The following is a 115,343-nucleotide window of genomic DNA, read 5'->3' on the forward strand; positions in this document are numbered from 1 at the left end:
TTTCCATCTAGAATAACCGTTAACAGGCTGGTTGCATGGCTTCCGAAACCTCTTTCGAAGGTTTTGCCTGCTATACTCATTGTTCTGCCATCAACTGTTTTGTTTTTTCTGGGGGTTCCATATCCCTGGGTAGCACTGCTTAAGTCTAACTCATCTAACCACACGGTTTTAATAGAAGATTGAGCAATGGCCAAAAAACTTAACATGACAAAGCTGATGCTTAGCATTAGGTGTTTTATTAATTTCATGATGATTTCGAAATAGGTTTGTTTATCAGTGTGCAATAAATATTTGGTTAAGCATTAATGTAAATGCCTATGGTAAAAATCTAACTACCTTGACAACAAATTTAGTTGGGCGAGGTATAGCAATAGGGTACACTTGTATGGTTAACTTACAATAATGTTAAATAACCGGGGGTTATCCATCAACGCGTACACCGGTATTTCATTTTCAGGTATATCATATTCGGTTTGTGGTTTGAATCAGCAAATGTAACATTTACTTTGTGAAAGGAGTATTTGAATGGGCGGCATAAACTTACAGCTGCAGTCAAACATTTTTGTATTAAACAGGGTTAGTTTGATACATGGACATTAAATCAAATAACGGAATCTTTAGGACGGTTACTTCAATTATCCTCTACACAGCCGGACTTATCATTCTGCTCTGGTTTCTATTAAAAATTCTAAGCATTGTGCTTCTGGGTATTTTTGCTATCGTTTTAGGACTAATCATTAATGCTCCGGTAAGCCGGCTTGAAAAAAAAGGGATGAAGCGCTGGCTGGCGAGTTTGATTGTATTTTTTATCATTTTTGGTATTACGGCATTGCTCGGCTGGATGGTGGTTCCACACATGAGCGATCAGCTGGATGTTTTGATCGGTAACCTGCCAAAGTATTACGCCAGCGTATCGGGTTACCTGGATTCATTGTTACGCAAATTTCCTGAACTGAGGAAAGAAATGAGTGAGGGAGGCTCGTCCATTTCTTCAGCTATACCTTCTATTGGCAACACCGTAATGGGAATTGGAAACTTTTCGTTTTCGATTCTGGGAGGTATCTTTGTATTCATTGTATTTGTTTGCATGGTGGTTTTTTTTGTAGGAAATCCCAAACCGATCATCGAGCTTTATCTAACTGTATTTCCGGTAAAACAAAGAGAAAAAGCAGAAAATGCAATAAAACACACTTCCGTGATGCTGGTGGGCTGGATGAAATCCAATCTCATTGGCGGTGCTATTGAGGCGGTATTGGTATATGGTTTTCTAACCTTAATGAACGTTCCTGGTGCATTGGTTTGGGCTGCACTGGCTTTCTTTTCTGAACTTGTCCCAAAAATAGGATTTTATATCATGGCGATTCCCCCTACCCTGGTTGCACTCTCCGTGAGCCCGGCAACTGCACTTTGGTGCCTGGTATTCTTTTTATTATTGAATGAACTGATTTCAGATTTTTTGATGCCTAAACTTCGTTCCTCAACCATGAATATTCATCCGATGTCATCGCTGTTTCTGTTATTGGCCATGGGCACAGCGTTTGGACTCACTGGCGCGCTGCTATCCACACCGCTTGCAGCCATCATTAAAGCATATTACGAAGAATTTTATCTGCGACAGTTTCCGGAAGATCCGCAACTGGAGCAACGGACTAATGATATCGTTTACTGATAACCTGATTTTCAGCATATACGGTAGGAATTGCCTAGGTTGGAATACCGGTTACGCAGGAAAACTTAGCCAATGGGCACCGGTACTCATCTGCCCTTAATAAAAAAATGTGCCGCTAAATCTAATGGAAGATTGAAGCGGCACATTTTTTTGTGGATTGAATAACTGTCTGGTCAGATATTTTATAAAAAATTATTTAACCATATTCACATCAAAGCCTTTCCAGTTTTTTAAATGATCTACGAAATAATTACTGATTAAATTTCGATAATAATCGCCACTTACTTCATGAGCGATACCTGGCAGAATCATTAAGTCAAATCTTTTATTGTTTCTAATCAGGGCGTTGGCCAAACGTATGGTATTTGCAGGATGTACATTATTGTCCATATCGCCGGTTACCAATAAAATTCTACCTTTTAAATTTTTAGCCAGTTCTATGGTAGTTGGTGCACTGCTGCTAAAAGACGCATGCAAATTACCTAATGAGTCTACGGTAACAGGTTTGGTTTGCTCAACTCCCTGATAGGTTTCTGTCCAGAATTTTCCGTAGATGTTATTGTCGTGATTACCAGATGACGACACCCCGACTTTGAAAAAATCAGGATAGGTTAGCATTGCCGCTGCTGTCATAAATCCTCCTCCCGAATGCCCGTAAATACCCACCCGGTCTAGATCCATATAGGGATAACTTTCAGCCAATTGTTCTACTACATACTTGCAATCTGCTAATGCATAATCACGTAAATTGCCGTGTCCAAAAGTATAGAAATCCCGTCCGCGAAGCGGCGATGAGCCCCGATAACCAAATTGCAGTACAATAAAGCCCAGATCGGCAAGTTTTGCATTGTTGCTCGGCGTGATATTAAAACCTTGTGGTATGCCATCAACCTGAGGTCCGGGATATACATTACAAATCACGGGGTATTTTTGACGAGGATCAAAATCAGCTGGTGTATAGATGATCCCGTATAAATCTGTAATATGATCAGCCGCCTTAACTTTTCGCAGTATCGGCATGTTTAAGCCGTAGTCTGTTAAAGTACGATGATCCAACATTGGAATGACCGTCCGCACTTTTCCATTCATATCCCTTATTTCACATTTAGGTAAACTGTCTACAGCCGAATAGCTGTCGATGATAAATTTTTTATCCAGGGACGGCATAATGGAATGATCACCCTGTCCCGGTGTTAATTCAACAAAGCCAGAACCATCCAGGTTCACTTTGTAGAATTTTTTATGGTAGGGATTATTTGCAGATTTGTAGCCAAAGCCTTCCAAAATCATATAACGCGCCTTAGTATTCACATCGACAATATTGCCGGCAACAAAATCACCTTTGGTAATGGCATTCTTCAGCTTACCTGTATGGTCATACAAATAGTAAGCACCTTTACCTGTGCGTTCAGACCACCATATAACCTCCTTACCTTCATTAATCACCATATAAGTCTGCAGTTGATCGTTTAGAATTGGTTTTCCAACTTCAGTGATCAGTACAGTAGTCTTGAAGGTATATGGATCTACCCTACAAAGTTGTATGGTATCTACCGTACGGCTCTCCCGCGTAAAATAGATTCCCCCAGATTGCTGGTTTTGATTCATTTTCACTTCCTGGTCAGGAAAACGATCAATATTTATTTTTTGCATTTTAGCGTTATCTGCATTCAATAGCCATAACTCATACTGCGTTACATTCTCATCGCCAGGCAATTCGTATTTATAATCTACCCGAACGGGTGCATACATGGCTAAACTATTGATTAAAGTCAGGTCTCTCACTTTGCGCTGATCCGACCGTAAGGCAAAACCGATATGTGTATCTCCTAACCATTCCCCCAGCCATGGTCCGCGTTGACCTCTGTTATGGTTAGAGACGGTTTTTCTTGCGAATGAATAATTAGCATCTCCGTCGTAGGTCAATTGAACCACCGAATCCTTTCCCAAAGCACCTGATTTTTTTAAGAAGAGATTATGGTTGTTAGCGTAAACACCGTATGCCCCATCTTTTGTATAAAATGTCCAGATATCTTTACGAGGTACTGCTTTTACAGGAAAAGGCTTGCTGGCGGATTTACCTGGATCAACCTCGCCAAAAATGCCTTTTTTTAAATCATACTGCAGCGCTACACCTTGTACATTGCATAATAAGATAGCTGGATCTGTTGGCGAAACACTCTGAATACTGAAATCTACCTTCGTAGGGTGTACAGATTGTGACAGGTAAGCGGATGTAAGTTCAACAAGCTCGTTGCCGTCAAACAATCGTATACTTTTGCTATGCGTAGGATCAGCAATATAATAGGTTTTTAATCCGGCGGCATTACTGGCATTATAAAGTATTAAGTCGCTGTTAAATATCCACGAAGGCTGGATCATCGCCGCGGAAATCACGCTGCGTACTGAATCTCTTTGTGAGCCGGTTAACACTTTTTTGCCTTTATTGATTGTTGCAGATTGCTGTTGGGCTAGTGCAGTAGAAAACACCAAAGCTAAAATTGACGCCAGACCAATTTTGCCGGCGGATAATGATATCATACTTATAGGATTTATTTTAGCTACTGAAATTTGAAAGTTCGCGTAGCTACCGAACAAAGTGCAAGTATAGAAAAATAGTTGTATTCTGGCAATTAGCCATGATATGATTTAGAACAGTTAAAATCAAATTGTTTTTTTATTCATATAAGCTTTCAGCTTTTTTTGCGTAAAAAAAGTTTTAGCGCGAATCAGCTATGTCTATTTTACCCTCTTCAAATGAATATACTTCAAATCGCATTCACCAATTTTCACATACCTGTTCATCGCATTGCCAGTGTTTTGAATAACAATTTCACCATCACTTAACAAACCCTGAACAACGGTGGGTAGTTGTTCATTTCCAGAAAAACTTTCTTCATTGTTATCTTTGGTCACATCGCCACTGTCTTCATCCCATTCAATACCGTGAAAATCGATATAAACTAAGTTTTCATCCAGGCTTCTACTGAAGGTAATTTTGCCATTTAAATTTCTTGTAGAACTATAAAAATGGTAGCGATATTGCCCTTTACTTTTGGAAATGGTCACACTCAAAGCACATTGATCTTGTTCATCTACCTGGTAATTGCCAATAAGATTGTGGGGCAACGATGGGATAGTTTTATTGGTTGGGATTAACCGTATGGGATATGCTTTTTTCGAAGATAAACTTTCCCATTTGCCATTAAAACCATCCTTTGTTAACTTGCCGGTAATTTTTGCTCTTTTTACGTTTAGGTAATCAAGCTCGTAAACAGTAGCAATACCATTAATCACTTCCCCTGCAAGCCTGATTTCTGCGCCGATGTTCTCGTAATAGTAAAAACCGCTCAGCTTTCCTCTGGTATTTTTTAAGCTGAAAACAACACCAATTTTACGCCCGAATTTACCAGTAAAGTTCCCGTTAAAGCTTTGTAAATTAGTTGCTGATACAATATCTGCAAAAACAATAAAACCTATAAACAACAGGCAGGAAAAATGATTTTTCATGTTTAATTCCTTTTTTCAAATTCCACCCAATCTTTAAGCATGTAGACAGATGTGGGTTTAATATCAGACTCCTTAATCAAATGTACTTCTACAAAAGCGCCGGTTTTCTTAATATATTTAATTTTGGTATTATGCATGGCTCCAGACGAATAGTAAGCACCAAACTTACATCTGTAAGGATTATTTTTTACGTCAGAAGTAAAAACAGAGAACAAGATCATCTTTCTGGAGCTGGTATCTGGTTTTTCGTAACCAAAAATCCGATAATCTGCCCTAATATTTTCATAAACATTGAGCGAGCTGTCGCTGAGGTTGATCATTGCCTTTTGAAAAAACGCCTCATTCATTTGGGTCTCTTTGTCATTTCTAATGGTATCTTTTTTTTCTGTTTTTTTAGCGGGGATGCGATCTTGTTTAACCACAGCTATGCCATCCTTTTTAGTTTTTAAAGTATCTGTTGTTGTATTTACGATCTCCGTAGTCGGCGTATTTCGGCAACCCAAAAATGTAACTATTATTAATGCGGTTATGATACCTTTCATTCTGTTTAAGCTATTTTTTATGCAGTTATCCATTAGGCTGTATAGATTTACAATGCTCCGTATTTATCCTCTTTTTTTATAATCCCTCACTTTCACCGACCTGCCATTTTCAATTTTGTATTCCTCGTAGTGCGTAAAAGTATCGTTTTCATAAACACGTTCTGCTTTCTCTAATAAGAGTTTTCCGTTTTGCCAGCGATAATACATCTTTCCTTCATTCCCGTTACCGTCTGCATCATATTTATAAATTTGTTTTTTAAATGAGTCAAAAAATACGACACCCAAATCATCTAAAGTTTTGTTTTTAATAAAGCTTTTACGTGTTACATCATATACGAAATACACATAGCCATAATCTCCTTTTATTCTATCCGGATAAAAAACAGGCAATTTTATATCCAGATAACCATCGAAATTTACATCTTCCAGTTCCACCTTATCTTTAACTAAATCATATTTATCAAAATCATGAAGTATCCATCCGGAATTTTTATTGGCATTAATTTTTAGGGAGAGCAAGGTGAAATAGCCCACCGAATTTTCAGTCATCGAATCCTCGTCAGGCTTGGTCTTCAACATGATAAAATCGAAGCTAAGTGGATTAAAAGCCTGCAAATTTTCGCGACACTGCAACTTGATGTCCAGCGTGTTTTCTCTATTTGGTTTTTTACCCCAGCTACCCGCTAAGGCCTTTTGCAAGATATAAGCCATTTTGAAATAACCTGTAGTTTCAATTTTTTTTGATTTAGCGTTATATGCACTTTCTTTGAGGAACATTTTGTCATCTTTTAAAGTGCCCTCCAGATAGAGCTTGCTACCGTAGCCATTTTTGATATAGTAGTATTCACCAAAAATGCTGTCATTATAGTTGTTTAAACTAAGTTTCATTTCTATTGGGTATTTACCAATATTACCTGTAAAATTTAGATTAGCAGTCAACTTTGCTTTTTGAGCATTGGCCCGACCAAAAATCATTGCCAGTATCACTATAAGTATTGTTTTCGCCATACTATTTATAGTCTTTATTATTTTGTCCTGATCACCTCCTCTGCCAGATGATCGCTACGGCCACAAGAGGTACGATGAAAATTTAAATTATTTTATAGCGCTGTATCGCCTGCGCCCTGGAAATAAAAGTATAAAAATAATATGATATCGGATATTAGCCTGTAAAGACAGTTTACAAGGACAGAAGTACTTAGCCAGAACACCTGGTTGAGTATTTAAATGATGACTTAAGCCAATAATTAAAATTACCCTGATCGATTTACTCAATGCAACAAACTATTCTTTTTTGTGTCTTATAACCTAAACTATGTCTAAACGATTATCTTTTTTCTGATCATTTTGTTTTATTATGCGCAGGATAGCAATCTTAAATGCACTACTAACTTATCAAGGTTCAGCTTCAATTTTAAATTTAAAGACAAACATGATAAAAAAAATAATTTCCGTTTTAATACTTCTGTTAACATTCAGCACAAGCAGCAACGCACAGGAATTGAAATATTTTGTAAATATTGATTCCGCGATGAAGTTTTACCACGATAAAAGATACCATGAGGCCGGGCAAGCTTTTGACCAGGCATTAAAAGAATTTAATGGAAATACCACACAGACAAATTTATACAATGCGGCATGCGCATGGAGCTTGGCAGGAAATAACGATAAGGCTTTTCTTTATCTGCAAAATATCCTTAACAATAAAATGATCAAAAGCTGGGATGATCCCGTTGACTTTTATAATATGTTAATTAAGGACACCGATTTTGAGCCAATTAAAGTCGACCCTCGGTGGACAAGTTCATTAAATGAGGCAAAGAATAAAAAAAATACTTTTTTAAACGGCATTAAGCGGGATATTGCCGACAGGATAAGGGAAATTGGAGCGGCAGACCAGTCAATTAGATTTAAACTGGATTCGGTTAGAAAGGTTGACGGGTTGAACTCTACAGCCGAGAAAAAACTTATTTTGGTAATGAAAAAACAGGATTCAATTAATTTTCGCGCATTTGAAACCATTATTAAACAATATGGATGGCTCGGCCCCACTGAGGTAGGATATAAGAACAATCAGTATCTATTTCTTATTTTGCAACATGCTGATCTTGATGCCCAGAAAAAATATCTACCGCTGTTCAAAAGAGGTCTTAAGGATGGAAAGGTATTGCCAAAAGATTTTGCTTATTTAGAAGACAGGATAAATATGAGAGTAGGAAAAATGCAACAATATGGATCACAGACATTAATAGATAAACTGAGCAAAAAATACATCCTCTATCCTATAGCTGATATCGATAATGTGGACGAAAGACGGGCTAAGGTAGGATTGGAATCTTTAAAGTCTTACATGAAATCATCTTTCAATATAGATTTCGACATAAATCAATATAAAAAAGAACTTCCTGAGCTAAAAAAAATGTATTTAAAGTAACTTTTGTTCGTGACAATAACGATTGAAGCGTAAGGCCGCTTACCAGCTTACGGATGGTTTATTTAAAATATTAAATTAGGTCTGACCTTATAACGATCTATTGCCATTAAAATATTCCCAGGCTTCTTTGTTAATATCAGCAATTATTTTCTCATTTGTCGCTTCATTTTCTGTCGATTCCGTTACGAAGACACTTATGAAATAGTATGATCCATTTGGCAAAAATACGATCCCGATATCATTTACTGCTGCAGTTATACCTTGCTTATTTGTGCCTGACGAACCTGTTTTATGGGCTATAAGGGTATTCTTAGGGAGCAATCCTCTCAATCGATGCGCTCCTGTTTTGGTTTCACGCATCACTTTCCAAATGAAGTGATGGCTTTTCTTTGAAAGGAGATTGTTTTTATTCATGTAAAAAAGTTCCAGGATGTTATTAGCTGCTTTAGGCGTGGTCCAGTTTTTAAATTGCGAATTCCAGTTGCCCTGTTGTTCCTCTTCATTTATTTTTATGGATACATCATGGATGCCGACACTCTTACAGTACTTTTCAACAAATTCCGGACCTCCAATCATCCTCAGTAAAATATCGCAACCTACATTATCACTTTGTGAAACGGTGTATGCTAAAATTTCTGATAACGGTAATATTACACCATTTGGATATCGATCACGAATAGGACTATATAAATCAGGTAAAAGGTCTTTCTTACTGATTTTTATTTTTTGACTCAAACTGAACTTTCCTTTATCTACCTGAGATAGTACCGCCAGAGCAATATGGAATTTGAATACACTTTGTAAGGGGAAATGTTCGTTTCCATTAATAGATAGGGCATCCCTTTCATTTGGACCTTTAATGGCAATTCCTACTTTGGCATGCTTTGAAGCGATAATCTCTTGTATTTTAGCATTAAGGACAGGGCTTTGCGCAAAAACCTGATAGCTGGTAGTAAACAGCAAAATAAGGCTAAGTTTGAAGGAATTCTTCATTTTATATCTTATTAATTATTATTTGCTAACGCGAATTTATGGGGAAAAATTTTGCGTTTTCGTAAGAATAAATAATGCTTACAATTTTCCATTTTCCGTCTGCTTTGATAAGGTGCCAGTATTCGCTTCCCCAATTGGTGATAATATTTTCTTCCCGGAATGAGTAATCGAAATTCACACTGGCAATCACATCATCATTAACGATCCTGATCTTATCAAATTTTTCTTCCCTGCGGCCTTTTTCCATGATGTAGTGGAAAAAATTTTGATATGTGTCTTTGAAGTAATTTTTGCGGTTCGAAGGATTAATTTCCAGACGTTTTTGCTGAGATCTGTTTTTCACAACACCAATCCAGAGTACCGGATTTTCATGGAACAGACTGTTAAAAGTAGCTGAATCTTTTTTAATGATGCTTTCTTTGAATTGCCAGACCACACGCTGGATTTCTTTTTTCTCGTTAGTGAAGTGCTGAGCTACAGCAAAATGAGACATCAGGATGAAGATGCTTAAACTAATTGTTTTCATAAATTAATTGTTTAGTAGTCGCGATTAAACCTGTTAAGAACTTTATTTTTGATGGTTGCAGATGGTTTTTCTATACAGTAGCGATAAACTAGGCCGGCAAAAATACAACAGGCAAAACAGATCAGCAATCCAGTTGAATAGGATGCCGGAATTTTAATTCTTTCAAGAAACAACTGTACAAGATGGATGACAATTTTATGCGACAAATAAATCGCGTAAGACAAGGCTGCCAATTGAGTGGTGATCATGTTGGATTTCTTACTTAGGAAAGAAGTGGTCGAAATAGCTCCTGTTACCAGTATTCCGTAACTTACAGCTACCAGTGTAAATCCGAAGAGAGAGGCCTGCTGCGAATAGGCGTCTCTGCAGAACCACAGCGAAAATGTAACGGCTGTTATGCCGGTAAAGACCAGTAGATTCCCATTTCGATTAATCATCGCTTTGAATGTTGACGACTGAAACAGTACCCCAATCAGCACGCCAATCACCAGCCCGTCCAACCTGGTATGTGTAGGGTAATAGATATGCATATACCAGTCTTTCCAGAAACCGGGCGTTTCCAGTTTCGGGAGAACATATTCATTCCAGGAAAAAACGCGCAGAAAAAAAGTAGAAATCAGCAGCAAAACAATTATGATTTTCAGATATTTCATTTGCTTCAAGCTGATCAAAAACAGCAGCAAAACCGGTAGCGCCAGGTAAAATTGTTCTTCAATGCACAATGACCAGGCGTGAGAAAAGGTTCCCTGGTTAATCACATCCAAACCGAAATTCTGAGTAAAAGAAAGAAATTTCCACAGGGGTGGCAAAGCTTCCCTTTCCCTAAATACCGGAAAACAAAAATACAGTAACAGCGTGAACAAATATGGTGGAATGATCCTGAAAAACCGTTTGGTAAAGAAGGTTTTTAGCCTAATGGTCTGGTTTGCGCTAATTTCCCGGAAGAGCTGATTGGAAATTAAAAAACCACTTAAAACAAAAAACAGATCAACTCCTGTCCATCCGATCCAACCGATAGTATCTACCCAGGCGGGATGCTTAAACATTCCATAATGATACAGGAATACCAGCAGGATCGCAACCGCCCGTAAATGATCTAACCCAACGAATTTTTCTTTTTCCATCATTTTTTTCTGCAATAATCTTACTATTTACCATGGGTCTCAAGAGACGAATGCAGAAAGACTGCTTCTGCCTGCATACAACATTATTTGTTGTTCGAATGCCTGCTCCTGCAATTCATCACCAAAATGGATACATCTGAATCCTAACAGCACATACAAAGCTTTTTAGTAATATCTTTACGTTCTGTGAGCAAAATATCAAACGGCAAGTTAAGAAAGGAAATCAACTATCAAACCGGACTCTGGATTGCTTTATTTATTTTTGGGATATTCCGTAATTACGGTGAGCCTGAGCAGCCTGATTTCCGGGAAGTATTTTACTATGGCGTATGTCATTGGATCTTTCAGATCATCGGCGCCAACTGGATTTACTTCATTCTGATCCGAAGATTTTTCGAGGCTAAAAAATATTTTCATTTTATGCTCTACCTTATTGCCGGGATGTACATTTTAGGTGTGTTAAATCGGCTTTTTATTGTATATGCTGCAGAGCCTTTATTTTCAAACTACCCTCAAAACAGTATTTTCGATATTTTAACGGATGTTAAATACCTGCTGTTTCATTACATCCTGCCCATTATTTCCGGATCTTTCATTTTTGTTTCGATGATGTTTATGCTTCGGTACAGGGATGAAAAGCAAAATGCCCTGCAGCTTCAGAAAGAGAAATCGGAACTTGAATTAAAAGCACTGAAGGCACAGCTGAATCCTCATTTCCTGTTTAACACCCTGAATAATATTTATTCATTATCCATCACCGGTTCGGATGCTGTATCCAAATCCATCAGCCGGCTTTCAGACATCCTGGATTATATTCTTTATCACGGGCAAAAAGAAATGGTACCAATTACAGCAGAAATGAAAATCGTTAAAGATTATATTGCACTTGAAATGCTGCGCTATGATGAACGCCTGAAACTTGAGATAGAAGAAAAAGTAGCATTTCCCGGCCTCATCCCGCCTTTGCTGTATCTGTCTTTTGTAGAAAATGCCTTTAAACATGGTGCCGAAAAAACAAGTGGAAACGTAACCATCAGAATTTCGATTGAAACCCATGCAAACGCTTCGCTTTTCAGGATAGAAAATCAGTTCTTTGGGAAACATAAAAAACCAGGAACCGGAATAGGATTGGAAAATATAAGAAGACAACTCGATCTTTATTATCCGAATCAATATACATTAGCAATAGCGCAGGCAGATAATTGGTTTAAGGTAAATTTAATGACTCCAACAACATGATTAAATGTATTGTGATAGATGATGAGCCTTTGGCCGTCAGACTTTTGGAAAACCATATTTCAAAGATAGCGGAACTAAAGCTGGTAGCTACAGCAGCAAATGCACTCGAGGCTTATAGAATTTTACAAACGCAGGAAGTGGATCTTCTTTTTCTGGACATTCAGATGCCCGATCTGAACGGCATAGAATTTCTGAGGTCGCTGAATAAAAAGCCGTCTGTTATTTTTACCACGGCTTACCGGGAATTTGCCATCGAGGGCTTTGAGCTTGAAGCCGTAGATTATCTCCTGAAACCCATCACTTTCGAACGCTTTTTCAAATCTGTAGACAGGGTCCTTAGAAATGTAAAAAAGGAAAACGAAGATGATTTCTTGATTTTAAAGTCAGAGGGATTTAGCCGCAAGCTTTTGCTGAAAGATATTCTTTATTTTGAAAGCATCGGAAACGATATTAAGGCGGTGCTTCAGAACGAACTTTTCATGGTTTCTAAAATGTCAGTTTCGGAACTTGCAGTACATCTTCAGCCAAAAGGATTTTTAAGGATTCACCGGTCATTTATCATCAATCAGCATCAGGTAACTGCCATTAGCAATCAGGAGGTATTGATAGATAAAATAGCCATTCCAGTGGGTCGAAGTTTCCGTAAAACATTTGATGATTTTGCACGGCTTTTTTCGGCAAAGCGTTTGTTTTAAGCTTTTGAAACTGGATTTTCGTTTTTATAGGGAAAATGGCAAAACGCATGCTATCTGTACCATCCAAAGATTCGTTTTGCGCGATCACCTGATCATTGACTGGTTAGCACATTATTGAAAGCATAATTAGGCCAACTGTCATCACACTACTTTTAACCGCAAAATCATCTGGTTATTGTTAATATTCTGTTAATATGTGTATCGTTTTTGAATTTTAATTTTGTGGCCATAATTTATGCCCCAAAACACTATTGCCGGACTTAATGCTGATAATAACAAGAAGTTTGATGAAAAAACCTTCGAAGACCTTTATCGCCGCATGTACCCTACTTTAAAAAAATACGCCATTTATCTTGTTAAAGATGTAGAAGATGCTCAACTCATCTTAAATGATGTATTTATATCGATCTGGAAAAACGGCACTATCCTTAATAACGAAAAAGCATATCTCTTCCGGGCAGTTAAAAATGCTGCTACAAATTACCATAAGGCAGCCAAAGCCAATCTTTGGTACATGGATAGCGAAGAAGAGTTTTCTGAAATTATAGACGTGAAAGAAACCCCGTCGCAGGCTTTTCAGAACAAAGACCGCAACCGCGTACTTTACACGCTTATTGATCAGATGCCCGAACGCCGAAGGCTTATTTTTTACATGTACCGAATTGATGGATTTAGTTACAGGGAAATTGCAGTTTTACTGGACATATCAGTACGTACGGTTGAAGACCATCTGGTAAAAGGCTTTCAATTTCTTCAGCAAAAAGTATTAGAAAACAAGTCAGAATTCAGATAAAAACACCGCTTAATAATTTCTTAACGCAAAGTTAACTTTTTTGGGCCCGTAGTGGGCCTGTTATCCTTGTCCTGTAAGCATAAAAGCATGTGAATGGATCAGGAAACGTGGAAATTAGTACTCGAATATTTAGCTGTAAAGGAAGATTTGAGCAGCAGCAAAGCCGAAATTGCATTGTTGGAAAAAAGGCTTAGGAACTGGGTAGATGAAGATGATGATCGTGAGGAGCAATTAGAAGCGGTATTATTGCTATGGCAGGACACGGCTCAACCACCGGATGACGGGTTGTGGAAAGAAAGTTTTGCTGGCCTCAGAGAACAGATCAATCAGGCTCCGGTCAAAAAGTTTAAACTATTAAAATGGTGGCCAGCAGCAACTGCTGCGGCAATTATTGGCGCACTAATCTTCTTTATTGCCGGAGATAAAAAGTTACTGACTTCCAAGCAAAATCAGGTTGTATGGACAACTAAAACTGCAGCGCCAGGTAAAATCATTAATGTACTGCTTCCGGATAGTTCCGAGATCTGGTTAAACTCAGGGAGTAGCATCAGCTTTCCGCAAAACCTGAAACATGCAGGCATCAGAATGGTCAAACTCAATGGAGAGGCTTTTTTTAAAGTAAAAAGAGACCCTGCCCATCCTTTTGTAGTAAAAAGCAACAATATCCAAACCAGGGTACTGGGAACCAGTTTTAACATCCGGGCATGGAAAAATTACAGGTCTGAAGTAACTGTACTTACCGGAAAGGTAGCCGTTTCTAGAGATTCTGCAGGTACACAGTCAGCAGCTGTCCACCTTCTTCCAAATCAGAAAGTAACTTACGATACAAAACTGGCACTCCTGGTACGCGAAAATGTAGAAGATGCCAAAACATCAACTGAGTGGCGGACTGGAAAAATGTATTTCAATAAAACGCCGATGGAAGATGTATTCCAGACCATATCAAGGAAATATGCACTTAAAGTAGTTTCAGACAGATCATTTGACAACTGTGAACTAACGGCAAAATTTGATAATGTAAGTATAAAAGAGGTGTTGCGCACACTGGAGCTTACATTCGATATCCAGTATACCATAAACAAACAGACTATTTATATAAAAGGAGGTAGATGTAATTAAACAACCAGTAAAAAATAGCTGCAGCATGTTGGCGCATGCCACAGCTAAGAAATTTTAAATTTTATTTTAACCCATCAAGATTAAAACAAACAAAGTTATGAAAAAGTCCGCAGTGACTAGTCAATTAATTTTTAGCGTAATGCGTTTTTTTACCCTCATTTACATCATGCTCTCCACCATGCTCTTTGTAGGGCAGGCGTCGCCGGTAAATGCACAACAATTAGACGTTAAAGTAAGTATCAATATCAAAAAGGGATCTTTAACGGAACTTTTTAGAACCATAGAAAAGAAAACCGGCCTGTATTTTGTATATACAAATAAAGATGCCATAGAGAAACAAAACCTAAGTGGTTTTAAGGCAGAAAATGAAGCTGTAAGCGCTTTGCTCGACCGGATATTACCTCCTTTTCAGCTCAGCTACCTGATCGAGAAAAACCAGATCATCATCAAAAAATCAATACGAATTAAAGGTAAGGTAACAGACGGAAAAGGTATGCCACTGCCGGGAGTAAACGTAATTGAAAAAGGAAGTAACAATGCGACCAGCACCAACTTAAATGGAGAATTTAACCTGAACGTATTGAACAGTCAGGCCTTGCTGATCTTTAAAATGATCGGTTATCAGAGCAGGGAAATTGCACTAAAGGGCGAAACTGAACTAAACATCAACCTCGCGCCTGACGAAACAGCACTCTCTGATGTAGTGGTTACCGCACTTGGTATTAAACGTGCAGAAAAGGCCCTTGGTTATTCGATCGCCACCGTAAAAGGAAGTGACGTTAATACAGTGAAAGAAGTAAATGTGATCAATTCACTGGCCGGAAAGGTGGCTGGTGTAAATGTGGTCAGCATAGGTGCTGATCCCGGATCAAGTTCATTTATCACCATCAGGGGACAATCATCAATCGCAACCGACAACCAGCCCTTATTTGTGGTAGATGGTGTTCCGGTAGCACATTCCCTCCGTGCAACATCAGAGGTTGGCCGTTCATCGGTTGATTACGGTAGTCCGATTGCAGATATCAGTCCGGATGATGTAGAAAGTATCACCATATTAAAGGGTGCAAGTGCTGCCGCATTGTATGGAAGCAGAGCCGGAAGTGGTGTGGTTTTGATCACCACAAAAAGTGGCCTGATAAACAAAAAGGGTTTAGGAATAAATTTTAATTCAAATGCCATGTACGATCAGGCATGGATGTTCCCACATTTTCAGCACACTTTTGGGGGAGGCGAATATACCGACGATCAGGCATCTTCCACCACATCTGCCTGGGGGCCGCGGCTTGATGTGGGTACCAAACACCTGCAATGGAACAGCCCCCTGGATGCCAGCGGAAAACCAATTGCTACCGATTGGGTATCGCATCCGAACAATCCGCAGGACTTCTATGAAACCGGTTCTACCTACACCAACAACATTTCCATTAGTGGCAAAAATGCAGATGGTAATTACCGTTTATCATACACTAACCTGAGCAATAAGGGGATTGTACCCAATACCGACCTCAAAAGGAATACGCTTAACCTTTCGGCCACCTATGTGTTGCACCCCAAATTGAAAGTTAGCACCAATATTGGTTATGTAAACAATAAAAGCGACAACCGGCCATCGGCTTACCGGGAAAGTGTAACACAGATGCTGTATTCACTTCCACCAAATATGAACATTAATGACCTGAAAAACTACTGGAAACCGGGAAGGGAAAACATCGAGCAGTTTTCAGCAGATGATTCTGACAACCCCTATTTCGTAGCTTACGAGCACACCAATGGCTACGACAGGAACCGCTTAACCGGGAATATACAGGTGGTTTACGATATTACCAAAAACTTAAGTTTAATGGCACGTACCGGGCTGGACATGTACAATGAAGAACATGAGACCAAACGCCCCTTCAGTTCAAAACGTTTTAAATTTGGCGGATATGGAGTCGATAATTCTTTCTTTAAGGAACAGAACACAGATTTTTTACTGAGCTATAAAAAACTGTTAAATCAGGATTGGTCTTTGAGTCTTTCTGCCGGAGGAAACCAAATGAATCAAACCAACCGGTTTACTGCGCAGAAAACAGAGAGCCTGAGTATTCCGGGTGTTTACAATATTGCCAATGCGCAGGCAGGTACCATCGTAAATTCGCAATATATTTCCCGCAAACGCATCAATAGTATTTATGGTCTTGGCCAGGTATCGTTCAAGGATATGGTTTTTCTTGATGTAACGGGCAGAAACGATTGGTCGAGCACACTTCCCGCCGGCAACAATTCCTACTTTTATCCTTCTGCATCGTTAAGCACCACTGTAACGGATGTGTTCAAGATCAAATCAGATGTACTTTCTTTCCTTAAACTGAGGGCCAACTGGGCGCAGGTGGGCAGTGATACCGATCCTTACCAATTGTATAATACCATTCCCTTTAATCAGGATTGGGGCGATGTAAAAAGAGCCACCATTGAGTTTAACCTTAAAAACAACTTCCTGAAGCCTGAAATTGCCACATCATATGAGTTTGGCGGTGACCTCCGCTTTTTCAAAAGCCGGGTAGGTGTAGATGTAACCTGGTATAAAACAAACAAAAGGAACCAGATCATTAACATCCCAACCACCATTGCGTCAGGTTCATCAAACCGGTTGATTAATGCCGGAAATATCCAGAACAGCGGATGGGAAATTGGATTAAATGCTGTTCCGTTTGATGGTGCCTTCAAATGGGAAACCAATGTAAACTTTACCAAAAATGAAAACAAGGTGATAGCGTTATCAGAAGGTTTAAAAGAATATTCGATGGGCAGTGCCGATGGAGACAACATTCGTTACCTGATTAAGGAAGGTACAAAAATCGGCGACTTCTACACTCCGAGTTATACCAAAGTAGCCAGCGGACCAAACGCGGGAGCAGCATTATTAGACAAAACCGGGCATTACATTCGCAACAATAGCGAATACCTTAAAGTCGGAAACTATAACCCCGATTTTACCATGGGTTTCAACAATACTTTCAGTTACAAAAACTTCACCCTAAACGTACTTTTAGACTGGCGTAAGGGTGGCAATTTTTACTCTTACGTAGTAAAATCACTAATCAACGCAGGCTTAACCGATAACACACTGGTGGGCCGAGATGCAGAAACCGGCGGTTTAGCATGGACGGATTCGCAGGGCAGAAAACGGAACGACGGAATGATTATTCCGGGCTTTATTGCAGATGCGAACGGAAACCTGACCCAAAACACGGTAGTTATCGCCGCTTCTGATTTTTATAACAATACCTACAACAAATACTATGAAAGGTTAACCTATCCGGCCTCCTTCCTGAAAATCAGGGAAGCCTCATTAACCTATGTATTCGATAAAAAACTGATCCGCAAACTGCCCATCAGCAACCTGTCATTATCGCTTATTGGCAGGAACCTGTATACCTGGACCGCCAATGGACTGGGTTATGATCCTGAAACGACCATGAGTGTTACCGAAGGCTTTAAACTGGGCGTAGGTCATTGGACACTTCCGGGAACACGCTCATTCGGTTTTAAATTAAGTTGTAACTTTTAACCTGTACAGAAATGAAATTCAAATATACAACGCTACTTTTCGCTATACTGGCTTTGATTACAAGCTGTACCAAAGATTTTGAAAAGATAAATACCAACCCCAATGCTCCTGAAACCACCAATACCGAATTTTTAATGTCAGACGTATTGGTTTCTACCGCTTACGCCTACCAGGAAAATGCTGTGAACCGACGGCCCGCCTCTGCAGCGCGCTACCTTACCCTGGTTCGAAATACCGGCTATGACCTGTTGGATTGGGGTCCGGTTGATTGGGACGATATTTACGCCCGCTTAGCCGTAAACAAAACCTTTATCGAGACTGCACAAAAACGTTCTGAAAACCAGTACGTGGCCATCGGTAAAATCATGAAAGCTTTTAACTTTGGTTACCTCACCGATTTATATGGCGATATCCCCTATTCGCAAGCATTAAAATCGAAAGAGGCTAATATCATTTATCCTGAATACGATCAGCAGCAGGTCATTTATCCTGATCTGTTGAGGGAATTAAGGGAAGCCAACGATATGCTAAAAGGCAACGTTCAGGAAATCAATGCTAAAGGCGATGTAATGTTTAAAGGTAAAGCGCTTGCCTGGCGCAAATTTGCCAATTCGCTACGTCTCCGGATGTTATTGCGGATCTCAAAAAATTATGCACCAGCCTTTGCCGAAATGCAGGAAATATTGAACGATAAAATAGCTTATCCTATCTTCGAAAGCAGTGCAGACAATGCGGAAGTAGCCTATCTGGGCAATATTGCGGCCTATAGCTGGCCGGGCGGCCCTTTGGCGATGATCGATTTCGATTACCTGAAAACCAAAGCAAGCAAAGAACTGGTAGACAGACTGATACAAAGGAATGATCCAAGGTTGACTGTCTGGGTAGAACCGGTAAAGAGTACCAACGGATCAACTGTTGATCTGAACCGTTACGTAGGAGTGCCTAATGCCATTGACGCACCTTCTACCTATAACGGCGGTGAAGATCATGTTTCGGTTTTCTCTTCTGCTTTTTTCAGGAAAAATGGCGGTAGTTCAAATGCATTACTAAAAGCCAGCTTAATCACTTATACCGAGCAGTGCTTTATTTTGGCTGAGGCCGTACAAAAAGGAAAACTAAGCGTGAGTGGCGAAACTGCAGAATCGCTGTACTATAAAGGCATCAAAGAATCGATGAGCAGCTACGCTGTAAGTGCAACACAGGCCTATTATGATCAACCTTTGGTAAAATACGATGGCACACTTGAACAATTGATTACCCAAAAATGGCTCGCTATGCTGTTTAAAGGTGCTGAAGGATGGTTTGATCAGCGCCGCACCGGATACCCTGCCTTTGTAACAGGTCCGTTAGCAGCCGGGAGAGGCATTCCAAAACGTTATACCTACCCTGATTCGGAAAGTGCAAAAAACCGTGTTAACTATCAAAAAGCCGTTTCCATTTTCGGTGCCGACAATCAGTATACCCTAATGTGGTACCTGAAATAAATTAATTCCTTTATTACCAAATAAAATAACATGAAATTATATATCAATTTTTCTTTTTTACTTACGCTCTCTGTTTTGGCCATTGGCGTTAAAACACATGCCCAGGATTTTAAACCCGGGCATTTTCCCGACCGCGTAATTTTAACCTGGGCCGGAGATCCTGCTACAAGCCAAACCGTAAACTGGCGTACCGATACCACTATTAAAGCCTCAAAAGCCCAAATCAAAGCTGAAGATTCCAATCCGGCGCTTGAACAATCGATTACGGGTTACGATGCCATTTCTACTTTACTTGGAAGCGGAAATAATTACGAAATTGCAAGCTATCATCACGTTACCTTTACCAACCTTAAACCGGCAACGGTTTATGCTTACCGGGTTGGCTCTGGCGAACATTGGAGCGAGTGGTTCCAGTTTACCACTGCGTCAGTTAAAAATAAGCCATTTTCCTTTATTTATCTTGGCGACGCACAGAACGACATCCGCTCTAAGTGGTCGCGTGTTATCCGTAAAGCATTTTCCCACCAGCCTGATGCCAGATTTATCATCCATGCCGGAGACCTAATCAATCGTTCCAATAACGACCAGGAATGGGGCGAATGGCATTATGGAGGTGGTTTCATCAATGGTATGATTCCCAGCATCCCCTCCCCCGGAAACCATGAATATGTACGCGATGACAAAAGAAAACTGGTGCTTGACCCACATTGGGGCGTACAGTACACTTTTGCCGGCAATGGCCCAAAAGGTCTGGAAGAATCGGTTTATTATGTCGATTATCAGGATATGAGGATCATTTCCCTGGATTCGCAAATGATTATATTGGACGAAGCTTCGGCCAAAGCTGAATATGAGTGGCTTGAAAAAGTATTAAAGGAAAATACTAAGCTATGGACAGTAGTTACCTTTCACCATCCCATTTTTTCAACAGCAAAGAGCAGGGATAACAAGGAATTCAGAGATCGGTTTAAACCCTTATTTGATAAATACCATATTGATCTTGTACTGCAGGGCCATGACCACACATACAGCCGTGGCCAAAACCTGCCAAGGGGACTATCGGGAAGGGAAGTGAGCGGACCGGTTTATCTGGTTTCGGTTGCAGGCCCTAAAATGTATAAAGTAGATGGAGCAAAATGGATGGATGTATCTTTAGAAAACACCCAGCTGTTCCAGGTTATCCATGTTGATGGGCCAAACCTTAAATTTGAGGCCTATAAAACCTCTGGCGAGCTTTTCGATGCTTTCTCCTTAAAAAAATCTGACAGAAACAGCGCAGCAGCATTCACAGATATGAACCCTACACAAAATCCCTAGTCATGAGCATAAATATAACACCGGTTTTACTGGCCATCTTATTTAGCTGCCTCTGTACACGGGTATTCTCACAACATGCAATGAGGCCATTGCCGAAATCAAAAAATGCTTTTATTGTGATTGCCCACCGTGGTAGTCATTTAATTAAACCTGAAAATACAATAGCTTCCATTACGGAGGCTATTGATTTGGGTGCAGATTATGTGGAACTTGATCTGCGTACCAAAAAAGACGGGCACCTGGTACTTTTGCATAACGACCGTGTAGACGGTTTAAGTAATGGAAAAGGACAAATAAAAGACCTAGATTTTGAAGCAGCAAGGCAACTTATCCTTAAAGGAAAAGACGGGAGTATACACCGGATTGCCAGTTTTGAGGAGGCATTAACGGCTTGCAAAGGAAAAATAAATATCTATTTGGATTTTAAAGCAGCTGAAGCAGAGAAAGCATATGAGGCCATTAAAAAGGCAGATATGAAGTACAATCTATTGGTTTATGTAAGTAGCCATAGCGACTACCTTTCCTGGCGGAAAACAGCACCCAAAATGCCTTTAATGTCTCGTTTGGATAATACCATCACAACCGAAAAAGCCTTGATGCAAGCAATGTCAGAAGCCCCCTTGGAGGCGATTGACAATGCCCCTAATGAAACATTACTTCCAGTTCTAAAAACCATGGGCATCAGTATTTTTATGGATGTACAAAAAGCAAATGAAACACCGGATGATTGGATGAAGGCAATAAAATCAGGCATTCAGGGATTACAGACCGATCACCCGAAGTTGCTAATTGACTATCTTTGGGAGCATAAAATAAGAGATAGGACATAAATAAAAGTTTATATACTGAAGATAAATCCTGCTACCGGATTTATCTTCAATTCAGACCTTATTAAAAATCACAAAGGCTTAACCTTGTTGGTTTCCTTCAACCAGCGTTTGGCTTCCTCCATGTCGTAAAAAAAGCGAACATTGGCTTTACCGTCCGATACATCGAAACTTTTTTGAGCGGCAAGTTGCGCAAAGATACTTCGAGAAAAAATCCAGGCAAAATCCTGCAGGCCAGCTTCAATCATCATCGGAAACCAAACCTTTCCCACCCAATCTGATGCCTCCGACCAATTTCCAAGCACTTCTCGATTATCATTAAGCACTTTTTTAAGTCCTGATGACCTAAGCATCTCTATCATCTGAAGCCCCCCGTTTTGCACACTTTTAAAATTCTGATGCCCGGTCCAGTTTGCTTCCATCCAGTCTTGCTGATCATTGTAACTAATGGTCAGGTATTCATCGCTATAGTTAAGTCCTTTTGCAACCGAACCTTTTGTAATCCCAGTTTCGCTCATTGGAACGCGTATGTAAACTGTAGTTCCTATCCCGAGTTCACTTTCGATCCAGAATGTACCCTGATGAGCTTTAATAATTTCGGAAGAAATAAAAAGGCCTAAACCCAGTCCGCCAAAGCGCCCCGCAGCATTATCTGATCGGTAATAACGGTCGAAAAGTTTTTCTAGCTCCTCACTATCTATACCTATACCATGATCTTCGACTGCGATAATAATCGATTCCTGTTCAACCCTGAACGTAACATTTACCACATCTGCACTGGGAGAATATTTAACGGCATTGCTGAGTAAATTATCGATTACCTGTTCAATCCTGAAACGATCGGCATATATATTAATTTGTTCGTTCGCTGTAAAGATGATCCGATGGGTATTAACGCTTAGCTGAAGGTTTTCGCAGCATTCCTGAATCAGCTGGTTAAGATTGAAAATCGATTTATTGAACTGGAGCTTACCTGCATTGATCTTACTTACGTCCAGCAAATCGTTAATCAGGCTCTCCAGTTTAGTCGTAGCGAGATCTACTTTTTGTAAGTAAGATTTTGCCCGATCAAGATCATTGGTTCTTGCGAGCAGTTGATTAAATGCTTTAATACTGGTTAATGGTGTTTTCAACTCGTGCGAAGCAATAGAAATAAATTCATCCCGCTGCTCCTCTCCTTTCTTTTGCAGGTCTATATTGGTATTCGAACCAATCCATAATATAACCTCACCATTTTCGAAAATAGGCACGGCCCTCCCCAAATGCCATAGATATTGACCATCAGCCATTTTCAATCTAAACTGGACTTGATATTCGGTACCATTACCAAGTGAAAGCATCCACACCCTTATACATTCCTGCAAATCATCAGGATGAACGTAGTGTTGCCAGCCGATACCAAAAGGGGATTCAGGATCGAGTGCAAAATCACGGATGATCACGCCGTTAATATAATCAATTGTACCATCAGCCCTGGCCGTCCATACTTGTTGTGGTAGGGTATCAAGAAGTTTCGATAGATGAAGTTTCTCCTTCCTTACAATAGTAATATCCCTGAATATAACCAAAAGTCTAACCTCAGAAGCGTCATCTAAGATTTCCGGAATGATATGAAATGAAAAATAATAGCGGCTTTCCTGCATGCCTGCCTCTAATTCTCCGGCAATATTTTTTCTGATAACAAGTGCCTGTTTCAATTCATTCCAGATTCTTTTACTCAACGATTGAACATCTGAATCAGCAAACGGTGGAAGCTTACTGATTTCCTGATTGACATAGATACAATCCAGGTTTTCATCAAAACGCATGATCAGATCCGGAAGATTTTCAGCCAAAGTCTTATACTCCGTCTCGCTGGCCTTAAGCTCACGAAAAATACTTGCCATGGGCTTATCAAAAGCCATTTGCACATTGGCTTTGTAAATAAGAAAGAAAGAAATCAGTTTCCCATAATGTCCCCACTCATTTAACTGTCCGTAGTTTGATGTATAAGTGGCAAAGCAACATTCACTTAGAATGGCAACTATAATAGACCCTGAAAGAAGATGGTAAGTTTTCCGGTCAAAATTAGCCCTTCTCCGGTAAAGCAAGAATAAGCTTACAAATAAAAATAAGATGATAACGTACTCACATACCACCTTGAAAAGGGTTTGACCAGCTCCCGGCACAAAACAAACGGGAAATACTTTCCATACCAAAATGCTTGCAGCAATGAGTGAAGTCACCACAAAATATAGGAGGAAAAGCAGTTCGGTATTAATTTTTCGTTTGCGCCCAATCATTAAAAAACCGCCTAGAAAAATCATTGCCTCCATGCCACGTGTTGCCACCCAGAACTGGTTGGCGGGGTATCCCGGTAACGGAATGATATTCATCCCCTTATAGCTCAAAGTATGTAACAGATCCAGAGCGCCAATAAACAGATAGGATATTCCCACAACATGCAGGTATTTGTTGTCCTGCATTTTTCTGGAATTCCAGGCCACAATAAACACCGCGAAAGCGATTACGATGGAAAAGAGTTCAACCAAAGTATGGAAAAGCATGTAACCATACCGCTTGCTGTAAACAAAAACCAGTATCAGGCAGATAATACCAAATGCAGTACGATAGTAACGATTGAAAAGAGAGGTGATGTTTCGCAAGGATATAAAAATCTATCAACAAATATAGGCTATTGAGAAGTGTTATGGAAATAACAACTAAGAAATTGACCTGAGCGACATTAATCTTTGCTTGATAAAAACATCAGCCTGAGCGGAAAAGGGGCTAAAGGCAAACGCTTTTTCAGGTTACTCCTGAAGCAAACGGTCAGAGGCTCCGGCTGGTAAGAAGTTTCCCAGGTGACAATTTGAAGAGAAGCAAATTCCTGAGTAATCTAAACTCAGGCGGCTATAGAACAGGCTTTTATAGTTCTGAATTTTTCCCTTACCAAAATCGGCCAACTTACATTTTCGCATTAAGCAAACTATCGAACTGTTTTAAATGTTAACCTACAATAAAGAAATTATGGAAAACAACGCAAACAAAAAAGAACAGCAGGAAGAAGGTCTTACTAACCAGGAGCAACTTGCCCAGGCCGCATTGGGGAACAGTGAAGCAATTCAACCCTCAGCAGACAATAACAACGACATACTAACCATACCCGAGATCTCGGGGACCGGAAGCAATCCATCATCTGCCGCACCGCATTCGCTTATTGTACATGAGGATGAAAATGGAGAAAAAAAGTATGAAGAGGGCAGCACTGAAACTTCTAATGGTGAACAAGAATAAATACAGGCATTTCATGCCGCTCGAATATTTCAATCCACAGACCTGAAACCCGACCATCCTAATCTATTGCGCAAATAAATATCTACATCTTGACAAGTGATCCCCGCATGGCCAATATCATTAATATGCGGTATCAGAAAAGGTTTTCGGATTAAAGCACCTGCCCGGGTAAATGATTTTTATCAAATCAACCTGAATCCGGATTTATTCAACCTGACTTCATTTTGCCAGATTGGATCGGAATAGAAGTGTGCAGGCTTTTGAATCAGCGAGGTAAAAAAATATTTGTGGCACTGTGATGAGCGCACTGGCCCGGCTGCCGGGGCTGTCATAAGAGTACAAAAGAAGATCTGACCAAAACCATTGATGCCCATTTATTGGTGAGGAATTCCAGGCAGATCAACTTTTGAGAAATATTTACATTTAACTTAGGGTGTTACTTTAAACTGATTCACACAAAATAAATTTCAATATGCAGGATATCGACTGGACAAAAATCATGGTAGGTGAAGAACAGTGGGGATTTCTCATCGAAATTGCCATACGCACCATACTGATGTACTTTATCATACTCATCGGGCTAAGGCTTCTTGGCAAGCGCGGGGTAGGACAGTTATCGGTATTTGAAATGGTAGTCATCATCAGTCTGGGTTCCGCAGCCGGAGATCCAATGTTTTATAAGGAAATAGGGCTTATGGTACCTTTAGCCATATTCGCCATCATTGTAGGTGCCTACAGGCTTACCACCTACCTAATGGCTAAAAGCAAGCGGTTTGACGACCTGGTTGAAGGCAAAGCTACCTACATCATTGAGGGGGGCATATTCTCCGTAAATGAATTTCGGAAAGAAACCCTCGCCCAGGATGAGTTCTTTTCCGAACTGCGGCAACAGGGCGTTTCCCATCTCGGTCAGGTTAAAACGGCCATACTGGAAACTTCTGGCTGCGTAAGCATCTTCTTTTTTCCAGATGAAGAGGTGCAGCCAGGCCTGCCGATCATGCCCAAAGAATTTGCGAAAGCGTCCAAAATTGTAGATCTTGCCGGACTTTATGCCTGTAGCTTCTGCGGCAAAGTTCACAACATCAATGAAGAACAAAAAGCCGAATGCATCAATTGCAAACATGATGAATGGGTAAAAGCAGACGACAGGCCAAGGATAAAGTAATTTTGGGAAAGGGATTATTTCCTGCGTTATTTGCTTTTTGGTATTTATCTCTCAATTTCTGTCAAATCTCCCTTCTTTAAATTAACTAGCTTGTCCCTTACATGTTTAGCCGATAATTTGGCCACATGGTGTTCGTTATCACCTATCCATTCTCTATACTTTCTTAAATCAGCGGCGATTCGTTTCAGTATAAATTTATTCTTTATGATAAGGGAGTCGCTATTAGGGCTTTTTTCCCAAAGTTGTTTTATATTGACGAAATGAATCGTGTCGATATAGGCTGACTGTTTTTTGTGCCAAACTCTAATTTTCACATTCCAAGTTCCATTCGACTTTTGGCCGCCTTTGATTATAGTTGTGGAGACTGTTGCCATAGTTAAAAAATTTAGTTTGCAACCTCATTTTTCTCAAGTATTTCTCAAGTTTTTGTTGGGGTCTCAAGTTTTTCTCAAGGTGTTAATACTATAAATTAATCAAAAAAACTGCCAAACATAACGGCTCTGAATTAGTCAATTTGTTTAAAAACAATGTCAAATCAGCTCTAAAACGCACAAAAAAGCCCTTCAGAATATACTGAAGGGCGATTTTTTGTCAGTGGGCCCACCTGGGCTCGAACCAGGGACCAAAAGATTATGAGTCTAATACCTCACAAACACAAGTCATTAATTTACAGTAGTTTATGTGAAAAATATTATATTCTCTCAAGTATTTCTTAAGTTTTTTGCTTGAAACCAACTTAACTCTGATTGAGTACAATTAAAATATTATTTAGATGTTTCTGTAATGCTATTTAACCATAATTTTAAGTTTCTGGGAAATGTGATCAGAAGAATTGCCTAGCTGGAGGATAAATTCACCTGCTTCGACGTTCCAGTTGTGTGTAGTTTCATCATAAAAAGCAAAATTTTCTACTTTTAAACTCATTTCCACTTTCTTGGTTTCTCCGGGTTTCAGGAATACCTTCTCAAAGGCTTTAAGTTCTTTTAACGGTCGTTCCACGGTACAAACAGGGTCAGTCACATACAATTGCGCTACTTCAGCACCGTATTTTGTTCCAGTATTTTTAAGGGTGAATGAAATATGTAAAGTGTCGCTTTTACTATATAATTTTTTATCGGATGATAGTGTCCCTAAATCGAAATTAGTATAGGAAAGGCCATAACCAAATGCAAATTGAGGCAATATTTTTTTTGTATCAAACCAACGGTACCCCACCAGGATATCCTCTTTGTAAAACTGATTAATACTATCACCGGGATAGGAAATTTTACCGTAAAAATGCGCGGCATTATCTTCCAGTTTTTTTGGAAAAGAGAAAGGTAATTTACCGGAAGGATTCGCTTCGCCAGAAATTACATCTGCCAATGCACTTCCGGCTTCAGAGCCAAGATACCATCCCTGCATAATTGCAGGCACTTTATTTATCCATGGCATGGTAACGGCGTTCCCGCTAAGTAACACGATAGCAGTGTTTTTATTAACTTTTAGCAGGGCATCAATCAGTGTGTCCTGCCCGAAAGGAAGGTCTAGCGAACGGCGATCACCACCTTCACAATCCTGAAAATGATTTTTATTAAGCCCACCAATAAAAAGTACAATATCTGCTTGTTTAGCAACGGCTATTGCCGCAGCGGCCAGAGAATCGGCATTTAGTTTTGAAGGCTCCTCTCGCCCATAAAGCGATGGTCCGGAAGCATATCCAAGGCTATAAACAATGTGATCTTTACCGTATTTATCAATCAACCCAGCCAAAGGCGATTTTTCATAAGCTACCTTAAGTGATGATGATCCTCCACCAATAACCAGGCTCCGGCCGGCATTTTCTCCAATGACTGCGATTTTTTTGAATTTTCCGCTTGGAACAGGGAAAAACTTATTTTCATTCTTTAAAAGTACAATTCCTTCCTGTGCTATCTTACGTGCTGCCTCACTATGTTCTGGTGAAACGAAACGTCCAAAAGGCCTGTTTTCGCTCATCGTGGTTCGAAAAATCAACCTTAATATGCGGCGTGCTTTATCATCAAGCAAAGCCATATCATATTTTCCTTCTTTAATGCCTTTCAGAAAAGGGTTGGCCAGATAATATGCTGAGTATGGAAATTTGCCCTTAGTGGTTAAACCATCGGTGTATGTACCCATTTCCAGGTCTAGCCCATTATTAACCGCCTGATCTGTACTGTGAACGCCACCCCAATCACTAATTACCACGCCATCAAATGACCAATCCCTTTTTAAGATTTGGTTCAACAATAGATCATTATGACAGCAATGTTGGCCTCTAAACTGATTATACGATCCCATTATGGACCATGCCTTACCTTCCTGCACCGCGGCCTTGAAAGCAGGTAAATAAATTTCGTTTAACGCACGGTCACTTAAATCAACATTGATATGCCCCCTCCACTCTTCCTGATTGTTTAGTGCAAAATGTTTTACACAGGCAGCTACGCCCTGAGATTGAACGCCCTGAATATAAGGAACCACCATACACGAACTTAAATAAGGATCTTCACCCAAATATTCAAAATTCCGTCCGTTTAGCGGTGTACGGTAAATATTTACTCCTGGCCCCAACAATACCGTTTTATTGCGATAACGGGCTTCTTCACCTATTGATTGCCCATAAAGCAAAGATAACTTCGGATTAAAGGAAGCTGCCAGGCAGGTTAATGCCGGGAAAGCGGTACAAGAGTCATTCGTCCAGCCTGCTCCTCCCCATTCATCCCATAAAACTTCTTCCCGGACGCCATGAGGTCCATCATCGGTCCAAACTTCAGGGATGCCTAGGCGGGGCACCCCTTTTGAACTGAATTTTGATTGCGCATAACATAGTGACACTTTCTCTTCGGTGGTCATCAGCGAAAGCGCATTTTCAACCCGCTTCTCCAACGGTTGCCGCAAATCAAGATAAACTGGTCGCTCTTGCTGAGCACCCGCCAACAGGGAAGCACAGGCAATGGTTATCGTTAGTAATAAAGATTTCATTAATTATTGTATATGTAGAAACTATCTGTTAAAACTTTATCGCTATTTCGTTACCATTATAGCGAACAACCTGCTCCTGTTTATTATTTTTCCCAATAATCACTATGCGGAAAGTTCTGTTACTTAACATGCCGTTGAAACTGCCTTTGCGTTTATGGATGGTCAGCTTATCCTGATCGTTTAAATATTCAAAGTCGATGGTAGAAAAAGCACCTTTTTCGTAATCATAGTTGTTGCCTTCATCCTCGTATAAACTAAACTTTCCATCCTTGCCTTTGTAAACCCGGATCTCGATATCATCGGCTTTCTTTTCTGAACTATACTGCATGACTTCACCAACAGGTAAAATAGCTCCTCCAGGCACAAAAAGAGGAATGCGCTCTAGCGGGGCTTCTATACTTAGCTTCCGTCCGCCTTCTATCTGTTTCCCACTATAGAAATCGTACCAGGGGTTTCCGGCAGGAAAATAAACTTCGCGGCTACGGGCTTTGTAATTATAAACCGGACTAACCATTAGGCCAGAACCAAAAAGAAACTGATCGCTTATGGTATATGTTTTTTGATCTGCCGCATAATCCATTGCAAGCGAACGCATTAGAGTATAATCTTTATGGTAGGCCATTCCTGCAAGCGAGTAGATATAAGGCATCAGGCGGTAACGAAGTTCATCATAATAAACCAGGCTTTTGTAAACCGGATGGCCTTCCGGTGCCAGGTTATAGATTTCGCGGTATGGGAACTGACCATGACTCCGGAAAAGCGGACAGAATGCGCCAAACTGGAACCAGCGCAGGTTAAGTTCACGCCATTCTTTAAGGTCTTCGGTTTCCTTTCCTGTTTTATCGAAAAGAAGCTGGCTATCTCCATATCTTTTTTCTACGCAAAAGCCACCAATATCCATTGTCCAGAAGGGAATGCCAGACATGGCAAAATTTAATCCTGCAGGAATTTGTGCTTTAAGGTCTTCCCACCTTGATGCGATATCGCCACTCCAGGTAGCGGTAGAATACCGTTGTAAACCCGCAAAACCAGATCTGGTTAACAGAAATACCCGCTTGTTATGATCGGCTTCACGCTGTCCGTTATAAATCGCATTTGCATTCATCAGTGCATAGGCATTAAAGTATTTTGTAGAAGAACCTAACGCAGTAGGACCACACAATTTTTTACGGTAATCCATATCGGTACAATCACGGATGTTGGGTTCAGAAGCATCCATCCACCAGGCATCAATCCCCTTCACATACAGGTTATCCTTCATCTGTTTCCAGAAGAGTTTTTGTGCATCGGGATTGTAAGCATCATAAAAAGAACCGACATAGCCCTCCCCGATCCAATCGCGTATACTGTCTTGCACCGCCTGCATGTACATCCAGCCTTTATCGCTAAACTGTTTAAAATGTTTTGTTGTGGTATAAAATTTAGGCCATACCGAAATCATGATATGGGCATTTTCCTGGTGCACGGAATCTACCATCCCTTTGGCATCAGGAAATCTTTTCAGGTCGAATTGATGGCTACCCCAGGCATTTTCTGGCCAATAACTCCAATCAAGCACAATATTGTCAAGCGGAATTTTACGCTTCCGGTATTCGTTTACCACATTTAACAGTTCATCCTGAGTTTTATAGCGCTCACGGCTTTGCCAAAAACCCATAGCCCATATTGGCATAATACTCGCCTTACCCGTTAGTGTACGGTAACCACTGATTACCTCGTCCATATTTTTACCTGCCACGAAATAATAGTCCATCTTATCGCCCATTTCCGACCAAAAAGATATATTACCATTTTTCTCTATTGGCGAGGAAGAAAGTGCTTTAAGGCCAACATAAGAAACACCACCATCGGGTTTCCACTCTAATTTTATTTTGCTCCGCTTTCCTTTTGTTAATGGGAACGAAAACCTGAACGTGTTCGGATTCCATGACGTGCGCCAACGCTCTGGTACTACCAATTTGCCATCCAGCCAAACTTTCGTATAACCAGCATAATAAAGGCTAAATTTATAAATATCTGTATTGTTGGGAAGGATTGATCCTTCCCAAACTACAGCGCCGTTATTAAAATTAAAATTTACTGGAAATTTCTTTACTGTTGTGAGGTTTTCATAATCTATGGCCGACTCCTGACGGACAATAGCAGCACTGCCCTTGTTGGTATAGGTTGCGGTTAGCGCACCTTGCTTGCCATTTTTATTAAAAAGTGTAAACTGGTTGAGGTCTTTGTAATCTCTGGGATCACCGTATTTGCTCTGCGAATAATTGTCCCATAAAATACCATAATTTTTTGTAGACATGATGAAAGGAACGGAAACTTTGGTATTGTACTGAAAAAGATCTTCGCTTTTATGTTTATAATTAAAATCATCAGACTGATGCTGTCCAAGACCATAGATAGCCTCGCCAGGTATACCGGTAAAAACCTGCTGAAAAGTATATCCCTTATCGTTATCAACTGCTATAGGGCTGAAAGTTCTTTTAGTCTCCTGAAGCAGCACTTTCCCAGCCCGATCAGTGAATGAAATCTGACCTGAAACCAATGAAATTTTTACAGTAATATCCTGAGTAGAAAGCTGGGCAAATGATGCATTTTGCGTGACCTTGAAAGCAGCATTTGATTGAAGTCCAGGCAACACGCAAAGGCTCTTAACCTGTGGAATTTTATTCTGCGGCGAAGCCTGTACCCGTATAATCTGGCTGTTTATAACATTTATTTCAATTGTCTTTGCAGCGCCTGTTTTGGGGTGTACCTTTATACCATTCTGCAACGTTTCAACAGCATCTACCGCAAGCAGTTTCGTTGTAACGAGCAAAAACAGTATAAAAAAAGCGAATCGTTTCATAAAGGGATAAAATATTTAATGGTCAGAATAGTATTGTTTGATTTTGATGGTTCAAAGCTACAGTATCACCCCTTTTTATGCAGAGCAGTAATGTTAAATATGTAAGTAGAAATGTTAACATGAAATCATTTGAGGTGTAGAATACCGCCTGGCGAAGCTTTCGACGGCCTGCATGTCAAAATTGAAAAAAACTACAAGTTAATAAGGTCCTGGTTTTAACTCTAATTCCTTTTTTCCGCGATATATTCTGACGGGAGTACATTATATTTGGCCTTAAATGCCTTGGCAAAATAATTTGGCGTACTAAACCCAACCATGTAACATATTTCGGATATGGTTTTAGTACTTTTTTCCAGTAAAACTGCCGCCTTTTCCAGCTTAACAGACCTGATAAAATCAACAGGGGTTTTACCAGTTACCCTCAGGCATTTTTTATAGAGCGAAACCCTGCTCATGGCCATGTGGCTGCTGAGGTCTTCTACAGATAACTGGGAATTGTGGAGGTTTTCTTCAATATACAACAATGCAGTATTCAGGAATTTTACATCGTCTGACTCGATCTCCATTTCCGGTGAAGACATGCTGACCTGCCGTGAATAGGTTTTTTTAAAGGTTTGATGCAGCGTGAGCAGGTTTTTAATCTTTGAATGCAAAATTTCGAAATTAAAAGGTTTGGTCATATAATCATTTGCCCCGGTTTCCAATCCTTTTAATTGCTCTTCCTCGGCAGTTAAAGCCGTTAACAAGATGATTGGAATATGTCTCGTCCGTTCATCTGATTTTAACTTTGCACAAAGTTCCGTACCGCTCATTTCTGGCATACTGATATCGGAAACGATTAAATGCGGATGCAAAGCCAGCGCTTTTTGCCAACCCTCCTTACCGTTCGAGGCTTCTACTATTTTATAATAAGTGCTCAGGTTATCTTTAAGGTAAAATCTAAAATCCTCATTATCTTCTACCAGCAAAATTACAGGGGCATTTTTTGTTAAGGCACGTTTATCTGTCCGTTCTTTTTCCGTTTTTTCTTTATTATCCGCACCGTATTGAATAGAGAAATCTTCTGCAGTATTGTAATTAAGCTGCTGATCTTCCAAAACAGGTGCCAATAGAAGCTGCACTGTAAAACAGGTTCCCTGCCCGGGCTCACTTTCCACGCTTATTTCACCACCCTGCATTTTTACAAATTCTTTTGTAATGGAAAGCCCAATACCAGATCCCTGATTAAGAATAGATGCCGAAGTTTCATGTTGAAAAAAGCGATCGAAAATTTGGGCCTGCTTATCAGCCGGAATACCTATTCCAGAATCCTGTATCTTCAATTCCAAGAGGATTTTACCATCTTCGGCCTTATTTAAGCGTCTGTGTAACATCACCTCAACTTTTCCGCCTGGCGGCGTAAATTTAAATGCATTAGAAAGCAAATTAAATACAATACGCTCCACTTTATCCTGATCAAAATAGGCATAAAGGCTTTCAATGGGGCTGGCAAAAGTGAGTTTTATCTGCTTACGTTCGGCCAGATCATAAAAAGAATCTGTAGCATCTTTAATAAATGACACGACTTCGCCCTCAGTATTGTTTAAGCGCAGTTCCTGTTCTTCCAGTTTACGAAAATCCAGCAATTGATTTACCAGGTTTAATAAACGCTTTGCGTTTCTTTTAATCATGGCCAGCTGCCCATACCGCTCATTTTCTTTAGCAGCAATCAATAACTTGTCAACTGGTGCAAGAATTAATGAAATAGGTGTCCTGAATTCGTGGCTAAGGTTAGTTAAAAATTTAATTTTCAGTAAATCTAGTTCCCGCAAGCTTTCTGCCTCTTTACGGTCCTGTGCCCGCAGTTGAAGTGCCTCAGCCCTTTCCTGTTCCAAAGCAAACTCCCGTCTGAGTTTATTTATTCCCCTGTTACGTATATACAAAAGCAAAAAACCGATTATAGCCAGGTACAGCAAATAGGCCCAGGTAGTTCTCCAGAAAGGAGGTGTAACCGTAATATTCAGGTTTGATTCAGCAACGGGAATAGTATCGTTTTCGTAAAAAGCCCTTACATGAAGGGTATAATTTCCTGGATCGAGATTGGTAAAGGTTGCTTTTCGCAGTTCAGAAGATACGGTAAGCCAGCGTTTATCAAAGCCTTCGAGGTTATATTTATAGATGATTTTATGTGGATTAAAATAATTGAGCAGCGCAAACTGAATGGAAAAGATATTTTCCTTGTAGGTGAGGTTTAAATCCTTGAGCGAGGTAATGGCTTCCGGCAAAACAATATGCCCATTGATAGATTCTCCTACACGCACCTTATGGTAAAATACTTCAAGGTCGGTCATTACTAATGCGGCAGGGAACTTATTGTTTCTGATTTCGCTTGCTTTGAATATATTAAAGCCGGTTGGCCCTCCAAAAATCAGTTCACCCGCTTTGGTTTTTCCCGCGGCATTTATATTAAACTGGGTACTTTCCAGCCCATCAGACTGGCTGTATTTACTATACCTAAACTGATAGTTTTTCCCATTAGGGATTACCGAAATTTTATAAAGACCTTTGCTGGAACTATACCAGAGGTGGTGATATTCATCCTCCAGAAGCTCGAACACCATATCTTCAGGAAGGCCATTTGTTTCGTTAAGGTTTTTAAATATGCGGGTAGCAGGATCATACACACTGATTCCTTCACGTGTTCCGATCCACATCCACCCACGTGTATCCTGCAAAATAGAATTTACATCGTTCTGGATCAAACTGTTGCTGTCTGCAGGGTTATTTTTTAGATATTTGAATGTAGCGCTTTTATAATCAAATATATTAACGCCACCGGTAGTGCCAATCCAGATATTATTATTTCTATCTTTATATAAACAGGAAACAATGAAAGAGTTCAGTGTATTTTTGACGTTTGGATTGAAATGTTTAAATGTTCCGTTCTGACGGTCCAATACATCAACTCCACCATTTAAAGTACCTACCCAAATCCTATTATCAGCATCTTCAAGCAAAGCATAAACGCGGTTATCTGATAGTTTTGATGGGTCTGAGCCTGGCTTAAAATGCCTGAAATTTTTACCATCAAAAGCATCAAGACCGCCTAAGTAAGTACCAATCCATAATATGCCTTCATGATCTGTTTCCAGGCTTACTACAATATCACTACTTAGAGAATTAGTCTCGCTGGGATTGTTGTGGTAAGTTTTAATCTCGCCAGTTGCTTTGTTTAACTTTAACAAGCCCTCCCCGTTGGTGCCAATCCACAGATTGCCATCGTTATCTTCTGCAAAACAATTTACATCTTTCTTAATGGCGTTTTTACCTGCCAGATAATGGTTAACAGGAAACTTGTAAATGCTTTTATGATAGAAACAGATTCCTTTTTTAAAGGTGCCAATCCAGATAATATTGTTGTTATCCTTATACAAAGCTGAAATACTGTTATCGCTTAAGCTTCGCGGATCGTTGTCTCTACTTTGAATATAGTTTAAGCGGTTGGTCTTTTTATCCAGGATATTAATTCCGCCATGATCGGTACCAATCCAGATTTTTCCATCATCTCCTTCAATTACACGGCTTACATTTTTGGAGCTAAGCCCAGTATGATCTTCTTTTTTGCCGAAATAACGAAAAGTTCCGCTTGTTGCATGGAGATAAAATAGGCCAAAAGGATTGGGGCCACTGTAAATATAGATATCACCAGCCGAATCACGACCGAGGCTATATACGGTAATCTGACCAGAAAAATGTGCATCAACCTCATTAAACCGTTGCGTAACGCGTTGCTGTTTTAAATTAAATTTATCCAGTATGCCATTGGCATAAATCACCCATAAATTCCCTTTCAAATCATCAATAAAATCACTTACAGAAACATTTTCTATTTCATCAATCCGTTCACCCTTCAATATATATTTCTGCGTTGAAACGTTTTTGGAATTATAACCATAAATACCCTGATTTTGAACATTAAAATATAAATTCCCTCTGGCACCAGTTCTTACATCCCTCAGGTATCCGCTTGGAATCTTGTATTTATTAAAATGTTTTTGCTGAAAGCGTTCAAACTTTTCGCTGGTACGGTCATAAATAGCATAACCTTCATTGGATTTAACCCACAATTCCTGCTCAGGCCCTTCAAAAATATCGACCACGTAACCATTGGGTAAACTTGAACTATCTTTTGAATTGTGCCTGAAAATTTTGAAATCATGCCCGTCAAATCTACTCAGTCCGGCCCTGGTTCCAAACCACATAAAGCCCATATGGTCTTTATATATTGCATTAGTTTGGTTATCAGATAAACCATTGGTAATATCAATACGAGAAAACCGATAAGGATTATCCTGAGCATAAAGTAAATGATGCCAAACCAGCGCAAAGATCAGGGCTAAAAACCGGAACATATTTTTTATTAAAATCGGGTCTATCTGCTTAGCAAAAAAATCTGCTAAAGCATAAATTTATAATCATTTGGTTAGCGTAAATATGGCTAATTTAAAATAAATACGGAGATACAAGCTGTAATAGGGCCTGTTTATTCAGTCCAGACTATTACACCGGCAGGCTCCAGAGTTTTCTTTCCAATAATAAGCTGTGCTGTTTTAGGGAGATTAAATGTATAATCAGCAGAAGAATAATTTACCGCGAAATAATATCCATCTCTCCAATAAACATAAATCCCTTTAGGATAATTTTCAGTTGTGGCTCCTGCATCGGTATATGCATTGGCCAAAATATCTTTTTCCAATTCAAAATCGGTTGTAGCTACCCCAATATAAGTTACTGTTCCTTTTTCAATATTACGCTTCACCACGGCAGGTTTGCCTTTATAAAACTGGTTTTGATAAGTACCAACAACTGTTGAATTTGATCTGGCCTGAAGCAAATCTGCCCAGCTATTCCAGTTATAATGCTTTGAGGCGATCTGCACATCACCTTTATTATGCGATGAAAGCATATCTGTCGACAGGATTTCGGCTCCTATTAAATCAGTTATCGGTGCAGCAGTTTGCTCCTCCCAAAAATGCCCCATCCTGTTTTTGGTTGCCGTACGACAGGTGATGACCAAATGTCCACCTTTTGCCACGTAATTTTGCCATTTTTTAATCAGCACGGCATCAGCCATTTCGTAAGCTGGTACAATCAGAACCTTAAACTTAGAAAAATCAGCCGTTTCATTAATGACATCTACCGGTGCGCCAAGCGATTTTGCGATCTCCATAAATTTAACAGGATATCCCCATGTATCCCATTGGCTGGTTTGTTTTTGCCTGTCTATCGACCAGTAATTTTCCAGGTTCCAAAGTATAGCTGTAGAGCGTTTGGCGAGTTTTTCTGGCATTTTTGCCCCTGATTTATACAATTTACGCAGTTGTTTAATCTCTTTGTTAAACTGAATGTACTCCTCTCCTCCTGGTGATGGTGTTGTACCATCCGTTTGAACTACGCCCGAATGGTACTGTTCTGCCCCATACAATATCTGCCTGAAACGGTATGAGCAAGCCAGTTTTCCACCTGTTGCAAACGAATGGTACAGCCACATACGCACCGTACCAGGTAAAAGCAGCGGGTTATAACTTCCCCAGTTTACGGGACCAGGTTGAATTTCCATTACTCCCGATAATCCACCCAATTGCTGATAATAAGCAGATGCAAAAAGCAGTACCCTACTATCGCCCAACCTGAAGCCAGTTTCGCCAATATTATCACTGCCCCCGTTGGGATATGCCGTGTAAGCTGCAAAATCTACTTTTTTTGTTCTGCCAGGGTCGGCCCCGGTTGAAACGGCTGTATAATTGGTGGTAACGTATTGTGCTTTGGAAATGCTTTCTCTCAATAGCCCAGCCTGAAAATCAAGAAATTCAGCCTGTGTATCAGCACAGTAACGTTTAAAATCGAGCAAAGCATGCGGGTTATTTCCCCACCACCCCACCAAACTGGTATTGTGGATCATCACCTGATCGAAACTGTTATACCACTGGCTCCAAAAAGCGGTACCCCAGGCATCATTTAAGGCATTGATTGTTTTATATTTGTTTTTTAACCATTGCCTGAAAGCCTCCTGCGATGATAGGCTATAATCAGGTTTGGCATCTGGCTCATTATCAAGCTGCCAGCCGGTTATATTTTTGTTTTTACCATAACGTTTTGCCATTTCATTTACAATTTTTTGAACAAATAACCGATACTTCGAATTAACGATCGAGCCCAATCCCCTTGTTCCATGTTCAGCCCGGATGTAATGCCCATCCATGATAAAAGTTTCGGGATAATTTACACGCATCCAGGCCGGTGTTGTTGCAGATGGGGTACACATTACTACTTTAAGTTTATATTTTGCACAGAGATTTACAACTTTATCCAGCCAGGCAAAATCAAAATGCCCTTCTTCGGGCTCCATTTTAAACCAGGCAAATTCTGCCAGGTGAACAAACTCATAACCCATTTCGGAAATCTTTTTGATATCGCGCTCCCACTGATTTTCTTTCCAATGTTCTGGGTAATAGTAAATTCCGGTGGTAATCAAATCTTTTTCCGGAAAATAGGCACCTGCAGTCTGCGATTTTACTATAATTCCACAGCACATGGATAACAGGAACACTAATAAATATTTCTTCATCTTGTTAATTTAATACTACTCATTAATATATCCCCTCATCTTCATCCATTTTTGGCAGGCTTCAGGCCATGATGATTCGGTGTTTTTATTATGGGCTAGTCCATAACCATGCCCACCTGACTGATATATATGAAGTTCGCATGGTACATTGTTTTTCTCCATAGCGAGTGCGTACGCTATACTATTCTGTACCGGAACTGCCTTATCATCCATAGAATGAACCAAAAACGCAGGTGGTGCTTCGGCATTAACCTGTAATTCATTTGAAAAATAGTTTACCCTTTCTATCGCTGCATTTTCACCCAGCAAATTTACTTTTGACCCTTTATGGGTAATATTTTCCTGCATGGATATAACGGGATAAATCAGGATCGAAAAATTTGGCCGCACATTGGTTGTATCTTTAATGCCCGATACCTTTTCTAAAGAATGGGTTGATATCGTTGCAGCCAGATGCCCACCAGCTGAAAATCCCATGATCCCGATTTTATCAGGATTGATTTTCCAAGTTTTAGCGTTATGCCTTACCAAACGAATAGCTTGCTGCCCGTCCAGTAAAGGTCCTATCGCCTTATTCGTCATAATCGCATCGCTTGGCAGTCGATATTTTAATACGATAGCCGTAATTCCGAGGCTATTTAACCATTTGGCCACTTCTTTTCCCTCATGTGCAATGGCCAGGCCAGAATAGCCTCCCCCAGGACATATAATTACGGCAGTATCATTGGCTTTTTCTGCCGGGGCAGGATACACCTCAAGCATCGGTTTTGAGATCAGACTCATCCAGCTATTTGCAGAATCTACCTGCTGTTTGTAGTTGACATTAGCGATTGCACCCGGCACCTCTCCATCCCAAAGATTGATCTGTTTACTTTGACCAAAAACATTGATTGTGGCCATTAAACAGCCTAAAACCAATGCAGTTCGTTTTATACTGATATTTTTCATTTTCTTTTATAATATTGTTCCATCGTATACCAGGCCAGTTTTTTTTCTCCCTTTTCTGACAACAGGCCCTTTCTGTTATATCCTTTCTGATAAACCGGGTGCATTCTGCCTAATGAACGGTAATCAAACAAAAGCCATGGAGCAACTCCGCAAAGATTGGGGATATTATTAAACATTTTGAGCTGGTTGATATAAATTTGCTGCTGATATTCTTCTCTCCAGGAAGCAGCCTCGTCTGCGGCTCCACTAACATTGCCAAATAAGGCTTCTCCTCCAAATTCAGAAATAAAAACAGGCTTACCTGGAAAGGCCATTTTCCAGCTTACATTTTCTGGCTTACCTTGCCAGGGCATATACCAGCCTATATATTCATTAATTGAAATGATATCGGCATATTTGTAAAGGCTATCTACTACTTTAAAAGAATTATTGTTATAGGACTGACTATTGGTCACATGTGTGATCAGCCTGGTAGAATCGAGCTGACGGCATACCTGAGTCAATGTAGCAAGCGCCTTGGTACGGTTAGGTGTACCATCATAGGTTTCGTTTGACAGGCTCCAGATCACCACAGTACAGCGGTTCCTGTCCCGGCGAATCATTTCTTTGAGCATCAGATCCATTTTTGATACAACTGCGGTATCTGAAAATTCAATATGCTGGTAAACCGGTAGCTCGCTCCATACCATTAAGCCCATTTTTTCGGCCTCATTAATGATATGTTCATTATGCGGATAATGTACCAGGCGCACCATGTTGCAACAAAGTGCTTTTGCCTGATTGAGGAGCAGGATTGCATCTTCTTTTGAAAACGCCCTCGCACCCTTATACGGGTTTTCTTCATGAATGTTGATTCCTTTGAGAAAAACAACCTTACCATTCAATAGAACCCTGCTTCCTGCAACTTCTACATTTCTAAAACCAATTTCATCGTTGATGCTGTCGGTTTCGCTTTCAACAGATACCCGGTAACGTTTGGGATTTTCTAACGACCACAATTTAAAAGCACCAGTAAAGTGTAGTTTAGCCAAGCCCATGCGATCTGACTTAGCCGAATATGCCAAACCTAACTCAGGAATTTGGATCTTTACCGTTTGTTCCCTATTTACACCGTTTAATTTAATCCACCCTTTTACTTCTTTACGGCTTCCTTTAATAAGCTGTATGCTATAATCTTCAATATAGGTTGTAGCTGTCTGGATCAGATTTACATCGCGGGTGATGCCGCCGTAATTTAACCAGTCATAACCTAAACCTGGAAGCCCGTTTTGAAGGCGTTTATTATCTACCTTAACCACCAATGCATTAATTCCGGATCTGACTCCTTCAGTTATTTCAAATTGAAATGGCGTAAAACCTCCTTCGTGGCTTCCGATCTTTTTACCGTTAAGGTAAACAGTGGCCAGATAATTTACGGCACCAAAATGGATAAAGAGCCTTTTATTTTTGACTGGCGTACAACTAAATTCCTTTTTATACCAAACTACTCCTTCAAAATAGGTAAGTTCAGGCATCTGCGAGTTGAAATCGCCAGGTACTTTCAATGTCGGGCTACCTTCAAAAGAATATTCTACAAAATCGGTTTTTGATTTGGCTTTGTTTTCTAACCAGATTTGTCTCCATTCGCCTATACCAGTAGGATCAAGGATAACATTCCACTCTCCGTTCAAGCTGATTGCCTTCCTGGATGCAACATTAATCATGGCAGTCTGCGCATAAGTGATATCCGCTACCAGCAGCATGGATAAAATCATTCCAATCCATTTATACAATAATGTTATCTCTTTTTTTTCACTCATCTAAAGCGTTGGTTTGTATATAAATTCATCAAAATCTCCATAGGCTTTAGTATTTTTATTTTTGGACTGGGCATACAAACCAAGTAAAACGCCGGTAAAGCCTCCATTGGTTTCGGAACTCAGATACCATACGTTTATCTTATTTAAAAACTTAAATTCTTTACCATCAATTGAATAATAAAACGAGTAAAAGTCCTTATCACCTTTTACCTGTAAATAAACATGATCACCAGGAATCTCGACTTCGTTTGCGAGATGGTTGAGTACGCCCATTTTATAATTTAAAAATACTTTATGCTTACCATCTTTCGATTTTTTTAGAAAGAGATCATAATGCGCCTGAGGCGAATAATAAGCCGTTATTCCAGCCTGGTCATCTTCCGTTGCATTCTTTAAAGATAGTAAAGTAGTAGCTGAAAAATCGATATGCTCCTGTCTGCGGCCAACAAATGTGGGCGAATCATGCTCATCCAAAGTAATCGGGCTTGATTTGAGTCTTAATGAGCCTTTTTTCTCTGTAAGCGAATAATACTTTATGAATGGATTTCGGAGGTAGACCCAATCAACGCCTAATTTACTTTCATTAAAACTGGTTGAATAATCAGGTTGCTTTACAGGTTTTAAAGGTAAGGTAGGCACTTTCATATCAAGATCTACTGTACCATTGCCATTTATTACCGGCCAGGCGTTTGTATCCCATCTTACCGGTGCCAAAAACGTTTCGCGCCCTAGTACATGATGGAGCAAACTTTGAGGTCGAAACCCCAGAAAAACTACCCACCATGAGCCATCATGGGCCTGAACAAAATCGCCATGTCCGGTACCTTGGATAGGGTTGCTTTGTGCGTTTTCATTGATATGGGTTAAAATCGGGTTAGCAGGATTTGAGTCATAAGGCCCATAAATTGATCTGCTCCGTGCAATGGTCATTTTATGTCCGTATTCGGTACCACCTTCCGAAATAAGCATATAATACCAACCGTCTTTTTTATAAAGATGCGGTGATTCGGGATAACGCCCTCCTGTACCACCCCAAACGATTTTGCTTTCGGTAAGTCTTTTTCCCGTTTTAAGGTCTATTTCACTAATAGTAATGCCCTTGCCATTCGAGATGAAATAACTTTTGCCGTCTTCAAAATATAAAGTAGGGTCAATACCACCCTGTTCTACAAAAATGGGCTGAGACCATTCGCCGGCAGGATCGTCGGTATGCACATAAAAATTCCCTCCTGCCGAAACATTGGTGGTAACCATATAAAAACGCCCTTCGTGATAACGGATGGTTGGGGCATAAATACCTGCCGAAGAACCACATTTATCTAGTTTAAGCTGGGAAGGGCGCGTAAGGCAGTGTCCGATTTTTGTCCAGTTAATTAAATCTTTACTGTGAAATACCGGAACCCCGGGAAAGTATTCAAAACTACTGGTCACCAAATAATAATCATTGCCAACCCGGCATACACTCGGATCAGGATGAAAACCAGAAATTACCGGATTTTTATAGCCCTGCGCATCTGCAAAACGATAAAAGGCTAAAACAATGGTTAAAATGTGAATAATTCTTTTCATATTTTTCTATTTTTTTTTAAATGCCTATAAGGCAACAACAGTGCGTTTAAAATACCTACTGAAGATTATTGATGGCATTTTTATACATCAAATGCTAAAATTTTTCTGGATGAATGAGGATTGCAAAGCCTCCTCCATTCGCCATATTAAGGGTAAGCTTATCTGCGCTGGTCACTTTAATAACTTCACGTTTATAGTCAGTAGCATCCTTATCTGCATTAACACCATCCATAAATATTTCTGCTGAATACTTTCCCTTGCCCAGAAAACTCAGGTCGATGGTAATTGTCCTTGCAGACCAGCTGGTAAGGCCCCCTACATACCATTTATCTTCTTTTTTTCTGGCAAGAGCCAAGTACTCGCCCACTTTCCCATCAAGGGCAACTGTTTCATCAAAAGTGGTGGGTATTTTTGAAATAAAACTGGTGCTCTCCTGTTCTTTCATATAGGCAGTGGGGCTATCAGCCATCATTTGTAAAGGTGCTTCGTATACCACGTACATGCCTAACTGGTGCGCTCTCGTTCCCTGGCTCATTGGCATGGAATTACTTGGACGAAAATCTGCTCTGGTGGCATTGCGCATTGCTCCGGGAGTATAATCCATAGGCCCGGCAAGCATTCTGATGAACGGAATTGTGGTTTCGTAGCGGGGCATATCATCTTTTGGCGTCCATTTGGCATTCTCTAAACCTTTTACGCCTTCAAAGTTGACCACATTAGGATAGGTACGCTGAATCCCCGTAGGTTTATACATACCATGATAATCGACAAGGAGTTGATAACCAGCTGCTTTTTTAGTCATGTTGTAAATCGAACTGACCATTTTTTGATCGTCGCGATCGATAAAATCTATTTTAAAACCTTTAATTCCCATTTTTGAATACTGGCTAAAAGCATCATCCAACATCTGGTTGATTGCATACCATGATGCCCAAAGCATAATGCCTACATTCTTTTGTTTTCCGTAACTGATGAGTTCTTTGATGTTGATATTCGGAGAAATTTTAAGCAGGTTGGTTTCTTCACTCCAGCCTTCATCCAATACCACATATTCGATATGATTTTTAGCGGCAAAATCTATGTAGTATTTGTAAGTTTCGGTATTAATTCCTGCCTTAAAATCAACACCAGAGATGTTCCAGTCATTCCACCAGTCCCAGGCTACCTTACCTGGTTTTATCCAGCTTAAATCGGCAATTTGAGCAGGTGCGGAAAGTTTTTGAACCATATCGTTGTTTAAAAGATCCCGATCATTCTCGCTGATGATTACCGCCCTCCATGGAAAATTACGGCTACCATTGGTTTTGGCAATAAAGCTTTCCCGCTCGGTTACCATATAATTCATTTTATTGAATCCGCCTAAACGTTCCGCTTTTGGATAAAGGGCAAATCTCCCGCTTAAGCTATGCTGCCCCTGTTTACCTTTGGTGAGGAACATACCGGGATAATCTACCAATTCGGCTTCTACTATAGCAGCCTTTTTTCCGTTCTCCAAATCGACAAGAAGCGGAGAAATGGCCAGCGAATCTTTCACAAATCTTGAGAGTGGGATTTCATCATATGTAGATTCGAAAGCAGATATATACTGATTATTTTCCCTCAAATCGCGTACATAAGGAATAAAGGCTTTATGATCTTTGCTGAAGGTAAAATTGGCCTCTTCCGATTCAATTATCAACGCTCCTTTTTTCTTAGTAAAAAAACGATAGGCCACACCATCATTATATGCTCTTAAAATAATTCCAAAATCTCCTTTAAAATTTATGATTAGTTGGTTATAGGCATCAATTACTGCTTTCTTTTTATAAATGGGCGTATTGAAAACGGTATTGACACTTGATTTCTGAGTATTAATAATTTTCGCATTATTTCCTAAAACCATCCCTTTACCAAGTGTTAAGGAAATGGCTGAAGGAACAATAACAGCTGTATTTTCATGCTTTACAGACCACGATATTTTAGTACCGTTTTCCAAAGCCAGGTCTATTTTTCCATTGGGGGATTTAACATGTAATATTTGGGCATTTCCAACAGCTGGCAATAAAGCCGAGAAGATGATTATCCGTAATAAAAATTTATTCATTTGTGTGTTATTGTTTTTACTTAATGGATTTGATGATGATGCTATTCTGTTCCAGCCCGTTTGAGGTTACCGTAAGCTTAATTTCGCCGCTTTGGCGGGTACTTTTGATAACCACCAATGCGCGTCCATGCCACGCTTTACGCGAATTACCCGTATATGAATCTACATCTTTAATATCTGCATTATCTATTCCGGCTATCGTACCCTCACCTTCAATTTTAAAGTCAAGGCGATTTGCTGCATTGGGATGCACCACACCATATTTATCGGTTACCTCGATGGTAATGTAAACTAAATCCTGACCGTTGGACCGCATTTCTTTACGATCTGCAGTAAGCTTAAGCCTTGCAGCATCTCCGGCAGTCTGCAGGACGGACGATTCTACTTCTTTATCACTTTCTACACCAACTGCTTTAAGTACTCCTGCCGTGTAAGGCACAGAAAAAGTAGACTTAAACTCTTGTCCAACGCCTGTAGGCTTTTCGCCAAGCAGTTTATTGTTCAGGTACAACCTTACTTTTTCATATTGAGAATAAATCTCTACATCAATATTCTTGCCTTCATAGCCTGGCCAGTTCCAGCTCTCCCAGGTTGGCCACACGGCCCACCATGTGGTTTTAATTTCGAGTGGTTCGGGGTTGGGTTCGCGAACGGCCATGTAGAGTTTTTCGGCGTTATTGTACAACAGGTTACGGTAGTGCGAAATCGGCTTTCTCCAACCCAAAAGATCAATATCACCGCAATAGGCGCCGTGCCAGGGGAAAAAATCATGTTCCCAGTGTTCCCCCGGAACCTCTCCTGAATAGTACCAACGGCCTATGCCCGATTCTCCAAGATAGTCTATGGCTGTCCAAACAAAATCGCCGATCACAAAGGGATTGTTTTTTATCAGTTGCCAATTTGCAAAAGCATCTTTAGGGTAAGACTCAGATTGAAAGATAATGCGCGATGGTACCCGTTTATGATCGGCAGCTGCGCTTGATAAATGATAATTATAGCCGGCTACATCGTGGGCTGCCATTAACGAATCCATAACTGCCCAATCTTTTCCATTTTCTACAATGGCTGAAGTAACCGGGCGGGTGGTATCTATTTTTTTTATGGCACCTGAAAGCATTCTGGCAGTTTCAACTGCTCCAGGGGTACCTCTCTCTACTATTTCATTACCGATACTCCACATGATAATTGAAGGGTGATTGCGATCGCGTAAAATCATGGCATCCAAGTCGTGTTTCCACCATTCATTAAAATATTTAGCATAATCCTGCTTGTTTTTTCCCACTTTCCAGCAATCAAATGATTCATCAACCACCAACAGGCCTAATCTGTCGCAAGCGGCTAAAAAAGCTTCTGAAGGAGGATTATGCGAAGTTCTTACCGCATTAAAACCAGCTTTCTTAAGCAACTCCACCTTACGCTCTTCAGCCCTGTCAAAAGCAGCTGCACCCAGACAACCATTATCATGGTGCACACAGCCGCCGTTTAGCTTGACGGTTTTACCATTAAGCTGAAATCCGTTTTCGGGGGTAAATTTTATTGAGCGGACACCAAAATCAGTAACCGTTTTATCCACCACTGTTTTATTCCGTATAATCTGTACTTCTGCCTTGTATAAATGTGGTGTTTCAGGGGTCCATAACAAAGGATTGGCCACAGTTATGGTTTGCGTAATTTCTTTCTCACTATTAGCAGCCAGATTAATCTTGATTTGACCATTTCCTGCGTTTTTAGTATCCTTCCCAAATAACCTGGTATTCACAACAATGCTTTGCGCCTGCCCTGTTTCGTTTTTTACTGTCGTTTTCACCTGAACGCTTGCTTTTTTTGATGATACACTAGGGCTTGTGATGGCCACGCCCCATTCTGCGATGTGTAATGCATCAGTAGCGGTCATCCAAACGTGACGGTAAATTCCCGAGCCGCTGTACCACCTGCTGTTCATTTGCTGCGAATTATCTACGCGTACCGCGATCACATTTTCCTGATGAGCGTCTAAATAAGCCGAAAGGTCATAGCCAAATGAAGAGTAGCCATAGGGATATATGCCAAGTGATTTTCCATTGATAAAAACTTCTGCATTCATGTAGATGCCTTCAAAATAGATAGAAATCTTTTTGCCTTTCCAATCGCCGGGTACCTTAAAAGTTTTCCTGTACCAGCCAATGCCGGCCGGAAAATATCCACCGCCACCCCCAGTTGGATTTTTGGGCTTTATTTTTCCTTCAATACTCCAATCGTGCGGCAGATCCAGATTACGCCAGGCTTGATCATTAAAACCGCTGGATTTGGCTGTAGCTTCATCGCCCAGTAAGAATTTCCAATCAAAATCAAATAGCTGTTTCCGTTCGTTTTGCTGCATATTTTGAGCAAATACCAGAATGCCATTCGACAACAGCAGAAATACCAATAGTAAAATCCGACAGTTATGCCGACTAAAGTGATTTGAATTATTATTAAAACTCATAAGAATTAAATGTCAATTTGATACTAGCTTAAAAGCTAATTTGAATCTTCAGACTCCCTGTCACAGTTCATTTACTATTTCTGTGTTATTCCCTTCCAATCATCTGTTCTAAAAGGTATGGCTGGCAAACCTGCTGAATTGATCAGGTTACATTCAGGATTGTCTGCCCAGGCATATCGAACAGCTACAGGTTGAGGCACTTTATCGCTGCAAACAACTATTTCATTACCTTCAATTTTAGCATTAGCCCAGTAGAACTGTTTATCTTTACCTGCTATTGCAAATCCTGTTATTTCTTTAGCATTCTTCGATACCAATCCATCCCCAACGTTGGTAAAACCCAAATGAATGCGATTGTCCATTTTTGAAAAACGTTTAAACGTTGGACCTGATGTCACAACATTTTGTCCATACACCAACTTATTGGCAATCAACGCCAAACGCCGACCAACTTCCTGCTTGTTACCGGGATGAATATTATCTGCCTCTCCAATATCAATGATACAGGCCATTCCGGTGTTGGGCTGTGATAAAGTTAGCGACTGTGCTTCTCTAAGCTCAGCCCATTCACTTTCGGATGGGAGCGGTTGTGTTTTTTTAAAGTTTGCCAGCTGCACGTACAAGAATGGCAAATCCCCCTGTTTCCAGCGTGCACGCCAATCCTGGATCAGCATGGGGAATAACTTACGGTAATTGTAGGCTGCGGTATCATTGGCTTCACCCTGGTACCATAAAAATCCTTTAATTCCGTACGGGATGACTGGATTGATCATGGCATTGAAAAGTAATGATGGATAATATTGGTAATTACGGTTCCTGGGGATGGCAGGCTCCAAACTTTTGTTATATTTCCAGATACCGGCCAACGGCAATCTGGTGGTGCCATTGGTAATATACATATCATCTGCAGGTGGATTTAATCCACCAATTCCCCATAACATGGCCAACCTCAGTGTAATCGTATTCTCACCTTTATTTATTGATTTGGCAGGGATAGTATAATGCTGCCGTGGATCGGTATTCCATACCGTTTTACAAATTTCAGTACCATTAAAATATAGGGAATAATTCACATCGGGCCGCCCGATATAGAGCGTGAGATCGGATTGTGAAAAAGCTTCTGGCAAGGTGATTTTTTTACGCATCCAAACCACTCCCTCATAAGGGCCGATCCCAAAATCTTTGATCAGCTTAGGCATTTCAATGTCCGGCCATGCGGCATCAGTGTAACCTGGCCGTGGTATGATTTTATCTGAATTTTGTTGTGGATGATTAACAATATCCCAGCCCCGGATCTGGTCAAGGCTGTCTCTTAAAAAATCCTGCTCACTCAGGCTGTCATTTGCCAATGTTTTTGCTTTGGTAATTGGTAAGGAAAGTAATTTTTCCCTGCTTGTCCACGATTCGACCGGTGTACCACCCCAGGCACTCTGTATAATACCAATGGGAACATCTTGATCTTTGTGTATCTTTTTAGCAAAATAGTAAGCTACAGCCGAGAATTTGGCTACATTTTGAGCATTACAAATTTCCCATTTCCCTTCTGTAAGATCTTGCTGTGGTGTCAGCTTTTTCACATTTGCGACATGAAATAAACGTATTTCAGGAAAATCTGCCTTTGCTATTTCTTCAACTGCATTTTGAGCCTGCTTTACCGACCACTCCATATTGGATTGACCAGAGGCCAGCCAAACATCTCCTATAAGGATTCCGGAAAGAATAATTTGCGAATGTGGTGCTGTGCGTTCAGCAATTTTCAGTTGATACGGACCTCCAGCCTTAAATACAGGAAAACGCACCATCCATTTACCATCTTTGTTTGCAATGGTTTTAACACTGAATTTTCCCAGTTCAGCGATGATTTCTCTACCGGGTGCTGCATATCCCCAAACAGGAATTTTAATATCCCGCTGGAGAACCATGTTATCACTAAATACTTTGGCAACAGCAATTTGGGCAAAGCCATGTATCTGAATAAAACTAAAGATAATAAAAAAGGCAAAACCTATCTGCAACTTCAATTTTTTTATTTTTTCCGATCTATATATCATTACCTGATAGAGTTTTACAGCACACTACTTCCTATTTACCTGCTGAAATAAGGGCATTGATGGTACCTTGATCAAGCACGGTATTGTTTCTGCGGTCTAAAGCACCGCCTGTATCCCAAAAGAAAGGTTTGAGGCCAAACTGGATAGCCTGTCTGGTTACATAGTTATTCCAATAATCTACTGAAGCATTATGTGTTGGCAAATCTAAAGGAACATTCCTGGTATTACCCCTTTTATAAGCACCATACTCTCCTAATATTACCGGAATTCCTTTATCTATAAATTTGGCTTTCATCAAAGTAAACATTCTGATGTGTTCGCTCTCCTCGCCCCAGGTCGGGTTACGATCGGGCTGAATGGTGGAGTGATAGCCTGTACCCCAGTAATAGAACATTTTGCCCCAGGTTGCATCATTATCCAGTATGGTAAATTGTGAAGGCGAATAATTATGTACTTCAACCATTAAACGGTTAGGAACCTGGTCGGTAGGTAGACTATTCATTAAATTGTTGGTTTTATCCGGATCGGTGCCTGGCCCCTGAACAACCAATACACGATAACTGTTTTTGCCACCTGTAGAGCGAACAGAATTGATAAAGGTTTGGTGATACTCATTTAGTATGGCCATCTGTTCTGCATTTTCAGCAGGTGGCTCATTTGCACTGGCAAACATTAAATGCTCATCAAAATCTCTCATGGTTGTAGCAATCTGCTCCCAATATGCTTTCTGCTTGGCATTAACAGAATCTTTTTTAGCTGCATTAATATTTTGATCGAGCCAGCCACCATCCCAGTGGATATTAAGCAATACATACATATCATTGTCGACACAGTATTTTACCACTTCTTTTACGCGGTTAAGCCAGGCAGGATCAATAGTTGCTTTTTGTCGGTCGCTTAAATGGTGCCAGTCCCATGAACATGGAAGCCTTACCGCATTAAAGCCTGTTTGCTTTAAAAATTTAACATAAGATTCAGTAATCTGAGGATTACCCCAACCACTTTCACTTCCCGGCGATTCCATTGTATTTCCGATATTCCACCCTAATTTCATCTTAGCTGCCAACTGCACAGCAGTACTGTTCATACCCGTTTGATCGGGCGCTTTTGGCGATGTATTGTACGAAGGAAACAAATAGCTGGTTTGAGAAATGGTAAGCCGTCTGGCCTGGCCATTATCTGCAGTAACAATCATTACTGCTGAACGGGAAATACCTGTGGTGTTAGGTGTTGCGGTTAATTTCAATTCTGTATTGCCTTCACTTCCTGTCATCTGGTTTAACTTTAACCAGGAATCGGCGGGGTTTTTAGTACTCCATTTGGCATTACTGTTAATTGTTACATTTGAAACCCCGCCATTAGGTTGAAAAGCCACAGCTGAAATTGAAACATTGAGCTGGGGCTGCACATCTTCTTTCTTTTTGCAAGATGTTGTAATAAAAGTGATAGCCAGCAGTAAGATGATGGATAACCAACCATTAATTTTTAGACTTCTAAAATGAATCATTGTTTTATGTTTATTTTTAAATGATAGATGCTTTCTTATTGTTGATAAGAGATAAAAGCAATGAGGATGTGTCATAAGTTATGTTTGATCTTGCCGGGCTTAACGATGTACTAAAACACATTTAAGAAACATTTAAAGCCGTTTTGACCCATATCACAACCTCAGTAAGCTTAGTATGAAAAGTTCAACTTATGATACATCGCTGCATCTTTATTTTATTTTGACTACTCTAATATTATCAAAAGCCGCTTCAAACCCCTCCACCATTGTTGAGCCATCGTTCAGGAATGTAAAGTTGATGCCTCCATTTCCTGTACTGCCGAGTAATTCAGTTAAACTGGATGTAGGAAGTCCGTTTTTCAAAAAATTTGAAAGCGGAATGGTTATGGTTTGCCAGCCATTTGTTTTAAAAGGTGTTTCAGAGCCATTGCTGTTTTTCCATGGTCTGTATAATGCGGCATAATTATCGAACCCGAAATCTTTAATAATTTTAACGGACCCGTTTACCCAAGGTTTGGTAACCGATACTTCAAACTTTAGGGCATAATGACTTACAGAATCTGTTAGGTTGGCGACTGGTACCCATTGTACTGGATTGGTATTGATTGATCGTCCACCTTCCCACCAGTTACCATTTCCGGCAGGTACGTTCGATGCTTTCATCACACCGTAATTCCCGGCATGTCCGGGATAATTTGCAGAACTGTTGGAAATGTCTGATCCCCAGGCAAGCGTATTGATGTCATCATAATTGTTTAACATGCCAGTGGTATAATCATGCACATTATAAACTGTTTTGGCTCCTCCTGATTTTGTTATCACCTCAACAATTCCACTGTTTGTAAGGCCGGCAGGCACCACTAGACTGATGGAGGTACCATCGTTTGACCCCGTAAAATCAGTTATATTCTGTCCGGCGTAAGTTACACGCTGGATAAAGAAGAAATTTAATCCATTTATCCTGACAGAATCGCCAGGATTAGCGCTCTCATTTGAAATACCGGTTATGGTTGGGGCCGGTGCTACTATCGGAAATGAAAAAGTAGTTTCTCCATGAATGGTTACATACCTTATGGTATTAAGTTGCGATGCTTCTACTGAAGGGAAGGGAATTACAGCGGGCATCAATACAATTGCGCTTGTATCTGAAAACCAGGATTCGTTGAAAGATCCCTTTACACCATTAAAATAGATCTGAAGTGCACCTCTTAAATTTTTACCGGTAATGACAATCCATTTTCCAGTACCTACTCTGGTAATAAGTGAGTCGCCAGGGCTGGCAACGTAGTTTCGGATCCCGGTAATTTCAGGCATACCCGAAGAAGAAGATGATGTATCTTTTTTACAACCCTGCTGTATAAAAAAGAACAGTGCCATTAGAACAAATAACAAATGGCTATTAGTCCTGCTAAATAATTTTTTCATATTAATCTCAATTAATAATTTGTACAGTTAATTAATAGTATGGTACCGGTGGATCTAATAATTTAGGATCGGCGGTGATTTCGGTAGCAGGTATAGGCAGCGTAAAAGTGGCTATAGTTGGTGGTGTGATTACGATACCATTGGCATTTCTCGTTTTTTTGCCTGTAGCCGGGTCGTATGAAAACTGTACCCTGGTATTTTTAAGGATCTGATTGTTCAATACCGCAATAGCCGCCTGTGGATTGTAATGTGATAAGCGAACGAGATCAAACCAATATTGTCCTTCAAAAGCAAGTTCAATTCTTCTTTCATTACGTAATTGTTCTGCGGTGATGCTGGTTACCGGTTCAACCCCTGCACGTTTTCTAACCATATTAAAAACCCGCAAGGCTTCAGCATCCGCCGTTGTATTATTTGTACCCATCAGTGCTTCTACATATACCAGGTATACATCAGCTAAACGCAAAACAGTATTATGTTGAGGTGAAGACCAGATATCCATACTTGGTGAATTATTATCTGCAGCTGTACCTACAATATGTTTTTTAATACTACAACTTGTGGCGGTATACCCCCCGCCCGCAGCATTTAGCTCCGGATAATGATCGCCTGTTCGCATGAATGTAGCTTTCCTACGTATTGAATCCTGAGGGGTATACAAACTGTCGAGATCAAAAGTTGGTCCTATTGCACCGCCCCATCCACCTCCGGGAGGTACTACACTCGAACTAGGCGCAAATTGGGTCTGAATGGCGTTACCATTTCCATACCCTACCCCTGGTGCCCATTGGAAGGCAAAAAGCGATTCGGAATTATCATTAAACTGCGTTCTGAAAAGGTTGTAATAGTTTGGCAATAAGGTTAAACCGCTGGTATTAATTACATTTTTGGCATAAAAAGCAGCACTATCAAGATCTGACTGATTTCTGCTGCCACTGATACCTGCTTTAGTCAGGTATACTTTTGCCAACATTCCCTGTGCAGACCATGTGGTTAAACGGCCCGCCTGATCGCGTGCCGGCAAGGCACTAGCTGCAAAACGCAGGTCGTTAACAATAAAGCGATAAACATCGGCAAGACGGTGGCGTGGCAATAATGGCTCTTTAAGCAGCTTTGTATTATCTTCAATAATCGGTACCGCGCCCCATAACTGCGCCAAATGAAAATAGGCTGTTGCACGTAAAAACCTCAGTTCGCCAAGGGCGCCATTTTTATTTCTTAGCGGTACGCTATCGGGAACTTTAGCATTAATGGCAATAATATTGGTATTACAGTGCGCGACAATCTTATAAAAACAGCGCCAAGAAGTAGCCATCTGTCCATTTTGGCTGGTTACAGCAAATGATGTGAGCTGCGCTAAGTCTGCATTGTAAGGCTGCAACATATTACCGCTCAGAATATCGCCAATGGCGAGTAATGGAAAACTGTTCCAATCGTTCCATGGCTGTGCATATAAACCGGCGGTAACCAGCCTCAGATCTGATGAACTTTTGTAAAAATTATCTGTTGTGATCTGCGACAAAGGAGGTCGTTCCAGAAAATCTTTTTTACAACCGCTTAGGATGATAACGGCAGCAAATAAAGTAAGTATGTATAATTTAATATGTTTCATAAATCTAGGTCTTAGTTATTTAAAATAGAGATATTGGCACCTATGGTAAATACCCGTGGTTGTGCGTAATACCCATTATCTACACCTGCTGCCAAAGGATTCCAGGAACCGATTTCCGGATCATAACCGTTGTACCTGGTGATGGTAAATACATTGGTTACCTGGGCATACAGACGCAATGTTTTTAAATGGATTTTGGATAAAAGATTCTCCTTGAAGTTGTAGCCCAGCGTAATACTTTTACATCTGATAAATGAACCATCTTCTATGTATTTGCTTGAAAAACGTTGGTTATCATTACCGCTGCTCTGGCTAATTCTGGTGATGGTGGTTTCGGGATTGGTAATATAAACGTTGTTGATATCATTGGCCGAACCGGCAGGATTAATTAAGCCGATCCTCGAATATTCCGCGACATTTCTAAAATATCCAAAATTTTGATTTGGATTTTCAGCATCTACCCTTACTTGGTTATAAAGGTTATTACCGTAATTACCAGACATAAAAATATTCAGGTCGAAGTTTTTATAAATGAAACTGTTGTTTATACCAAATTGAAATTTTGGCATTGGCGAACCCAGGTATACCTGGTCTCTTTCATCAATTACCCCATCATTGTTCTGATCTTTAAATATGACATCGCCTACCCATACGCCCCCGGTTCCATTTGTAATCGGAATGGCTGTACCTCCTTTTTGTGTCAAGGCAGGGTATCTGGCAAAATCTTCAGCATTTTTATAAAGGCCCAAAGCTTCAAAACCAAAATATTCCCCTATCGATCTGCCTACGGCTGATTTAGTAATTGCTGTTGCACCTGCATAACCATACAGTGCAGAGGCATCACTATTTAAAGCCAGTATCTTATTGATGTTTCGGGATAGGGTAATGTTACTTTTCCAGTTGAAGTTTTTACCAGCGATATTGTGCGTGGTCAGCGTAAACTCGATTCCTTTATTGCTTACGGAACCAATGTTTACATATGGTGATTGAATAGACCCTGGAGCATAACCGGTTGGATCAACCATACCAGAATACAATGGAAGGGTAATACCTAACAATAGGTTCTCCGTCTTTTTGTAATAAGCATCGACAGAAAATTCGATCCTACTGTTTAAAATACTGGCATCTAAACCCGTGTTATAGCCTTTGGTAGTTTCCCATTTTACATCTGGAAAGCCTATTGTAGATAATAGCTGTGCATTACCGGTTAATGAGTTGGTTACCGTGGTTAGTGTACCACCGTATGCATAATCAGCTATGTTCTGATTATTTTGCAAACCATAGCCAACTCTCAGTTTTAAGTCATTAACCGCTTTTACATTTTTCAGAAAATTCTCCTGTTTCAGTTTCCATGATAATGCTCCGGAATAAGTGGTTACCCATCTGTTGTCAGGTCCAAATTTTGAAGAACCATCATTACGCACATTGATGGTCAGATTATATTTATCATTATATTTAACATCAAAACGGCCAAAATAAGATTCACCAGCGGTTTGCCCCTTTAAGCCAGAATTGAGCGCTGTTCTTGCATCACCATTACTGATGGCCTGCACGTTATTACTGGGAAAGTTTTGTCTGCTTGCGGATACATTTTCGAATTTCGTTACCTTAGATTCATGACCGACCATTGCATTTAGGTTATATTTTCCAAATGAATGCCAATAGGTTAAATAATTGGTGAGTGATACGAAAGTATTTTGTCCACTGCTATAAGAAGCCGAATTATTGGTTTTAGAATAGGCTCCCATGGTATAAATCGGATCGAACTGATCTTCTGTTGCACTAGAAAAATTCCCGGATAATTCGTTTCTTAGGGTAAGCCCTTTGGCAAACTGGATTTCTGCATAGGTATTTCCGAATAATTCGTATCTGCTTTTCAGGTCCTTTACAATTTTGGCCAAAGCAAATGGATTGGTACCCGTAGCACCATAAATATTAGGATCATTTCCACCCCAGGTACCATCAGGATTAACAACGTTGACATCCGGCGTTTGATTTAGTGCCTGGCGGATTACGCCGGTTTGAGACGTAGTTACATTTTCTTTGACATTCGCCAGTTGTAAACTCACGCCAAGCTTCAACCAGTCAGTAGTTTTATTGTCCAGATTTAAACGGCCAGAAATCCTTCTAAAATCTGATCCTAAAGCAATTCCGTCCTGCGCGAAATAGGTACCGGAAAGATAATATTTTGTTCTGGCATCACCGCCTGTTATGGCGACGTTATGGTTTTGCATCAAAGCTGTTCTGAACAAGGCTTTTTGCCAATCTGTTCCTAAGCCCAAATATTGTGGGTTTGCAAACTGTGGCCTCAAATCATAACCGATAATGGCCGACTTTTCATTCATAAAAGTTGCATATTCCCTTAAATTCATGACGTCATAATACTTAGGCAATGCTTGCCCTCCGGCATAGCCATCATAGCTGATTTGTGGCGGACCCGATACGCCGCGTTTTGTAGTGATAATAACTACCCCGTTGTTGGCTTGTGCGCCATAAATTGCCGTGGCAGATGCGTCTTTCAAGATATCAATTGAAGCAATTTCAGAAGGATTTATACTGGCTAGCGGATTGGTTCCCTTATCGCCTGCCGAAGGCAGAATCTGCAATCCGTCAATAACATATAATGGAGGGTTATTACCAAAAGCGGTTAGTCCACGGATTTGTACTGAAACCCCGCCACCCGGTTGACCTGATATTTGTTGGATCACTACGCCAGGAACTTTTCCCTGTAGCGCCTGGTCTACCGTAGTGGGTTGCGTTCTGACCAGATCAGCTCCAGATACTGAAGATATAGACCCGGTAAGATCAGCTCTTTTCTTTTCTCCGTAGCCAATAACCACCACTTCATCCAGCTTATTGGATTCTACTCTCAAAGTTACATTAATCATGCTACCATCACCGACCATGATTTCCTGAGGTAAAAAACCGATCATTTTGAAAATTAGAACATCTCCGGTATTTGCCCTTATTGAATACTGTCCTTGTTCGTTCGTTGAAGTGGCTGTTTTTTTTGTTTTAACCTGTACAGTGGCTCCCCGCAAAGGCTGGGGATTATCATTGCCTACGATTTTTCCGGTTATCTGTCGCTCCTGTGCATACCCGTTTAAATGAAGGAGGTTTAAGAAAATTACAAAGAGCATCAAAGCCGGCAATTTTCTGATAAAAATTGTTTGGTTCATATTTGTCTAAATTTGGTTTGTTGGGCCGATGGTAAAATGATATTTGAAGATTAGCGACTAAACTTATAGAGACGATTATTTAATTGCTAAGTCCGTGTACACCATTCATCCTGGCTTTATTAGCGTCAAATATAGTTTCAGGGCAAATCTGGGAATGCTTCAAATGATAAAGACTATAGAAGTTATGTTAACCCTAATACTACATACAGCAATGAATGGAATTTTAAGCCAAAAGAAAATACAAAATACTAATAGTCAATATATTACAATAAAAATATTCTATACCGACACATAAATATTAATGCGGGATATGCTGCTGTATCTATTAACAGACCCTAAACGCGGCTTAACATTGCTCCTTTTTCCAAGCACACCACCGATACTTTCCGCTTACCTCAGCCCGGTAGTACCGAGCTGTCACCACTCCTACACCTTCAAAAGGAAAGAAAGCCAAAACCCCATAAAACAATAAGGAAGAAATAACTGTTAGCGCTACCTTTTGGAAAAGGATGTTAGTAAAGCTTTCCAATCTGCTCCGATAGTGATGAACGGGGCGAAAACTTGCCGGTGTGGAGAAACCTATGCAATTAATTTAAGCTTTAAACCTAAAGATTTCGATGTAAAAGTTTAGCTGAAGCAATAGATAAGCACAAGGCAATTGCTTACGGATCGGTACGTTTAGGGCTATATCTTTTAGCAGTTCGTTATTTTCGGTTAATCTATCAGCAATCATAGGAACACTTATAAAAAATTCCCATTCCATATTTAAGATCGCATCATCAAATCTTTTACGCTACAGATGTTAATTATAGTAAAAACGGTAACTCATACATGTATCCCGATCTAATGCATATACATTTCTTTTGCCCTTGTTTTTGGCTTCGGGTGCAGGCGGAAAAACTGAGTTCAGTGTTTGTGAGGCGCGTATCATGAATTGTGCTTAGTTGCACAAAAATGCCATCTGGTTATTCGTTTTTCAAAATGGATTTCGAACATAAAAAATACCAATTTGGGGCTTAAATTAAAAATCATTTTCGGGCTTTTTGTTGATCCGGTAGGCTATATCTTTTATCAATGATATAGCTAATCGCCTTGCTGCTTTATTCTGTTCAGGATCAAAATTCTTATTAGCGACTCTCAACTGACTTTTTGAAAGACTTAAACCCGGAATAGGCTTATCATACTCTAAAGCTGAAAGAACTATCTTAAACTTGTTATCCTTATTATAGACTTTACATTTGAAATACAAATTAGTAATGTCAGATCCCATTACGCCATTAAAAGAGACTTCGCCTAAATCAGCATCTTTCATTTCGATCACCGAACGGGAATCTTTAAAAGACGTAGTTAGGTAATTGAGCGTATTACTATATAACTGCTGTTTTGTCAAACTCGAAACAACAACTGTATCTAAAGTATGTGCTGGCTGATCTGTGTAAGCACTTTCAATACTATCATCTGACTTAAAAGTTTGCGAGAAACTTATAAAAGGAATTAAGATCAAAAATAGAGCAAGCTTTTTCATGCCGTAAAGATATTAAACTGCGATCAAGTGCTTTGCATACATTTTTTCGAATTGGGTTAATTAAAATTAAAAACCCTAATGTTCGGGACTTTTGGTTTTTATCTAATTCCAGTTAAAGTGTAGGTAGCGTTGCTTTAATTGCTTACGCCTTGTTGCGTTTAGGGCAATAGGTCACTATAGGGGCGGACTCGCCCTTTTCGAGTTTAAAACACCTCCCCTTGCCTAGAAAATGACAGCACGGTCGGACGGCTAATGTCTAACGGTAGGAATTGGCAAAGCTAAACTGCAAGAGAAACCAGGCGAACGTAGCCCGCTACCAAAAAGTTTTGACATTGATCATATAGAGATTGCGGTATCCGAAAATTGACATCCAGAAACCTGCAATATACAGCGGTCGGATAGCTCAAAAGCTGGATCTATTGTTACTGTCTGATTAAGTATGCTCTCCAGCATTTCGAAAAAAAGGCATCAAAATCGGTGCCCCCGATGGCGCTTCAATGATATTCCCGTCATGGCGTATTCGCATGGCACCCACTGTGGAAATCAATAGACATTCGGGGTTTCAAAAAACTTCGAAGTTTTGGCGATTTCGTAAGTTTTTTTCTCTTTGGTGTCGGCTGATATGCTCATGATATAGGGTTTTAAGGGAGCGGAAATCCGCTCCCTATATCTTAGTTTAATTGAAAAGCAATGTTTTCGTTTCTGCCCAGATCAAGGCAAAGGTTAAAGGCAGACTGTCCCCTCTGCTTGGCTGTCCCCTCCAGGATGGATTTAAATTTGGATTCACCATCTTTGAATCTGCGTATATTCTGATAGTATCCCGATACGGCATTATATGCACCGAACAAAGTACCTTTTGTGGTATCAAGCAGCTGGGAGGGATTAGCCATGGCATAGGTGAAGACATCATCCACAATATTTTTGTAGACGCTTGATGCCTCGTCAACCGTTCCGTTTTTCAGTTTGGACAATACTTCACGGTTCGGCGCCATTGCGATCTGTATCAACTTTTTGACCTCCTCATCAGAAATTCGCACAGTTGCCCAATGGTTAAAAACCTGCTCCATTTCATCCCCTATCCTACCCGAAATACCCATTAAGGTGTGCGCAGTTTTAAGTCTCTCCCCTGCACCAGAAGAATGGCGGATTCGGATAGAATTACTGGAATTTTTGAGGGCTGCGTTCAACGTATTGTTGCATACGATACGCACAGGGGTAAAAGCAGCTGTGATACTGCCGAAGCCATCATGCGAAGTCGTCAAAAAAAGATACTGCTCGATCAGATCATCCTTTCCCACTTTAATATAAGAAGGCAATTTGGCAGTGATAAAAATACGTTCCCCTTTTCCCAACGCCCCTGCTGTTTCGTAGAGAATACCATCTCCACCGCCAACAATGCTATCGAAAAATTCAAAGGCTTCGATATTCTGCACCACGCTGTAATCCTTGCCAACTACCCCCAAAACCGTGTCGGAATCCGTACGCACCGTTGCGAAATAATTCGGGACCTCAACCTCAGTGGATGCGCCCAGGATGATCGCATCAGGATCGGGTTCATTTCGGCGACGCATATCTAACGCATCTATTGTAAAAAGTGGTCTTTTCTCGACCGAGTAATCAAGCCCTGCAAATTTCAGTGCTTCCACTGAGGTTGGATAAGCTTCTACTAATGTTCCCAGCCCGTGCCATGCTTTTTCACTTACTGAAAAAAAGCTGTGTTTCTGTGCTCTTTCGTTATAATTTAAGTTATGTGCCATGATGAATATGTCTAAAATGAATGTATCGGCTAATAATTAAAATGGTAGGTCATCATCAATGCCCACGAATTTGTTCGCTGCTGTTTCTTCGGCCTTTGGCAATTCCTGCGGCGTATGTCCAGAAGCATTGTAACTGCTCTCATTTCTTTGGGGACTCCCTAAAAGGTTGATTTCAATCGCATGAAAAGTTAGAGATGCTGTTGCCTCGCCGGAACCACTCAAATAAGCAGTTGCACCTATGCGGCCGTAAAGCTGTACCCAACCTCCCTTTTTTAGATATTCAGCTATCCCCGTATTGAGCCAATACGAACAGTCGATAAATGTGGTCACCTTTCTCTGTTCTCCATCAGAACGATAGGTATCATTGATTGCAATTGAAAAGACGGTTACTTTCCGCTCTCCGCTTACTTTTCTGACCACTGCATCAGCGGTAAGTCTTCCTGTAATTTCCATTTCGTAAAATTTTCAGTTTAAATTTTTGTTTACTTCCCTCATTCCAAAAAATCTTTTTAAAAGAAAAACGGAAAAAAGAAAGTACAGAAACGCGGGTGTACAGGAACGGAGAGCTATAAGTCCCAGAGGGTGTTTTGGCGTAGCCAAAACATTATGCGCTCGCAGAGATCGGAGCGCCCGAATTTCACGGCCTTTTTATCCGTTTAGTTGAAAAGTTTAGCCTGCACATATACTTACACAACTCAACAGTGTTACATGACATCTAAAAGCTTGACGAAATATTCTGATGCTGACTGAATAATAGCCTGCACCTAAACCGCGCACATCCTTCTGCCCAGTTCAAGTGCCGCCAGGATTGCACTGGATTTGGCTAAGCCAACACCTGAAAAACTGGAGAGCGATCTATGGCTCTGGGTAGCCAATACGTCTAATCTGCCTCCGACTGCTCTTAAGATGTTCTCTGCCAGATCTACAGCACTCATATCTTTCCTGCCTGAACCAATAAGCATGGCAATCAGTTCGGCATCTGTCATATGGCTGGATCCCACCGCAATAAACTTTTCCCTTGGCCTCAGACCCGGATCCCATGATTTGATCCCTTTTTTCACACGCAAGCCTTTAAGGCGGATTACATCAGCCACTGGGAGATTATCCTGGCTTAAATATACTGCTGAATGGAACAGCGAAGACATTGCAGCAATCAAGAAATGGAAGTCCTGTTCAAAGACCACCACGGTTGATCGTTTGTAGCTACCATCGTGTTGTTCATCACTCCTTGTGATGCACAGATAACGGTTATCATTGACAGCCCTTTTAAAATCCAGAAAATAATTCCTTTTACCGGAAGAAAAATTTTCAGTAGCGAGATTAACATTTTTCATATCGATCATATTTAGGTATGAACAAAATTATTTATTGAATTCCGGTGATTCGGTTGTATATTGTATTAGCCGATCCGATCGGATAAAAAATGGATAGCAAACCATGGAGATTTACAAAGATGCACCATCCCAATAAAACAGAGCGGGTCTGTAGTTACCGCCATTGTGAGAATACGTATGAAGGAAGAAGTGACAAAGTCTTTTGTAGTGACCAGTGCCGTAACCACGCGCGGCGGGACCAGTTAAAAACCGAGAAATGGAACGCTCCGGCTTTTTACCTTAAGATAACGGAAATCGTTAAAACCAACCATAAAATCCTTAAACTTCAATATGACGAAAAGGGTGAGAATAAGGTCATCAGCAATTTCCTGTTAAGGGATTGCGGATTCAATTTCGAATTCCACACCCGGATTCTCCACACTTCAAAGGGCATTTACAGATTTTGTTTTGATTATGGCTGGCTTGAGCTGGAAAACGGAAAAATTCTGATTGTAAAAAACGAAAAAATGGTCGAAATATAAACCGCAATAATTTCTGAGCAGGATCGATAACCACAGCGGATTAAACACTATAAACCAGCGAGGCCGCTGCCCTATCGGACAGCGGCCTCGCTATTGTTTCCCAAAACAGATTTAATTTTATTTCGTATTCTTCTTTTCTGTTACCTCAGCTCTAATTTCCTGAGCCAGGGTTTTAAGATCTTGCATACCTTTACGTACACGGGTTCCTGCCGCTCCGTTATTGGCATTATAGAACTTTTCTACATCAGCTTCAACAGAAGCTATCAATTCTTTGATTTTACCGAATTTTTCCATCCTGATTATAATTTTAAACCGCAAATATATCCATTCACATGCATTCGGCAATTGTTCAATCATAAAATACTTGAAAACACCTCATTACCTAAATAAACCCTCCGAAATTTAAGGCATGGGAATACACGGAGGCCAAGGCCTCCGTGTATAGGACAGATTCTGCCCGTTGTCCAGGGCAGAATTACCTACCCCTTCCGGTTTTTTTTTCAACCGTAGCCTGCTCAACTACGGCTTCCTTCTTATCATCCGGCGCTAAGACCTTCGCAGAAACTTCTTTCAGATCGACAGCTTTGCTGTAAACAGAACGAAGATTATGATCATAAAAATCAAGGGTTTTAAACTGTGGGTTAGCTGCAACAAAGCCTTTCATTCCCTTACCATCTTTAGAAAAACTCACTTCATGAAGATTGCCCCGCTCCAGGCTCTTCATCAGCTGATCGCGAAAGCCGGGTTTATCGATATCCGGAAGGACAAACTTATCAACCGAGGAAGCAAGGCTGAACCCATAGTTTTCACCATAATTTTTGACTGTATAGCCTTTTTCCGGATCACGTTCCGAAAGATCAAGTTTCAACCACATGTTGGCTTTCTCACCATTTTTAAGTACCACATCTTTATTTACCGCACGCCCTGAGAGCAGATTGTAACTTTCCTTAGCGGTCACCCCTTTGCCTTTATTGATAAAAAATATCTGATCTACTGTATCATACGGCTTTCCAGCAGGCTCCAAGAACGCTTGATACTTATTGAAAAAGTACAGATCTGTTTCTTTGCTTTTTGAAAAATCAAGCTGGTACTGTATTTTGTCGGCAAGTTCGGGTTTGTCTTTTGCATTCACTGCTGGCATAGTAATATCCAGGCGGAGTGTAAACTGCGGCAACGCCTTATCAATGGACTCTTTTAACTGCTGGTTCAGCGACTCGCCAAACCCGAGGTATTTCAGATTGTTCTGAAGATACTCCAAATTGTTTTCGTTCATAATAAATGGATTAATTTGATTGATATTAAATGAGACCGTAGCGACTAAAACCGCCAGGTATCATTGATTTAGAAACTCGTATAAAAAAGAGATTTTAGATCTCGGCAAATATTGCCTGACAGATGGTCTGATGTTAGCCATTAAGAAAACCTTTCTTATGGAAAGGCAATGTTGCGGAATGGACAGAACATGCTCAGAAAATCTCAGAAATATATGCTCATCCTGAAAGGTAAAATGAGACGCGATACCTTGATAATCCATACAAAATCTGATTGCACGCAGGGTATTGACCAGACCACATTCCAAAACCAGGTTTATTTTAACTTTTCTCAGTTCTGTGAATATTTCCCCGGGATAAATGTAATGCGGACTGATGGCCACAAAGAGAAGTTCACAAGGCCTATTAAAACGGGATGAATTAAAGTGTAGAAATGCGATAGCTTCCATTGCGCTCGAGCAGATGTAAACCTGGGATATAATGTTAAGGTCCATCGTTCTACTGCTCCAGAAACCGCCATGCAGGGGCACCAAATGCCCATTCTCCCCGAACTCTTCAGACTGGCCATTGTGATAATCAAATATCAGGCTACCGGAAATATTGAACCTAAAAGAAATCCCATAGCTTTCGCATATTCCCTTGGCAACAGAAACAGCAGGAAACATCTACCTTGACGTTCCAGAACGCGTATAGCTTCTGCTATGACCTGTCCCTGCACTTAGCTTCTCATCAGTGATCATATCCCCGAGCCTTGACATCTGCTGTTTCTCATATTCCCTGAAAGCCTGTTTATAGCCATTGTTTTTCTCATTGGTCTGGGCGAGCAAACCTTTGTCTCCGACCAATGCTTTCAGTCCGGTCAATAGCAGATAGGAAATCCCACCGTCCATCAATACAGAAACGACAAGCGCAAGCCTGTTTGATCGTATGCCCTCAGCACTCGTACTGCTTGCCTGGATCAGCGTGCCATCTTCCAGTTCAATCTGCCTTCCGGCACTGTATCGCTCTTTTTGATAAGGGCTCAAAGCCATACCATTTACCTTTTCAGGTGCTTTGACCTTTAACATATCGGTCACCACAAATTCTTTTGTGTCCCAGTCGTATTCGACCAGCAGGGATTTCGTCTCGCCATCCCGGTCGACTTCCTTTAGAATATTCGCTTTCTCGCCCAGAATAAGCTGATCAGCCTCTGTTTGATTGATATAGGGTGGGTTTAGCGACTGTTTGTACACGGGATGCACCAACAAATCGGGTTTGCCGGTTTCGCCTCTAACCAGAGATAGTTTCACTTCCATTTCTTTGATCTCGATCCCGCTCCTCGAGATATCATGGAGCTTGATCAGATTGGTCCTGCCCCCGGATAGAAGTGCATAAATATCTTTCCGATCGATCAAAAGTTCTTCACCCCTGACAAGTCCGAGATCCCGGAGCTGTTCTAAAGGCAAATCTTTTTCATTTAATATTATTGTATTCATAATAAATTTCTGTTTTGAATTATAATTTCATTATGGTCTTCACTGCTAATCGCCCGGACAGGAATCCTTTTCAAATTCAACAAGATCATTTAAAAACAGATAGAGTTCATACCCGTTCAGCTTACCAAACAAATAGAGCATCCTGAGCGGATCTATAAATCTGCGCTTGTGCTTTATGCCAAAGTGGAGATGCTCTCCAGTAACCCTGCCGGTATGCCCCGAGATAGCAATAGAAGTTCCTGATGCCACAAGATCACCAACGCTGACAAAGGAATTTGAAAGATGGCCGTAAACACTGGAATATGCCCCGTGGGCGATGATAATATAGTTTCCGGTAATCAGATCACATGATACCTTGATCACTTTGCCGGGCAGAATGGCAAACACGGTATCCGATCTTGCATACAGGTCTATCCCAGCATGAAAAACATTCATACTCCTTGTTACAGGATGAGTCCTGTTACCAAACCCAGAGTTAATCTTAAATTCAGGTAACGGAAGAGACAGCTTCAGCTTATCAAAAGACTGCGCCTGTGCAACAGCAGATAAAAGCAGTAAGACTTTAAGCAAACACAGCAACCATTGCTTCGATTTCCCTGGTAATGCGCAAGAAATTGCTACGGAGAATTTCTTCCTTATTGCCTTCAAAATCATAGTAAACAGGCAATTCAACATATCCATCTTCTTCTTTTTTAATTTCTTCCGAATCCAGGTTTATCCTGCAGTTGATTGCCGAAGTCTCGTATTTACCAGAGAAAGAATTTTGCGCATCAGCTGCAATTACCCCAACCATTTCGCCAGCACCCAATGAGGCTATTTTACCGGCAGGAATCAGAACTTCCAGTTTTTCACTCAGCGATACTGAAACCTTGCTCCGGTCAATGGACAGGCTTTCGCTCAACTGTTTGGATTTACCAAGGATCCTTTCCAACCAGTCTAGTGTCTCTTTGTTTCTTGCAGAACCGGAAAGTACGTTCCCAACAACCGAAGTGATCGTCGAAGCCGTATCTTTCCCATACTGTTGTTTGAATTGAGGCAGTTCCTGAAGCCCGATCAGCACAGCAACCCTGTTTGAACGTGCAGTAGCAATCAGGTTCTCAATCCGGTGTACGAAAAGTGTGGGTACTTCGTCAATAAGCAATGCTGAAGGAAGGTTTCCCTTTGAGTTGAGGAGCCTGGTTAACCTGTTAAGGACAACTGAATAACATGCGGAATTGATGTTTTGCGTATTGGGGTCGTTAGCAAGTACCAATATCCCGGGGGATTCCTTATCAGAAATCTTCAAGTTAAAATCATCGCCCGAGAACACCCAGAAACTTTCTTTCGTCGCCATGCGGCTCATAAAAATCTTCAGTGTACCGATCTGCCCTTCCAGCTGATCAAATGCCTTAGCCGCAAACGCAGATTTGAATGGTGAAAGGAGCGAAACCAGTTCTGGATCAGTAAACAACACTGCAAATATTTCTGCATAGGACCGGTTTAAAAAAGCCATCACATGCGGCAGGCTGGAAAGCTTACCACCTTCATACCTGCTCAAAAAATAAATGCAGGAGGCCAGAAAGTTAATCGCGGACTGCGTAAAGAAAGCATCACTTCCGCTGGCCTTATCCCCTTTTTTCAAGGCCTCGACTGTTGCTTCAGCGGTTTCGGATGCATCTGCGAGCGTTGTAATGTAATCGGACCGGAGCGGATTTATCCGTCGGCTCTTTTCCACTTGGTTCAGGTTGATCACATGAAAAGCAAACCTCTCCAATAGTCCTTTCCTTTTAGCGGCCAAATAGTGGTAATAAGCAATCTTTCCCAGATCCGGATATTTGAAATCGTAAAGACATACCGCAAAGGATTTAGCGATCATCTGCCTAATAAACGGATTTATAATGGAAAAGGACTTCCCGGATCCCGGGGTACCGATCACCATTGTCGCACGGAACGGATTGACCAAGTTGATCCAGCCTTTCCGTACTTTTTTACCATAGTAAAAAAGCATCGGTATATTTACCGAGTATGGCGTCTCTTCCTTTACCGTGGGCTGCATAAAACTTTCAGCCTCTACATTCCATTTATCCCTGCCCAGGCCTGAACGGATGATCTTGGAAACATTGTCCATTGAGGCGCTAATCATTACCGCGCCAATCAGCGAACAGATGATATACCAGAGATCATACCATGACGTATATGCAAATACCGGGGCAGAAGACTTTCCAAAGAAATAGATACTTCCAAAATATAAGACCAGCCCGGCACATAGCGGATAGATTATCTTACTTTTCACATCAAAATCCGGCTGTTTTTTGGATAACGTTCCTATACTGACCAGACAGATCAAGAGCAATACAGACAGTTTGCTGTAAAGCAATTCATCATAAATAGGAAGCAGTTTTATTCGATAAAGTCCCTTGGCAAAAAGCCCCCAAAACGGTGCATCAAGGTAAATAAAGAGAGTGATTTCTAAAAAAACGCAGAAATAGATCAGGCATTGGAGAAAGCCGTGGAGCTTTTGGATCTCTTTTGACTCTTCCATAAAAGCAAGAATTAATGTTCAAGGGTATCAGCGTTCAGCAGATCACTGTATCGTATCCCAAAAGAAAGTACCCTGCCTGAGATCTGCTTTTCGGAAAGCGTGACATTAAGGATTTTGTTCCCGGGAAACGTGAATTTTCTAAAAACAAATACATTCCGGTAATACTTATGAAAAGATGACACCTGGGAGAATACATACTCAGGAACGAGATCAATGGACTGGCTATTCGAGGCCCTGATCTGTTTCTTATCATCAATTTTGAAGCTGATTTCATCAATATCGAACTTAAGGTTACTCCTGTTTAAATAACTGATATCGAGAAAGACATAATCCCCAACACTTGCAATTTTATTCAGCATTGCCTTCAGCCCATATGCATTCGCTTTGACCGATCCGCCTGAAGAAGATTTCCTGAAGAGTGACAGCGCATAGCTCCTGGCCCCTGATTCAGAAAGCGCGACATCGGGCAATGCTATGGGGCGCATGTCAGCGATGCAGATGTCTAGATTGCTCTTGAAAAGGCTGTCTGATCTGCCCTTGTCATAAACCAGACTGAACTGAGAGATGTTTTTTTCTCCAACAACGGTTAGCACAGCCGAAAATGCCGATACACAGGAATCCACTAATTTCAATCTCAACAGGTTCCCCAAAGGAATATCACCACGAACATTCGGAGTCGAAATATCAACGTACCGTATATTTTCCGGTGACAGCACATGCACTGTCATATCTTTTTTAAGATAGATCACAGAAAGTGGCCTATCTAATGGAAAAGTCTGGCCAATGGAATGCCAGCTGGCCAAAAAACTTAAAGCCAGGAGAAGTATTTTTTTCATATTTTTTATTTTGATTGTTTCTGGAAAGACTGCGGATCGATAAGATAAATCCGGCTATTGTATTTAATTTTGGCCTTATTTTTTCTGATCAGTCCTGAGATTGCTGAAGAGGTTGAAGTGAATATCCTGTCTAACGTGCTCATCAGGAATTCCTGCTGCTCTTTAGCGCCTCCTTCAGTAGAAAAACCCTGAATCGTTTCGTTCCCAAGGTTACGTGAAAACTCCCGGAAGTTGGATGAAGGAATATACAAGCCTTCCAGGCCGTCAAGGTCATATATTTCGAGGCGGACAGGGATAATTTTATCTTCCCTGGCAATGGAGGTGATGCTGAGCTTGACCCTTTGCTGAGAAAACCCCGATATCTCCGCATAAAGAAAAGTCCCTTTCTTAAGGGGCATGGAACCGACAAAAAGATCCTCCAAAATCCTGATCCTGATCCTGGAACCGGAATAACCTATAACATTTTCATCAATCAGGGCAAGAATGGGACTTTTGTCTTTTTCAGCCATAACGGTATTAAAATCACTTTCAGGAGCTCGGGCTTTGGTGACGGGCTGAACATGCTCAAGGGTGAGAGGCGATGCCAGCTTTAATTTTTCCTTTCTTCTAAGTTCGGCCTGATATTCCGGATCATTTGCTTTTCCCATACTGTCCATATAGGACATCTGTTTTTTAAACACTTCCATAGGATCCCGGTCAGGCGCTTTAATTACCTTTTCCATGACAGGCTGCCGGACAGGTTTGTCCCGTTCAGCCAATGAAGATAGTGCCTCCGCCATCGCCCTATCTTCCGCAGTAAGTTTGGGTTTGCCCCTGTTGCCACCCATGATACCAGCAGAACGAACGATTGAAGAACCTAGGGTTACCGTCCCTCTTCTTTTAAGTACACGGTCAATAGAATCAAAAGTATTTTTCTCTTTTCCAGCGTTAAATGCAACGTCCGCCTTTTCATCGCCCTCGATATTGTTTATCACACTGTTACCGTGCGACTCCTTGTAGCGGTCCCGGTAAGCATCAAGCTTATCGGTAATTCCGCGTTGCCTGACCTGTTCTGATATATCTGCAACATTGCTGTTCATCCCCTCCCGTGCCACTACCGTTTGAGTGCGGCCTGCCGAACTTTTGTATACATAAAAGAAAAGGCATAAAAATGGTAATGCAAGTAACGGCACTACATACCTGGCCTGTTTTAAGTTTATTTTCATGGTTCTTGGATTAGTCTGAGCTCCCGAAGCGCATCTTCCAGAAAAGAAGAATCAGCCCGTGTAAGCTCCTTTTTGTTTAAAACCGAATCTACTTTGTTCCGGATGGTTATGGTCCGGCGAAGCTCATCTGCCCTTTTTGAAATGGAATTAAGTCCTTGTATACGGCTATTTAAATTTTGAACACTATCCTTCTTCCTACCCAAAACAGCGGAATTCTGAATTCCAGGTTTCCGGTCAGGCTTGAACGACCATAATACCGAGTAGATCAGCGCAATGACCATACAGACCAATATTGTCCGTGGAAACCTGGATAAAACCAGAATCGATGAATGGTTTATTTTTCTAATATAAGGGCCCAGCTCATCCCAGAGGTCTGCCCATACCGTTTTTTCCGGTGCCCTTTTAGAGCGAATTTTTCTGAACATTTTCAACGTCTTTATTTTCAATGGTTTTCCAACCGGTGACCAGTACACCATGGGGATTGTTTTCACTTCTTGGGATGTCTTTCAGATAACCTTCAGTAATCAGTGAGCGTAAAACCGTTACACTTCTGCGGTCTATTTTCTGCTTTCCATAATACCTGAAGTACATGTGGGGCAGATCAATAACGATAGAATCGGTCTGCAGGGTCAGCACGGAGCTACTTGACAGAACCGAGCTGAAATAACCCTTTTCCTTAAGATCGTTATACTGGCGTGCCCCTGATTCATCGATCAGGTACATTGCCCGCTTCATCTGGTATTCAATAAAACGGTCATCAGGCGTAAGTGAGAAGAAAATCGAATGGAACAGATCAATATGCGCTTTGTATTCCGCCGGACGGTTCATCTGCACATCGGTCTGTTTGGCCAGGATCGGCACATTATTATCCAGGATATAAATGCTTTTTCGGGCAGAAACAACCTGTTTATAGGCGTAAAAGGATACTGTTATACTTACGGAAAAAGCAAGCAGCAGGCTCCCAATAGAAACAAAAGATGCCAAGCGAATCTTGGATTCGATATTTTTAATGATCATAACAGACAGTTTATGGGTAAATAATTAAAAGAATTTTCCGGATACTTTTTTCGCCATTCCGATAACGGTCTGGGATCCACGTCCGAAATTGGATGCCGCGGAGCTGATCCCCGATGTGGAAATGATCCATGTAGAGATGCTGGGCACAGTAAACATGCAGATCGCACCGATCAGGAAACTCAAAATCACCGTTCCGAAAGACAGGATGCCGTTTCCGGCAAACCAGGCCATCTTTTCCATATTCACCGCTTCACCATTGTCTCCGATCAGTTCCTTATACCTGCTGATCTCCATAGTCATCGCCGTTTTCTGCAAAAGCGCGATGATGTACATCACCAGATATCCGATTCCCAAATACAGGTTCACGGAAACAAACCTGGCGATCCATGTAGTTAAAGAGTCTCTGAAAGAAGGCAGGATACTTGCCGCAACCGCAAAAGGCCCAAGGATGATCAGTATTGCAGAATAAATGATCTGGATGATAAATAGCACGTAAACCGCCAGGCGGAGTATCCAGATACCAAGTAGTTCCAATAACTGCGTCAATAAAAGCTGCATACCGATCTTCAGCCGGTTTTTAAGCTCAATGACCGGACTGATCACCGTCGACATCCCCTCTTTTACTGAACTGGTGACCGAGTCCCATGCCTGTCCGATCCAGGTATCTGATTCCTTTTCAGCAAGCTCTGTCTCCGCCTGAAAGCTGTAAAGCGCATTGGCAACCTTGATCATATAATCAGCGCGGATCAGCCGAAGGTTATTGACATTGGCCTGTTCGCTCATATACATCTCCTCGGTTTTCATCGCCACCATATCAGTGGGAAAAGCAATCACCTTGGTAAAAGCACCCCACCATAAAATAATCATCACCAGTCCGAACGGCCGGAGCAGCGGCATAATCTCCAGCTTTTTGTCCCCTGAGATCATCTCATAAGATCTAATGGCAAAGAAAATGATCATGAAAATGGCGGCCAATGCCTTGGCATCGGTAATAAAAAGATCGAAATGCTCCCACAGCGAATTTTTCAGCCCCTTTAAAAAAAACATCACACCCTCCTCGTAAACCCCGTTACCCTGTAGAAATTCGAATGACCTCCTGTAATCGTTAGTCTGGGCAGACGCTCCCATGGCCGATACCATCAGCATAAAAATAAGCCCTGTATATTTTTTCATCATTAGCAGTTTAGAATAGATCAATATTTACGCCTGCGCAACACTTCCTTCGCGATTTCAACATCACTGTTTTCCGTCCACTTTTCGATGAGTGTTTCCCGGGCTTTGAGCTTCTTTTGAAGCAGCCCCTGAGAGATGAACCTTCCCGCAGTCGAAACCCTTGTTGACCAGATACCCATCAGCTTACGGTAATCCATCAGCATCCCGTGATAGGAAAGAATCCTTGCGCCGCGGTCCTGATTGCTTTTCCTGGTCATATCAAGCCTTTCAGCCAGCATCTTCATTTCACCATTATACCATTCATAACTGCCCTCGCCGATGAGCTTGGCCTTGATACCGGCGCTTAGGCCCTTCAGCGCATGTAGCGGATCAAAATCTGTTACAGGTTTCAACTGGTGAGCATAGTAGAGCAACCATAAGGGATCAGCAACGGATAACAATCCGGAATGCCCCAGGATTTCTTCTTTTGCCACCTTTGCCAGGGAGTCCGAATGAATTTCGTACGAACGGTCAGCATCTTTTTGAAGCCCTGCCAGCGATAACCTTTGAAACTGTGGCCCGGCGCCAGCCAGGGGACGCAGGTCCGTTTTGGGGTAATTGGGGTGCAGTCCCCAGGTGAGCCAATAATAGGGATTGATGCCCAGCCATCCCGAAGTCGGGGTAAACTTTGAACGGTCCCATTGCTTAAAGACCATGCGTTCCTGCTGATTGACCATGCTCTCATCCCTGATTGATTTCTGCGCGGCACACATTAACCCCGTAAGCATCAACAACATGACAACAGGTAAAAACACCGCAATTTTATTTGTCCTAATTTTTTTCATCTTTTTGAATATTTAGCATTTCTGATAATGTCTCCGACCATTGAGCGGTCCTGATTGATAAATGAAGCAAAAGGATTGAGCGAATAAAATACGCCTTTAATTTTGGCATAATACATTGCTTTCCAGGCACCATAAGTCAGCCCTGAAAGAATGTGCAGTTCGGTATTGATCTTTCGTAAAAGGGCATCTCTTGCTGCATGATCCATTAAAATATCATTGCTGCTCTTGAGCACAAATCCCGATACCTCGCCAAATAACCTCATTGCCCGAGCATTCATCTCACGGTACATCTCCTCTGCAAAAAGCAGCAAATAAGGCTGCGATTTAGCCAGTTCTGTCATCCGGGAAGAATAATTCAATATATCCCCGCAAACCGCTGCCATGCTTTTGACCATCAGCCCACCTGTTAAAGCGGAATTAACATTCGAAAGTCCCTCATAGATCATGGCCTGCGCGGCCACAACAGTAGCGCAATTGAGATTGATCTGTTTCAGGCTGGTATTTATCCTGTCCAGAAATTCGTTATGCATCATTTCCGCAGCGCTCCTCACTGCAAAATTCTCATTGACAATACCAAAATGCCTGGAATCGAAGACCGCCCGCTGGGCATTTCCCTTAAAAGGCAAGGCTCCCATTACCAAAACTGTAACCAACACCAAAGCCGGCAGAGATAATTCCTTTTTCATTTTTTAAAGTATTTGGCGTTCCGGATAATGTCCTCAATGAGTGAACGGTCAGTATTGATGTAATCTGACAATGGGTTCAGGCCCATAAAAAGTGCCCGCATATTTCCATAAGAAATGATATTTACCAGGCCACCTGACAATGCACGCAGCTTCGAGAGTTCAGCAAGAACAAAGTCAAACAGGATTTTTCTATCCGAAACCTTCATCTGGTTGACTGCCCCGATGCTTATCGTTAACCCTAGCAGAAAAGAAAGCAGATCTTTCGACCGTGAAAGAAATTCGGCCTCGGTCTGGTAAACCAGTAAAAGTAAAGCAGGATTGCTTTTTGCAATCTCATAAAACTTCACCTGGTCATCGCTGATGCCCTGTACCAATGGAACCGCTTTTAATCCGATGTCCATGGCAACCGTTGCCGTACCGATCAGATTGAACCGTCCCTGTATTTCCCGGTAACTGTTTTTAAGCCTGGCCAGCATTGTCCTGTTCGCCTGCTCATTGATCAGGTTTACACGCTGCCTGTCCCTTGCCGCCTGTTGCTTTTCATATTCAGCTTTTGAATCGCTCACCAGCTGATGGATACCGGGAATATTAAGCGCTTTCTGCTGCCCCTTGCTATTGAAAAAGCAGCCAACAACCAAATAAATGATCATGATAAATCCTTTCATTTTTTTAAGTATTTAGCCTCCGAAATAACCTGGTTTGCAATTCTGACATCCATATTGACCCAATCTGCCCATGGATTGAGTGACGCAAACAGTCCTTTCATTTTTGCCCAATACATCGCCCTATGCATTCCATAAACGGTACCGCGCAGGATCCGCATCTGGTTAGCGATATTATTGAGCAGTTTCGAACGTTCCCCTGCATCCATCAGGTTTCTCTTACCGCCTTTCAGTATAAAAGCGCCGACCTCAGTCCCGAGCGAAACCGCCCTGACTTTAAACTCCCTGGCGCCCTGTTCTGCAAAAAGCAAAAGCACAGGATCAGACTTGGCCAGTTCGACCGTTTTTTCTACATCCCCTACAATATCAAGCCCGATCTCACCGATCTCTTTCACCGACACCAGGTTGTTCATCACCGCTGCAACCTGGGTGAGCCCGTGATAGATCCGCTCCTGGAGATCGTTTACGATCAGTAGCTGTCCCGTCACCGCAAGCTGGCCTTTTGAGATCAGGCTCAGATTGTCGTTTGTCCTGTTCAACTGTCCATTGATCACAGAAGCATGGCCCGCAATTGCACCAGAAGTTAACGGGTCAACATAAATTGTCTGGGCCGAGACAAAAAAGCACGGCCAGGCAAGCAAAAACATAAGTATTGTTTTCATATCCTAATTGATTAATAATAAAGTTTAACTGATTGATTTTTGCGCACTGACATTTACCGAAGTCACGAACTCCCCGAGGGATAGCCCACTGGACTTTAGATCTGAAACAAATGCATCTAGTGCCTTTGGGTAAGATCCAATCCGGGAAACATAACTTTCTACAGCAAGTTTTTCCGGTTTTTCAGTGGTGTAGCATAAATACTGTTCAAGCGAGACCTCTGCCCCGTATACCTCTCCGACCGCACCGCGCCTGATATAGACTTCTTTAAATCTTCCCCTGCCAGACCGATTATCCAGTTGATTGATACTAAAAATCTTTTTCTGTTCAGTTTCACTGATCGAGAGCAAAGCCGCAATCTCTTTATAACTGTCTTTGAATTTGGTCTGGTCCAGTAATATGACCGTATCAGAAGAACTGACAATCGTATTTTTTACAATCTCGTTTCCGATGATATCTTCCAGGTCCTGGGTGACAGTGATAATCTCCCCCCAGAATTTGCGGGCAGTTTTATAAACAAAAACCAGAAAGCCTGCCATGAGCGGTGAAGAAATCGACTTCCATGCCTCCTCGATTGCCAATAATTTTCTGAATCCATTCCTGTGTCTCAGTTTCTGAATATAGACATCCATAATGATCAGCGTCACCAGTGGAAAGAGTATTTTATGCTCCTTCACATTATCAATCTCGAAAACGATAAACTGCTCATTTAACAGCGAAGTATCTCCAGGTTTGTTGAGTATTGTACCAAATTCCCCTCCTGAATAAAACTTCTTCAAAATAAACCTCGCCTCGTCAAAATCAAAAGGAATTGATTCCTCTTTCATGATGAGGGGGATCTTATAAAGTGCAAACTCATAGAAGGAATCAAAACAAAGCGCGCTGATTCCCGGTACGCCCTCTACGGGACCAAACCAGTTGGCATAATAGGCACCGATCACATTTGACCAGACATCTCTTTCCAGCTGCGTTGCCGACCCTTCCTGCCCTTTTAAGCAAAGAATGATAAGGGCAGCGAGGAAATCCTTTTTCTCGATATTATATTCCTCCTCGCTCATTGCAAAGGGATTCATTGTGATCGGTTCCTGATCATAATAAGTAACGTATTTTCCGCCAAAGTAACTGCAGAGCCCGGAATAGGAATGCCCGGTATCGATAATTACCACATCCGTATTGTAAAGCCGGTACTGTTCAAGTAGCGAATTCATAAAAAAAGATTTTCCTGTGCCGGAAGGTCCCAGCACGAACTTATTACGGTTATTGATCCTTCCGGTTGCCATTGGCGAATCTTCCGGATCGATTGCGACAGGCACACCTTTTCTATCGGTAAAACGGATCAAAAAATTGGAATTTTCATCTTTTTGGGTAGCCTCTTTAAAAAACAGACATAGGGCAGCTTGAGCGGTGGTTAAAAACAGGTCATACTTTTTAAGCTCAACAGCATTTCCGGGCAAACAGGTCCGAAAGAGCTCCATTTGGTTATAGGCGTTCTTTGAAGGCACAATACCCATCTGAAAAAGCGCACTTTCTATAAAATTGCAGCTTTTGGAGATATGTCCATTCTTAGCACAGACCGTAATGTTAAAATGAGCTTTGACGAGTAACTGGTTGTCCCTGGCCACGTCATCAAGCAGCATTGAAATATCTTCCACACAAATACTGTTTACCGGATCGGAGATCCCCGAATGACGTTTCTTTTTAAGTTCCAGTGTGGAGAGCACTTTGGTTTGGGAAGGGATTTCAATCACCTGGTTATAAAGCAGACAGTCAAAATCCGGAACCCGGAAAAGAAAAGAAAGCATATCGATCGGAAAATCCCTCACCTTACCTCCCTCCGCAAGATTGCCAAAAACAGGGATTTCGCGGGGAAGCTCGATCTGATCGATATCTATCAGCGGAATACAACGGATGGTCTTCTCCCCAAGGCCTATTTCAGTCTCCGCGGACTTATAATTCTCCAAAGCTACCGGGCCATTAGAAAAATTCATTGCCATCGTCCGAAGAACAAGCTTATTGATTTCCCTTTCCCGCAAGAATATAGGCATCATGCCCCCGGCAGCAAGGACACCCGTCACCTTGGATATCATCTGCTGAAAATCCCGCAGGGCCGTTTTATCAAACTTATAAAAACGCGATAATGAAGGCTGCCGGGTAATCACCAGATAAGTCTGCACTTTATTGAAGATACGGCAAGCAAAATGGTCATTGTAACACTGCTGCAGATATTCTTTTGCCGGGGCAGCATGGTAAACAGCCTTTGAAACCACATCGATCTTCTGGAGGATATGCCCCTCTCCGATGATTCCCATCAGGTTCATAAAAACTGAATGGAAATTTTCAAAGGCTTCCGCGTCAGCCCCATATTGACTAACAGGGTTTTCCATCTTGATCACCACTGAAAATTCCCCATTCATTCCATAGAGCAAATCTTCGCCGAACCCGGCATCAACGCCCAGGTAGGGAAGTTTAAATTCATTCTTGCCTGACATATCGATAGCATTTTTGAAGGTTACATTGGTGCAGGAAAATCCCCAATAATTTATTTTTATCATAAAGCCCTTTTTTTTGGCGGTGGGCCAGCCAGAAAAATCCGGAAACGATCATACCGATCATGAGTACCGCCCCGAGGTACATACTCACCAACGCCATTGACAATGCGCCAACTAACAGGGAAAGAAGTAAAATGCCTAAGCCCCAATAAATAAATCTTCCCTTAAAACCTTTATAGGTAAGTGGTCGTTGAAGGCCCTTGTAAACTTTATATCTTTTGGCCTCCATATTTTATAATCCAAAGAAAGCTTTTACGATCAGAGAAGAAAGCACCAGAAAAAGGCAGGAACCGCCCCAGCCCATCAGTTCTTTATTGATATCCTGATCACCACTATTCCATTTGGAATACACTCTGATCCCGCCAACGATGCCTACAATACCGCCGATCACCAGGGCAATATTCGTCGCGGGATCAACGTAGGTTTTTAAAGTCGAAGTCGCTGTATTGAGCCCGGCTACCCCACTTTGGGCCGCGGCATAGCCGAAGATAGTGGTGAGGCAAAGAAAGATCACAAACCGGATGTTCTTGATTTTTTTCATAACAATATTGATTAAAAGATAAATGGATATAAATAAAAAAAGCCCTTAAAGGCCATAACATTAAAGAAAACAGCATCAGATACCGAGTAGCTGGGAAAGAAAAGCTCCTGTCAAAAGCACAAAGATCGAGGAGAAAAACCAGGCTGAAATATCCATTCCCACGTCCTTACCCATCTGCCATTTATGATAGACCATCACCGCGCCACTCAGCGCAACCAGTGCCGCAATTACATAGGAGAGGTCGCGCATTGAAAAGAAGGAATCCCGGATAAACGAACGCGCCTGCTGCATTTCGGTAAGCCCGGGCTGGGCAGAAATGATCAAAGGAAAAAAAGCCAGTGTAATCAATCCCACTACCAACAGCAATAACTTAAACCATCCCATAATTAAAAGCTGACCGATCTGGTGTATTCAATAGATTCATTCCGGGCAAGCTCAAAGAGCTTCCCAATGGAAATCCCCCCAGAGGATACAATAGGTGAATCCGCCGCGTCCCCATCCCCTTCCCCGATAAAGTAAGCGATTTCTGAAAACCCGGGATCCAGATCTTCTATTGCTATTTTCCTGGGTAGATCAGAAGAAGAAAGGCCGACGGAAATCACGTCCGTATCGCCGGCCTTACCAGCCATACTGATCCTGGAATAATCAAAGAACAGGTTGGCTCCATAATAAAAGCAGTATGCTCCACTGATATAAATTATAAATTGTGTCCATGTCATAGTTCAAAATTTTCTAAAGATTGTTTGATATAAGTTTTTAGTTCAGGGTGCTGCAGAAACAGGTAGTGGATAGAAAAAGCGATAAAACGGTTCATATCAATACCTGAGGCCAGCTTAAAACTGTTTAACAGTTTTACCGTTCTGAAATCCAGCCTGGGATGGAGCATGTGCGTATTGGCTGAACAGTCAAACCCGCTCATCGCCTCCAGTATTTCGGCAGCACAGGAAAACTTGATTCTATTATTGACGGCCTTTTCCGTCCCTCGTTTTGACCGATGGGGAACGGACCTTTCGGTCACCTCATGGCTGGCCGGGTTTTCTTCAGCAGGCAGCGAGATTGACCTGCGCAGTTCATCCGCGATTGAAATTATTTTCTTTTCCATAGAATATTGTCTAGCTAAAAAATCAGGTGCCTGAAAGACCGATATGGCTTTCGTAAATCCTTTCAAAGACTGGCAGGATAATGGGATAAAGCACCAGAGGTGTCTGAAAGGTGCTGGTGCGCTGAAAGTCCACCCGATCAGAAATCGGCGCAGTCAGGTTTCCGAAACGGATCAACTGATGCTCCACCTCCGTCTGGGTTTCATACTTTACGTTTCCCTTTATCCGATTGGGCACAAAAAATACCGGAACATCCTTATTTATTTTTTTAAGCACGACAGAAAAAAGTATCGTCGAATCAAAACTCAGTTCATCATAAGAAAACGGACACAATACCAGATCTGCAGCAGCGAAAACCGGCATCAGGCCATCATCATCCAGTTTACCCGGCAGGTCGATGATGACGATGTGTTCTGAGCTTTGCCTTAGCACCGTGAACATCGATGGAAAGTGTTCCAGGCCAGCTGCAATCACCTCGTAGGGTTCAGCATTTTCCAGTATTTTTGCTTTTTCATATTTCTGCGCCAGCGACTGCTGGTAGTCCATATCAATAACAGTAACCCGCCTTTTTTTAACAAGCGTAAGAAAATTAGCAAGTAATAACGTGAGCGTACTTTTCCCAGCACCCCCCTTTTGGTTTCCAATAATGATCAGCATGATTATTTGATTTAAGTTTAACGTCTATTATTCCGGGCCATGCCCTTTCGCTGACGGTTTCGGCCCAAAATGGCCTCGTCGTCTATATCGTCTGCCAGGTCAGGCAGGTTTACCGTGGAATGATCAAAGCTGGAATATCCATTACGGTATTCCGAAACGGATGTAAGGCCGGAAATATTCATAGGCTTGTCTCCAGTAGGATCAGTGATTAACTGGACGGGAAGGGAGCTACCAACAAGCCCAACGGAAGGTTCACCAATGAGCATATCCATTTTCATCACCTGGGAACCTTTATAAACGTTTGTTTCCGCGTGGTCTACGATAGTATAACCATAAGGAGCATGTCCGGATGAATAATGAAAGATGAATTGGAGGCCAAATTTCGAATACAGAAAATCACACAGTGGAGAATCATAACGAAAAACAGGTTCAGGGTTTCCAGCTCCTGCACACTTCCGATCCACCAATGAAGCAGAATATCGAAGTTTATACTTTTCAATAATTTTTTTGACCTGTGTTATCCGTTTATATGTGCTTTTATCCGTTTTGGAAACGAAATGTTTTTCAATTTCTTTCAGGTCCATCAACCGTTGACTGTCACCCCCGCTGATCTGCAGCTTTCCATTGTCCAAAGTGGTCACAAATCCCTTTAGCTCGAACAGCAGCCTGAACTGCGCCAGTGTAGAAAACCGATACTGATAAAGACTGGTGACAACTGCCTCAATATTCTTAATGGGATCCGTTTTTAAAACCTGTGAAAGCATCAGGACCGCTCTCCGCTTCTCGAAGGCCGAGGAAATCTTTTTGCCAAACTTATCGATTCTGGTGGACACCGCATGGATATGGTTGTTTTTAGTATCACTATGAAAAATAAGGAGATAGGGGTTCATCCCGTAACCCATTTTCGAAAGCCATTCTTTCGCAATCCTGGTGAGCTCATCCTTAGGTATTGATCTTCCCTTAGCCGAAATCACCGCATGAAACTGCGGTTTGGCCACCCGTTTGTTTACGGAAGAAACCATCCTGAAATAATTGATGTAATCCGATGGCCTTAGCTGGGAAAGAAACTGCAACGCTCCAAAGTTGGAAATATTGACCAGTTCACCTTTTCCCTGCCCGATCTTGTTCGTATTGTAATCCACTCCGGAAAAACTGGCCGAGGAAGAAAGTATCTTTACAATCATATAGCGGGTTATCCAGTTATAATGCTCAGCAGTGATCGGATTATCCAGATCGGAAGTTTTTCAGATACCCGTATCAGTGGATAACCCGAAACACGGTTATGTAAATCCACAACCACTTATAATGCTTGATGGCCAGATAGTCAGTACATCAGCAACCTGGCTGACTACATAACCATGTAACACTGAAATTGTGAAACGAGATAACAGCATAACACAGGATATATATATCCAGCTACATCGTCACCTTACTTCCGGGTTAACCTGATCAATTTCCGCATCAGCAACTCCAAATGCTTCTGGACCTTCCGATAATTTTCCAGCAACAAATTATACCGCTCCACAACCACCACAGAAAGGATACCTTGTCTGGTCAGCGTATTCGCGTATCTGGCAAGCTGATTAATATTGTTACCGCTCCTCCCCATCTCCGTACCCAGAAGATCTAGCGCAGCGATCATTTGTTCTGCGTTGACGATGACTTCCACTGAATCCTTCAAAACCCTGTCACGGATCAGATCTGCCCTGCTCAGCCCCAACGTTTTTTCCAGATGCAAAACAAGCTCGAACTCCGCCTCCGTAAAGCGTACATCTATCTTTTTGGTTCTTTTCCCGCAGATCATTCGCGGTCTTCCCTGTAAATTTTTCTTCATACTTTTCAGGCCACTTAAAAAAGAAAACGAGCTGCGAGTTTTCTTAACCCTGAAGGTGGACGCCGGGCACGGCCCAAGACCATTCTTCAGGGCAAGATCCTTTTTGACCAGTGGAAACCCCAAAGGGATTTACGTCGGACAAAAAGACATCTTGCATGGATAAAAAGCAAACGCCCTCCATACCTCTACAACCAGTACACCTATAAATAACGGATTAGGTTTTTAGCCTTAAACACCGACTCGATCTCCAGCCATTCTATCCGCCACGAAGCGGAATGGCCCCCATCCTTTCGGGCGGTTATGAGCCCCTGTGCAATCCAATTTTCCACATTCCTTCGCCCGTATAACCTATAAGCCTCGGCCTTTTTCATATAAGGCCTTAACTTTCCGATCCTCGAAAGCGCGATTCTTCCGCCCATCTCCGCCGCTTCTTCAAGCAGCTTTTCCAGAATATAGACTGTGATCTGTATTTCCATAAATAAGTCCATAAAAAAAGGGGCCACATGGCCCCCTAATTACCTAAACTAAACATAACATCAAAGTTTTCGGTGGTCGGAACTACTCGCGTCAGTCCATACGGACCGGGCCCTCGCCTGCCCCTGCGCTTTCGTCATATTGATACGATCTCAACTTCGCAGGATTTTCCGCTCCTCACGGAATAATGCTTCATTCCAGTATGTCAAAGAACAGATGCCCCGGGCATCCTAACGCTCCGCCACAGGCAGATAACTGGTTCTGTTGCTTTTAAAGGCGACTGCTTCCAGTTCACTTCTTAAAATGGACTTCCTGGAAATCCCAATACCACCAGTATGGGTGACAATAAGCTTTTCAGTAATCCATCTATCTACATCGGCCCGTCCATAGATTGCATATGCTTCAGATAGGGAAAGCTGATTTTTCAATATCCTTCCGTCACGGAAACATTTATCTGCACCGGCCTTGACGGCCGATTGGAATAAGACGGACAATTCTTTTATAGCAATCATTTTAACCTCGAAACCAGTTATATAGGTTTCATGATCCAAACGTATCTATCAATCGAAAAAAAAAGAATTTTTGACCTGAAATGGACTGAATTGACCTCAAAATGAGCTGAAAATGAACTAGAGTTAGCCTATTACGCAACGATAGCGATCATTAAGTTTGCTTCGCAAAAGTTGTCAGAAACCAGAATCTCCAATTTAATAGATCAATATTGGAAGATTAATTAAGAATAAATAGATTACCTATCGGCCATTAAAAATGGCGTAAAATCCAGTAGGACTAACTTTCACGAGTTTTCGGCTTTCCCTTTTCTTTATCGGAATTGATAAGTGCAATACAACACTGGGAAATTTTTTATTTAAGTTTATTGGGTTAAATCCATACCCAGTGTTTTTGTCTGTAGACTGAAACTTCCGTGGGAATGTACTTTCGATTTCAATTATGGGTACAACCGCAGTTATACGTTTTCCGGAAGGTGCACAGGTATAAAAACCTTATCTAAGCTAAAGAATTAGCAAAATGCAGGATTAACAAAGTGAAAGAATACTATCACAATTTAGCTTTGCCCAGGGAAATACGAAATCAGAGGGAACAAATCGTCAACATCCTTTATCAGGAATTGGAATTTCGGATATTGATTTCGGCCAAGACATTAAATGGACATTTGAAACAGAAATGGATAGCTATTTACAATTGAAAGGGATTCTTGAACTAAACCTGACTATAAGTACCTTTAAGAACCTATAAGATTAAAAGAAGCTTTTATTGCTTGATTAGGATGCAGGCTCCTCCACCAGGCGCGAGCTCCACCTGTAAAATATCTGTTGAATCCACATCCTTATGCAGTACATTGATGTGCTCATTAGCTTTCTTATAGCTCGCAGTAGGACCGTCCTGGATCACCAAGGCCTTATACCTGCCTTTCTTCAGAAAAGTAAGGGGAATATCCAGTTTCCGTGAATTTTCATTTGTCACTGCTCCGATAAGCCATGTTTCATCACTGGCCTGTCGGGCCATCACGATGAACTCGCCTATTTCGCCTTTAATGGTTTTACTTTCCAGCCAAGGCATTTTTTGTGATGCGATAAATTGAAGGATTTCAGGATGTTTCCGATAATTCTCCGGGATATCCGGAATAACGGTTACCCCTGAAAAGGTAATTAGGGTACACGCTGCCTCACCACATAATGTTGTATTGGTAGCATAGGCCGGACCGTGAAGCCTGCCGGCTTGAGTCAGGTCTGCAAGTCCATTATTCATATCAAGTGGACCGGCGAGCATGTTTACAAATACCGAAGTAACAAATGTTTTGGGTTCAAGCACTGTGCTGCCATCTAATTGTGCCTGACAATACTCCCTTGTGACGGCATTCGGATAGGTTCGCATCTGTCCATAGGGGTGTACCGGACCATCATGGAAATCACATAGAAGGTGGTATTTTGCGCACAGTTCAGTAATCATGCGTGTACGTTCGTTCTTTTCTGAAGGGCTTCCCGACATGAATCCATATTTGATTCCGGCCGCCCCCCAATCGCTATATTGCTTTAAAGTTGATTCTATAGGGAACCTCCGGCCCCCAACATCATTGAGGTATAGCCAGATCCCAACATGCTTAGTTTCGGCATATTTTATAATTTGGTGCACCTGTACTACCTTTCCTCCTTTAATTGGATCGGAGTTTGGGCCGAATTCCGGACCATACCAGTCAGCATCAAGCGCCAGATACCGAATGTTATTCTCGGCTGCAAAATCCACCATTCTTTTCCATGAAGGAAGTGACATTTCATATTTAAAATCATCGACCTGCGCACCCGCAATCCGCCAGTCCCAAACGGCAACCCCAGGCTTGACCCATGAGAAATCCATATTTTTTGATGGAGGTGGGTTTAATAATTCCAAAAGGTGTGAATCAACCATTTGTCCAGGTGTAGTTCCATACATAATGACTTTCCAGGCGTCATTGGGCCTGGATGCTATCGTAAATATGGTTTGCTTTTTTTCAGAATTTAATATCAGTGGTTCACCATACGACAAGCTGGCCTCATGAATAGCCAGATAATTATTATCGTCAACCTTGATTGTCATAACAGGCAAGCGTTTATCATTGCAGTCAGATAGTTTTTCCGGGCCAATGTTGGCACTTTCGCCATTGTAGTACCAAGCAGTGTAATCCCCGTTAAAGTTGAACTCGGTCAATTCTTCGGGTGCTTGCTCCCTGTTAAAGTTGTACCTGAAAGCTATTCCGTCGTCATATGCTCGTACAACGATTTTATAGGAGTTGAAATCCAGTGTTAACTCATTATATATCTCCGGTACTATCTTTCTTTTTCCCCAGACCGGTTTCCAAACAGCATTGACAGACCGCCGCAACACTTTGACCGGAAGCCCTGTTCCTAGACTGGTCAGTCCGAGTTTCGATTGCTTTATCAGTATCCTTGAATTAGCCGAAAACGAATAAACAAGACCATCAACCGAACTGTAGGCCAAGTTAAAATTCAATTTGCCATTTGGCGATGCTATCTCCAGCGGGAATAGCACAAATCCCGGATTATTCTTACCTGACGCAGGGGCGGCTTCACTACGAAGCGATATCGAAGTAAATAAAAAGAAAAGAATTACCAGTTTGTTTTTCATAAAAGTTCAAATCATGCCGTATGTATTGATCCAGGCAAATTAGCGACAGGAGATTCTTTGGTCAGCGATGGCAGGCCTTGGAGTATAACGGCAAGCACTATCTCAAACGTACTCAAACGTATCTATAACTCAGTGATGATTGCCGCATACCCGCCGTTCCTGCTCAGTTTAACGGGAATGGCAGCGCCTGATTGTACGGTTTGTGCGCTCTTTTTAAAATCCATTGCCTGGCGACTGGCATTTATTCCGTCTGAAAAAGAAATAAGCTGATAAGATTTGCCTTTGGGTAAAAAGCTCAGATCCAGGCTAAGCTGTCTTCCTGTTCCATTTGTGATCCCACCGATAAACCATTTATTTCCTTTTCTTTTTGCTACCACGGCCACCTCACCTACTACAGCATACAAGGCTCTGGTCTCATCCCATGTAACTGGTACCTGGGTAATGAAATCCGTACAGTCCTGGTTTTTATAGTATAACGTTGGATTGTCACACAGCATTTGCACGCCACTCTCAAAAAGGACAAAAAGTGCAAGTTGGTATGCCCGTGTACCTACACTTGCAGCATTCGGACGCTTTCCTCCATAGACATCGGGTTGCATATTGATCATTGCCCCTGGTGTAAAATCCATAGGACCAACGACATTTCTCATAAAGGGCAGGAAGATCGTGTTATCAGGCTGACAACCTTCCATCTGCTCCAGTCCCCTTACCCCTTCATACGAAATAACGTTAGGGTACTTGTGTTCCAAACCTTTAGGAGTGAAAGATCCATGAAAATCTACCATTATCTTATATTTTGCAGCTTCCTTTGCAACACGTTCGTAGTAGTTTACCATCCACTGATCATTTCTATCCATAAAATCGATTTTCACCCCTTTTATTCCCCATTCCGCAAATTTCCTGAACAGGTCCATGTTTTTTTCCACGGTAAGCCACGTTAGCCACAAAATGATATCCACTTTTTTCTCCTTGCCATACCGAATGAGTTCATGAAGGTCCACTTTTTTATTCGGGGTATACGGATCATGTACGCTTTCTGCCCAACCCTCATCCATTATGATATATGGAACCTTATTTTTCGATGCAAAGTCGATAAAATACTTGTAAGTTTCCAGATTGAATCCAGCGACGAAGTTAACGTCAGGGCCATATGGGGATGCAGCATTCCACCACTCCCAGCTTACTTGTCCAGGCTTTATCCAGTCTGTATCTTTCAATGCGGACTTTGGCGCGAGTTTGACAGGGAGGGTACTTTCCAATAGTTCCCTATCGTCTTTAGAAATAATCAGGTATCTCCATGGATATGACCTTTTACCTTTTGTCTGGGCGATGTAATCGGCTTCTTTAGTGATGCGGACAAACCTGTCTCCTTCTTGCCTTTCCTCTTCCGCTACCTTCGAAAAGGTTGAACTTACCCCGTCATCACATGCTTTTAAAAACATGCACGGATAATCTGATAGATCAGTTTCGGCAAAGAGCAATTTGTAGCCCTTTCTGGTATCTATGAGTGCAGGTAACGTAGCCATCTGATCAGTAACCCTCCATCCCTTAGCATCAAGATGTATGTAACCGGTTTCATAATTGGAAGTGAAATCTTTCGCGGGCTGCAAATGCAGGAGATAGTCTTCCTGTAATTTCAGTGTTGCATCCTCACCTATTATTTTCACATTGCCGTTTTTGTCGCCAGGCACGCTTGTAATGATCCGATAGGCTATCCCCTCATTATAGGCACGAAACTCAACAGAAAAACCATTTTTAAAGTTTAATACTATTTGATTGCAGAGTGCTGCAATTTTTGAAAATTTCATAGGCGTCACTGGTACCAGCTCCCCGGATATCCGGGACCGTTTAATACTTCCGACCTTTAAATTTTTATCAGTTGATAAACCATTGATATCGATGCCCAGATGGCACTGTTCGAGAAGTGGCACGCCCTGAGCGTAGACGCTATAATAGATCCGGTCAGACAAGTCAATTTTAACCTTGATCAATCCGTCAGGAGAACTTAACTCAGTTCCTTTCGCAATGATCACCGACAGGAGTAAAAATGATAGGAAAAAGATTTTTTTCATAAAGATCTTGAATTACGATAGCTTTTCAATAAAGCACTAAATTGAACATTATTGAATGATTTTAATGTATTATATTTATTGCAATGACAGCAATGGTATTGACCATTCAGGTTCAATAAACGGTCCGTCAATATGATGTCGGTCTATATCAACATGCACTCCGTAAATGATTGAGGTGTTGACTATTTCTCCTCTGCAAATCCTGGCATATAGTCAACACATTGGATACAGCGAACATGCCGGAATAACGATAAAGGGACAACTTTATTCCTTCCACACCGGCACTGGAAAATCCCCTGGATCAGCCTGTTTACGTGACGGGAGATCTTTGCAAGGTTCCGGAAAAACATCCAGGCAATGGGTGCATCCATTTTTTTTCGTAAACATATCACTGGCCCGAAATTGGTCTCCGTTTTGTAGCCGTATTTTCAGCACAAGCCTTATTGTCAAGCAGAAACAGACTATTGCCGGTTTCTTCATCAATACCAAAGTATCTTGAATTACTGAACTGATGGTGGTGGCACTTTCACACCCCATTTCTTATTGGGTAGACGGCCCATTTTCAGGATAAGTGTCCCGCCCTGCATGAGTTGATCCCGATACAACCACGCTTGATGAAGTGCCTTTCCATTCCAGGAAGCTGATTGAATGTAAACATTGTCCTTTGAATTGTTATCGGCTTTTATAGTCAGCGATTTTCCATTACCGAGTATGATGACTGATTCGCTGAACACGGGACTTCCGATCTGGATGGTAGGCCTGAAATCTGTCAGCCCCTTTACGTCGAAAAGTCCGAGGGATGACATCACATACCAGGAACCCAACTGGCCCTGGTCTTCGTCCTGACCATATCCGTACCCATGAACACTTTCAGTACCGTAGAATTCATCACATATGGCCCTGGTCCACTTTTGGGTCAGCCACGGGGCTGAGGAATAGTTAAATAACCAGCTGATGTGCAGGTTGGGCTGATTGCCATGATTGTAAAGAGACTGTATGCCTGCAAATGCGTCTATGGTTTTGCCTCCACCAAAAGCATTCTTTCTGGAGGTTTCGAAAATTTCATTCAACCTGTTGTTAAAGGTTTGTTCTCCGATCTCATTGATCAGGGATTTAGGGTTTTGCGGCACATAAAAAGTATATTGAGTGGCATTGCCTTCCTGAAAGCCCCGCCACGCTTCTAAAGGGTCAAACTTGTTGATAAACGTGCCATCTTCCATTTTAGGACGCACAAGCTTTAATGTTTTATCGAATATATTTTTCCAACCATCTGACAGTTGGATCATTTTCTGATAATCTGCTGTTTTACCCAGCCTCTTGGCAAATTGTGCTGCAGCAAAGGCGCTGTAACTGTATTCAAGCGTATGCGAACCGGAAAAATGAGACCCGGTCGAATCTGTTTTGTCGGCATCTAAATAGGGTACGTAACCTTTCGTTATAAAACTTTTGGTATCCATTTTGCCCGAACCTACCAGCCTATTTTGATAACCCAGTTCATTTCCCTTTACGGCTTCATAAGCTAACTTCGAATCATAATCACGAATGCCAGCCTGATAAGCCCCCGCGATGGCCAGGCCCACGAAATTGGTGCCCACGCCGGAAACAAAATTGCTGTTGGCTATTCCATCACCAAACCAGCCACGTTCTTTATAAATTTCCAGCTGGGTGTGCACAAAATCACTGTAATGGGTAGGATAAGAAAGTGCCCATAGTTGTGTAAGGTTCCAGAAACCTCCCCATATGGCATCAGTATTCATAAAATTGTAGCTAAATTTTCCCATTGCATCTTTGGGCAGCTGACCGATGGTACCATCGTGTCTTGGAAAATTTCCATTCACATCGCTGGCGATTCCCCGCCCCAGAAGCGTATGATAAAGGCCGGTATAAAATTTTGTTTTAGCCGCAACATTTTTGGTTGATACCTTAAGTTTATTCAGTGCAATACTCCATTCGCGCTGAGCAGCGGCTTTTGCCGTAGCAAAGGTTAGGTGTTCGGCTTCAGTTTTCAGGTTAAGCTTTGCATTTGCAACGGAGGTATAAGAGAGGCCAACCTTGATTTCGATACGCTCATTTTCTGAAGTTTTATAGCCTAAATATAAACCTGCACCGATTCCTTTCGATGATCTTTGATTCGCTCTTGCGGCCTCTTTAGCCAAAGCACCCACTGTAAGTGGCTTTTTATTGAGTTCCCCAAAAAAGTACATGGCAACGCGCCCGCCCTCATCATAGGTTTTAATATATTTAGGATAGGTTATCACATAGCCTTGAAAATGGGTATCATCAATCATTTCTACCGAGGCGTCGGTTACCGGTCCGCTTTCGCCCTGAACATTTCCTATCGACAGGATGATTCTTGAACTGTCTGATTTCGGAAAGGTATATCGATGAAACCCAACCCGCTTTGTAGCCGTGAGTTCTGCTTGAATTTTAAAATCGTCCAAAATTACTGAATAGTACCCTGGTGCTGCAATTTCATTTTCCCTCGAAAAACCTGAACGGTAACCACTTCCGGGCTTTTCAAGTGCACCGGGAACGGTTTTGAGTGTACCCGCTGTTGGCATAAAGCTGATCCCGCCAACCTGCCATTCATGGAAATGCACAAAGCCCTCTATTGACGTGTGCCGGGTATCATATCCAACCGCCTCCCAACCCTGCAGGTTTCCATAACTGCCATTGGTAGACGGTGCAAGTTTTGCCATTCCATAAGGAACTGCTGCGGGGGTGTAAAAAAACCACCTGCTGTGCGCAGTGCCGATATTTGGATTCACAAATTTCAGCACATCCTGTGCATGGGAAATAGCATGAAAAAAAATTAAAACCAGGAGAACGGATAGTGATTTAAGGCCTGTTTTCATAAAAATTGAGGATCTGTTATTAAAATTTTGATAGCATTGCCTGTAGTCTTTGCATCCAGGCCTGATCTACAGTTTCCATTTCTGTAGAACGGTTCTGGCCATCAAAGCCTGCAAAGAAATAATAGCCCAAGGTAGTTGAATTTCGATTGGCAATATTTAGCCGGTTGATATTTTCTTTGGCATATACCAGCCAGGCTTCATTTTTGTCGGCTTCATAAAGTCTGATCATGGCCTGAGAGCCCCAGGCACACCACGCCGGGTTGATCCTGGTCTCTGCGGTATTGAAAACATAACCTTTGTACAGTGCGTTCCAGAGCGTATTATTCATGGCTTTTCCCAAATTTTGTGCTTTGGTTAGATAAGAAGGGTCGTTGAAAACCTTACTATAAATCAGAAAAGCTTCTATCATTATGGCATTATCGTAGGTAAATTTTTCGTTGTGTTTTGAGCCTTCACCGGCGCCATCTATCTTCCAGATGTAAAGGCCGGTATTTGGATCGAACATTTTTGCACTCAACCAGGCATCAACCTGTCTTGCCCAGTCTCTGTAGATGGATGCTCCGGTCAAACCATACAGTTTAGCGAACAATTGGAGGGTTAATCCATTGGTTTGCGTTGGTTTTTCAGGTTTCTGCGTATTCCAGTAAAAGCCTCCACCGTAAGCGTTATCCCAAAGGCCACTGTTAATCAGCCAGTCAGCACAGGCTTTAGCCTTCGCCAGGTAAGCCTGTTTATCGGCACCTGTTGTTACCTCATAAGCCTCCAGATATACCATACCGCTCAATGCATTATCATCCACATATTTATCTCCCCCCGCGCCGCTACCATCAAGGTTAACCGATGCGAAATACCCACCCCGGAGGTCTTTCTTATCCCACATATTGTCCATGAATTTGAATGTATTGTTCATATACACCAAATAACCCGTTTCTCCTGCAGCAACCATGGCGGCATCAGCATAAATCTGGCTTACGTTATACCACTCAAAACAATTCGAAGATTTAGATGTGGTGTTGGCCCGGTATCCGTAGCTAGCGGTAAGCAGGTTATTCACGGTGAAAGTATGGGTATCTTTTGCCTGCTGGAGGTAATTGACCGGTGCACCCGGAACTACGGGCGGGAGTACAGGGGGTGGAACAACAGGTGCCGCTGCCGGCTGCTTTTTGCATGAGACGGCGAAGAAAAGGGCAAGCGTGAATGCGGTATATCTAAATAATGCTTTCATAAAACAGGTTTAAAAACCACCGGCAACACACCGGTGGCAGCGCTTAATTTATTGAGTAATGATGCTATGCGTATACGGACCGGTTGCACTAAGGCTAACGGTCACCTTCACGCTTTTGTTATCGGCAGCAGGATCGAACTTATAGGTATTGTTCCACTGATCACTGGACACCGGATTGAGATAAAAATAAGATGCGGCCTGACCCACCGGGCTTACATTGTTTACATTGCTGCTGCCCATGTATTTTATACCTGCAGCAGTATGAAGCGCAAATTTATAACGCTCGTCCCTACCCCATGAAAACTGATAGAAAACAACCGGTATTGCACCAGATTGCCAGGTGCCGTTAGCAGCATAGTTTAATTGTCCGATTTCGCTTGAGTAGGCAGACATATAAAGTCCCAGGCTTTGAATTTCGGTTACTTCTAACACACTTGCTACATTGAAATCGTACTTCATATAATACACTTTTGAATTGCCGGAAACGGCGATTGTTGAAGCGCCTTCTTTAATCAAAGTGCCTTCAGCATAAAATTTTCTTCCGCCGGCAGTTGGCTTGTCTGTAAGGTGGTAAGTTCCGGCTTTTAGTGACGTATACAGTTCATAAACGCCGTCTTCAAGCTTTTTAAACCTGAGCGCTTTGCTCACATCATCACCACCTTCTGTTGCCGAACCCGTTAGGTATAGGTCAGTTGGCACATCGGCAAATCCTGCCGGACGTTCGAGCAGCAATGTCCTGCTTTCCTGACCGGTTTTTTTGTTACTGGCTTTTGACGCGATTACCGTCCAGCTGACCTTGCCTGTAGAAGAGGAGTTGATACCACATAACGCCGCAATTTTGGTCAGGTCTTTATGCGATATGCTAACCTGGGCTTGTATCCCTCCGCCATCAGAAATGACTTTGAAAACCGGGTTGGAGAAGTTGCCGCCTTCTTTATCAAAGGCCACTTCATAAAGTACAAGTCCTCCATCTTCGGGAGTTGCTGCCGTCCACTTGAACTGCTGGGATGCAGCTGCATTAGACGGAGTGAGTTTTATGCTCGCCATATTGGCCGGCAGGCTTAATGTGCCGGTTGTGCTAATGTTTTCGTTGAGTGATTGCTCATTCTTTTTGCAAGAGCTTGCAGCGGTGCATATCACCAGCACCATAGTGAATAATGTTTTGAGATTTTTCATATTCTTATGAGGCTTAGTAACCAGGATTTTGTGTTAAGTTTTTGTTCAGGCTTAACTCGCTTGACGGAATTGCCCATAAATAATCCCTTTGCGGATTAAACTTGCGTTGTTGTGTTCTGATGTAGCCGCCATCTACGTTCTGGTCAGTTGCAAATTTTGCTCCATGGGCAAAGCCATTCATGGTCAATTCTGCTACCCGCCATCGTCTGATGTCATCTGTTCTCAAACCTTCCATTGCGAGCTCAGCCCTGCGTTCACGGCGGATAACCGCAGTTAAATCTCCTGACGGAAAACTTAAAGCTGCCGGATCGGTGAAACCAGCCCTGGCACGGAGCGCACCAATGGTTTTCGCCCATATAGTGGCATCCATCTGCCCTAGGGCGTTTTTGGCTTCTGCGTAAGTGAGCAACACCTCCGCATAACGGAAAAGGTGTAAATTATTTCCTGATACAAAACTTGATAAAGCAATCGGATCGAAGTATTTTCTCCAGTAATAACCTGTTGCGGATGCGCTTTGCGAACCCGGCGAATATTCATCCAGGCCTGGCTGAACAGGATCTGAACCGGGTTTGATGTAAATTGTTTTGGTCGTATTATTAGGATTTACCCAGGTATACCGATCATAAACCACCGTTGCGGTAAGCCTGGGATCGCGGTTAATATAAGGGTTGCTTTCCACATAACCCGAACCTGCTTCATTAATTCCTTTTCCGTTGAGCATGATATAGTCATTGACCAACTCCTGTGTCGGAGCCATGGCACTCACCCTTCCGCCAACTGTTCTTGGGGCAAAATCCCAGAAATTCTGCCAGGTTCTCACCGTTGGAACATATTGAAGAGATAATATGCTTTCGCTATTGGTTTTATTGGTTGCAGGGTCACTAAATAAGGCACTGTAATTTGACGTTAATGAATAGGTGCCGTAGACTGCCTGATTGTTGATCAACTTTTCGCAAACCGCCACTACTTCATTCATTTTGTTTCCCTGGTAAAGCAATGTTCTCATCTGCAGGGCAAGTGCTGCACCTTTTGTAATCCTGCCGTTTTCACTGGCCGGTAGCTGATCTTTACTTGGAAGATTGGGAATGGCCGCTTCAAGCTGAGCGATAATGTAGTCGCTTACCGCTGCTTTTGAGGTACGTGGAATTACCTGGGCCTCTTCTGGTGTAAGGTCATGATCCGGAAGGGGCACATCTCCATACCATTTACTTAGATTGAACAATGCGAAAGCCCTCATAAACTGATTTTCAGCTTTCATCCTGGCAATAGTTGCCGCCGGAAGTGTTTTGTTTTGGTCTACATTTTCTAGAAATATATTGACTGACTTTATGGTTTTGTAATAACTTGCCCAGTCTCCGGCAAACTTGGCGGTGAGCGAAGTAGCATTTCCGCTTGCAATCAGGTTAAGGTCTCCTGAAGGTGAATATGCGTTATCAGAGAGTGCTTCCGGCTCAAAATATAATGAACTGTTGTAAAGCAAGCTGTAATTATTATTGAGTGCACTGTTTACATTCACATCCACGGTCCAGAATGTTAAATCTGAAAACCGGTCGGTTGGCGCAATATCGAGCTTTTTACATCCTGCAACAGCAAGTAGGCTGAAAGCGATGATGAGGTTTTTTTTAAAAAATTTCATATGAATAATTCTAACCGTGAATATTAAAAGGTGATGTCCAGACCTGCTCCGTAAAAAATCGGTAATGGATACTGGCGGGCGCTATTCGAACTCGAGCCCGTGCTCAGGTTATTCCCGAATTCTGAAGTTTCCGGGTCGATAAATTTAAGTTTTGAAAGCGTGAACAAATTCTGCCCGATCAGGGAAACCCTCAGGCGCTGAATACCTGCTTTTTGTGTCAGTGCCTGTGGCAAGGTATAACCGATATTTACATTCTTTAAACGTGCGTAAGCCGCATCATATTTGTAAAGATCGGAACCAGTTCTCCAGTTGTTGGTATTTGATGGCGATCCGATGTTGGCAAAAATCGGGTAACGCGCGTCAGGATTTCCGGGACTCCAGTAATCGGTCATGTGTTCATATACTGTAGCACCATAACCGTAATGAAAAGGCTCGACAAGCTCTCCGCGAAGGAATGTTTCGCGTTTACCCACCCCTTGGATGAACAGCTGAAGATCGAAGCCTTTTACAGCCAGGCGGTAGGTGAACCCGAAAGTATATCTTGGAAAAGGGTTGCCCAATACCGTTTTATCTTTTGCATCAATCACACCATCATTATTCAGATCTTTAAATTTAACGTCTCCCGGCACAACTGCGTTTCCGGCAATTTTAGGAGAGTTGCTGACGTCTGCCTGATTTTGAAAAAATCCGTTGGTTTGATAGCCGTAATACTGCGTAATGGGTTCGCCCACACGCCTGAGCAATTGGAATACATCCTGATTGATGATCTGTTCGGTAGCCCCGCCTGATAACTGAAGCAACTTGTTCTGGTTATCTGCTACGTTAAGGCTAAAACTTTGGGTTACGTTTTCTCCACGTAAATTGTAGGTAACTGAAGCTTCCCAGCCTTTACTTCTCACTTTCGCTACGTTAAAATCGGGTGTAGCCGCGCCAAATATTGCCGGAACATCCTGCCTCGGCTGAAGGATATCTCTGGTTACTTTATTGAAGTAATCAAAAGTAGCCGTTAATGCATTGTCAAAAAAACCTGCTTCTAAACCGATATTTAAGGTAGAAGCCTTTTCCCAGGTTAAATCCCGGTTAGATAATAATGTACCTGCACCCCCTACCGGGATATTATTGAATCCATAAGCACTTGCATAGTTAAAATAGGTGGTTTGATACTGGAAGTTGCCCACATTCTGATTTCCTAAAACCCCATAAGAGGCACGAAGTTTCAGATTGCTTACCGTACGCTTTAGGGATTCCATAAAAGATTCCTGAGAGATGATCCAGCCTGCACTCACCGATGGAAAGAAACTGCCGCGGTTGCCCCTGGCAAATTTTGAAGAAGCATCGTACCGTGCTGTGGCCTCCAGCAGATAACGGTCTTCGAAAGCATAATTGAGTCTGCCAAATAAAGACTGTAAGCTGTTGGAATTGATAGCTAAGCTATTATTGGAATTAATGGGATCCACTATGGTTCCTGTTGTTGGTGTTCCCAGTAACTGGTCTGTTAGGGTTTTTTGAAGCTGAAAGCCGCGTTGTGAATAATTTTCGCTTGAAGCACCCAACTGAACTTTAAAATCGTGCGCTGCAATTTTCTGTCCATATTCCAGATAAACCTTGGTGTTGAAAAGTTGCGATTTGCTGTTGGCATCCAAAACCGAGCGATCATCTCCGTAAACGCCTGAAGGAAGAAAGTTTACCTGTTTACGGCGGAAGAATGTGCCATTGTTTTGCAAGGTTCCACCGAATTCACCGGTAAGTTTCAGGTTTTTGGTAATGTTAAACTGGCCATTGAATGATCCGAAAATCTCATCATTATCTGCCTGGTTAAATCCGCCGTTTTCCAGAACGCCGTATTCATTATACTGCGAAGCAAAAGGATTGGTGAGGTAGTTGCCATTTTCGTCCTGCCAGTTGAAATTGTGTGGAACCCTGTTTGCATCGGCGAAGATATTGTTGTCACCCACGCTGTTGGTCTTGTTTCTGGTTTTGGTATAAAGCAAGATGAAATTCGTGCGTAATTTTCCGATAACATTGGTCTGATTTAACCTCAAATTGTATTTCTGATAGCCGAATTTTGATCCCTCACCCCCATTGCCAATAAAATTACTTTGCTGATCCTGGAGACCTGCTGAAACATAGAAGGCGCTTTTTTCTCCACCCCCGGAAATGTTTATGTTATGTGACTGTTGTGGTGCGGTGCGTAAAAGATGTTCGATATCCCAGGTGCCATCTCCCTGATCTTTGAGTTGCTGAATCTGGTCCGGTGTATATGCCGGGCTTAAACCTGAATTAACCAGAGATTCGTTTTTATAATAGGCATTTTGCCAGGCCGGAACTTTATGTACCAGCACATTGGCATCCTGGATGCCGTAACTTCCATTATAGGAAACTGTCGTTTTCTGATTGAGCCTACCAGCTTTTGTAGTGATTAAAATTACTCCGTTGGCAGCCCTCGAACCATAAATGGCAGCAGAACCGGCATCTTTTAGTACAGATACGCTCGCAATATCGTTTGGATTGATGGTGTTCAGATTCCCTCCAACAATACCATCCACAACCACCAGGGGCGTATTGTCTCCTAAAGTTCCTACCCCCCTGATATTCACGGTAACATCACTTCCCGGGTTTAAGTTGGTTTGCTGAATGATGAGATTGGGTGCTTCGCCCTGAAGTGCCTGGTAAGTATTCAGTACAGGCTTATTCTCGATGTTCTTCGCATCAATGGTGCTCACCGAACCAGTTATAGATACCCGTTTTTGTGTACCATAACCCACAACCACCACCTCATTCAAATCATTGCCGGCAGCAGGTGCCAGCTTTACGTTAATTACCTTCCGCGAGGCAATGGCAATCTCCTGGCCCGTATAACCGATATAGGAAAAAGAGAGACTTCCTGACGCCAGGTTATCAGGAACTGAAATGCTGTAGTTCCCGTTAGCATCAGTAACAGTGCCTACCGATGTGCCTTTAATCTGCACGTTTACTCCCGGAAGGCCGCTGCCTTTCTCGTCCACTACTTTTCCACCTATGGTGATATTTTTAGATCCTTGCCCCAACGGTGTTAAAGCTGAGGGGCTTGCAGCGAGGTAACCTGGCATAAAAAGCACCAGCACTACCAGCAGCAAGGCCAGCTGCCTGCAGAAGCACCGCTTAAGTTTTTTTGATTGGTAAATTTTGAGTCTCATAACATTTTGATTGGTTAGCATGCCCACAGGCATTTTTGATATATGGTTAGGTTCTTTTGGTGTTTATTTATTTGGGGATACTTTGGCTTCGTTGCCAGTGTTCCTCAATTTCTTCAAGAGAGCGTCCTTTGGTTTCCGGGATCAACTTCCAGGTGAGGAGCAGTGCCGGAGAACAACAGATGGCAAAAATCCAGAAGGTCCAGGAAGTTCCGATGCCCTGAAGCATCACCGGGGTAAGCTGACCAACAAAGAAATTACCGATCCAGAGGGTTAGTGTAGCTAAAGACATGGCCTTACCCCTAATGCCATTAGGAAAAATCTCTCCGATAACTACCCAGCATACCGGCCCGAAAGAAAAAGCAAAACAGGCGATGAAAGCGAGGATAAAAATGAGGATCCACGGACCTGAGGTGACGCCGAACTGAAATAGCAGGCCAATAATGATAAGCGAAATCACCGCCCCTCCTACACCGACATACAGGAGGGGTTTACGCCCCCATTTATCGACCGTAAAAATGGCCACAAATGTAAAAATCACATTTATGATGCCAATGGTTACCTGCCCGCCCAGGGCGTTATTCAGTGTAAAGCCTGCTTGTTCCAGTATTCTCGGACCGTAGTAAATAACTGCATTGATGCCGCATACCTGAGAGAGAAAGGGAAGCAAAAGACCGATCCAAAGCGCTTTACGGTAGACCGGGCTAAAAAGTGTTTTCAGTGAGCCTTCATCTCCCGAAATTCTTTGACCGGAGAAAGCTTCCAGTTCTTTCCTTGCCGTTTCTTCTCCGTCAATTTTGGTCAATATCCGCGCTGCCAAATCTTTACGTCCCATGGTCAGTAACCATCTCGGCGATTCGGGGACGGCAAACAGCGCCAAAAGAAAAATAAGTGCCGGAAAAGCGCCCAGGCCAAGCATGGCCCGCCATACTTCTGCAGAGAATATTCTTTGTAACGCTGCATTTGAATGCACCTCGCCGGTGTGATTTGCCAGGTAAGCATTGGTAAAATAGGCCACAACAATACCAATGGTCAAGGCAAGCTGGTAGAGCGAAACCATGGTTCCCCGCAGCCTCGAAGGCGCAAACTCCGAGATATAAAGCGGTGATACCATCGAGGCAACACCGATTCCGATGCCCCCAATAAGCCTGAAGATAATCAGGGCAGAGAAGGATCCCGCGTACATGCAGCCCAGGGCTGAGGCTAGGAAAAGAAAGGCAGAGAGAATAAGGACGATTTTCCGTCCGAATTTATCGCTGAGCTTACCTGAAATGATTACCCCGAGAATGCAGCCCAGAAGGGCACAACTCACAAACCATCCTTCGCTAACCGCATCCAGGCCAAAATCTTTGGTAACCAGGCTGATGGTACCGGATATCACGGCTGTATCAAAGCCAAACAAAAAGCCTCCCAGGGCAGCAACCAGGCTCACGAGGTACAAGTAAGAACGACTTTTTTTGATAGCGATTGGTTTTTCCTGTATAGTCATGCTGATTTATTTTAAAAAAGCTTTAATTACTTTTGCCTGCCCTTTTGAGTTATTCACCATCCTGTAGCTTCCGGCTGCTGCCGGGATCACAAAAGTTTCAGCATACTGAAAATGCATGGTCGAGCCGTCGGCAGTGCTTACCGTAACCGAATCACCTTCAACAAGCATCAGAACATGGCAGACATTGTCGGTTTCCACATCAACGTGTAAATCAAAGTCCAGCCGATGTACGTCATAAAAATGCTCGGCGTGGGTAGGCAGGTGATAACAGGTGCACCCTTCCTTTTCAAAAAGGACAGCCGGTCTGGAAATGAGTTCTTGTTTTACCTTGCTTCCTTTTCGAGAAAAATCGAGATTTTTAAAAGCATGTTCGATATTAATTGGCCGTGGCTTGCCATTGAGGTCCAGCCTCAACCAATCATACATCTTAAAAGTAAAAATATAGGGCGTTGCACTAATTTCGAGCACCAGGTTTTGTGCACCTGCACTGTGTACGGTGCCATTCGGAATCAGAAACAGATCGTGCTTTTCTGCTTTGTGACGCTGTACGTATTGCTCAATTTCTATTGATACGCCATTTCGGTTGCTATCCTCCAGTACTGTTCTAAAAGCAGCCGGATCGATGTCTTCCTGAAAGCCCAGGTACACGCTTGCCTCATCATTGCAATCCAGAATATAGTAGGTTTCATCCTGAGTGATATTTTCTCCAAACTTTTCTTTGATGTATTCAAGACTTGGGTGGCACTGGATAGAAAGGTTACCACCTTCAAAGGTGTCCAGAAAATCAAACCTTATCGGAAATTCATTTCCAAACCGTTCAGCATGCCTGCCCAGTATGTTTTCCGATCGCGTGAACATCAGCAGATCGAAAGAGACCTCTAAAAGCAGTCCGTCACTTTCAAACACCAGGCCGTTTTCCGGAACAATAAGCTCAAAAGACCATGCATAATTAACCTCATTTTGATCAAGTTGGGGCATACGCTTTTTCATCCACTGTCCCCCCCAGGCGCCCGGTGCAAACCACGGCCTTGCACGAAATACGGAAGCAGACATTTTCCTGAGCCCTTCCCTGACCGCCTCACCATAGCCCCAGTTAATGTCTTCCTCCCACTGCGCATCAACAAAAACAGCTACATCTTTTGCTAACCGCTCTTTGTGGGCATTAAGTACAACCCAGTCTACAAAATAAAAACGTTTGTACATTTCAGTCGGTGCCTGCGGAGCGGACTTGCCCAAATTGCAGATGGCGCCCGCACTCATGCGGTGCTGCAGCTCATTTTTTGGCAGATCCACATAAATCAGGGATGCATCCCATTGGCTTAGCGAAGCTCCGCAGCCGATCACTATGTTTACATCACAATCTTCATTCACTTCTGAAGCCTTTAAAGCTTCAAGATCAAAAAAATCACCCAGGGTCAGTGTGGTCCTTTTTCCCCACACCCCGTCCTTCTCGCCTAAAAAGTCCAGTATCATTTCATCAATCAGGTCCTCATCTTTTAAAAAAGAAGCTGTATCTATAATGTGCACCCGTAACTTTCTGGATTCAAGCGCTTTCTCAAGCGAGCGGATGAATAAATTCCAATATACCCCCACATAGCCATCCATAACGACGGTTTTTTGCCGCATGATGTAATCGGCAAGGGCAGCATAACCATTAAAAACCTGTTTTTCTCCCAGCGCAAAGTACGGGTAGATATTATAGCCCTGCGGTTTGCTGATTTCTTTGATAAATGCCGGCATAATTTCCTGCTCGGTCTTTCGCATCGGTTCTTCTATTGACATATTGGGATAAGGGTGCTGGTATATTATATTTTGAATTTGGTCCATGTTCATACAATATTCTCATCATCCATAAATTTCAGGTATACGAAATGAGATCTTTTTATTCCGGCAACGATGCTTTAATCGTGATCATAGTTGCACAACCATCACTAAAACGCATACAACTTGTGTTCAGAAAAGTTATTTGGCTCAACATGATGAAAATTTTAAAAATTAAGTAAATTATCTGGTTAGATGGTACATTCTTTAGTATGTACATACAAATGTATTATTAAATAAATTACTTCCAAACTTTTGTTCGATTATTTTTTGCCCCTGACTCCTGATCGCGACCAAAATGGGACTCATATCGTAGAAAACAATAGCATGTATGTACATGATGTAATTAAATGAATTTTTTATATCATTGCATCAAGTATGAAACTAACAATAGACCATAAAAGTCAGGTACCATTACATGTACAGGCAGAAGCATTGTTACGGAAATTGATTGAAAGTCCTGAATATTCCGGCGGCAAACTGCTTCCCAATGAAGTAGACTTATCAAAGGAATTGGGCATATCACGTACTACTTTACGCCAATCGATCAATAAACTGGTTTACGACGGTTTACTCATCCGGAAAAAAGGCGTGGGTACCAGGGTTGCCGAGTCGAAATCACTGAGCTCCAAATCCAAGAACTGGATGAGTTTCTCTCAGGAAATGAGCGCCAGGGGAATTCCAATCCGAAATTTTGAATTACATGTAAGCTGGGTTTATCCGGAAAAGCGGCTGGCCAGTTTTTTTCAGATCAAGGAAGATAAGAAGGTGCTGAAACTGGTTCGCTTAAGGGGCCGTCCGGAGGGGCCTTTTGTATATTTTGAATCTTACTTTCATCCAAATGTAGGCTTAACGGGCGAGGAAGATTACAAAGCGCCCCTTTATGAAATGCTCGAAAAGGAACATGCGGTTGTTGCGATGATATCCAAAGAGGAAATCAGTGCCTTACTCGCGGATGAGTTCATTGCCGCCAAACTGGAGACCGATATAGGCTCCCCTATCTTATTCCGGAAGCGTTTTGTTTATGATATTGACGAAAAACCAATTGAATACAACCTCGGCTTTTATAAGGCAGATAGCTTTATTTATACAGTGGAAAGCAGAAGAGATTAGCTGGCCGATATTGCACAGCCCACCTGAGATGCCCGAAAACTGATCAGACATGAAAATTAAGGGTTAACACGATATCGCATCTTTGGTTCTTTTAACCTTCCACATGTTCTCGTCTACAATACCCCCCAATCCTTGTTATGATTGCGGATTTACCGACAGTGTCATGGAAAATAATTCGCTTAAAATACGTATCCTTGCAGCGCAAGCAGTAAGTATCCTTTGAGAGATGGAATGGACCAGGCAACAGAAAGATATCATAAACTCTTCCGGCAATATTAAAATAAACGCTGTAGCAGGCTCAGGCAAAACGACCACCATCATTGAATACGCTGCAACCAGACCACCGGGCAGCCGGATTTTGTACCTGGCATTTAACAAAGCCGTTAAAAACGAGGCAGCAGGTAAATTCAGGAACAAAGGCCTTCAGAATGTGACTGTGGAAACCGCTCATTCCCTTGCCTTTCGCCATGTGGTCATGGGGAGTAAATACCGGGTCAAAAACAAGGATTATACGACAGATGAAATCCTCCGTATCCTTGAGTTGCAGAGTACGGGCGAACAGCACAGCCAGCTTCTCATTGCCAACCATATCCTTAAACTCAGCGCTTATTTCTGTAACAGTGATCAAACAAAGATTCAACAGTTAAAATATGTCGATCTTTTAGAAGATGATGAAGCCAAAACTTTTGTTGGCAAGACTTACGATTACATTGTTAAACAGACCAGGATTTTTCTGGGAAAGATGGATAAGGCCGAAATCGAAATCACCCATGATTTTTATTTAAAGAAATTTCAGCTTCAGCAGCCACAGCTGGGCTTTGATTACATCCTGTTTGACGAGGCGCAGGATGCTTCCCCCGCCATGCTCGACATCTTTTTGAAGCAAAAGGCGACAAAAGTCATGGTGGGCGACACCCATCAACAGATCTACGGCTGGCGTTACGCCGTAAATTCCCTGCAAAAAGCAAATTTCAAAACTTACCATCTATCGATGAGTTTCCGCTTTGGGCAGGACATCGCAAACCTGGCCATGGAAACACTTAGGCTAAAAAACCTATTGGAACCTCACCGACCCATGACCATCCTGGGAAAAGGGAGGGAAACAAAAATCAAAACCAACGCAGTGATCGCGCGTACGAACCTTGGACTGCTGGTCAAAGCCATTGAATATGTGACTGAGCGAAAAAACATCAGACACATCTACTTCGAAGGAAACATCAACTCCTACACTTATGCAGACGAAGGCGCTTCGCTATATGATATTTTGAGCCTGTATAACGCAAACCACGATCAGATCAGGGATCCGATCATCAGATCGATGGGGAATCTGGAAGATCTCGAAACCTATGTTGAACAGACGGCAGACACTGGTTTATCAATGATGATCGAACTGGTCCGCCTGTACGGAAACAGCATTCCCGGCATGATCAAGGCCATCAAAGAAAAACATGTACCTCAGAATGAAAAAGCAAAGGCTGAAATCATTTTTTCCACCGTGCACCGTTGCAAGGGGATGGAATATGACGCAGTGCTTTTGGCAGACGATTTCGTAACCGAGGACAAAATCCGGAGGCTCAGGGACGACAAAAATGCCCAGCCGGGGCAATTTAGCCGGATGAACGAAGAAATCAATCTTTTGTACGTTGCCATTACTAGAGCGAAAAACGGCCTCTATATCCCCGACTCCCTGTTACCGAAGCACTTCCCGGCTTCACCCAAGATATACGTGATCGCATCAGCTAAACAACTGCCGAAGACTTCGGAGCCCGGATCGGGTGATCAGAAAAAAGGTTTGAACATAAAACCCGTATCCAGCGAGAAACACCTGCATGCAGCAAATCAGTCCTGGACAGTTGAACTGGACAACGAACTCACCATTATGTTTGCCGACGGTTATGGCCTAAGCGATCTCTCCCTTCATTTTGGCCGCTCAAAAACAGCCATCAGTATGAGAATCAAAAGACTAGGGCTCGAAGATTTATACTATTGATAAAAAATCAACCTATTTGATCTGTGCCTGGACTTTGCTGATCATGGGACCTGATGAATAAACGTTTGTTGGATTTAATGAGTTTATTTAACGCATTGGTGGGCATTTAACACACTCATTGAACGACTAAGGTTATTCATAAAAATCATATATTCGTAATCATATACCTAAAACTTTGTACCCTGGGGAATAAGCCGATCTTTTAATTTTTAATACGAACAAGGTTCCATTTCCGCTTTTATAACTGACCATTATGAAATTTACCTATTTTTCATTTTTACTCGTTAACCTGTTGTTCAACAATTCAAAAGTACCAGCCCAGGACCTAAGCAACCCGGAACTGGCAAAAATGGCTGAAGCTGACCAGCGGGACAGGATGAATGGCCCAATTGACTGGAATAAGCTGAACAGGGAAGATAGCATCAGGCGTGCCGCTGTAATGGACATGATCAAATCAGGTAAAGTACAAACGGCAACAGATCACCTTAACGCAGGTATCATTTTTCAGCATGGAAATGATACAGTTGCTTCGGCTATGGCAGTGAAAAACTTTGCAATAGCTATCCGGATGGACAGTTCATTAAACCGATGGTGGTATGCGGCAGCTGTAGACCGCGATCGGATGCGCAGAAAGCTACCTCAAATTTACGGAACGCAGTTTATACGCGATAAAAAAGAGGGAAAATGGAAACGTTACACATTGGATTCAACCGCTGTAAATGACCAGCAACGGAAGTATTACCGGGTGGAGACGCTTGCTGAACAACGGGAGAAAGAATGGAAAATGAATCTGAAACCCATTGCAGATACTTATAAGGAAAATAACTCGATTGAAAAAACGATTGCGTCCATCCGGCAGCAACATCGTTTAGGCCGATTATCGGCATATAGCCTGGAGGCAGAAATCAATACTTTTGGCTATTCATTGCTTAGACAAAATAAAAAAGAGGAGGCGCTTAAAATCTTTAAACTAAACACGGAATTGTACCCCGATGCCTTTAATACTTTTGACAGCTACGGAGAATTATTAATGACAGTTGGTAAAAAGAAACAAGCTTTAAAAGCTTATAAAAAATCGTTGCGGCTGAACCCGGAAAATGAAAATGCACGTAAAATACTCTCAGCGAACAGATAACGGGCATACCACTCTTCAGTACAGTTCTGCCCCTGAATTCATTACCAGTTCGACAATTGATCATTTGCAGAACTTTCTCAGCTATCGCTTATCAGCAAGAACTCGGATAAAAAAAATTAAGATATGCCGGCGGATCATTAGCGTCAAATGTATTTTAACTGAACTAAGCGTTATAAAACCAACACAGTCACTTCTGCATGTAACTAATCCGGCGTAATTTTTTAGTCCATTAGTACAAAAGACGTTCACAGGTTGACGACAACTTCAAAGACCTTCATATCCTTCCCCTACGCTTGCTTTCCAAAAACTCATCCTTCAGTTCACTTTTATAAAACCTATCCCCACCTGGCATTTTACTGGGTTTCAAAATGCCTTTCTTGACTTTTCTTTTATACGTGCTTTCGCTGATCCCGAGATAGTCCATCACTTCCTGTCGTGTCAGTAGCTGATCTTCCTGCAGCGTAAGATTACCGTAAGACTTCGTATAGATCAATTGCATGATCTCATAAATTTTAACCAGGACATCCAGGATTGCATTAAGTTTTTCCATACCGGTTTGCTTTAGTCAGATCAGAAGATCTGGTTATAATATAAGTAGATAGCGGATACAAAAAGCTAATGTAGGTTCGTTTGAAAGTTTCCTTCATATGTCCACCATACCTGCCGGTTGGTTACTTCAAATGCTAACTTTTCAGCTCAGATTATCTAGATTACAAATGATAAGCACTGATTGTAACAGTACCCCAAACTAAAACATTTGATAATCTTTATTAATTGATACCCGCCCCAACAGAACAATACTAAGCAGTTTAAGAATAACTCAGGTTGATCTGTGCCACAATCGATCACCATCTGACATTTAACATCCCAAAAGCCATCTTCCTGGAACCTTAGATGCATTGTCACTCATCAAAACAGTTACGAAATAAAGCATCATATGATTGTCAGAATACAAGTAACGCTGTTAATTAGGCTTAAAACTGGAAGTTACTTCAGGTTTCTGCCTAATTAAATATCAAACAGTTTGTTTAAACAAAAATAAATAAATGAGAGCAATACCATCGTCCATCGGTTAGGTCGATCTTTAGTTTTTATGCCCATTATTTGCCGGAAGTTCGCCCACAAGAATTTCCAACCTACCTGAAACAGCAGGTATATTACTTCCTTTGCTCAAACTAAATGCTTATTGGAAAAATTTTGCAGAAGCCAACCTAACCGTTAGATAATCATCCGGAATCATCATATCCCAATTGTGGAAGCACCGTTTGACTTTCAGCCCCAGGATCAGAATACCGCTAAGACCTGTAGCTTCCAACCTTTCCAAAACCGGTCGATAGACTTCCCCTAAAAACCGTCAGCCTTCCCTAAGCCATTAGCTGCAAACCGCATGATAAATTCTAAATGTGTCTCCAGACACAAAAACAAAGCACGGAGGGATCTAGAATTTTTAAAGGAATTTACAGGTACTGCTTAAATTTATATGGGGAAACATCAAGAATATAAATGTGTAATTAAATAGGCCTGCAAAAGTTATTTTACTCCAATCTTTCCGTGGTTACTTATTTGCTTGATCAGCCCTCTGCAGTACTGCACCCTGCTGACACCAAAGCTTTTGTTGAGCATACTGGATAAATTAAAAGTGCGGGGAACAGCAGAACGCGAAATATGGGTGATCAACCGCGCAGACTGGATAATTGATATTGTACCGGGTGCTGGAGACCAAGTCGGAAAAGTTGTATTTTCGGGCCTTCCCCAAACACTATAAAAAATCTGACATTAAATCGCTATCAATCTAAAAGCGAATAGAAACCGTTAGCAATATCTTTAAAAAGTCCTTTAAAAAGAATCAATAATCTGCCGTATAGCTCTCAGATTAATACAACAGATTAAATTGAAACCTGTTTAAAGTTTGATATATCCGCAATAATCTAAATAGGAAACTCCTCATTACTGAGACAAGCAACAAAAAACCATACATCTAAAAATGATGAAAAGTGTTCAGTTTAAAATATTCCGCAAAAATCAACACACCCAACATGGTTATTGGAGGTGTCTTCGCGCAAAGGAGATTGCAGATTAAAACATTGGTCGGGATGAGAAGATTCGAACTTCCGACCTCCAGCACCCCATGCTGGCGCGATACCTGGCTACGCTACATCCCGTTAACCTTGTTGATAAGGCGCAAATTAACAGAATTTCCAAGGATATTGCAATATCCCAATTAGGATAACCCAAGTTCTTATTATTTGCAAATTACCAAAGGTATGTCCTCAAAAAATCTGCTGTACTGAAACCAGCGTTCAGACAACTTTATTTAATAAAATATAAGAAGCCGCCAGTATTATTTCCCGGGCTATAGTTAAAATCGATCACAGCAGTTTTACTGGGATCTTTACGCCATGGCTTTGTCAATTGGTAAAAAAGAATAGGCTGCTCCAAGAAGTACCGTTCCGAATCATAATAGATATGACCTATATTATTTTTTTGTAAAAATTCAACAAGTGGCGCTTTTGGAAGGAAATGTCCAGAATCTTCAGTCATATTGTTTCCAACTTTCACTTTCAAGGCAGCAGCAGGGTGAGCGTCATTGTTCAAATAAATTTTCCAAATGGTAATTTGAGTTAGCATACCTGCCAAAATGAGAATAGCGAGAATCATCTTTCCCTGTTTGAACCGCAAATTCAATCTCAAGGCAACATAAATAGAAAAAATAATATATATCGCTAAATAATATCTTAACGAATTGTTTGTCGTGAAAATGGAAAAAATGCATAGATATGAAATGATCGACATTGCTGGAATCGCGTCCTTCCCACCTTTTTTAATATCTTGACAGAGAAAGTATGCGATCGTCGCCATAGTAGCAATTCCACAGAACCTGAAAATGTTTTCGACAAACTTTGGCGGTGAATAGGAATAAATATTCATTATCAATTTATAATTACTAAACAGATCCAACAACGCAAAACCATGATGATAAAAAAATATCAATAACAGGCCAAAAACCATAAATCGTAAAATGTCAGTTTCAAACCATGGCACTAAATCCGTTTGGATGTTCGGAATTTTGCGTATTGACGATATCTCAAAAAAGAGTAAGGAGAAAACACCAAAAATCAGAAGGTATGTTGTATCGGACCAAGAGCTGCCGATGCCATATTTCATTATAAAAAACAGTAATGTAAGATTCCCAAGATTAATTAAAAATATGATAATCAGTTTGATGAAGACAAAATTTCTTTCCAAAAATGTCCAGAACAGTAGGCCAATAAGAGCTGATAGTGGAACACATAAAAAAATCACATGGTTATAAGTCCCTAGTATATTAACTAGTAGAAAAATAAACGTCCATCCTGGATCGGGCAGTTCTAAGTTTTCTATGATCTTGAGAATACTTACTAGTGCGATCGATAAAAAAAACAACGTAAATGTATTGACCTCCCAGGCTATTCTTGGGGATATTAATAAAAGCGAGGATTGTAAAGCTATTACCAGAAAAAAAATGCAGTTACTTTTTTTCCTAATAACAGAAAACACAATGAGAATTGCCAGGAAATTTAATACCGGACCCGCGATCCGCAGACCAAACATTGCTGTTCCAAAAATTTTAAACGAAAGAGCAGAAGCAAGCGATTGTAATATACCCGTATAACTGTTCATTCCTAAGAGAGGGACTTTACCAATATGTAAATAGCTATCGGCTCTGATCCCCATCCAAGCCTCATCCCCATGAAGACCTGGAAGATCAGCTAATTGAAAGTTCCAGCAAAATGATATGCAGATCAGTAAAGATAACAAACAAAGGAAGCTGAGCACAGTGGAGGAAGAAGAAATTTTCATGGGCTATCATAATTTGTAACATTTGTCAAGAAAAAAATGTCAGTTGTTGATTTTAATTCGAAACGAATTGTATTGTAATGATCTGATATCATATGGGTAATAAACTAGCATTAAATGAGAAATTGAAATTAAAGCTGCACGTCAAGTATATTTAAATTAGGCTAAGCTTAAATAGTTATGATCTGTCAAATTTTTAGGGTTTGAATTCATATAAATAGAGTACCTTATTATTTAGCTCACGGTCGTAAAACAAAGTTAGTGTTTGAACAAGGTTGCTGACGTTTTGAAAAACCAGCACATAATGCTGCTCCCTTAACAGATCGAGCGTTCTTGGACCTGTAATATCATCGTTCGAAATCAAAAGTAAACTTTTACGCTCTGTCGTATTAATATAAAAACGCGGCTGCCATATTGTAGCAATTTCATTAACCTTAACCAGTTCATGCGCATAAAACCTATCCTTCGGAAATGCCCAATCTGAATAAGGATTAATCCCCTCCGTACAATTCAAAATTACCTTTTGGTTTTTGTATTTCCGATGAATGAATTGAGCGACCGCAATCTTGCCATTACCGGCAGGGCGTAAAGCGACGCATATAATTCCCGCAACATTGTATATGGACAGTATCACTACCACCATAAGTGATACCACTTTGAAAACTCCGGTATGCCTCGCTATCTGCTGGTAAGATAACACCAAAACAATGGGGATTAGATTGGCCAACGGAAACAAAAATCTCAGTTCTTTATGCGGAATGATTGCGTGCACAACCAAGAATGGTATAACCGCCCAAAAAATCGGATCGTTAAACTTTTTAAAAACAAGTAAGATCAGACCGGCAAAAAGAAAGATACCTATCGGGCCGGGAGAGAAAATAATATAGAAAATGACTTCATACCATGGCAGGATCCCGTATTGTGAGGCAACATCCTGTATAAGATTTACCTGGAAATAGTTGTAAAGTGTAAAACAGAATTCTCCATACAGCCAGTAATCGATTGTAAATCCTATCATTAGAACAGCTAAAATCACCAACGCAGTTTTCAAAAGAAAAACCACATCCCGTCCACTCATAAAAAAAAACCACAAAAACAATCCAAAAACCAATATTGCTGACTGGTATCTGAACAGAATGGCTACACCAGACACCAATCCTAAAAGATAAGCCAGGTTTTTTACTTTTCCCCGCATATCCTGCTTAATAATAGCTAAACTCAGCAGAATGAATAATCCCGACCAGCTTTCGGAAGAAAACCGTACATTAATATATGGCAAAAACCATATAAGATAGGATGATAGGACATAGATACACCTGTACTTAAATTCAACTTCATGTATGTAAGACCTGATAAAAAATCTGATGATAAAAATTGATCCGACCGCAGTCACGGCACGTAAAAAAAAAGCGAAAGCATATGGATCATTACATCCAAACCAGGAAGCCAGTCTCATCAGAATATAGCAAACCGCCGGCTGAATGCCTGACCTTATCTTCGCGTTAAATTCCCAAGCAAGATCAGATTCCGGGGTTCTACCCATTTTATAATTAGCAAATTCGACGATCTGAAAATGTTCATCCGCATTATTATAACCAGAGCTGTTATAAGCGACAAACAAATATATCATCAACATCCCGGTTAAAAACCAGGTAGAGTTTTCGAGATAAATATTTCTACGAGAACATGTACTTATGTTAGTCATATTTAACCCGACCTTAAGCTATTAAAGTGTCAATATATTTATGATCTGAAATAAGCCCGATGATATCAGAAAAGCCAGTATTACAAAACAGGTTGAAGAAAACAAAAACCTGGATTTCGATAACGAAAATAGCATCGCTGTACCAACTAAACAAGCAAAGGGCAGAACAGCTGGGTAAATATACCTGAAGTCATTTGAACAGGAAAAAGGATAGTATATTCGGAACAGAATCATTGAGCCAATCATCGCCCCAATTGCTATTAATACAGGTAGATAATACCTTAACCGCTTTAAAGCAGCGGCCAACCCCCATAAAGAATAGATCAGGAGCATCAAAAACAAAAAGCTGATTATTTTGGCCAATAATGTTAAGGCGGGGTACTTATACGGAAATTCACTAAAAAGGCTTGTTTTAAAAAGAAAAAACCAGAAGTTCTGCCTTCCTTTCGAATCATCAAGTGTATTGGTAAAAGGAATATCTATAAATTCGATTGGATTAAATGTTAAAAAGTTTGAAAAAGAGCTTTCCACATGCATTTCGCTACCGATGGCATTAGCATTATCTACGAGAATTCGTGCGTTGGGATCAGTATTAAGTCTTTCGATTTTATGATGAAATGAAAGAAAAACGGTTATTGTCATGCATAACATGAAGAGGGTTACTGTCGAAAGATAATATTTAAGTCGTTCTTCCAATATTATTTTTCCGAATAGACAAGTCCCGATTACCCCAAACAGAATAAGTCCATTGGATTTTGTCCAGACATCGAGTGCCGCTAGAAAAAGCGTTAACGTGAAATATCTTGCTTTTGGATTAAACCACCATTTGACCAAAAAATAAAACGACATGGAAAATAACAGATCAAACAAGATATCATTCCCTATTCTAACAGAAAACATTGGATTAGAACTCCAATACAAAAAGATGCCAACTGTGGCCAGATAGCATAAATTTATCTTACTCTTTAATTCAGTATTATTTTTGAGCTGATTTCTGAAGATCAAGTCAATGGTTTTTACTGAAAAAAAGCAATACACCATAAAGATGCATAAAGATAAGCTTTGAATAATTTTCAAAAACTCCTCATAATTGAAACGGTCATGAATATCCAGTGCGTTAAAATAAAAGGCCGCGCTCCGATAGTAAAATGATGGGTGGTAAAACACCCACCCACCTGACGGCAATGGAGCGCGGCCTCGTTCAATGAGATACTGAATATATTCCACATGACCATCGACATCGTATGAAAATTGATCATAAAAAAGTTTGTAAAGGTATTTTAAGCAGATCAAAAAGGCAATCAAAAACATGCCCGCTGTCGTTTTACCAAACAAAAAGTTCCTATACACCGAAACTATAATCGGTACAGCGACAATTAAAATAAGCTGATTGACCAAAATCCACCTCAGCAATCCGGTATCCTTCACATATCTTTCAAGGAGTATAGAAGATGAGAGCACCAAAATCTGTAAAAAACACACTCGGATTATCACTTTGTTTTTCGCACAAAATGCATGAAAGCAATTTGATGTTGATTTCCATAGATACTTATATCTAACAAAGAATAAGAAAAAAACAAAGATGAACAACAGAAAATATCCGTCGTAAAAAGTTGTATCAAGTATATTCAATCCATAAAGTCCCTGGTTGTTTCGTACCTTCAAAGTGATTGTATTTATACCTAAAGTAGTGAAACTCCCTACATTGAGGTAGGTTCCATTCCTATTATCACATGAATGTTTACTAAAGAGTAAAGGCGGCACATATTTGCCGTTTATTACAATTTCTTCAATACAGTCATCCGGAATAATGTGCAGTGTTCCGTTAAAAAGACGCGTTTTAAAAAATTTGAGGGTGTAAACATAAATTCCCCCTTCCCCGGCAGCCGAGGAACTAAATGGCAATCCGACACTTTTATGCTCACTATGAGGGCTTGTGATGCTTACTTTTGAAAATCCAGCTCTATTGACATTGATGATTACAAACGAAAGGATGCAAAACAGTCCCAAAAAAATGTATAGATATCTCGTTTTAATTAACAGCATGCTATGATGGGACATTTTTTATTGCCATTTCGTGATAGTCCTTTTCAGTATTGATATTCCAGATGATTGATTTGTCCTGATTTTTAGAAAGGATATGGTCAACAGCTACCATTGCAGTTAACATCGAATGGTCCTGATTATTATATTTGTGCATTCCGTTTCTGCCGATCATAAACATATTTTTGAATGAATTGGTAAAGGAAATCAAAGTACCCATCTCCTGATATGTTCCGAAGTACGCTGGATAGGCTTTAGGCACCCTTATGATCGTGGTATCAAGTACATCCTCTTCACAAATAATACCAATCTTAACAAGCTCTGCAATCGCAAAACAAACAAATTCATCGTCACCCTTGTTCCAAAGTACGTCGCCTTCATTACAGAAATACTCAAGACCAAGCCATGTATTATTCTCATCAGCTACCATATATGGGCTCCAGTTGTTGAAAATCTGTAATCTACCAATCATCACGTCCTTTTCCTGAATATATATCCAATTGTCGGAAATTTTCCTATTGATTTTTCGTCCGCTTATGGATTGATTGATTTTAAGTTTTTTCACTAAAAGCCCGACGGTGATAAAATCCCGGTAAGGTAGTCCATCCGCAATTCTTCTGATGTTCTCCGGAACCACATCTTCCATTGATTTTATGAGTTCCTTAACAGGCATAGTTGAGAAAAGGTAGTTTGCCCTGTATTTGGTTATTTCCCCTCCTGGAACTGCTATTACCGAAACTTCCACCAGGTCATCTTTTAGCCATTCTATTCTGACCACATTACTGTTTTTCAGTATGGTTCCACCCTTTTGAATGACTTTTTCTGCAACCTCTTCCCAAAGTTGTCCCGGTCCGAATTTTGGATAGAAAAACTTATTAATCAAGCTTGTTTCGATTCCTTTCTGGGAAATCGAGGTTTTATCTGTTATTACCGACTTCATTGCATGAAATATAGCTTTTGAAATTGAAAGCCCTTTGATACGCTGCGCACCCCACTCGGGTTCGATCAGCGTACAGGGGATTCCCCACACTTTCTCTGTATAATCTTTAAAAAAAGTTTCGTATAATTCTTTTCCAAATCTATTGATAAAAAAATCTTCAAGATTTCGCTCGTGTTTTATGGGTGATAGCCTTATCCTGAGATAAGAGAAGCCAATTTTGATAACCCTTGTTATACCAAGATTTCTAAAAGTATTAAAATTGAAGGTTACAGGATAATCAAAAAAACGTCTGAGGTAGAATATCCGAGATAGTCTTTTTCGAACTAACATGATTTTGTCCGGAATGGATTTTTTATGATAATCAAGATCCGCTAAACGCTGAGGCGGTTCGTCCATTACAGGAAGAAACAACTGCCACCAATCCATAACCCTTTGGGACTTGGAAAAAAAACGGTGACCTCCTATGTCAAGCCTATTTCCCTTATAATTTACCGTACGGGAGATTCCACCGATTTCCAGCGATTTTTCCAGTATCAAAGGGGAAATATGAGTCCTTTCCAGCAGCTCGTAAGCTGCGGTAAGGCCCCCAGGTCCGGCACCGATTATTATTGCAGTCTCATTGTATTTTCTCATTATTTCCACAAGTATGATCAGCTCAAATAATAGCTGAATAATATTTTAAAGAAGCGACCAGCTTATTTGCCCTTCAATGAAGTTGCCCCTTGTTGGGAGGATTGAGAATCGGTATATCATGCTCATTACAGAATTACTACACAATCCCCTATAAATAGGATGGTTCATAATTCGCTCCTCCAGACCTGCCAGCTGTTAAAAATTAATCCGCTGATAGATGTATTCCAGTGATTCAGCTAGCTTCCAACAAAATAAGCTTAGTCATATTCACAGAAAAGCTAAAGAGTAATTGAAGGACAGCCTTTGTAATCTTCTCTTTGTAAATTAATTCCTCATTAAAGACATCGATTTAATTCCTTATTTTTTTTTCTGTCCTCAGCGTAATTAGCCAGACAATCAAAAATGGAAGTAGCAGGAACAGGAATTCCATCCTAAGCATTAAAAAGCCGATCAGAAAAAAGAATGGAAAGTAGAACAACATTTTTCGGAAATAGACCCGTTTGAGAAAAAAAGGTAATGATATAATACCTACATGAGATAATAGCACCACAATCCATGAAATAATTTCCCTGTTGCTGACATCATATAACCTTAACATCATCGGGAAATCAATAAACTCATATTGAAACACAAAACTCCAGTTATGATTAATGGGAATACCAACAAATAGACTCAAAAAAATCATACCAAAAAGCAATATCGAAATCTTCCTCATAATACATCAATTACATTTACCTTTACCTGCAATACCATTACCTGTTGTTTTAACAGCACCCGCTCTGCCTCTCAAATCCTGACCGAAATCTCCCGGAGTATTCCTGAAAACACCGGAATAAGAACTATAAGTCCCGAAGTTCGCGCCCGCGGCATTCATCCAACTGATCGCGGCATCAGTACAATTGTATTCTGCTAAATAGACATTTGTTAATTCATATCTTTTATTGTTGAAATCACTTTGCATTTTGTCAAGAGCTGCCTGAAACTGTGCCGCAGTGACATTCATAGTATATTTTACATCATAAACATGGCCACTATTGTCCTTGATCGCACCTGGAGAGCTCACACCATTTCCTTTTGGATAGAAACCCAGGGTTTGGCGCACATTACTTCCGTCAGCATTATTTTTCTCGAATGTCACAAATGAATGCCCGACATCAAAGTTTTCACCACTAATCTTTTGGAAGGTAATGCCAGTTGGAACATTATATGGATTATTGGTTACTACCCCACCAGTTGGAACGACTACCCTAAACCAATCAGTCTGATTCGCATATGGCTGATCGACATATATCGTCAACGTGTAACCTTGGGCCGCCTTGTTATCATTAAAACAATTAAGGTATTCCTGGATATCTTCTATAGCTGCATTACCGTCAGCCAATAGCGTGGCGGAATCC

Annotated in this window: 85 protein-coding genes and 1 tRNA gene (2 of these 86 cut by a window edge); 16 read left to right on the forward strand and 70 right to left on the reverse strand. The window is 41.4% G+C overall.

What is annotated here, in order from left to right:
• Positions 1–284 carry the 5' end (the start) of an NPCBM/NEW2 domain-containing protein gene (locus BM107_RS03530; RefSeq protein ID WP_244278716.1) on the reverse strand. 1,786 nt of this gene lie to the left of the window's left edge, so only the first 284 of its 2,070 coding nucleotides appear in the window; its start codon is at positions 282–284; its stop codon lies beyond the left edge, outside the window.
• Positions 285–589: 305 nt separating this feature from the next.
• On the opposite strand from BM107_RS03530, the gene BM107_RS03535 reads away from it, so the two are divergent.
• Positions 590–1,669, forward strand: coding sequence for an AI-2E family transporter (locus tag BM107_RS03535; protein ID WP_090980342.1), 1,080 nt, complete (start codon positions 590–592; stop codon positions 1,667–1,669).
• Between the two features lie 192 nt (positions 1,670–1,861).
• Here the strand turns inward: BM107_RS03535 and BM107_RS03540 are convergent, their stop codons facing one another.
• The 4 genes from BM107_RS03540 to BM107_RS03555 all read right to left on the reverse strand — a co-directional run bounded on the left by BM107_RS03540 (position 1,862) and on the right by BM107_RS03555 (position 6,729).
• Complete coding sequence (locus BM107_RS03540; RefSeq protein ID WP_090980344.1) at positions 1,862–4,210, reverse strand: S9 family peptidase; 2,349 nt, start codon at positions 4,208–4,210, stop codon at positions 1,862–1,864.
• Between the two features lie 198 nt (positions 4,211–4,408).
• Positions 4,409–5,179, reverse strand: a complete 771-nt coding sequence (locus BM107_RS03545) for a hypothetical protein (RefSeq protein ID WP_090980346.1) — start codon at positions 5,177–5,179, stop codon at positions 4,409–4,411.
• Between the two features lie 2 nt (positions 5,180–5,181).
• The gene (locus BM107_RS03550) at positions 5,182–5,721 is read right to left on the reverse strand and encodes a hypothetical protein (protein ID WP_134203410.1); all 540 of its coding nucleotides are present in this window, start codon (positions 5,719–5,721) and stop codon (positions 5,182–5,184) included.
• A 63-nt stretch (positions 5,722–5,784) separates the two neighbouring features.
• Positions 5,785–6,729 (reverse strand): XAC2610-related protein, encoded by a 945-nt coding sequence (locus tag BM107_RS03555; RefSeq protein WP_139222263.1) that lies wholly within the window; start codon positions 6,727–6,729, stop codon positions 5,785–5,787.
• Between the two features lie 424 nt (positions 6,730–7,153).
• Between BM107_RS03555 and BM107_RS03560 the strand changes: the two genes are divergently transcribed.
• A complete protein-coding gene (locus BM107_RS03560) occupies positions 7,154–8,155 on the forward strand; it encodes a DUF6624 domain-containing protein (RefSeq protein ID WP_139222264.1) in 1,002 nt (333 codons plus the stop codon).
• Between the two features lie 87 nt (positions 8,156–8,242).
• Here BM107_RS03560 and bla read toward each other — a convergent pair whose 3' ends face one another.
• From bla to BM107_RS03575, 3 genes are read right to left on the reverse strand one after another with little or no spacing between them, the layout of a single operon-like run.
• Positions 8,243–9,148 (reverse strand): class A beta-lactamase, subclass A2, encoded by a 906-nt coding sequence (bla, locus tag BM107_RS03565; protein ID WP_090980354.1) that lies wholly within the window; start codon positions 9,146–9,148, stop codon positions 8,243–8,245.
• Between the two features lie 25 nt (positions 9,149–9,173).
• A complete protein-coding gene (locus BM107_RS03570) occupies positions 9,174–9,674 on the reverse strand; it encodes a nuclear transport factor 2 family protein (protein WP_090980356.1) in 501 nt (166 codons plus the stop codon).
• 11 nt (positions 9,675–9,685) lie between these two features.
• Positions 9,686–10,801 carry an acyltransferase family protein gene (locus BM107_RS03575; protein WP_090980358.1) on the reverse strand — a complete coding sequence of 372 codons (1,116 nt, stop codon included), beginning with the start codon at positions 10,799–10,801 and terminating at the stop codon, positions 9,686–9,688.
• 183 nt (positions 10,802–10,984) lie between these two features.
• Between BM107_RS03575 and BM107_RS03580 the strand changes: the two genes are divergently transcribed.
• From BM107_RS03580 to BM107_RS03615, 8 genes are all read left to right on the forward strand, one after another.
• Complete coding sequence (locus tag BM107_RS03580) at positions 10,985–12,037, forward strand: sensor histidine kinase (protein WP_090980360.1); 1,053 nt, start codon at positions 10,985–10,987, stop codon at positions 12,035–12,037.
• Positions 12,034–12,732, forward strand: coding sequence for a LytR/AlgR family response regulator transcription factor (locus BM107_RS03585; protein WP_090980362.1), 699 nt, complete (start codon positions 12,034–12,036; stop codon positions 12,730–12,732). Before BM107_RS03580 ends, BM107_RS03585 begins: the two co-directional genes overlap by 4 nt.
• Positions 12,733–12,967: 235 nt before the next feature.
• Positions 12,968–13,525, forward strand: a complete 558-nt coding sequence (locus tag BM107_RS03590) for an RNA polymerase sigma-70 factor (protein ID WP_090980363.1) — start codon at positions 12,968–12,970, stop codon at positions 13,523–13,525.
• 93 nt (positions 13,526–13,618) lie between these two features.
• Complete coding sequence (locus BM107_RS03595) at positions 13,619–14,644, forward strand: FecR family protein (protein WP_090980366.1); 1,026 nt, start codon at positions 13,619–13,621, stop codon at positions 14,642–14,644.
• A gap of 97 nt (positions 14,645–14,741) precedes the next feature.
• Entirely contained in the window at positions 14,742–18,194 is a 3,453-nt protein-coding gene (locus BM107_RS03600; protein WP_090980368.1) for a SusC/RagA family TonB-linked outer membrane protein, read from the forward strand.
• Positions 18,195–18,205: 11 nt separating this feature from the next.
• Positions 18,206–19,678, forward strand: coding sequence for a SusD/RagB family nutrient-binding outer membrane lipoprotein (locus BM107_RS03605; protein ID WP_090980371.1), 1,473 nt, complete (start codon positions 18,206–18,208; stop codon positions 19,676–19,678).
• 30 nt (positions 19,679–19,708) lie between these two features.
• Entirely contained in the window at positions 19,709–20,995 is a 1,287-nt protein-coding gene (locus tag BM107_RS03610; protein ID WP_090980373.1) for a purple acid phosphatase family protein, read from the forward strand.
• A gap of 2 nt (positions 20,996–20,997) precedes the next feature.
• A complete protein-coding gene (locus BM107_RS03615) occupies positions 20,998–21,825 on the forward strand; it encodes a glycerophosphodiester phosphodiesterase family protein (protein ID WP_090980375.1) in 828 nt (275 codons plus the stop codon).
• A gap of 68 nt (positions 21,826–21,893) precedes the next feature.
• On the opposite strand, the gene BM107_RS03620 is transcribed toward BM107_RS03615, so the two are convergent.
• The gene (locus tag BM107_RS03620) at positions 21,894–24,467 is read right to left on the reverse strand and encodes an MASE3 domain-containing protein (RefSeq protein ID WP_134203405.1); all 2,574 of its coding nucleotides are present in this window, start codon (positions 24,465–24,467) and stop codon (positions 21,894–21,896) included.
• Between the two features lie 364 nt (positions 24,468–24,831).
• Here BM107_RS03620 and BM107_RS03625 point away from each other — a divergent pair, with 364 nt between their 5' ends.
• Both BM107_RS03625 and BM107_RS03630 read left to right on the forward strand, forming a co-directional pair.
• The gene (locus tag BM107_RS03625) at positions 24,832–25,098 is read left to right on the forward strand and encodes a hypothetical protein (protein ID WP_134203404.1); all 267 of its coding nucleotides are present in this window, start codon (positions 24,832–24,834) and stop codon (positions 25,096–25,098) included.
• Positions 25,099–25,570: 472 nt separating this feature from the next.
• A complete protein-coding gene (locus BM107_RS03630; protein WP_208864323.1) occupies positions 25,571–26,263 on the forward strand; it encodes a DUF421 domain-containing protein in 693 nt (230 codons plus the stop codon).
• Positions 26,264–26,307: 44 nt separating this feature from the next.
• Here BM107_RS03630 and BM107_RS03635 read toward each other — a convergent pair whose 3' ends face one another.
• From BM107_RS03635 to BM107_RS03725, 20 genes are all read right to left on the reverse strand, one after another.
• The gene (locus BM107_RS03635; RefSeq protein WP_090980381.1) at positions 26,308–26,637 is read right to left on the reverse strand and encodes a hypothetical protein; all 330 of its coding nucleotides are present in this window, start codon (positions 26,635–26,637) and stop codon (positions 26,308–26,310) included.
• Positions 26,638–27,049: 412 nt separating this feature from the next.
• Positions 27,050–29,248 carry a beta-glucosidase gene (locus tag BM107_RS03640; protein ID WP_090980383.1) on the reverse strand — a complete coding sequence of 733 codons (2,199 nt, stop codon included), beginning with the start codon at positions 29,246–29,248 and terminating at the stop codon, positions 27,050–27,052.
• 28 nt (positions 29,249–29,276) lie between these two features.
• Positions 29,277–32,093, reverse strand: coding sequence for a TIM-barrel domain-containing protein (locus BM107_RS03645; RefSeq protein ID WP_090980385.1), 2,817 nt, complete (start codon positions 32,091–32,093; stop codon positions 29,277–29,279).
• A gap of 221 nt (positions 32,094–32,314) precedes the next feature.
• Positions 32,315–36,484 carry a hybrid sensor histidine kinase/response regulator transcription factor gene (locus tag BM107_RS03650; protein ID WP_090980387.1) on the reverse strand — a complete coding sequence of 1,390 codons (4,170 nt, stop codon included), beginning with the start codon at positions 36,482–36,484 and terminating at the stop codon, positions 32,315–32,317.
• Positions 36,485–36,615: 131 nt separating this feature from the next.
• On the reverse strand, positions 36,616–38,700 hold the full coding sequence (locus tag BM107_RS03655) for a beta-galactosidase (RefSeq protein WP_090980390.1): 2,085 nt from the start codon (positions 38,698–38,700) through the stop codon (positions 36,616–36,618).
• 15 nt (positions 38,701–38,715) lie between these two features.
• Positions 38,716–39,648 carry an alpha/beta hydrolase gene (locus BM107_RS03660; protein ID WP_090980392.1) on the reverse strand — a complete coding sequence of 311 codons (933 nt, stop codon included), beginning with the start codon at positions 39,646–39,648 and terminating at the stop codon, positions 38,716–38,718.
• Complete coding sequence (locus BM107_RS03665; RefSeq protein ID WP_244278717.1) at positions 39,645–41,447, reverse strand: glycoside hydrolase family 2 protein; 1,803 nt, start codon at positions 41,445–41,447, stop codon at positions 39,645–39,647. The genes BM107_RS03660 and BM107_RS03665 overlap by 4 nt, the downstream gene beginning before the upstream one ends.
• On the reverse strand, positions 41,448–43,016 hold the full coding sequence (locus tag BM107_RS03670) for a glycoside hydrolase family 43 protein (RefSeq protein ID WP_090980394.1): 1,569 nt from the start codon (positions 43,014–43,016) through the stop codon (positions 41,448–41,450).
• 94 nt (positions 43,017–43,110) lie between these two features.
• Entirely contained in the window at positions 43,111–45,099 is a 1,989-nt protein-coding gene (locus BM107_RS03675; protein WP_090980396.1) for a glycoside hydrolase family 97 protein, read from the reverse strand.
• Between the two features lie 16 nt (positions 45,100–45,115).
• Complete coding sequence (locus BM107_RS03680) at positions 45,116–47,458, reverse strand: glycoside hydrolase family 2 TIM barrel-domain containing protein (RefSeq protein WP_244278718.1); 2,343 nt, start codon at positions 47,456–47,458, stop codon at positions 45,116–45,118.
• A 179-nt stretch (positions 47,459–47,637) separates the two neighbouring features.
• Positions 47,638–49,614, reverse strand: a complete 1,977-nt coding sequence (locus BM107_RS03685) for a sialate O-acetylesterase (RefSeq protein WP_090980400.1) — start codon at positions 49,612–49,614, stop codon at positions 47,638–47,640.
• A gap of 31 nt (positions 49,615–49,645) precedes the next feature.
• Positions 49,646–51,121 carry a cellulase family glycosylhydrolase gene (locus BM107_RS03690; protein WP_090980402.1) on the reverse strand — a complete coding sequence of 492 codons (1,476 nt, stop codon included), beginning with the start codon at positions 51,119–51,121 and terminating at the stop codon, positions 49,646–49,648.
• 210 nt (positions 51,122–51,331) lie between these two features.
• The gene (locus tag BM107_RS03695) at positions 51,332–52,546 is read right to left on the reverse strand and encodes a glycan-binding surface protein (protein WP_134203400.1); all 1,215 of its coding nucleotides are present in this window, start codon (positions 52,544–52,546) and stop codon (positions 51,332–51,334) included.
• A gap of 31 nt (positions 52,547–52,577) precedes the next feature.
• Positions 52,578–54,158, reverse strand: coding sequence for a RagB/SusD family nutrient uptake outer membrane protein (locus BM107_RS03700; RefSeq protein WP_090980405.1), 1,581 nt, complete (start codon positions 54,156–54,158; stop codon positions 52,578–52,580).
• 11 nt (positions 54,159–54,169) lie between these two features.
• Positions 54,170–57,337 (reverse strand): SusC/RagA family TonB-linked outer membrane protein, encoded by a 3,168-nt coding sequence (locus BM107_RS03705; protein ID WP_090980409.1) that lies wholly within the window; start codon positions 57,335–57,337, stop codon positions 54,170–54,172.
• A 592-nt stretch (positions 57,338–57,929) separates the two neighbouring features.
• Complete coding sequence (locus BM107_RS24605) at positions 57,930–58,100, reverse strand: hypothetical protein (RefSeq protein WP_159435189.1); 171 nt, start codon at positions 58,098–58,100, stop codon at positions 57,930–57,932.
• Positions 58,101–58,358: 258 nt separating this feature from the next.
• Positions 58,359–58,862: a DUF4468 domain-containing protein gene (locus BM107_RS03710; RefSeq protein ID WP_090980411.1), complete on the reverse strand. Its 504-nt coding sequence runs from the start codon at positions 58,860–58,862 to the stop codon at positions 58,359–58,361.
• A gap of 671 nt (positions 58,863–59,533) precedes the next feature.
• Positions 59,534–60,619, reverse strand: a complete 1,086-nt coding sequence (locus BM107_RS03715; RefSeq protein WP_090980413.1) for a DUF932 domain-containing protein — start codon at positions 60,617–60,619, stop codon at positions 59,534–59,536.
• 36 nt (positions 60,620–60,655) lie between these two features.
• Positions 60,656–61,072 carry a single-stranded DNA-binding protein gene (locus BM107_RS03720; RefSeq protein ID WP_090980415.1) on the reverse strand — a complete coding sequence of 139 codons (417 nt, stop codon included), beginning with the start codon at positions 61,070–61,072 and terminating at the stop codon, positions 60,656–60,658.
• 311 nt (positions 61,073–61,383) lie between these two features.
• Positions 61,384–61,953, reverse strand: a complete 570-nt coding sequence (locus BM107_RS03725) for a UPF0758 domain-containing protein (RefSeq protein WP_159435190.1) — start codon at positions 61,951–61,953, stop codon at positions 61,384–61,386.
• An 89-nt stretch (positions 61,954–62,042) separates the two neighbouring features.
• On the opposite strand from BM107_RS03725, the gene BM107_RS03730 reads away from it, so the two are divergent.
• Positions 62,043–62,474 carry a hypothetical protein gene (locus BM107_RS03730; protein WP_090980419.1) on the forward strand — a complete coding sequence of 144 codons (432 nt, stop codon included), beginning with the start codon at positions 62,043–62,045 and terminating at the stop codon, positions 62,472–62,474.
• A gap of 117 nt (positions 62,475–62,591) precedes the next feature.
• Here BM107_RS03730 and BM107_RS03735 read toward each other — a convergent pair whose 3' ends face one another.
• From BM107_RS03735 to BM107_RS03910, 35 genes are all read right to left on the reverse strand, one after another.
• A complete protein-coding gene (locus BM107_RS03735; protein WP_090980711.1) occupies positions 62,592–62,768 on the reverse strand; it encodes a histone H1 in 177 nt (58 codons plus the stop codon).
• Positions 62,769–62,949: 181 nt separating this feature from the next.
• Positions 62,950–63,747: a hypothetical protein gene (locus tag BM107_RS03740; protein WP_090980421.1), complete on the reverse strand. Its 798-nt coding sequence runs from the start codon at positions 63,745–63,747 to the stop codon at positions 62,950–62,952.
• Between the two features lie 60 nt (positions 63,748–63,807).
• Complete coding sequence (locus BM107_RS03745; RefSeq protein ID WP_090980423.1) at positions 63,808–64,410, reverse strand: hypothetical protein; 603 nt, start codon at positions 64,408–64,410, stop codon at positions 63,808–63,810.
• A complete protein-coding gene (locus BM107_RS03750) occupies positions 64,411–65,220 on the reverse strand; it encodes a DUF4099 domain-containing protein (RefSeq protein ID WP_090980425.1) in 810 nt (269 codons plus the stop codon).
• A 45-nt stretch (positions 65,221–65,265) separates the two neighbouring features.
• Positions 65,266–65,790: a M23 family metallopeptidase gene (locus tag BM107_RS03755; protein WP_159435191.1), complete on the reverse strand. Its 525-nt coding sequence runs from the start codon at positions 65,788–65,790 to the stop codon at positions 65,266–65,268.
• Positions 65,783–67,741 (reverse strand): type IV secretion system DNA-binding domain-containing protein, encoded by a 1,959-nt coding sequence (locus tag BM107_RS03760; RefSeq protein ID WP_090980429.1) that lies wholly within the window; start codon positions 67,739–67,741, stop codon positions 65,783–65,785. Before BM107_RS03760 ends, BM107_RS03755 begins: the two co-directional genes overlap by 8 nt.
• An 11-nt stretch (positions 67,742–67,752) precedes the next feature.
• Positions 67,753–68,577: a DUF4138 domain-containing protein gene (locus tag BM107_RS03765; protein WP_090980431.1), complete on the reverse strand. Its 825-nt coding sequence runs from the start codon at positions 68,575–68,577 to the stop codon at positions 67,753–67,755.
• Positions 68,578–68,582: 5 nt separating this feature from the next.
• A complete protein-coding gene (traM, locus tag BM107_RS03770; RefSeq protein ID WP_090980433.1) occupies positions 68,583–69,782 on the reverse strand; it encodes a conjugative transposon protein TraM in 1,200 nt (399 codons plus the stop codon).
• A complete protein-coding gene (locus BM107_RS03775; protein WP_090980435.1) occupies positions 69,779–70,207 on the reverse strand; it encodes a hypothetical protein in 429 nt (142 codons plus the stop codon). The genes traM and BM107_RS03775 overlap by 4 nt, the downstream gene beginning before the upstream one ends.
• Complete coding sequence (gene traK, locus BM107_RS03780) at positions 70,185–70,799, reverse strand: conjugative transposon protein TraK (RefSeq protein ID WP_090980437.1); 615 nt, start codon at positions 70,797–70,799, stop codon at positions 70,185–70,187. Before traK ends, BM107_RS03775 begins: the two co-directional genes overlap by 23 nt.
• Positions 70,800–70,823: 24 nt before the next feature.
• On the reverse strand, positions 70,824–71,972 hold the full coding sequence (locus BM107_RS03785; RefSeq protein ID WP_167543438.1) for a TraJ family protein: 1,149 nt from the start codon (positions 71,970–71,972) through the stop codon (positions 70,824–70,826).
• 20 nt (positions 71,973–71,992) lie between these two features.
• Entirely contained in the window at positions 71,993–72,796 is an 804-nt protein-coding gene (locus tag BM107_RS03790; protein ID WP_090980441.1) for a hypothetical protein, read from the reverse strand.
• Positions 72,793–73,482: a hypothetical protein gene (locus tag BM107_RS03795; RefSeq protein ID WP_090980443.1), complete on the reverse strand. Its 690-nt coding sequence runs from the start codon at positions 73,480–73,482 to the stop codon at positions 72,793–72,795. Before BM107_RS03795 ends, BM107_RS03790 begins: the two co-directional genes overlap by 4 nt.
• Positions 73,479–74,147 carry a hypothetical protein gene (locus tag BM107_RS03800; protein WP_090980446.1) on the reverse strand — a complete coding sequence of 223 codons (669 nt, stop codon included), beginning with the start codon at positions 74,145–74,147 and terminating at the stop codon, positions 73,479–73,481. The genes BM107_RS03795 and BM107_RS03800 overlap by 4 nt, the downstream gene beginning before the upstream one ends.
• On the reverse strand, positions 74,144–74,806 hold the full coding sequence (locus BM107_RS03805; protein ID WP_090980449.1) for a hypothetical protein: 663 nt from the start codon (positions 74,804–74,806) through the stop codon (positions 74,144–74,146). The genes BM107_RS03800 and BM107_RS03805 overlap by 4 nt, the downstream gene beginning before the upstream one ends.
• 24 nt (positions 74,807–74,830) lie before the next feature.
• Complete coding sequence (locus BM107_RS03810; protein ID WP_090980451.1) at positions 74,831–77,293, reverse strand: TraG family conjugative transposon ATPase; 2,463 nt, start codon at positions 77,291–77,293, stop codon at positions 74,831–74,833.
• Positions 77,277–77,582, reverse strand: coding sequence for a plasmid transfer protein (locus tag BM107_RS03815; RefSeq protein WP_090980453.1), 306 nt, complete (start codon positions 77,580–77,582; stop codon positions 77,277–77,279). The genes BM107_RS03810 and BM107_RS03815 overlap by 17 nt, the downstream gene beginning before the upstream one ends.
• A gap of 3 nt (positions 77,583–77,585) precedes the next feature.
• Positions 77,586–77,894, reverse strand: a complete 309-nt coding sequence (locus tag BM107_RS03820) for a DUF4134 domain-containing protein (protein ID WP_090980455.1) — start codon at positions 77,892–77,894, stop codon at positions 77,586–77,588.
• Between the two features lie 75 nt (positions 77,895–77,969).
• A complete protein-coding gene (locus BM107_RS03825) occupies positions 77,970–78,278 on the reverse strand; it encodes a DUF4134 family protein (RefSeq protein WP_090980457.1) in 309 nt (102 codons plus the stop codon).
• Positions 78,279–78,280: 2 nt separating this feature from the next.
• The gene (locus BM107_RS03830; RefSeq protein ID WP_090980459.1) at positions 78,281–78,613 is read right to left on the reverse strand and encodes a hypothetical protein; all 333 of its coding nucleotides are present in this window, start codon (positions 78,611–78,613) and stop codon (positions 78,281–78,283) included.
• A complete protein-coding gene (locus BM107_RS03835; protein ID WP_090980461.1) occupies positions 78,610–78,996 on the reverse strand; it encodes a hypothetical protein in 387 nt (128 codons plus the stop codon). The genes BM107_RS03830 and BM107_RS03835 overlap by 4 nt, the downstream gene beginning before the upstream one ends.
• 22 nt (positions 78,997–79,018) lie before the next feature.
• Positions 79,019–79,651, reverse strand: coding sequence for a ParA family protein (locus BM107_RS03840; RefSeq protein ID WP_090980463.1), 633 nt, complete (start codon positions 79,649–79,651; stop codon positions 79,019–79,021).
• Positions 79,652–79,668: 17 nt separating this feature from the next.
• Positions 79,669–80,835 (reverse strand): relaxase/mobilization nuclease domain-containing protein, encoded by a 1,167-nt coding sequence (locus tag BM107_RS03845; RefSeq protein WP_090980465.1) that lies wholly within the window; start codon positions 80,833–80,835, stop codon positions 79,669–79,671.
• A gap of 245 nt (positions 80,836–81,080) precedes the next feature.
• A complete protein-coding gene (locus tag BM107_RS03850; RefSeq protein ID WP_090980467.1) occupies positions 81,081–81,485 on the reverse strand; it encodes a plasmid mobilization protein in 405 nt (134 codons plus the stop codon).
• A 200-nt stretch (positions 81,486–81,685) separates the two neighbouring features.
• Complete coding sequence (locus tag BM107_RS03855) at positions 81,686–81,961, reverse strand: hypothetical protein (protein ID WP_090980713.1); 276 nt, start codon at positions 81,959–81,961, stop codon at positions 81,686–81,688.
• A gap of 228 nt (positions 81,962–82,189) precedes the next feature.
• The gene (locus BM107_RS03860; protein ID WP_090980469.1) at positions 82,190–82,510 is read right to left on the reverse strand and encodes a hypothetical protein; all 321 of its coding nucleotides are present in this window, start codon (positions 82,508–82,510) and stop codon (positions 82,190–82,192) included.
• Positions 82,511–83,231: 721 nt separating this feature from the next.
• The gene (locus BM107_RS03865) at positions 83,232–85,103 is read right to left on the reverse strand and encodes a glycoside hydrolase family 97 protein (protein ID WP_090980471.1); all 1,872 of its coding nucleotides are present in this window, start codon (positions 85,101–85,103) and stop codon (positions 83,232–83,234) included.
• A gap of 122 nt (positions 85,104–85,225) precedes the next feature.
• Positions 85,226–87,175: a glycoside hydrolase family 97 protein gene (locus BM107_RS03870; protein WP_090980473.1), complete on the reverse strand. Its 1,950-nt coding sequence runs from the start codon at positions 87,173–87,175 to the stop codon at positions 85,226–85,228.
• A gap of 500 nt (positions 87,176–87,675) precedes the next feature.
• Positions 87,676–90,030 (reverse strand): GH92 family glycosyl hydrolase, encoded by a 2,355-nt coding sequence (locus tag BM107_RS03880; RefSeq protein ID WP_090980478.1) that lies wholly within the window; start codon positions 90,028–90,030, stop codon positions 87,676–87,678.
• 19 nt (positions 90,031–90,049) lie between these two features.
• Entirely contained in the window at positions 90,050–91,255 is a 1,206-nt protein-coding gene (locus BM107_RS03885) for a glycoside hydrolase family 76 protein (RefSeq protein WP_244278719.1), read from the reverse strand.
• A 48-nt stretch (positions 91,256–91,303) separates the two neighbouring features.
• On the reverse strand, positions 91,304–92,431 hold the full coding sequence (locus BM107_RS03890; protein ID WP_090980480.1) for a SusE domain-containing protein: 1,128 nt from the start codon (positions 92,429–92,431) through the stop codon (positions 91,304–91,306).
• 13 nt (positions 92,432–92,444) lie between these two features.
• Positions 92,445–94,067, reverse strand: coding sequence for a RagB/SusD family nutrient uptake outer membrane protein (locus BM107_RS03895; protein ID WP_090980482.1), 1,623 nt, complete (start codon positions 94,065–94,067; stop codon positions 92,445–92,447).
• Positions 94,068–94,090: 23 nt separating this feature from the next.
• Positions 94,091–97,243: a SusC/RagA family TonB-linked outer membrane protein gene (locus tag BM107_RS03900; RefSeq protein ID WP_208864324.1), complete on the reverse strand. Its 3,153-nt coding sequence runs from the start codon at positions 97,241–97,243 to the stop codon at positions 94,091–94,093.
• A 67-nt stretch (positions 97,244–97,310) separates the two neighbouring features.
• Positions 97,311–98,729 (reverse strand): sugar porter family MFS transporter, encoded by a 1,419-nt coding sequence (locus tag BM107_RS03905; protein WP_090980484.1) that lies wholly within the window; start codon positions 98,727–98,729, stop codon positions 97,311–97,313.
• A gap of 6 nt (positions 98,730–98,735) precedes the next feature.
• Positions 98,736–100,511, reverse strand: coding sequence for a class I mannose-6-phosphate isomerase (locus BM107_RS03910; protein WP_090980717.1), 1,776 nt, complete (start codon positions 100,509–100,511; stop codon positions 98,736–98,738).
• Positions 100,512–100,928: 417 nt separating this feature from the next.
• Here BM107_RS03910 and BM107_RS03915 point away from each other — a divergent pair, with 417 nt between their 5' ends.
• The 3 genes from BM107_RS03915 (at position 100,929) to BM107_RS03925 (ending at position 104,788) form a co-directional block, all read left to right on the forward strand.
• Positions 100,929–101,663 carry a GntR family transcriptional regulator gene (locus tag BM107_RS03915; protein WP_090980486.1) on the forward strand — a complete coding sequence of 245 codons (735 nt, stop codon included), beginning with the start codon at positions 100,929–100,931 and terminating at the stop codon, positions 101,661–101,663.
• 226 nt (positions 101,664–101,889) lie between these two features.
• Positions 101,890–103,653, forward strand: a complete 1,764-nt coding sequence (locus BM107_RS03920) for a UvrD-helicase domain-containing protein (RefSeq protein ID WP_090980488.1) — start codon at positions 101,890–101,892, stop codon at positions 103,651–103,653.
• Positions 103,654–103,906: 253 nt separating this feature from the next.
• Positions 103,907–104,788, forward strand: a complete 882-nt coding sequence (locus tag BM107_RS03925; protein ID WP_090980490.1) for a tetratricopeptide repeat protein — start codon at positions 103,907–103,909, stop codon at positions 104,786–104,788.
• 274 nt (positions 104,789–105,062) lie between these two features.
• Here BM107_RS03925 and BM107_RS03930 read toward each other — a convergent pair whose 3' ends face one another.
• From BM107_RS03930 to BM107_RS03970, 6 genes are all read right to left on the reverse strand, one after another.
• The gene (locus tag BM107_RS03930) at positions 105,063–105,338 is read right to left on the reverse strand and encodes a helix-turn-helix transcriptional regulator (protein ID WP_090980492.1); all 276 of its coding nucleotides are present in this window, start codon (positions 105,336–105,338) and stop codon (positions 105,063–105,065) included.
• A gap of 1,535 nt (positions 105,339–106,873) precedes the next feature.
• Positions 106,874–106,950 (reverse strand) — tRNA-Pro (locus BM107_RS03940).
• A 148-nt stretch (positions 106,951–107,098) separates the two neighbouring features.
• A complete protein-coding gene (locus BM107_RS03945) occupies positions 107,099–108,628 on the reverse strand; it encodes a hypothetical protein (protein ID WP_090980496.1) in 1,530 nt (509 codons plus the stop codon).
• A 193-nt stretch (positions 108,629–108,821) separates the two neighbouring features.
• A complete protein-coding gene (locus BM107_RS03950) occupies positions 108,822–110,330 on the reverse strand; it encodes a glycosyltransferase family protein (RefSeq protein ID WP_090980498.1) in 1,509 nt (502 codons plus the stop codon).
• A gap of 2,047 nt (positions 110,331–112,377) precedes the next feature.
• The gene (locus tag BM107_RS25030) at positions 112,378–113,946 is read right to left on the reverse strand and encodes an NAD(P)/FAD-dependent oxidoreductase (RefSeq protein ID WP_090980502.1); all 1,569 of its coding nucleotides are present in this window, start codon (positions 113,944–113,946) and stop codon (positions 112,378–112,380) included.
• Between the two features lie 721 nt (positions 113,947–114,667).
• Positions 114,668–115,343 carry the 3' portion of a hypothetical protein gene (locus BM107_RS03970; RefSeq protein ID WP_090980506.1) on the reverse strand. Its footprint extends 872 nt past the window's final position, so the window shows 676 of its 1,548 coding nt (coding positions 873–1,548); its start codon lies off the right edge, out of view — the gene reads right to left on this strand; its stop codon occupies positions 114,668–114,670.

Source organism: Pedobacter suwonensis (genome assembly GCF_900111825.1).
Lineage (GTDB): Bacteria > Bacteroidota > Bacteroidia > Sphingobacteriales > Sphingobacteriaceae > Pedobacter > Pedobacter suwonensis.

Bases quoted from the DNA above. Each gene is read 5' to 3' on its own strand.
- BM107_RS03535 (WP_090980342.1), top strand. From the start codon at position 590: ATGGACATTAAATCAAATAACGGAATCTTTAGGACGGTTACTTCAATT.
- BM107_RS03540 (WP_090980344.1), bottom strand. From the start codon at position 4,210: ATGATATCATTATCCGCCGGCAAAATTGGTCTGGCGTCAATTTTAGCT.
- BM107_RS03545 (WP_090980346.1), bottom strand. From the start codon at position 5,179: ATGAAAAATCATTTTTCCTGCCTGTTGTTTATAGGTTTTATTGTTTTT.
- BM107_RS03550 (WP_134203410.1), bottom strand. From the start codon at position 5,721: ATGAAAGGTATCATAACCGCATTAATAATAGTTACATTTTTGGGTTGC.
- BM107_RS03555 (WP_139222263.1), bottom strand. From the start codon at position 6,729: ATGGCGAAAACAATACTTATAGTGATACTGGCAATGATTTTTGGTCGG.
- BM107_RS03560 (WP_139222264.1), top strand. From the start codon at position 7,154: ATGATAAAAAAAATAATTTCCGTTTTAATACTTCTGTTAACATTCAGC.
- bla (WP_090980354.1), bottom strand. From the start codon at position 9,148: ATGAAGAATTCCTTCAAACTTAGCCTTATTTTGCTGTTTACTACCAGC.
- BM107_RS03570 (WP_090980356.1), bottom strand. From the start codon at position 9,674: ATGAAAACAATTAGTTTAAGCATCTTCATCCTGATGTCTCATTTTGCT.
- BM107_RS03575 (WP_090980358.1), bottom strand. From the start codon at position 10,801: ATGATGGAAAAAGAAAAATTCGTTGGGTTAGATCATTTACGGGCGGTT.
- BM107_RS03585 (WP_090980362.1), top strand. From the start codon at position 12,034: ATGATTAAATGTATTGTGATAGATGATGAGCCTTTGGCCGTCAGACTT.
- BM107_RS03590 (WP_090980363.1), top strand. From the start codon at position 12,968: ATGCCCCAAAACACTATTGCCGGACTTAATGCTGATAATAACAAGAAG.
- BM107_RS03595 (WP_090980366.1), top strand. From the start codon at position 13,619: ATGGATCAGGAAACGTGGAAATTAGTACTCGAATATTTAGCTGTAAAG.
- BM107_RS03600 (WP_090980368.1), top strand. From the start codon at position 14,742: ATGAAAAAGTCCGCAGTGACTAGTCAATTAATTTTTAGCGTAATGCGT.
- BM107_RS03605 (WP_090980371.1), top strand. From the start codon at position 18,206: ATGAAATTCAAATATACAACGCTACTTTTCGCTATACTGGCTTTGATT.
- BM107_RS03610 (WP_090980373.1), top strand. From the start codon at position 19,709: ATGAAATTATATATCAATTTTTCTTTTTTACTTACGCTCTCTGTTTTG.
- BM107_RS03615 (WP_090980375.1), top strand. From the start codon at position 20,998: ATGAGCATAAATATAACACCGGTTTTACTGGCCATCTTATTTAGCTGC.
- BM107_RS03625 (WP_134203404.1), top strand. From the start codon at position 24,832: ATGGAAAACAACGCAAACAAAAAAGAACAGCAGGAAGAAGGTCTTACT.
- BM107_RS03630 (WP_208864323.1), top strand. From the start codon at position 25,571: ATGCAGGATATCGACTGGACAAAAATCATGGTAGGTGAAGAACAGTGG.
- BM107_RS03635 (WP_090980381.1), bottom strand. From the start codon at position 26,637: ATGGCAACAGTCTCCACAACTATAATCAAAGGCGGCCAAAAGTCGAAT.
- BM107_RS03640 (WP_090980383.1), bottom strand. From the start codon at position 29,248: ATGAAATCTTTATTACTAACGATAACCATTGCCTGTGCTTCCCTGTTG.
- BM107_RS03645 (WP_090980385.1), bottom strand. From the start codon at position 32,093: ATGAAACGATTCGCTTTTTTTATACTGTTTTTGCTCGTTACAACGAAA.
- BM107_RS03650 (WP_090980387.1), bottom strand. From the start codon at position 36,484: ATGTTCCGGTTTTTAGCCCTGATCTTTGCGCTGGTTTGGCATCATTTA.
- BM107_RS03655 (WP_090980390.1), bottom strand. From the start codon at position 38,700: ATGAAGAAATATTTATTAGTGTTCCTGTTATCCATGTGCTGTGGAATT.
- BM107_RS03660 (WP_090980392.1), bottom strand. From the start codon at position 39,648: ATGAAAAATATCAGTATAAAACGAACTGCATTGGTTTTAGGCTGTTTA.
- BM107_RS03665 (WP_244278717.1), bottom strand. From the start codon at position 41,447: ATGAGTGAAAAAAAAGAGATAACATTATTGTATAAATGGATTGGAATG.
- BM107_RS03670 (WP_090980394.1), bottom strand. From the start codon at position 43,016: ATGAAAAGAATTATTCACATTTTAACCATTGTTTTAGCCTTTTATCGT.
- BM107_RS03675 (WP_090980396.1), bottom strand. From the start codon at position 45,099: ATGAATAAATTTTTATTACGGATAATCATCTTCTCGGCTTTATTGCCA.
- BM107_RS03680 (WP_244278718.1), bottom strand. From the start codon at position 47,458: ATGCAGCAAAACGAACGGAAACAGCTATTTGATTTTGATTGGAAATTC.
- BM107_RS03685 (WP_090980400.1), bottom strand. From the start codon at position 49,614: ATGATATATAGATCGGAAAAAATAAAAAAATTGAAGTTGCAGATAGGT.
- BM107_RS03690 (WP_090980402.1), bottom strand. From the start codon at position 51,121: ATGATTCATTTTAGAAGTCTAAAAATTAATGGTTGGTTATCCATCATC.
- BM107_RS03695 (WP_134203400.1), bottom strand. From the start codon at position 52,546: ATGAAAAAATTATTTAGCAGGACTAATAGCCATTTGTTATTTGTTCTA.
- BM107_RS03700 (WP_090980405.1), bottom strand. From the start codon at position 54,158: ATGAAACATATTAAATTATACATACTTACTTTATTTGCTGCCGTTATC.
- BM107_RS03705 (WP_090980409.1), bottom strand. From the start codon at position 57,337: ATGAACCAAACAATTTTTATCAGAAAATTGCCGGCTTTGATGCTCTTT.
- BM107_RS24605 (WP_159435189.1), bottom strand. From the start codon at position 58,100: ATGGAATGGGAATTTTTTATAAGTGTTCCTATGATTGCTGATAGATTA.
- BM107_RS03710 (WP_090980411.1), bottom strand. From the start codon at position 58,862: ATGAAAAAGCTTGCTCTATTTTTGATCTTAATTCCTTTTATAAGTTTC.
- BM107_RS03715 (WP_090980413.1), bottom strand. From the start codon at position 60,619: ATGGCACATAACTTAAATTATAACGAAAGAGCACAGAAACACAGCTTT.
- BM107_RS03720 (WP_090980415.1), bottom strand. From the start codon at position 61,072: ATGGAAATTACAGGAAGACTTACCGCTGATGCAGTGGTCAGAAAAGTA.
- BM107_RS03725 (WP_159435190.1), bottom strand. From the start codon at position 61,953: ATGAAAAATGTTAATCTCGCTACTGAAAATTTTTCTTCCGGTAAAAGG.
- BM107_RS03730 (WP_090980419.1), top strand. From the start codon at position 62,043: ATGGATAGCAAACCATGGAGATTTACAAAGATGCACCATCCCAATAAA.
- BM107_RS03735 (WP_090980711.1), bottom strand. From the start codon at position 62,768: ATGGAAAAATTCGGTAAAATCAAAGAATTGATAGCTTCTGTTGAAGCT.
- BM107_RS03740 (WP_090980421.1), bottom strand. From the start codon at position 63,747: ATGAACGAAAACAATTTGGAGTATCTTCAGAACAATCTGAAATACCTC.
- BM107_RS03745 (WP_090980423.1), bottom strand. From the start codon at position 64,410: ATGTTTCCTGCTGTTTCTGTTGCCAAGGGAATATGCGAAAGCTATGGG.
- BM107_RS03750 (WP_090980425.1), bottom strand. From the start codon at position 65,220: ATGAATACAATAATATTAAATGAAAAAGATTTGCCTTTAGAACAGCTC.
- BM107_RS03760 (WP_090980429.1), bottom strand. From the start codon at position 67,741: ATGGAAGAGTCAAAAGAGATCCAAAAGCTCCACGGCTTTCTCCAATGC.
- BM107_RS03765 (WP_090980431.1), bottom strand. From the start codon at position 68,577: ATGAAAAAAATACTTCTCCTGGCTTTAAGTTTTTTGGCCAGCTGGCAT.
- traM (WP_090980433.1), bottom strand. From the start codon at position 69,782: ATGAAAATAAACTTAAAACAGGCCAGGTATGTAGTGCCGTTACTTGCA.
- BM107_RS03775 (WP_090980435.1), bottom strand. From the start codon at position 70,207: ATGTTCAGAAAAATTCGCTCTAAAAGGGCACCGGAAAAAACGGTATGG.
- traK (WP_090980437.1), bottom strand. From the start codon at position 70,799: ATGATCATTAAAAATATCGAATCCAAGATTCGCTTGGCATCTTTTGTT.
- BM107_RS03785 (WP_167543438.1), bottom strand. From the start codon at position 71,972: ATGAAAAAATATACAGGGCTTATTTTTATGCTGATGGTATCGGCCATG.
- BM107_RS03790 (WP_090980441.1), bottom strand. From the start codon at position 72,796: ATGAAAAAAATTAGGACAAATAAAATTGCGGTGTTTTTACCTGTTGTC.
- BM107_RS03795 (WP_090980443.1), bottom strand. From the start codon at position 73,482: ATGAAAAAGGAATTATCTCTGCCGGCTTTGGTGTTGGTTACAGTTTTG.
- BM107_RS03800 (WP_090980446.1), bottom strand. From the start codon at position 74,147: ATGAAAGGATTTATCATGATCATTTATTTGGTTGTTGGCTGCTTTTTC.
- BM107_RS03805 (WP_090980449.1), bottom strand. From the start codon at position 74,806: ATGAAAACAATACTTATGTTTTTGCTTGCCTGGCCGTGCTTTTTTGTC.
- BM107_RS03810 (WP_090980451.1), bottom strand. From the start codon at position 77,293: ATGTCAGGCAAGAATGAATTTAAACTTCCCTACCTGGGCGTTGATGCC.
- BM107_RS03815 (WP_090980453.1), bottom strand. From the start codon at position 77,582: ATGGAGGCCAAAAGATATAAAGTTTACAAGGGCCTTCAACGACCACTT.
- BM107_RS03820 (WP_090980455.1), bottom strand. From the start codon at position 77,894: ATGAAAAAAATCAAGAACATCCGGTTTGTGATCTTTCTTTGCCTCACC.
- BM107_RS03825 (WP_090980457.1), bottom strand. From the start codon at position 78,278: ATGGGATGGTTTAAGTTATTGCTGTTGGTAGTGGGATTGATTACACTG.
- BM107_RS03830 (WP_090980459.1), bottom strand. From the start codon at position 78,613: ATGACATGGACACAATTTATAATTTATATCAGTGGAGCATACTGCTTT.
- BM107_RS03835 (WP_090980461.1), bottom strand. From the start codon at position 78,996: ATGGAAAAGAAAATAATTTCAATCGCGGATGAACTGCGCAGGTCAATC.
- BM107_RS03840 (WP_090980463.1), bottom strand. From the start codon at position 79,651: ATGCTGATCATTATTGGAAACCAAAAGGGGGGTGCTGGGAAAAGTACG.
- BM107_RS03845 (WP_090980465.1), bottom strand. From the start codon at position 80,835: ATGATTGTAAAGATACTTTCTTCCTCGGCCAGTTTTTCCGGAGTGGAT.
- BM107_RS03850 (WP_090980467.1), bottom strand. From the start codon at position 81,485: ATGAAGAAAAATTTACAGGGAAGACCGCGAATGATCTGCGGGAAAAGA.
- BM107_RS03855 (WP_090980713.1), bottom strand. From the start codon at position 81,961: ATGGAAATACAGATCACAGTCTATATTCTGGAAAAGCTGCTTGAAGAA.
- BM107_RS03865 (WP_090980471.1), bottom strand. From the start codon at position 85,103: ATGAAAAACAAACTGGTAATTCTTTTCTTTTTATTTACTTCGATATCG.
- BM107_RS03870 (WP_090980473.1), bottom strand. From the start codon at position 87,175: ATGAAAAAAATCTTTTTCCTATCATTTTTACTCCTGTCGGTGATCATT.
- BM107_RS03880 (WP_090980478.1), bottom strand. From the start codon at position 90,030: ATGAAAACAGGCCTTAAATCACTATCCGTTCTCCTGGTTTTAATTTTT.
- BM107_RS03885 (WP_244278719.1), bottom strand. From the start codon at position 91,255: ATGAAAGCATTATTTAGATATACCGCATTCACGCTTGCCCTTTTCTTC.
- BM107_RS03890 (WP_090980480.1), bottom strand. From the start codon at position 92,431: ATGAAAAATCTCAAAACATTATTCACTATGGTGCTGGTGATATGCACC.
- BM107_RS03895 (WP_090980482.1), bottom strand. From the start codon at position 94,067: ATGAAATTTTTTAAAAAAAACCTCATCATCGCTTTCAGCCTACTTGCT.
- BM107_RS03900 (WP_208864324.1), bottom strand. From the start codon at position 97,243: ATGAGACTCAAAATTTACCAATCAAAAAAACTTAAGCGGTGCTTCTGC.
- BM107_RS03905 (WP_090980484.1), bottom strand. From the start codon at position 98,729: ATGACTATACAGGAAAAACCAATCGCTATCAAAAAAAGTCGTTCTTAC.
- BM107_RS03910 (WP_090980717.1), bottom strand. From the start codon at position 100,511: ATGTCAATAGAAGAACCGATGCGAAAGACCGAGCAGGAAATTATGCCG.
- BM107_RS03915 (WP_090980486.1), top strand. From the start codon at position 100,929: ATGAAACTAACAATAGACCATAAAAGTCAGGTACCATTACATGTACAG.
- BM107_RS03920 (WP_090980488.1), top strand. From the start codon at position 101,890: ATGGAATGGACCAGGCAACAGAAAGATATCATAAACTCTTCCGGCAAT.
- BM107_RS03925 (WP_090980490.1), top strand. From the start codon at position 103,907: ATGAAATTTACCTATTTTTCATTTTTACTCGTTAACCTGTTGTTCAAC.
- BM107_RS03930 (WP_090980492.1), bottom strand. From the start codon at position 105,338: ATGGAAAAACTTAATGCAATCCTGGATGTCCTGGTTAAAATTTATGAG.
- BM107_RS03945 (WP_090980496.1), bottom strand. From the start codon at position 108,628: ATGAAAATTTCTTCTTCCTCCACTGTGCTCAGCTTCCTTTGTTTGTTA.
- BM107_RS03950 (WP_090980498.1), bottom strand. From the start codon at position 110,330: ATGACTAACATAAGTACATGTTCTCGTAGAAATATTTATCTCGAAAAC.
- BM107_RS25030 (WP_090980502.1), bottom strand. From the start codon at position 113,946: ATGAGAAAATACAATGAGACTGCAATAATAATCGGTGCCGGACCTGGG.